This is a genomic window from Streptomyces sp. NPDC104106, assembly GCF_055584345.1.
In genome coordinates this window covers 56,011-170,701 of sequence record NZ_JBVJMF010000014.1, presented here as the reverse complement: position 1 = coordinate 170,701, position 114,691 = coordinate 56,011, and the positions used below count along the sequence as shown (strand labels likewise).

The following is a 114,691-nucleotide window of genomic DNA, read 5'->3' as shown; positions in this document are numbered from 1 at the left end:
CGATCGCCCGCGAGGTCGAGATCGAGGACCCGTACGAGAACCTCGGCGCGCAGCTGGTGAAGGAGGTGGCGACCAAGACCAACGACATCGCGGGTGACGGCACCACCACCGCCACCGTGCTCGCCCAGGCCCTGGTGCGCGAGGGTCTGAAGAACGTCGCCGCCGGCGCCTCCCCGGCCGCCCTGAAGAAGGGCATCGACGCCGCCGTCGCCGCCGTCTCCGCCGACCTGCGCGCCACGGCCCGCCCGATCGACGAGAAGTCCGACATCGCCGCCGTCGCCGCGCTGTCCGCCCAGGACCAGCAGGTCGGCGAGCTGATCGCCGAGGCGATGGACAAGGTCGGCAAGGACGGTGTCATCACCGTCGAGGAGTCCAACACCTTCGGCCTGGAGCTGGACTTCACCGAGGGCATGGCCTTCGACAAGGGCTACCTGTCGCCGTACTTCGTGACGGACCCGGAGCGCATGGAGGCCGTCCTCGAGGACCCGTACATCCTCATCCACCAGGGCAAGATCTCCGCCATCCAGGACCTGCTGCCGCTGCTGGAGAAGGTCATCCAGGCCGGCACCTCCAAGCCTCTGCTGATCATCGCCGAGGACGTCGAGAACGAGGCCCTGTCGACCCTGGTCCTCAACAAGATCCGCGGCATCTTCAACGCGGTCGCGGTCAAGGCCCCCGGCTTCGGCGACCGCCGCAAGGCGATGCTGCAGGACATGGCCATCCTCACCGGTGCCACGGTCATCGCCGAGGAGGTCGGCCTCAAGCTCGACCAGGCCGGCCTGGACGTGCTGGGCTCCGCCCGCCGCGTGACGGTCACCAAGGACGACACCACCATCGTCGACGGTGCCGGCAACTCCGAGGACGTGCACGGCCGCGTCGCCCAGATCAAGGCCGAGATCGAGAACACCGACTCCGACTGGGACCGCGAGAAGCTCCAGGAGCGCCTCGCGAAGCTGGCCGGCGGCGTGTGCGTGATCAAGGTCGGCGCCGCCACCGAGGTGGAGCTGAAGGAGAAGAAGCACCGTCTGGAGGACGCCATCTCCGCGACCCGTGCCGCGGTCGAGGAGGGCATCGTCTCCGGCGGTGGCTCGGCTCTCGTCCACGCGGTGAAGGTCCTGGAGGACAACCTCGGCAAGACCGGCGACGAGGCCACGGGTGTCGCGGTCGTCCGCCGCGCCGCCGTCGAGCCGCTGCGCTGGATCGCCGAGAACGCCGGCCTGGAGGGTTACGTCATCGTCTCCAAGGTCGCCGAGCTGGAGAAGGGCAACGGCTACAACGCCGCCACCGGCGAGTACGGCGACCTGGTCAAGGCCGGCGTCATCGACCCGGTGAAGGTCACCCGCTCCGCCCTGGAGAACGCCGCCTCCATCGCCTCCCTGCTGCTCACGACCGAGACCCTGGTCGTCGAGAAGAAGGAAGAGGAGCCGGAGACCGCGGGCCACGGCCACAGCCACGGCCACGCCCACTGAGCCACGCCGCTCAGAGCGCACTCGCGCGAAGGCCCGGCGCCCCGGAAGGGGTGCCGGGCCTTCGCCCGTTCCCCGGCGCTCAGTGCTCCAACTCGTCCAGCGCCCCCAGCTGCTGCATCAGCCCCAGCTGGTCGTGCTGCCACCACAGCTCGGCGATCTTCCCCTCGTCCGTGGACCGGAACAGCGTCATCCCGGTCATGGTGACCTGCCGGCCGGTGGCCGGGATGCCCAGGAAGTCGCCCTTGTGCGTGGCGTGCCACGTCCAGCGGGCGCAGGCCCGGTCGCCCTGGACGAGCGCGTCCTCGACACCGAACCCGAAGTCGAAGCCGCCGCGCCACATCCGGAACTCGGCGCGGGCGTTGTCCAGCCCGATGGTGTCCTGCGGGTTGATCGGATCGTGACTGTGGACGTCCTCGTCCAGCAGGTCGTTGAGCGGCGGCAGTTCGCCCGGTGACTCGAGCGCCGCGAAGAACCGCCGTACGGTCTCCTCGGCCAGCCGCTCGTCGCGCACGACGTCCAGGTCCGTGAACGCCGGCATCTCGTCGCACAGGGCGAGCAGCCCCTGGAAGATCTTGTCGGTCTCCGGGAGGTTCGAGTTCCGCATCGCCTCCTCGTACGACGGGAACTCCACCACCTCCACGATGTGCTCCGCGTCCGAGCGGTCCTTGCCGACCAGCGCGTGCGTCGCCGTCCGCTTCCCCTTCGTCCCGGCGACCCAGTCGTCGATGAGCCGGTTCATCTCGTCCAGCCGGCTCGTCCTGCACTCGATGAGCTGTACGAAGGTCATGACGCCGCCTCCCGGCCCCCCTGGCCCGGTCTTTCCGTCACGCCCATTTTCGCCCCGTTCACGCATCGGGGCGACGGCGTCACCCGCGTCCTCGGCGGGCTACTGCGGCCCGTACTTGCGCCCCGTCTTCGAGGTGATCCCGCCCAGCAGCCCCCGGGGCGTGACCTTCACCAGGCCCATCAGGGCCTTGTAGCGCGGGTCGGGGACCGAGAGCGACTTGCCGCGCGCCAGATCGGCCAGGGCCGCCGCGACCAGCTTGTCGGCGTCCAGCCACATCCAGCCCGGGATGTTGTCCGTGCCCATCCCGGCCCGCTGGTGGAACTCGGTGCGCACGAAGCCGGGGCACAGGGCCATCAGCCGCACGCCGCTGCCGGCCAGGTCCTTCGCCGCGCCCTGGGTGAACTGCACGACCCACGCCTTGGAGGCGCCGTAGGTGCCGCGCGGCACGAAGGCGGCCACGGAGGCGACGTTGACGATCCCGCCCCGGCGCCGCTCGCGCATCGCCTCGGCCGCCGCCGACGTCAGCCGGAGCACCGCCTCGCAGTGCACCTTGAGCATCCGCAGCTCGTCGGCCAGGGCCACGTCCAGATAGCGGCCCTTGTTGCCGAAACCGGCGTTGTTGACCAGCAGGTCGACCGGGTTCTTCCGGTCGGCGAGCCGGTCCGCCACCGTCTCGATGCCCTTGTCCTCGGACAGGTCGGCGCTCAGCACCTCCACCTCGATGCCGTGCCGGTCGTGCAACTCGGTGGCCTGCTCGCGCAGCCGCTTCGCGTCCCGTGCCACCAGGACGAGGTCATGCCCGTCAGCCGCCAGCCGCCGCGCGAACGCGGCGCCGATCCCCGCGGTCGATCCCGTAATCAGAGCCGTTGTCATGGCCCAAGGGTAGTGACCCGGACCGACAGCCTCCGCTGCCGCGGGCTTCCGCGTGGAGACCGGCTGACGGCCGCTCAGCTCCGCTGCCGCGCCACGTACTTGCGGGCCGCCGCCAGCGCCTCCGGGTGCAGCGCCGCGCCCGCCGCGAGCAGCCGCGGCAGCAGTTCCCGCTCGGTGGTGGACGCGCGGAACTCCATCGCCGCCGTCACCCCGTGGTCCGGCCGGTGCACGATCTCGACCGCATCGCCCGCGCGGATCTCGCCCGGTTCGATCACCCGGAGGTAGGCACCCGTTGCCGCCTTCCGTGTGAATCTCCTGACCCAGCCGCGCTCGCCCAAATGGCCCTGGAACGTGCGGCACGGGATCCGGCCCGAGGTCACTTCCAGGACCAGCTCGGCACCGATCCGCCAGCGCTCGCCGATCAGTGCCCCGGAGACGTCCAGGCCCCCGGTCGTCAGGTTCTCCCCGAAGCAACCGTTGGCCAACGGTCTGCCGAGTTCGCGCTCCCAGTCGTCGAGGTCCTCGCGCGCGAAGGCGTACACCGCCTGGTCGTCACCGCCGTGGTGCCGCAGGTCGCACACCGCGTCGCCGGCGAGCCCGCTGCCGGCGGCCCCTTTGGGACCCGGCGCCGTCACCCGCACCGGCCCGTCGACCGGCTTCTTGTCGATGCCCGTCACACCCTCCGCCTGGTCCGTGTACGGCACCGGCTGCGGGCGGCCAAGATTGACCGAGAGAACCTTCATGGGCGCACGGTACGGGAAGCGCCTCAAAGCGTCGAGCGAGTATCGGGCATCCCCTCCAAGGGGGGCTTATGCTCGAAGGGTGATCGAGGCCCGCCATCTCCGCGTCCTGCGCGCCGTCGCCGCCACCGGCTCCTTCTCGGCGGCGGGGCGCGAACTGGGCTGCACCCAGCCCGCCGTCAGCCAGCAGATGAAGGCCCTGGAGACCTCGGTCGGCACCCCGCTGCTGGTGCGCACCGGCCGCGAGATGCGCCTGACCCAGGCCGGCGAGGCCCTCGTCCGGCACGCCTCCGGCATCCTCGCCGGGCTCACCGCCGCCGAGGAGGAGGTCGCCGCCATCGCCGGCCTGCGCGCGGGCCGCGTCCGGCTGGTCTCCTTCCCCAGCGGCAGCTCCACCCTCGTCCCGACGGCCCTGGCCGCCCTGCGCGCCGCCCACCCCGGCACCCGCGTGTCCCTGGAGGAGGCCGAGCCCCCGAAGTCCGTCGAACTGCTCCGCGAGGGCGACTGCGACCTGGCCCTGGCCTTCCGCTACGCCGGGGCGGCGGCCGCCGAGGACTGGGACGACCTGGTCGTACGACCCCTGCTGACGGACCGGTTGGTGGCCCTCGTGCCCGAGCGGCACCGCCTCGCGCGCGCGGAGAGCGTCGCCATCGGCGAGCTGGCCCGCGAACCCTGGATCGCGGGCTGCCCGCGCTGCCGGGGCCAGCTGGTCGAGGTGTGCGAGGGGGCGGGCTTCACCCCGCGCATCGACTTCGCCACCGACGACTACCCCGCGGTGGTCGGCCTGGTCGGCGCGGGCCTCGGCGTCGCGGTGCTGCCGCAGCTCGCGGTGGAGTCGGTACGGCCGAGAGGCGTGCGCACCGTCCGGCTGGAACCGGCGGTGCGGCGCGAGATCGTCGCCCTCACCCTGCCCGACCTGGCACAGGTGCCGGCCGTGGCGGCGACCCTGGAGCAGCTCGCCCGCGCCGCCACCCGCGCGCAGGGGCAGCCGCGCGGACCGGAGAGCCTCACGGTGCGCGCGTAGCGGGCAGGGGCGGACCCGGCCGCGCGGGGAGGGGCAAGACGGCGCGACGGCGGCCGCGAGAGGCACGGGCACGCGTGCGCGTGCCCGCCGGAAAGTAGGTGCAGAAACGTTCCTTCAGTGGCTTGCGGCGGTGTTCCCGGTGGTGCTCGATGCGGACACCAGCCGGTTGCGAGCCCGCCCCATCAACTCTTCGCGTTCGTCCTCGGTCAGGCCGCCCCACACGCCGTACGGCTCGCGCACCGCCAGGGCGTGCGCCGCGCACTCCGCACGGACAGGGCACCTCATGCAGACCTCTTTGGCCGAGTTCTCACGAGCGCTCCGAGCCGCCCCTCGCTCGCCCTCCGGGTGGAAGAAGAGCGAGCTGTCCACGCCGCGGCAGGCAGCCAGCAGCTGCCAGTCCCACAGGTCAGCGTTCGGTCCGGGAAGGCGGGAGAAATCTGCCATTACGTGACCCCTTGCAGCCGTTCTGGGCGGATACGGTGCCAACGACCGTACATCTCCGGTCTAAGGAGATGAAAATATGACTCATTGCGAATCTAGCCTCGGACATCCCGAAACGGGAAGAAAAGCGGCCGAATGGGGCATAGGTTGTGATGAAAAGTTGAGGGTCTGTTGGCCATGTCTGCACCGTGTCGAGACCCTCACGTAGAGTGCCGATGACGGTATGCAGCCCCGTAACTCTTTCGAGTGACCGTCGTTGAGAGTGCGGAGGCGGTTGAGAACACCGGCACTCGGGCAGGCGTCCGAGGCGGTCGACCGCACAGGTGACGATTCCGTACCAGCCTGGAGGCTCAAGGTGACGCGCATCAGCTGCGGAGGGCGGTCATGACATCCGTCCTCGTCTGCGACGACTCCCCGCTTGCCCGAGAAGCGCTCCGCCGCGCGGTCGCGACCGTGCCCGGTGTCGAGCGTGTGACGACGGCGGCCAACGGCGAGGAAGTCCTCCGCCGCTGGGGCGCCGACCGCTCCGATCTCATCCTGATGGATGTGCGCATGCCCGGCCTGGGCGGCGTGGAAACCGTGCGCCGTCTGCTCTCCGCCGACCCGGGCGCGCGCATCATCATGCTCACCGTCGCCGAGGACCTCGACGGTGTGGCTCTCGCCGTCGCCGCCGGTGCCCGCGGGTATCTGCACAAGGACGCCTCGCGCGCGGAGTTGCGCGCGACGGTGACCCAGGCGCTCGCCGACCCGACCTGGCGGCTGGCCCCGCGCCGGCTGCGCTCAGCGGAGATGGGCGCCGCGCCCACGCTCACCGCGCGCGAGATCCAGGTTCTGGAGGGTATGAGTCACGGCCGCTCCAACGCGGAGATCGGCCGCGAGCTGTTCCTCTCCGAGGACACGGTCAAGACGCACGCGCGCCGCCTGTTCAAAAAGCTCGGCGCCTCCGACCGGGCCCACGCGGTGGCACTCGGCTTCCGGTGGGGGCTGGTGCGGTAACCGGTGGGGCCGGTCGCCGGTGGCTTCGAACGCCGGTGGGGCCGGTCGCCGGTGTCCGGCCGCGGGGCCGGCGGCGCGGTTCGGTGCCGCTGGCTGACGGGGTGGGCGGGATACGTCGGTGTCGGGCAGGGCGCGCCGCCCACGAAGCGGCGGCCGGTCGTGCCCGGGGCTCCGCACCTCCCCGACCGGCGGATCCGCACCCCCGGGTGGCAGCCGTCGGCCGGTGTGCCCGCGCGGGACGGAACGCGGCGACCCCTCGACGCCGCGCTCGGTACCCGGTGCCCTCGCGGCCGTTGCACCCGGCAAATCACGCGCGGCGATCCTCGGCTCGGTCGCTCGGTCGCTCGGTCGCTCGGTCGCTCGGTCGCTCGGTCGCTCGGCCTCACCGGCCGCTGGCGCGTCCGGAGCGTCCCTCGCCCGACGGCAGGGGCGCCCGTCCGACGCTGTACCACTGGCGCGCCCGACCGGCCGCGGCGCTTCGCATCCCCGGTCCGACGCGGCGGTCCGGCCTTGGCGTCAGTTGCGCCCCGGCCACCCGGTCCCACGTCCTTCGGCGGCGGCATTCCGGCCGTCGGGAGGCACCCCTGTGGTCCGTCCGCTCGGGTGGGCGCTCGTGCCTTCGGCCGTTGGGAGGCACGGCTGTGGGTCCGTCCGGCCGTGCGGCCCGGTCGTGCCTTCGGCCGTTGGGAGGCAGGGCTGTCGACGCGTCCCTTCATGCTGACCCGGTCGGGTGCGACCGGGCCGGCCCACGCGGTGTCTTCGCCCTGCGCCGGCAGAGTGATCCGACGGCCCCTGGAGGCGGCAGTGAGGGCTCTTCGAGAGGTGGACCCGGTCACACTTCGGGGCGTTTGCCTCGGATCGTCGGCAAGACGTCCGCCGGCGCGCGGGAGCGGACCGTACGCCGGGCGCAGGGTGCCGTCGCGCGCGGGGCCGGGCCTGAACTGCCGTACGGCAAGGCGCAGGTCGGCGGGGTTCCGCCGGGCCGGGCGGGCAGCGGTGGCCGGTGTCGTACGGGGCGCATCGGGGCGCACATGCCTGGGGCGCGCACGCTCCGGGCGCACCACCTCGTCGGACATCTCGGCGGTGGTGCGCAAGGCGGCCCGCCGGACGCGCGCTGCTCGTTTCGGCGCGGATGCCGCATCCTTGAGATTGTGGAGTCTCTCGGGGACGAGTCGGTCGAGCGGAAGGGGAGGGCGCAGGAGATGAGTGCCGGCGCACCTGCTCATAACGCTTCGGTGCACAACCACGAACACGATGCGACGGACCGGACGGCCGCAAGGCACCATGGACCGATGCGCGAGGACGATGCGGGCACGGCCCAGGGGGCGATCGGTGCGCTCGTGCATCGTGCCGTCGACGGAGACGAGCAGGCCACGCACGACCTGCTCGCCCATGTCCACCCCCTCGCACTGCGCTACTGCCGCACCCGGCTGTCCCGGCTGCCGGGCGACGCGCGCCACTTCGTCGAGGACCTCGCCCAGGAGGTCTGCGTCGCGGTCCTGCTCGCCCTGCCGCGCTACCGCGACACCGGCCGCCCCTTCGAGGCGTTCGTCTTCGCCATCGCCTCGCACAAGGTGGCCGACCTCCAGCGCGCGGCCATGCGCCACCCGGGCTCCACGGCCGTCCCCTCGGACGAGATGCCGGAGCGCCCCGACGACTCGCTCGGCCCCGAGGAACGCGCCCTGCTCAGCAGCGACGCCGCCTGGGCCAAGAAGCTGCTGGCCAACCTCCCGGAGAACCAGCGTGAACTGCTCCTGCTGCGGATCGCCGTGGGCTTGACCGCGGAGGAGACGGGGCAGATGTTGGGAATGTCACCCGGCGCGGTCCGGGTCGCCCAGCACCGCGCGCTGAGCCGTCTGCGCGCCCTCGCCGAGCAGTAACCCCCTTGGTCGCGGCCCCTGTCGTCCTGCCGTGAACAGGCACGTACTCGCTTCCGTACGAACATACGAAGCCCGAAGTCACTCGGTACCGTGGAATTTGCTAGCGACGCTTCCCGTTAGCATGGACATCCGCACCGATCAAGGCCATTTGGGGAAGGTGTCATGACTGCCAACGTCGACGGAGTGCCCGGTAAATTCGCGACACTCGGGCTGACCTACGACGACGTGCTGCTGCTGCCGGGTGCATCCGAGGTGCTCCCCAACGCGGTCGACACCTCGTCCCGCATCTCGCGCAACGTCCGGGTGAACATCCCGCTGCTGTCGGCGGCGATGGACAAGGTGACCGAGTCCCGTATGGCGATCGCGATGGCCCGGCTCGGCGGTGTGGGCGTGCTGCACCGCAACCTCTCCGTCGAGGACCAGGTCAACCAGGTCGACCTGGTGAAGCGGTCGGAGTCCGGCATGGTCACCGACCCGATCACGGTGCACCCGGAGGCGACCCTCGCCGAGGCGGACGCGCTGTGCGCGAAGTTCCGGATCAGCGGTGTCCCGGTCACCGACCCGGCCGGCAAGCTGCTCGGCATCGTGACCAACCGGGACATGGCCTTCGAGAGCGACCGCAGCCGCCGCGTGCACGAGGTCATGACCCCGATGCCGCTGGTCACCGGCAAGGTCGGCATCTCCGGCCCGGAGGCCATGGAGCTGCTGCGCAAGCACAAGATCGAGAAGCTGCCGCTGGTCGACGACGCGGGCGTCCTCAAGGGCCTGATCACCGTCAAGGACTTCGTCAAGGCCGAGCAGTACCCCAACGCCGCGAAGGACGCGGAGGGCCGGCTCCTCGTCGGTGCCGCGGTCGGCGCGAGCCCGGAGGCCCTCGAGCGTGCCCAGGCGCTCGCCGAGGCCGGTGTGGACTTCCTGGTCGTCGACACCTCGCACGGCCACAACAGCAACGCGCTGAGCTGGATGTCCAAGATCAAGTCCAGCGTGTCCGTCGACGTGATCGGCGGCAACGTCGCCACCCGTGACGGCGCCCAGGCGCTGATCGACGCCGGTGTGGACGGCATCAAGGTGGGCGTGGGCCCGGGCTCCATCTGCACCACCCGCGTGGTGGCCGGCATCGGTGTCCCCCAGGTCACCGCCATCTACGAGGCGTCCCTCGCGGCCCGTCCCGCCGGTATCCCACTGATCGGCGACGGCGGCCTGCAGTACTCCGGTGACATCGGCAAGGCGCTGGCCGCCGGCGCCGACACGGTGATGCTGGGCAGCCTCCTCGCCGGTTGCGAGGAGTCTCCGGGCGAGCTGCTGTTCATCAACGGCAAGCAGTTCAAGTCGTACCGCGGCATGGGCTCGCTCGGCGCCATGCAGTCGCGCGGCCAGGGCAAGTCGTACTCCAAGGACCGCTACTTCCAGGCCGAAGTGACCTCCGACGAGAAGCTCGTGCCCGAGGGCGTCGAGGGCCAGGTGCCCTACCGCGGTCCGCTCTCCAACGTCCTGCACCAGCTCGTCGGCGGCCTGCGCCAGACCATGGGCTACGTCGGCGCCGCCACCATCGAGGAAATGGAGTCCAAGGGCCGCTTCGTGCGGATCACCTCGGCGGGTCTGAAGGAGAGCCACCCCCACGACATCCAGATGACCGTCGAGGCGCCGAACTACAGCGGCGCGAGCTGACCCGGCGTCCCACGCGTGCGTGAAGCCCCCATGACGGCGGCCCCGGAAACTCCGGGGCCGCCGTTGTCGTACCTGCGGAGGGCTTCTGTCGTACCCGTCGGCGATACTGGAAGACGCTGAAACGCATCAGGGAAAGGCCAAGACGTGACTGAGATCGAGATCGGGCGCGGCAAGCGCGGCCGCCGGGCGTACGCCTTCGACGACATCGCCGTCGTCCCCAGCCGCCGTACGCGGGACCCGAAGGAGGTCTCGATCGCCTGGCAGATCGACGCCTACCGCTTCGAGCTGCCCTTCCTGGCCGCACCCATGGACTCGGTCGTCTCGCCGGCTACCGCGATCCGCATCGGTGAGCTGGGTGGTCTGGGGGTCCTCAACCTGGAGGGCCTGTGGACGCGCTACGAGGACCCGCAGCCGCTGCTGGACGAGGTCGCCGAGCTGGACGCCGAGCGGGCGACCCGCCGGCTGCAGGAGATCTACGCGGCGCCGATCAAGGAGGAGCTGATCGGCGCGCGCATCAAGGAGGTGCGCGACTCCGGCGTGGTCACGGCGGCCGCGCTCTCCCCGCAGCGCACCGCCCAGTTCTCCAAGGCGGTCGTGGACGCGGGCGTGGACATCTTCGTCATCCGGGGGACGACGGTCTCCGCGGAGCACGTGTCGTCCTCGCACGAGCCGCTGAACCTCAAGCAGTTCATCTACGAGCTGGACGTCCCGGTGATCGTCGGCGGCTGCGCCACCTACACCGCGGCCCTGCACCTGATGCGCACCGGCGCGGCCGGTGTCCTGGTCGGCTTCGGCGGCGGCGCCGCGCACACCACGCGCAACGTGCTGGGCATCCAGGTCCCGATGGCCACGGCCGTCGCCGACGTGGCCGCGGCCCGCCGGGACTACATGGACGAGTCCGGCGGCCGGTACGTGCACGTGATCGCGGACGGCGGCGTCGGCTGGTCCGGCGACCTGCCCAAGGCGATCGCCTGCGGCGCCGACGCGGTGATGATGGGGTCCCCGCTGGCCCGCGCCACGGACGCGCCCGGCCAGGGCCACCACTGGGGCATGGAGGCGGTCAACGAGGAACTGCCCCGCGGCCAGAAGGTCGACCTCGGCACGGTCGGCACGATCGAGGAGATCCTCACCGGCCCGTCCCACACCCCCGACGGCTCGATGAACTTCTTCGGCGCCCTGCGCCGCGCCATGGCCACCACCGGCTACAGCGAGCTGAAGGAGTTCCAGCGCGTCGAGGTCACCGTCGCGGACAGCCAGCACCGCCGCTGACGCACCCGCGCGGGAAGGGCCCGGCCACCGAGCAGGTGGCCGGGCCCTTCCCGCTGCCGTCGCCGGCGTGGCTCACGCGGCCGACTTCTTGGCCCCCGAGAACGCGGCGAACGCGGCGAAGGCGAAGAAGAGGAAGGTCAGCGGGTCGGCGTCCTGCTTCCACCCCTCCTGGACCACGGAGAAGTGCTGGAAGAACAGCTCGCCGAAGCCGATGTGCAGCGCCTTGGCGCCGATCATGGCCTCGCCGACCAGCTGGCCGACGTACACCGCGCCGAGCGCGAGGACGGCGCTCGCCACGGGCAGGACCGGGTTGCGGCCGCCCGCCTTGCCGGCCGCGAGGCCGATGACGAAGCCGACGCCGACGGCCGCATAGCCGATCTCGTGCTTGGTGGCGCCGATGACGAGGCCGTAGAGCGCGGCGGTGGCCACGGAGGCGACGAGCGCGGCGACCAGGCCGAGCACGAGGTTGTTCCGGGCCGGAGCGGGCGGCGCGGGCGGTCCCGCGAAGGCGCCCGGCTGCTGCGGGTACGGCGCACCGGCGGGCGGCTGCTGGGCGTACGGGTTCGGCCCCGCCGCACCGGGCGGCTGCTGGGCGTACGGGTTCGGGCCCGCCGGGCCCGGCTGCTGCGGGGCGTACGGGTTGGCGCCGAACGGACCGGGCTGCGGTGGCTGCGGCGGTGGTGCTGACTGGCTCATGACAGAAATCCCCCCGATGTGGAACGCGGCTGAAGGACGGGAACGAAAACCCCCGGCACGCGCGTGCGTGGCGAGTCCGGGGGAGATTAACAGCCGGTGCCGACAACGCCCCTGGCAGTTTTCCGTCCGTGACCGGCCCGGCCGGTCGCGGCGGCGCCGGTCGCGGTGTCGTCAGAGCCGGTGCGCCGCTCCGGTCGGGGTCGCGCCCCGGGTGTCCAGCAGGAGCTGGGCCTTCACCGACAGGCCCTGGAGATCGTACGTCCGGTGCTGCTGGAGCAGGATCGTCAGGTCGGCGTCGGCGGCCGTCTCGTAGAGCGAGTCCGCGCGCGGCACCGGGCGGTCCAGGACGCTCCACGCCGGCACGTACGGGTCGTGGTAGCTCACCGAGGCGCCCAGCTCCATCAGCCGGATCGCGATCTCCTGGGCCGGGGTGCCCTGCAGGTCGGCGAGGTCGGCCTTGTAGGTGACGCCGAGCAGGAGCACGCGCGCGCCCCGGGCGGACTTGCCGTGCTCGTTGAGGAGGGCGGCGGCGCGCTGGACGACGTAGCGGGGCATGCGGTGGTTGACCTGCTGGGCCAGTTCGACGATGCGCAGGGTGCGGATGGCGTGGCCGGTCAGGTCCTGGGGGACGCCGTGTCCGCCGACGCCGGGGCCGGGGCGGAAGGCGTGGAAGCCGAACGGCTTGGTCTCCGCGCACCGGATGACGTCCCACAGGTCGATGCCCAGCTCGTGGCAGAGCACGGCCATCTCGTTGACCAGCGCGATGTTGACGTGCCGGAAGTTGGTCTCCAGCAGTTGCACGGCCTCCGCCTCGCGCAGCCCGCGCGCGCGGACCACCTTGTCGGTGAGCCGGCCGTAGAACGCGGCGGCCGACTCGGTGCAGGCGGGGGTGAGGCCGCCGATGACCTTGGGGGTGCCGGCGGGGGCGTGGTCGCGGTTGCCGGGGTCGACCCGGCTCGGCGCGTAGGCGAGGTGGAAGTCGCGGCCGGCGCGCAGCCCCGAGCCCCGCTCCAGCAGCGGGCGCAGGAACTCCTCGGTGGTCCCCGGCAGCACGGGGGACTCCAGGATGACGGTGGTGTGCGGGCGCAGCCGCTCGGCCAGGCTGCGGGCGGCCGCCTCCACCTGGCCGAGGTCGAGCCCGCCGTCGGCGCCGCGCGGGGTCGGCGCGCAGATCACGGCGGTGCGCACCCGGCCGAGCTGTGCGGGGTCGGTGCCGGGCCGGAAGCCCGCGGCGTGCATCCGGCGCAGCTCGGCGGGGCTGAGCGAGCCCGCCTCGGGGCCGGTGGCGTAGCCGATGGTGGAGATCCCTGCGGCGACGGCGGCCTGGGCGAGCGGCAAGCCGTAGGGACCGAGTCCGATGACGGCGAGGTCTGCGGGCATGGCGTGGGCCGTCCTTCCCAGGAGCCGAAGTGGGACAGGTGCGCAACCGCTGTGGACAGCATGAGCGAGTGCACTGCCAGACTAGGTACACATATGACCGTTATGTGTGATTGTGTTTGTGTGTCTTCCGGAGGTTGTGCGCGAGTTATCCACAGGCCGGGGAGTCCGTGGTGGCTGAAGTCGGCCGGGCCGGTCAGAATTTGGGCATGAGGAGGGGATGAACCGGGCTTCGCCCGCCGGGTGCGGCCGACGCGAGCGAGTGTGCGACAGCGGGAGGCAGCGGTGAGGACAGCGAATCTGGGGCCGGAGCAGCGCGCCGAGGCACTGGCGGCGATGGCGGAGCGGGAGCTGGACGTGCTGGTGGTCGGCGCCGGAGTCGTCGGCGCCGGTACGGCGCTGGACGCCGTCACGCGCGGTCTGTCCACCGGCCTGGTCGAGGCCCGGGACTGGGCGTCGGGCACCTCCAGCCGCTCCAGCAAGCTCGTCCACGGCGGCCTGCGCTATCTGGAGATGCTCGACTTCGCCCTCGTGCGGGAGGCGCTGAAGGAGCGCGGGCTGCTGCTGGAGCGGCTTGCCCCGCACCTGGTCAAGCCCGTGCCGTTCCTCTACCCGCTGCAGCACAAGGGCTGGGAGCGGTGGTACGCGGGTTCGGGCGTGGCCCTGTACGACGCGATGTCCATGGCGCGCGGTCACGGCCGGGGCCTGCCCCTGCACCGGCACCTGACCCACCGTCAGGCCCTGCGCGTCGCCCCCTGCCTGAAGAAGGACGCACTGGTCGGCGCCCTGCAGTACTACGACGCCCAGGTGGACGACGCCCGCTTCGTGGCCACCCTGGTGCGCACCGCCGTGTCGTACGGTGCGAAGGCGGCCAACCGGGCGCGCGTGACCGGGTTCCTGCGCGAGGGCGACCGGGTCGTCGGCGCGCGCGTGCGCGACGTCGAGGGCGGCGGGGAGTACGAGATCCGCGCCAAGCAGGTCGTCAACGCCACCGGGGTGTGGACCGACGACACCCAGGCCATGGTCGGCGAGCGCGGCCAGTTCCACGTCCGCGCCTCCAAGGGCATCCACCTCGTCGTGCCCAAGGACCGCATCCACTCCACCACCGGCCTCATCCTGCGCACCGAGAAGTCGGTCCTGTTCGTCATCCCCTGGGGCCGGCACTGGATCGTCGGCACCACCGACACCGACTGGGACCTCGACAAGGCCCACCCGGCCGCGTCCAGCGCCGACATCGACTATCTGCTGGAGCACGTCAACTCGGTGCTCGCGGTCCCGCTCGGCCGCGACGACGTCCAGGGCGTGTACGCCGGTCTGCGCCCACTGCTCGCCGGGGAGTCCGACGCCACCAGCAAGCTGTCCCGCGAGCACACGGTCGCGCACCCCGCGCCGGGGCTCGTGGTCGTCGCGGGCGGCAAGTACACCACGTACCGGGTGATGGCCCAGGACGCCGTCGACGAGGCGGTGCACGGCCTGGACATGCGCGTCGCCGACTGTGTCACCGAGGAGACCCCGCTGCTGGGCGCGGAGGGCTACCAGGCGCTGTGGAACGCGCGAGCGCGCATCGCCTCCCGTGCCGGGCTGCACGTGGCCCGCGTGGAGCACCTGCTGAACCGGTACGGCTCCCTGGCCGAGGAGGTCCTCGACCTCGTCGCCGCCGACCCGGCCCTCGGCAAGCCGCTGCCCGGCGCCGACGACTACCTGCGCGCCGAGGTGGTCTACGCCGCCTCCCACGAGGGCGCCCGGCACCTGGACGACGTCCTCACCCGCCGTACGCGCATCTCCATCGAGACCTTCGACCGGGGCACGCGCAGCGCCCGAGAGGCGGCCGAGCTGATGGCGCCGGTCCTCGGCTGGGACAAGGGCCAGATAGAGCGCGAGGTCGAGCACTACGAGAAGCGGGTGGAGGCCGAGCGCGAGTCCCAGCGCCAGCCCGACGACCTGACGGCGGACGCTGCCCGGCTGGGGGCGCCGGACATCGTGCCGCTGTAGCGCCGGCCCGCGGCGTCCGCCCGGTCCTGAAGCCGGGTCAACGGCGTGCCCGCGCGGGTGGCTTCGGACCTTTTGCAGCCCCTCATCCCGATAAGCGGAACGACGGCTTCAGGTGGGCACCCTGGGCGTCGGGCACTTGTCGGGTGAGAGACAATGGAGGCTCTGTCAGGGCGGGTTGCATGAGGGGACGCATGTCGGAGGCGGAGCGGGCGGGCACTTCTCGTCAGGAGACTCGTCAGGACAAGAGCGAGCGTCGTCTCCTCGCCGGGCGGTACCGGCTGGGAGACGTGCTGGGCCGCGGCGGCATGGGCACGGTCTGGCGGGCCGAGGACGAGACCCTGGGCCGGACGGTCGCCGTCAAGGAACTGCGGTTCCCGTCGAACATCGACGAGGAGGAGAAGCGGCGCCTGATCACGCGCACCCTGCGCGAGGCCAAGGCGATCGCCCGGATCCGCAACAACAGCGCGGTGACGGTCTTCGACGTGGTCGACGAGGACGACCGGCCGTGGATCGTCATGGAGTTGGTGGAGGGCAAGTCCCTCGCCGAGGTCATCCGCGAGGACGGCGTCCTGGAGCCGAAGCGCGCCGCCGAGGTCGGGCTCGCCGTCCTCGACGTGCTGCGCTCGGCGCACCGCGAGGGCATCCTGCACCGGGACGTGAAGCCGTCCAACGTGCTCATCGCCGAGGACGGCCGGGTCGTGCTCACCGACTTCGGCATCGCCCAGGTGGAGGGCGACCCGTCCATCACCTCCACCGGCATGCTCGTCGGCGCCCCGTCCTACATCTCCCCGGAGCGCGCCCGCGGCCACAAGCCGGGCCCGGCCGCCGACCTGTGGTCGCTCGGCGGCCTGCTGTACGCGGCGGTCGAGGGCTCCCCGCCGTACGACAAGGGATCGGCGATCGCGACGCTCACCGCGGTGATGACCGAGCCGCTGGAGGAGCCCAAGAACGCGGGCCCGCTGCGGGACGTCATCTACGGCCTGCTCACCAAGGACCCGGCCAAGCGGCTCGACGACGCCGGCGCCCGGGCCCTGTTCAACGAGGTCATCCACGCGCCCGCACCGGAGCCGATGGACGCCACGCGCGTGGTGCCGCTGCCGCCGCAGCCCGGACCGGCCGAGGGCAGGCGGGGTGAGGAGGCCGCGGAGAAGCTGCGCGGCGCGCTGCGGTCGGTCCGCAAGGCGGCCGGAGCCGCCTCCGCCGCGGCCGCGACCCGGACGAAGAGCGGCGGCGGCGCGAGCACGCCGGCCACGGCCGGTGACGCCGCGGGCGCCCGCGGTGCCGCGGGAGCGGCGAGTGCGAGCCGTCCCGCCGGTACCAGCGGTTCGACGGGCGGGCGCGGTACGACGGGTACTGCCGGGAGCACCGGCGCGGTCGGCTCCGCCGCCCCGGGCGGTGCGCGGCCCGGCTCCGCCGGCGGCCCGGCCGGCGTGCCCGGCGCGCGGTCGGCCGGCCCGGCGCAGGGTGCCGCGGGCGGGCCGAACTCCGGCGCGGGCAAGCCGAGTTCGGGCTGGCCGGTGATGCCGCCGCCGGACCTGGACCTGCCGCCGCGGCCGGTGCCGAGGGCCCCGCTGACCGACGTGGTGCCCAGGCGTACCCTGGTCGTCATCGCCGTGGTGGTCGTCCTGGCCGTGCTCGGCACCGTCCTGGCCTTCGCGCTGAACGGCGACGACGGCAAGGACACCAACGGCGGCGGAACCAAGGCCGCGGTGAGCGCGAGCGCGTCCGCCAAGGAGGACCGCGCGACGGACGGGACGAGCCCGTCGGCGACCGGTACGGCGTCGGGCGCGGACGCGAAGGCCGACGGCGGCGCGAGCGCGTCCGCCACCGGATCGGGCGCCCCCGGCGCGAAGGACGAGGGCAGCGCGCCGGCGGTGTCGACCCGCAAGGGCGGCCAGGGGTACGCGATCGGACTGCCCAAGGGCTGGTCGTACCGGACCAGCGACGGCGCCGGCGACCGCTACACCGGGCCGGACGGGCAGAAGCTGCTGGTCGCCTGGACGACCACGCCCAAGGACGACCCGGTGGCGGACTGGCAGAACCAGGAGCGCTCCATGGTGCGCTCCCAATACCACAAGGTCCGCATAGAGAAGGTGGACTACCGCAGCTGGAACACCGCCGACTGGGAGTTCACCTACGTCGACGGCGGTACGCAGTACCGCACCATCGACCGGGGGTTCGTGGTCAACGGCCACCTCGGCTACGGCCTGATGTACACCGCGAAGGCCGCGGACTGGGACAGCGCGCTGCGCAAGGACACCTGGAAGACGCTGACGGACTCCTTCGAGCCGAAGTCGTGATCCGCGCCCGGTGGTTTACGGCGTCACAATCCGGCATCCGCTCAATGCGGGTTGCCTCCGGCACGTATCGTGAATGGTCGCGGACCGTACGCAGCCGCATGCGGGTGCGAAACGGGCCGCGAGGCGAACGGATGTGACCAACCGGGCGGCCGGGGGAGGCAACGTGGACGACTACGCGGGTCGGGTGCTCGCCGACCGCTACCGCCTGCCGCTGCCGCCGTCCGACGCGTACGAACTCACCGAGACGCGCGCCTTCGACACCTACAGCGGACAGGAAGTCCTCGTCCGGCAGGTGCCGTTGCCCGAGGTCGTCGAGGCCGAGGTGCTCGACGCGGAGGGGCTGCCCGAGGGGTTCACGGCGCGCGAGCGCGGGGCCCGGCGGACGGCGCCGGACACCCGTACGGCGACGCGCCGGCCGGCCGACCCCGCCGTACGGCGCGCCGTGGAGGCCGCGCAGGCGGCCGCCCGCATCCCCGACCATCCCCGGCTGGACCAGGTCTTCGACGTCTTCGCAGAGGGCGGCTCCCTGTGGATCGTCAGCGAGTGGGTCGCGGCGCGCCCGCTGTCCGCGTTCCTCGCCGAGCAGCCGCTGTCGCCGTACCGCGCGGCCGAGGTCGCCTCCGACGTGCTCATGGCACTGCGGGTGCTGCACGCCCACGGCTGGGTCCACCGCAACATCACCGCGCGCACCGTGCTGGTCTGCGACGACGGACGCGTGATGCTGACCGGCCTCGCGGTCGGCGCGGCGGAGGAGGCGCTGTGCGGGTACGACCCGGTGCCGGGGGAGGACGGGGAACCGGGCGGGATCGTGCCGGCGGCCCCGGCGGTGGAACGGCCGGCGCCGGCCACCGGCCCCGGTCCCTTCGGTGGCCCGGCCGGTGGCTTCCCGTCCGCCGACGCCGATCCCGAGGCCGCGCGCCGGGCCGCGATCCAGGCCCGGGCGGCCCGGGCGGCCGGCGGCCTGCCGGGGCCGAACGGCGCGTCGGGCGGTGCCGGCGACGCCGGGCGGGCCGACGGTCCGACCGGGCGGCAGGCGCCTGCGGCAGGGGGCGACGGGTCGAGCGGGGCGGTCGGGTCCGGCGATGGCGGCGGGGCGAGCGGGGCGGACATCCGTGCCGCCCGTGCCGGGGCCATCGCGGCGTACCGCGCGGGCGCGCGTGCCGCCGCCCGCGTCCAGGAGTCCCGGGAGGCCGTACGTCCCGCCCTGCCCGGCGCCCGCCCACCCGCCGAGGACGGTGCCGGCGCCGGGCAGGCCGGCGACGCGGGGCGGTCGGCGTACCCCGGCGGACCCGGCACTGCCCCGGCCGGCCGCATCACCGCGCCCTACGGCGTCCAGAGCACCCCCTGGTACGCCGGCGCCGACGACACCCCTCCCGCCCTGGGCGGCACGCCCCCGGCGCCGGACGGCACGGTTCCTGCGCCGGGCGGTGCGGTCCCGATCCCCGGCGGTCCTGGCCAGGCCCCCGGCGGCAGGAACCCGGCCGTCGGCGGCACCGTTGCGCGTGCCGGTCTGGCACCCGTGGAGCCGCGCTCCGGACGCCCGGTGGTTCCGGGCCAGGCGGCGGGACCGGTGCCGGGGGGCGGTGCCGGCCGTGGTTCCGGTGAGGCGGTGCCGGCCCTGCCCAGGGCGGCCGGTGGGCCCGGTGACGGCCCCGTCCAGGGCCACGGCGCCTCGGAGCCGGCCCACGTCCCCGCCGCCCCCCGCTGGGACGCCCCCGGCGCGCAGGCCGGGGCCCGGCGCGGTCCGGTGACCGCGCTGGCCGCCGAGCGGGCACGGCAGGTCCGCATGACCGTCGTCGGCCCGGTGACCGAGCGATGGGCGCCGGAGCAGGCCGGGCCCGTGCACGAGAACTGGCAGCTGGCGGCGCCGATCGGACCCGCGACCGACCTGTGGGCACTCGGGGCGCTGCTCTTCCGCGCCGTGCAGGGCCACGCTCCGTACCCCGAGGAGTCGACGGCCGAACTGGTGCAGCTGGTGTGCGCCGAGCCGCCCGCCTTCGCCGAGGAGTGCGGCCCGCTGCGCCCGGTCGTCGAGTCGCTGCTGCGCCAGGACCCCACCGAGCGGCTGGACTTCGAGGAACTGAGCGGCTGGCTGCGGTCCTTGGTGCGGTCCGCGCCCGAGCCCGACGCCGGTACGCATGTGGTGCCCGTCCCGCCCGCCGACCCGCGCCGGCTGCCGGTCGTCCGGCGCCGCGGCGAGCTGGTGCGGCTGCGGCGCCGGCGCGTGCGGCCCCCGCAGGGCCAGCCGCACGGCCGGCACAAGCGGGCCCCGGAGCGGTCCCGGGAGCGGCTGCGCGAGGACGCCCGCGAGGCGAGCCGTTCGCCGCGCGGCCTCGGCCGGACCCTGCTCCTGCTGATCCTGCTCCTGCTGGCCGGCGCGATCGCCTACGCGATGCTGTTCATGCCCAAGCAGGGGCACGGCGGCGCGGCGGGCGCCGGCCGGACCGGCAGCGCGGGCGAGGCGAGTCCCGCCCCGTCCCGTACCCAGCAGCTCTCCGCCGGGCAGTCCGCGGACGGTGGGCCCTCCGCCTCCGCACCCGCCACCGGGACCCAGACCCAGACCGGCGGCGCCCCGACCGTCGCCGACGGCTTCACCCTGCGCACCGACCCCGACAGGTTCAGGATCGCCGTGGCCCAGGGGTGGGAGCGCACCCCGAAGAACGGCAGCGGGCAGATCGTGTACGCGCACGGCGACTTCGAGCTGATCGTCGTACCGGGCAGGGACAGCGCGGCGGCGTACGGCGGTGACCCGATGGCGTACCAGCGGGACAAGGAGAGCGAACTCCAGCCGTACCGCGACTCCAGCTGGGCCACGGCCACCGGGCTGCGCACCATCGAGGTGGGCGGACGGACCATGGCCGAGGGGCAGTTCACCTGGACCGACGGGCAGGGCAGGGACCTGTTCGTGCGCAACATGGCGATCCTGCTGAACGGCCGCTACCACATCATCCAGGTCCGCGGTCCGGAGTCCGACCGGGACACGGTGAGCCGCCTGTACGAGCAGGCCACCGCGACGTATACGTACACCGGTTGAGTACGCGGGGTGACCGACGGGAGGCGGCCGGGCGGGCGACAAGCGTCACAGTGCTGTCACCTTGGCACCCCGCTGGTTCCCTGGGGGCAGGCCGGTCCTTAGTCTGACCCTGTCAAGAGCATTGCGGGGCAACGTGAATCAGATGCAGGGCCTGCTCATAGCGGGCCGCTACCGGCTCGCCGATTCCATCGGCAGCGGCGGCATGGGCCGGGTGTGGCGCGCCCACGACGAGGTGCTGCACCGGACGGTCGCCGTCAAGGAGTTGACCGCGGCCCTCTACGTCTCGGACAGCGACCAGGCCGTGCTGCTCGCCCGTACCCGGGCCGAGGCCCGCGCCGCCGCGCGCATCAACCACTCCGCCGTCGTCACCGTGCACGACGTCCTCGAACACGACGGCCGCCCCTGGATCGTCATGGAGCTGGTCGAGGGCAACTCGCTGGCCGACGAGGTCAAGGAGCGCGGACGCGTCGAACCGCGCGAGGCCGCGCGGATCGGCCTGTGGGTGCTGCGGGCCCTGCGCGCCGCGCACAAGGCCGGTGTGCTGCACCGGGACGTCAAGCCCGGCAACGTGCTCCTCGGCAAGGACGGCCGGGTCCTGCTCACCGACTTCGGCATCGCCCAGATAGAGGGCGACACCACCATCACCCGCACCGGAGAGGTCGTCGGCTCGGTCGACTACCTCGCCCCCGAGCGGGTGCGCGGCCACGACCCGGGCGCGTCCTCGGACCTGTGGGCGCTCGGCGCCACGCTGTACACGGCGGTCGAGGGCCGCTCGCCCTTCCGCCGCACCTCACCGCTGAGCACCATGCAGGCGGTCGTCGAGGAGGAGGCCGACGAGCCGCGCCACGCCGGTGTGCTCGGCCCGGTCATCTCGGCCCTGCTGCGCAAGGAACCCGAGCGGCGGCCGAGCGCCGAGGAGGCGGAGCAGTTGCTCGCGGAGGCGGCGGAGGGCGGCAGGCCCGACGCGGCACAGGCCTACGTCCCGACCCAGAACTCGGCCCTGCGCACCGCTGCCACCACCACCGTGTCCGGCCTCGGCGACGGTACCGGCACCGGGGCCTCGGGCTACGGCCCGGGGGGCTCCGCCAACGGGTACGACGCCTCCGCGAACGGGTACGGCACCGGCGCGGTCGCTTCCGCCCACGGCGCCCCAAAGGCGGCGGGCGCCGGCCGTTCGATGACCGGCCCGACGGCCGTGGCACCCCATCCGCCGACCGGGACGACGGGCTCCAGGGGCCGGGGCGGCGCGGGCCGGCCCCGGCGCCGGCTGCGCACCCTCGCCCTCGTGGTCGCCGTCGCGGCCGTGCTCGGCGGCGGTGCGGCGGTCGCCTACCAGGAGTGGGGCGGCTCGGAGCAGAACACCGGGGCGAGCGGCGGCGCGGGCCCGGCCGCGACCCCCTCCGGGGGCGACACGAGCACGGCGGTCCCCGACGGCACGATCCCCGCCAGCTGGGTGCAGTACCACGACCCGCTCGGCTTCAGCCTCTCCCTGCCCAAGGGCTGGACGCGGAAGGTCTACGAGGTCAAGGGCCCCCTCAAGCAGATCGACTACACCCCGGACGGCGGCAAGCACTTCGTCCGCATCGCCATCGACAGCTCCCCGGACTTCGCCACCCCCCTGCAGCACCAGCAGGACCTGCAGCAGCAGCTCCAGCGGCTGGTCGACTACAAGAACGTGCAGATGAAGGAGAACATCTACCGCGACCGCAGGGGCGCGCTGTGGGAGTACACCTGGACCGCGCTGAAGAAGGATCCGCCGTTCGTCGCCGGGCCGCGGCACGCGATCGAGGAGACGTACTTCTCGCGCGCGGGCGTCGAGTACGCCCTCTACATGTCGACGCCGGCCGCGGACTGGGAGCGCACCAGCAGACAGTTCAAGTGGGTGCTGCAGAGCTGGCAGCAGCCGGCCAACGGCTGAGGGCCGCACCGCGGTTCCGCCGGTGGCCGACACGGCCGAAAAACGCTGGTCCATCGGCTGTGCTTGGCTGATCGGCACCCCGGAGCGGATGGGCCCGGTGCGGCATGATGGGGCGCATGGGGACCGAGGGCGCCGACTTCCGGGTGATCGCGGGCCGTTACCGGCTGGAGGCACGCATCGGGCGCGGCGGCATGGGCGTCGTGTGGCGGGCGAGCGACCAGTTGCTGGGCCGGCAGGTCGCGGTCAAGGAACTCCTGCCGGACGACTCGCTCCCGGACGACGACGCGCGGCGCCGCCGGGACCGTACCTTCCGCGAGGCGCGGGCGGTCGCCCAGCTGCGCCATCCGCACATCATCGTCGTCCACGACGTCGTCCAGCACGACGAACGGCCCTATCTGGTAATGGAGTTGATCGAGGGCGGCTCCCTCGCCGACCGGATCGCCCGGGACGGTCCGGTCGACGCCGCCGAGGGCGCCCGCATCGGTATCGCCCTGCTCAGCGCGGTGCGCACCGCGCACGAGGCGGGGGTGCTGCACCGGGACATCAAGCCCGCGAACGTGCTGATCGAGTCCGGCACCGGCCGGGTCGTGCTCACCGACTTCGGCATCGCCCAGGTGGAGGGCGCCACCACGCTCACCGAGACGGGCTCCTTCGTCGGCTCGCCCGAGTACACCGCGCCCGAGCGGATGTCGGGGGTGCGCACCGGGCCGGAGTCCGACCTGTGGTCGCTGGGCGCGCTGCTGTGCACGGTGCTCAGTGGCGAGTCGCCGTTCCGGCGCGACTCGATCGGCGGCATCCTGCACGCCGTCGTCGCCGCCGAGATCCGGCCACCCGCCGAGGCCGAGCCCCTGCTGCCCGTCGTACGGGGGCTGCTCGAACGCGACCCCGACCGCCGGCTCGGCGCGGCCGACGCCGAGCAGATGCTGCGGGCCTACCTGCGGACGGGCCGGACCCCGCAGGCCCCGGGCCCGGCCGATACGGCGGGCGGTGCGGCGGGCGGCGCGGCCGGTGTGCTCGGCCACTGGATCGGCGGCGGCCGTACGGGGCGGCCGGAAACGACCGGCGGCCGCACGACGAGGTCCGGAGCGCCGGGCGGGCGTACGGGGTGGCTCGGGCTGCCGGGCGGGCGTGCGGGCAACCCGCCCGGCGAGCCGGACGTGCGCGACGCGCCGGACGTCCCGGATGTGTCAGGCGTGCCCGGTGCGCCTGCCGTGCCCGGGGGCGCTCCCGGCGTGACCGACGTGCCGGGATCCCCCGGCGGGCCGGACCTGGCAGCCCTCTACGACCTCCCCGAACCCCCTGGCACTCCTGGCACTCTCGGCCCCCCCGGTCATCCTGATCTGCCCGGCCCGCCGCCCAGGACCGCCACGCGCGGGACGCTGATCGCGGCGGTACTCGTCGCCGCGCTGACCGGAGCCGGTGTGTCGGCCGCCCTGTTGCTGCACGGGGACGGCGGCGGGGGCGGCGGCAGCCCCGGTGGTACGGCGACGTCCCCGGCGACCGGCACCGGTGCGAGTCCGGGCTCCTCAGCGCCGGCCACGACGACCGGCCCGGTGCCCTCCACCACCCGCCCGACGGCCACCGGCCCGTCCGGTGCGCACCCGGCGCCCTCCGGCTACCGCACGGCCCGGGACCCGGCCGGCTTCTCCCTCGCCGTGCCCGCGGACTTCACCCGCAGCCCGCAGGGCGAGCGCGTCTTCTACCTCTCGCCCGGGGAGACCTTCCGCCTGGGCATCAAGGTCGCCGGCCCCCAACCGGGCGGCCCCCAGGGCGTGATGGAGCGGTCGGCGGCCGACGGGCCGGACACCAACCCCGGTTACCACGACGGCCGGGTCACCCGCACCACGCACGCCGGACACCCGGCCGCGCTCTGGGAGTTCAGCTGGGACGGCTACAGCGCGCAGGAGGGCCCACGGCACACCTACGACCTGTGCTGGGAGGAGTCCGGGCGGCTGTACGACGTGTGGGTGTCGGCACCGGTCGGCAAGGTGCACGAGGCGCGGGAGTACTTCGACGTGGCCCTCGACACCTTCTCGCCCACGCCTTCCTGACCGGTCCTCTCCTTGTCCGGGACCGGCTCCTCGCTCGCTGCCGGACCCGCTCCTCCTCAGGTGTGGAGCCGGCGGTAACGGCCCGGCGTGATGCCGAACTCCCTGCGGAAGGCGTGCGAGAGCGCGTACGGGCTGCCGTACCCGGTCTCGCGGGCCACCGTCGCGAGCGGTGCGTCCGTCGCGCGCAGCCGGCTCGCCGCCAGAGTCAGCCGCCACGAGGTCAGGTACGCCATCGGCGGGCGGCCGACCAGGGCGGTGAAGCGGCGGGACAGGGTGGCGCGGGAGACGCCCGCGCGGGCGGCCAGCAGGGCGTTCGTCCAGGGTGCGGCCGGCGCGGTGTGCAGGGCGCGCAGGGCGGCGGCCGTCACCGGGTCGGCCAGGGCACCGGGCCAGCCCGTGGTGCGGGCGCGGGCCGCCCAGGCGCGGATCATGTAGACCAGCAGCAGGTCCAGCAGCATAGGGGGCCGCTACCGGCTCGCCGGGCGCCTCGGGTCCGGGCCCGCCGGAACCGTCTGGCGCGCTCTGGACGAGGAAGCGGACGAGGTAAGGCGCCAGGTCGCCCTCAAGGAACCGCTGCTGACGGGTGATCCGGCCGGCGACGAGGGCAGCCGCCGGATCGCCCACCGGCTCTCCACGGAGGCCCGCGCCGCCGCCCGCGTCCGCCACCCCTGTGCCGTCACGGTGCTGGACGTCGTCACCGAGGGCCATGTCCCCTGGATCGTCATGGAGTTGGTGGAGGGCGAGTCGCTGCGCGAAGTGCTGCGGCGCGGACCGCTGCCGCCCGCCGAGGCCGCCCGGATCGGGCTCGCCGTCCTCGGTGCCCTGCGCGCCGCGCACGCCGTCGGGATCGTGCACCGGGACGTCAAACCGGCGAACGTCCTGCTGGAGTCCGGCACCGGCCGGGTGGTCGTCACCGACTTCGGGACGGGTGACGGGCACCCGGGCGAGGCACCCGCCGGGTTCGTCGCCCCCGAGCGTGCCGCGGGCCCCGGCGCCGGTCCGGCCTCCGACCTGTGGTCCCTGGGCGCGCTGCTGCGGGCAGCGGTGGGCGAGGACACGGACCCGGCGCGGCTCGGCGCGCTCGGCCCGCTGCTGGAGCGGCTGCACGCCGCCGAGCCGGAAGCGCGCCCCGGCGCCGCCGAGGTCGCCACGGCACTCCGCGACTACCTGGGGCTCGCCCCCGTACCGGAGCCGGAGCACGCCCCCGAGGCCGTACCCGCCACCGCCACCGCGGCCACCTCCGGCCCGGCCCCGCGCCGCCGCGCTCCCCGCACCGCGCTCGGGCTGCTCCTGGCGAAAAAGGCCGGACTCGAATGATCGTTCTGTTCGGCGGAATGTCAACGGCCTGATCAGCGCATTCACTGCCAGTGATCACTGGCGGTGTGTGTGCAGGTCGTGAATCCCCGTTACCGACGGGTACACAAAGCCTGCGCTCCGGCATACCCTGCGCCTCATGACGGACACGCAGGCCTCGGACATCGCCGGTACCAACCCCCTCGCGCCCGCCCCCGAGGGCGCCCGCACCGCCGCCGACGTGGTCACCCCGGAACTGGTGGCCCGGCTCACCAAGGGCGTGGCCGGCTCCGGCCGGACCGCCAACCACACCCCGTTCACCGGCGAGAAGCTGGCCGACCTGCCCGAGTCCACCCCCGAGGACGTCGAGAAGGCCTTCGCGGCCGCCCGCACCGCGCAGTCCGTGTGGGAGAAGACCCCGGTGCGGCAGCGCGCCGCTGTGCTGCTGCGCTTCCACGACCTGGTGCTCCAGCGGCAGGCCGAGGTCCTCGACCTCATCCAGCTGGAGACCGGCAAGGCCCGGCTGCACGCGCACGAGGAGGTGCAGGCCGTCGCCGTCGCGGCCCGCCACTACGGCCGCACGGCGCCCTCGTACCTGAGGCCGAAGCGGCACACCGGCGCCATCCCCACCCTGACCAAGGTCACCGAACTGCGCCACCCGCGCGGGGTCGTGGGCCAGATCGCCCCCTGGAACTACCCCCTGGAGCTGTCCGTCGGGGACGCCCTGCCCGCCTTCGTGGCCGGCAACGCGGTCGTGATGAAGCCGGACACGGAGACCTGCCTGACCGCGCTGTGGGCGCGAGACCTGCTGATCGAGGCGGGCCTGCCCGAGGGCGTCTTCCAGGTCGTCCTCGGCGAGGGCCCGGTCGTCGGCCCCGAGGTGGTCAGGCACGCCGACTACGTCTCCTTCACCGGCTCCACCCGCACCGGCCGCGAGGTCGCCCAGGGCGCCGCGGCCCGGCTGGTGGGCGTCTCCCTCGAACTCGGCGGCAAGAACGCCATGCTGGTCCTCGACGACGCGGACATCGAGAAGGCCGCCGCCGGTGCCGTACGCGCCTGCTTCTCCTCGGCGGGCCAACTGTGCATCTCCATCGAGCGGTTGTACGTCCACGAGTCGGTCGCCGACGCCTTCCTGGAGCGCTTCGCCGCCCGCACCCGGGCCATGCGGCTCGGCAACTCCCTCGCCTACGGCGCCGACATGGGCTCGCTGGTCGGCGAGCGCCAGCTGAAGACCGTCGAGCGGCACGTGGCGGAGGCCGTGGCCAAGGGCGCGAAGGTGATCGCGGGCGGCACGGCGCGCCCGGACATCGGCCCGTACTTCTTCGAGCCCACGATCCTCGACGGCGTCGAGGACTCCATGGCCGTCTGCGAGGAGGAGACCTTCGGCCCGGTCGTCTCGGTCTACCGCTTCGCCTCCGACGACGAGGCGGTCGAGCGCGCCAACGCCACGCCGTACGGCCTGAACTCCTCGGTCTGGACGACGAACGCCCGGCGCGGCCGCGAGGTCGCCGCCCGCCTGCGCACCGGCACGGTCAACGTCAACGAGGGCTACGCACCCGCCTACGGCAGCGTCCAGTCCCCGATGGGCGGCATGAAGGACTCCGGTCTCGGCCGCCGCCACGGCTCCGAGGGCATCCTCAAGTACACCGAGGCCCAGACGGTGGCCCAGCAGCGGCTGCTGCCGATGGCGCCCTCGCTCGGGATGGACGACGCGAGCTACGCGGCGTTCATGAGCCGGAGTCTGAGGCTGATGAAGGCCTTCCGCTTCCGCTGACCGATCCCTGTCCCCGAAAAGCCCGTTCTCGACGAGGAGAGCACGTGTCGCAGGAGAAGTCTGTCCAGACCCGGGACGAGGACGGGTACGACTACGACGTCATCGTGGTCGGATCGGGATTCGGCGGCGCGGTGAGTGCCCTGCGCCTGACCGAGAAGGGATACCGGGTCGGCGTGCTGGAGGCGGGCCGCCGCTTCACCCGCGAGAGCCTGCCCCGCAACTCCTGGGACCTGAGGAACTACCTCTGGGCCCCCCGGCTCGGCCTCTTCGGCATCCAGCGCATCCATCTGCTGGGCAATGTGATGGTGCTGGCCGGCGCGGGCGTCGGCGGCGGCTCGCTGAACTACGCCAACACCCTCTACGTACCGCCGCAGGCCTTCTTCGACGACCCGCAGTGGCGGGACATCACCGACTGGCAGCAGGAGCTGCAGCCGTACTACGACCAGGCCCGGCGCATGCTCGGCGTCCGGCTGAACCCGACGATGACGCCGTCCGACGTGCACCTGAAGGCGGCGGCCCAGCGGATGGGTGTGGGCGACACCTTCCACCTCGCCCCGGTCGGCGTGTTCTTCGGCGACGGCGAGGACGCCGACAAGACGGTGCGGGCGCGGCCGGGGGAGCGGGTGGCCGACCCGTACTTCGGCGGGGCCGGGCCGTCCCGCACCGCCTGCACAGAGTGCGGCGAGTGCATGACCGGCTGCCGGCACGGCGCGAAGAACACCCTCAACGAGAACTACCTCCATCTCGCCCAGAAGGCCGGCGCGGTCGTCCACCCCATGACGACGGTCGTGTCGGTCACGGACGACTCGCGCGGCGGGTACGCGGTGGCGACCCTGCCCACGCACCGCAGGAGGAAGGGCGAGGGCCGCCTGTTCACCGCCCGCAGGGTCGTCCTCGCGGCCGGCACCTACGGCACCCAGACCCTGCTGCACCGGATGAGGGCCGGCGGCCAGCTGCCGTACCTCTCCGCCCGGCTCGGCGACCTGACCCGGACCAACTCCGAGGCGCTGGTCGGCGCGCAGACCGACAACCGCCGCTACCGCAGGGCCCACGGCACGCCCAGGGCCGACTTCACCCAGGGCGTCGCGATCACGTCCTCGATCCACCCGGACGAGAACACGCACATCGAGCCGGTCCGGTACGGCAAGGGTTCCAACGCGATGGGCGGCCTGTCGATCCTCCAGGTGCCGTACGCGGAGGGCTCGTCCCGCGTGCTGGCGTGGCTGGCGAACGCGGCCCGCCACCCGATGCTGGTGGCCCGCTCGCTGTCCAACCGGCGCTGGTCGGAGCGGACCATCATCGGCCTCGTCATGCAGTCGCTGGACAACTCCCTGACGACGTACCTGAAACCGGACGGAGTCGGCAAGGGCCTGCTCACCGCCCGCCAGGGTCACGGCGCCCCCAACCCCAAGCAGATCAAGGCGGCGACCGAGGCCGCGAGCGCACTCGCCGCCGAGATCAACGGCTTCGCGGGCAGCAACGTCGGCGAGCTGATGGGCACCCCGCTCACCGCGCACTTCCTCGGCGGCTGTCCCATCGGCGACTCGCCGGAGACGGGGGTCATCGACCCGTACCACCGCCTCTACGGTCACCCCGGCATATCGGTCGTGGACGGCGCCGCGGTCTCGGCGAACCTGGGAGTGAACCCCTCGCTGACGATCACCGCGCAGGCCGAGCGCGCGATGTCCTTCTGGCCGAACAAGGGCGAGGAGGACCCGCGTCCGGCGCCGGGAGCGGCGTACGAGCGCCTGAAGCCGGTCGAGCCGCTGTCCCCGGCGGTCCCCGCGAACGCCTTCGGCGCGCTGCGCCTGCCGTTCTTGGGGATACCGGCGGTACCGCCGAAGAAGTAACCGGCGCGAGGGCCCGCGAGGACGGACCTCGCGGGCGTGCGAAGAGGGACCTGCGTCCCCCTCCGAAAGCAGGTCCCCCTTACGACTCGGCAGGTTTGATCAGCGAGGAGTGTGAAGGGTTGCCCGCAGGACGCGCGCTTTTCGTGTGACCTGAGTCACTCGCGGTGGACGGGTCCTTGTGGCAGGCCGAAGGGCCCCGCGGGACGGAGTGGCCGCGGGGCCCTTCGCTCGGTCAGCACCGACGTCAGGGCTGCGTCGGTGCCGGGGAGCGGCGCTGGGGGGCGCGCCGCTGGTCCGGTGACGGGGGAGGTGCCGTGGTGCCGTGCTCCGCCGGCTGCGCGGGGACTCGGGGCGTGCGCGCGCACCGTGCGATCCGGCACCGGCGTAGATGTGCAGTTTTTCCGCCGGTCGGCCCCGGGCGTCCCCGGAGCCGACCGTTCTCTTGGGTGACCGGGCTGCTGTCCCCTGCCGTCCGGTCACTTCTCCGGAGCGAGGTCCCACGGCGTACGGCACGACCCGTACGCCTCATCGCTCCAGCGAGCCACGCGTGGTTCTGTCGGGCCCGCCCCTGGCTGGCACGGACACCCCCTCAACGAAGCGGTGCGCGGGCCGGTCACGCGCCGTACGGGTGAGACGTCGCTCGAATTCAGATGCGACCCCGGCACAGTTCGAGCAGGGTCATGGCGAGGGAGGTGCCGGGCTTGCCGAGGGCCTCGCGGTAGCGGCCGAGGATCTCCATCTCGCGGGAGAGGTGCACCCGCCGCCCGCCCGAGGCGATTCGGGTCTGCTGGACGACGGCGGAGACGGCCATCCGCTCCTGGATGAGGCCGATGATCCGGTCGTCGAGCACGTCGATGCGTTCCCGGGCGTCGGCGATGGTCTCTTCCGGTGTGGTGGTGGTCATGCTGGGCTCCTCGGTGATCTCGGTGATCTCGGTGATCTCGGTGAGATGGGTGGGGTGCCCCGGAACGCCGCGACCCGGAAAACGACAGGCGCCCCGGGCCTTGTCGGCCCGGGGCGCCTGGGAAGTCGCTTGGCGGTTCGCTCAAGCAGCACGACCATGGCAGCCGGCGGGCCGGATGCCATAGGTAAAGACGAAGGTCGCGTGCTGAAGCATGGCGTCAGTATGCCACGGCGCCTCGGGGCCGAGGGTCCGGGTGCCCGGACGGGCGCCCGAGGACGTCCGGGTCACCCGCGGCCACCCCGGTAGAATCGGTGAACACAGACCCCCGCCCGACCACCAGAAGGCACCCCGTGTCATCAGCGAACCCCGCTGCCGCCGCCCCCGACACCGTCCTGGTCGTCGATTTCGGTGCGCAGTACGCCCAGCTCATCGCCCGTCGCGTCCGCGAGGCGCGGGTCTACAGCGAGATCGTGCCGAGCACCATGCCGGTCCAGGAGATGCTCGCCAAGAACCCCGCGGCGATCATCCTCTCCGGCGGCCCCTCATCGGTCTACGAGGAGGGTGCCCCCCGCCTCGACCGCGCGCTCTTCGAGGCCGGCGTCCCCGTCTTCGGCATGTGCTACGGCTTCCAGCTCATGGCGCAGGCCCTCGGCGGCACGGTGGACAACACCGGCGCCCGCGAGTACGGCCGTACCGACCTGCACGTCTCCAAGTCGGCCTCCACCCTCTTCGAGGGCACCCCGGCCGAGCAGCACGTGTGGATGTCGCACGGCGACGCCTGCTCCGCCGCCCCCGAGGGCTTCACCGTGACCGCGTCCACGGACGTCGTCCCGGTCGCCGCCTTCGAGAACGACGACAAGAAGCTCTACGGCGTCCAGTACCACCCCGAGGTCATGCACTCCACGCACGGCCAGCAGGTGCTGGAGCACTTCCTGTACCGCGGCGCGGGCCTGAAGCCGGAGTGGACGACCGGCAATGTGATCGAGGAGCAGGTCGCCGCGATCCGCGAGCAGGTCGGCGACAAGCGCGCCATCTGCGGCCTGTCCGGCGGCGTGGACTCCGCCGTGGCCGCAGCCCTCGTGCAGAAGGCCATCGGCGACCAGCTGACCTGCGTGTACGTCGACCACGGTCTGATGCGCAAGGGCGAGACCGAGCAGGTCGAGAAGGACTTCGTGGCCTCGACCGGCGTCAAGCTGGTCGTCGTCGACGCCGAGGAGCGCTTCCTCGCCGCGCTGAAGGGTGTCTCGGACCCCGAGGAGAAGCGCAAGATCATCGGCCGTGAGTTCATCCGCGTCTTCGAGCAGGCGCAGGCCGAGATCATCGCCGACGAGGGCCCGGCCGTGGAGTTCCTCGTCCAGGGCACCCTGTACCCGGACGTGGTGGAGTCCGGCGGCGGCACCGGCACCGCCAACATCAAGTCGCACCACAACGTCGGCGGCCTGCCCGAGGACCTCGAGTTCCAGCTGATCGAGCCGCTGCGCAAGCTGTTCAAGGACGAGGTCCGCATGGTCGGCCAGGAGCTGGGCCTGCCGGAGGAGATCGTCCAGCGCCAGCCGTTCCCGGGTCCCGGCCTCGGTATCCGCATCGTCGGCGAGGTCACCAAGGAGCGCCTGGACCTGCTCCGTGACGCCGACGCGATCGCCCGCGAGGAGCTGACCGCGGCCGGCCTGGACCGCGACATCTGGCAGTGCCCGGTGGTCCTGCTCGCCGACGTCCGCAGCGTCGGCGTCCAGGGCGACGGCCGCACCTACGGCCACCCGATCGTCCTGCGCCCGGTCTCCTCCGAGGACGCCATGACCGCCGACTGGTCCCGGCTGCCGTACGACGTCCTCGCCCGCATCTCGACCCGCATCACCAACGAGGTCCGGGACGTAAACCGCGTCGTCCTCGACGTGACCAGCAAGCCCCCGGGCACCATCGAGTGGGAGTGACCCCCCCGGCCCCTACGCGCGCTTGAGCGTGCGCAGGGGCTCACCGGGCCGCCAGACCTGGACGACCAGATACCGCTCGTCCTCGACGTAGGTCCGCACGACCTCCGTCAGCTCGGTACGGAAGAGGTGGAACGGCTGCGGCGGTTCCACCTCTTTCGCGTACCCGGACTTGCGCTCGCCCTCGACCTCGTACGCCCGCCCGGCGATCCGCACGTCCCCGCCCTGCATGCCGGTGCCCCCGCCGGGATTCGCCTGGAGCGCGAAGCGCGGATCGCGCAGCAGGTCGAAGGCCTTGCGTGAGCCCGCCATCATGCCGAGCCACAGCTCGCCGTGGCGGAAGTCGGCCTCCAGCCCCGAGGTGCGCGGCGAACCGTCCGCGCGCAGCGTCGCGAGCACATGGTGCCGGTGGACGCCGAAGCGCTCCTCGGTGATCCGCGCCAGCTCCGGTTCGGCGGAGACGAAGGCTCCCCAGCTCATCGGTGTCACAGGTGTCATACGCGCAGTCTCACCGGCAAACCGGACATCCTCTGTCGTGAATTCGCTGCGTACGTCATCTTTGCAAAACAGCTCTGCCCTTTTGCGCTGACCGGCGGTAACTTCCGGCCCGTACCGCAATTCCAGCGCTGGAGGACCTATGCACGGGCCGACCCCGCCCCTGCCGCTGCCCACCGACCAGCTCCGGTTCGCCATGCCGCCGATGCACGACTCGGTCGAGGACGAACGCCGGCACCGCAAGGAGCGCCTGGCCGGAGCCCTGCGGATCTTCGGGCGCAGCGGCTTCGAGGACGGGGTCTCGGGCCACATCACCGCGCGCGACCCGGAGTTCACCGACTGCTTCTGGGTCAACCCGTTCGGGATGCCCTTCAGGCACGTCACCGTCAGCGATCTCGTCCTCGCCAACCAGGACGGCCAGGTCGTCGAGGGCCGCTACCACGTCAACCAGGCCGCGTTCACCGTCCACGCCCAGGTCCACGCCTCCCGCCCCGACGTCGTCGCCGTCGCCCACTGCCACTCCGTGTACGGCCGCGCCCTCGCCGCCCTCGGTGAACTGATCGACCCGATCACCCAGGAGAGCTGCGCCTTCTACGAGGACGCGGCGCTCTACGACGCCTACACCGGCGTCACCGTCGACGCCGAGGAGGGCCGCCGCATCGCCGCCGCCCTCGGCTCCCGCAAAGCGCTGGTACTGCGCAACCACGGACTGCTCACCGTCGGCGACTCGGTCGACGCGGCGGCCTGGTGGTTCCTGTCCATGGAGCGCTCCTGCCAGGTGCAGCTCACGGCGCGGGCCGCCGGGCGTCCGGTCCTGATCGACCACAAGCTGGCCGTCGCCACCCGCGAACAGCTCGGCGGCGACCTCGTGGCCTGGATCAACTACCAGCCGCTGTGGCAGGACATCAGCCGCAGCGAACCCGACCTGCTCAGCTGACCCCGGGCGCTGCTCGGCCGAACCCCGCGGCCCGGCCGCCTCGGTCATCGCGAACTCCTCGTCCCTGCGCACCCGTCTCGGTGCGGCTCGCCCGACTCCCGCGGTCTGCCCGGCAACACGTCATGGAGGCCGGCCGGCGCCGGTACGCCCGCGGGGGCCTGCCGCGGCCGTCGCCGGCACCGCCCGTGCGAGCAGCAGTACGTGACGGATCTCCTCCGCGACGATCTCCGCGCCCCCCCCCGAGCGGCCGGCGCCCACCGCCGGCCGACAGGGCCGGCCGGGCCCGGCAGTCGGCCGCCGGTCGCCTGGAGCAGCGGGTCGGCGCCCTCGCCTATCCGCATCCTCAGCCGGCCGCGCCTGCGCTCGGACTCGTGGACGACGCCCGCCACCGCCTGCAGTGGCTCGGCGATCTCCCCGTACGTCTGCCGGACCAGCGGCACCCAGCGGTGCGGTCCCGGGGCGATCCGGATCGTGCAGGCGTCGAAGGCCCCGGCCCCGTCCCGCCCGATGATCTCGGCCATGAGGGGATTCTCCCCGCCGGGTCAACACGCCGGTCCCCGCTTCACCCGCCCTGACCCGGCCCGGCGAGCCCGGACGGCCCGCCGTAGGGCACAATTCGCAGACGACACAAAGGAGTTGCACGGTAGCGGGACGGCCTGCCGAGGGGCCGCCGGCCGTGTCGACACGTCGTGGGGAAGGCGGGCGTCCGGCGTGGCGGTGCAGGAGGCGAGACAGGACACGGGTGCCGACGGGGCCCATGAGGGCGGCTGCACCTGTGGTGACTGCCCGCGCGGCGCGCGGGAGGGGCATCGCCGGGCCGTCGCCGCGTTCCTGCGCCGACGTGACGAGTTCGCGGCCGGGCAGGGCCTGCCGGCGGCCGTGGCCCACTCGGCTTCGGCGTCCCGCCAGTGGGTGTCGGAGGAACTGACCCAGCGCGCGGAGGCCGTCGCGGAACGCGGCCGCGCCGAGGGCGAGGCGTGGCTGGCCGCGCTGTGGCTGCGCACGGTGGTCGCGGTGTGGGGCGCGGTCGTCGCCCTGCTGCTCGGCGAGGCGCTCACCGCGATCGGCGCGGGCTGGACCACCGCGCGCACCGCGGCCCTGCTCGCCGCACTGGTCGTCGCCGTCGCCCTGACCACGGCCTGCCGGCTCCACCGCGCCCGCGGCGGCGCCCTCGCCCCGCTGATCGGCGAGGACAACCGGCTGTCCACCTCCCGTACCGTGGCCGCCGCTTGGGTGCTGCTCGTCGGCTACGCCGTCCTGCTGCTCGCCGCCCGGCTCGCCGCCGCCTCCGATCACGCCGGACGGGACGCGTTGATCTCCGGCCTCGACCTCGCGCGCGGCATCGGCGTGGTGACCGTCCTCGCCGTGGTGTGCGGCATCGCCGTCCTGGTCCGCCGGGTGGTGAGCCTGCGCATCCTCGCCCAGCGGCTCCAGAAGGTCCCGGCCCACCGTCCGCGCGCCGCCGACCTGCTCACCGACGACTCCGGCCGGGGCGCCTTCAGCGACATCCAGTACGTCGTCATCAGCGGCGTCGCCCTGCTGTTCGCCGCCGTACGGCTCGCCCGCCGCCCCGACCAGCTCCCCGACCTGCCCTGGGGGCTGGGCGTCATCGTGCTGATCTCGGCCGCGACGTACCTGGCCGGCAAGTACGCCGAGGGCGGCCGCCCGGTCGTCCTCTCGGTGGTCCGCGCCCGGGAACCCGGCGACCTGGACGGGCCGATCCGCACCGGCGACGACATCGAGATCCGCGGCGCGGGCTTCGTCCCGCCCGGCGCCCGCACCGCCGACCGGCTCTCCCGCATGGTGGTCCGCATCGGCACCGTCGACGTGCACGTCCCCCTCGTCCCCGTCACCGGCGGCTTCCGCAATCCCACCGACACCGTCCTGACCGTCCCCGTACCGGCCGAGGTGGAGCCCGGCGCCGTGGAGGTCCAGGTGGTCACCGCGGCCGGGGTGGCGACCAACCGCCACCCGGTCCAGGTGACCGAGTAGCCCGGCTCCCTGCCGCCGCGCCGCCGTCTTCTTCGTCACCGTCCTCCTCCTTTCCTCGCCACACGCGCACCCGAAATCCGGAAAAGCTCCGGCCGGGGATTGAACCGGCCCCAGTTGTCATACGTATCGTCGAGTGAGGGGCGGGCACGGTGGGCGAGAGGCGGCTGGCGACGATGACCCATGGCATTCGGACGGACACGCACATGAACCGGCTGAACGGCCCCCGCGGCTGGCGCGACAACGCCACCCACTACGCCCTGCTGCCGCTGCGCGTCTTCCTCGGCGTCACCTTCATCTACGCCGGCCTGGACAAGCTCACCGACAGCGCCTTCATGAAGTCCGGCGGCGCCGGCTCCATCGGCGACACCATGCGCGCGGCCCGCGACTCCTCTGCCATCCCCGCCCTCGTCGACCTGGCCCTGAAGAGCCCGGTCAGCTTCGGCTACGGCATCGCCCTCGGTGAACTGGCCGTCGGCATCGGCACCCTGCTCGGCCTGCTCGCCCGGCTGGCCGCGCTCGGCGGCGCGCTGATCTCGCTCAGCCTGTGGCTGACCGTGAGCTGGGCGTCGACCCCCTACTACTACGGCAACGACCTCGCCTACCTGATGGCCTGGCTCCCCCTGGTCCTCGCCGGCGCCCCCTACCTCTCCCTCGACGCGGCCTGGCGATCCCGTCGGCGGCAGGGCGGCTACCGGTAGCCCGGGGCGGCGGCCCGCCGCCGTCAGCCGCTCTCCGCGCCGCCGCGTCTGCGTATCGCCCGCGCCACGCCCCCGGTCACACCGGCCAGGACCAGGCCGCCCACGACCAGCGGGACGATCGCGGACCAGCGCGTCTCCCACAGCCCGCCCGCGTCTCCCGCGTAGACCACGCCGGCGGCGGTGAGGAAGAGTCCGGCGACCAGCCTCCCGGGCTGGAACTCATGACGCAGCACGGCTGACCTCCACCTGTCCCACACCGACCCCGAGCCTGAGGTCGAGCGTCCCGGTGTCCCCGGCGCCCCTGGCGGGCGTCAGTGTCACGTTCCGGAGCCTGCGCGGCTGCACGTCCACGTCCCTTCTGCTGTCCCCCGGCAGCCGGATGTCACCGACTCCCACCTCGATGTCCATGCGCACGGTCCCGCCCGCCGGGAGGATCACCCTCAGCTGTCCCGCGCCCACATGGGCGTCCGTCGTGACCGTCCGCCCCTTGGCCGGGCGCACCCGCGTCAGATCCAGGGTGCCGCGGCCGGTGCCGAGGTCGTAGCGCTGCTGCACCTGCGCCGTGGCCGAGGGGGTCCAGGAGGTGTCCCTCCAGTGGGTGGTGATGTCCTTGGGCATGGCCGTCGCCCCGGCGAGCAGCGCCGCCGTGACGAGTGCCAGGAACACCGTCCCCGCACCCGTGCGCCCCAGGAAGGCGCTGGTCGCGAGGCCCAGGCCGAACACCGCCAGCGCACCGGCGAGGCCGGTCTGGAGGCTGGTGCCCAGCGGGTGCGTGTCCCAGGTGAGCCCGGTGCCCAGGCCGCCCGCCACCAGGGCGAGCAGGAACACCCAGCCGCCGATCCAGCGCGGCCCGCGCGGTCTCGGGGGCGCGGCGGGCCGCGGCTGTACGGAACCGGAGTGCGGCCACGGTGTGGCGAGTCGGACGTCGACGACCGAGGTCAGGTCCCGCTCGCGGGCATCACCGGGCCCCCACAGATAACCCGTGCCGCCGACATGGGTGCCGTCCTTGACGATCGGATCGCGCCACCAGGAGAGGTAGGCGGTGACGACCGGGGGGGCCTGGGCCTCCGGCGGGGCATCGGCGACGGCCTGCGCGGCGAGGGGGTCGGGGTCTGTGGCGCCTCGGCGCCGCGACCAGTACCCGGCGCCCGCGAGCAGCAGGGAGAGCACCGCGGCGAAGGTCAGCACCCCGCCGTTTCTCAGCATGGTCAGGAAGATGCCACAGCCGACCAGGGCGAACAGCACGGCGGCGAGCGCCTGTCCGTCGACCCGGCCCGTCAGGAGCTTGCGCAGCTCGTTCTCTTCCTCGTCCTCGTACGGCACGAGGAGCCAGACGAAACCGTAGAAGATCAGGCCGATGCCGCCGGTCGCGGACAGCACGGCCAGGGTGATCCGGAAGATCACCGGGTCCATGTCCGTCTGCCGGCCCAGGCCCGCGCACACGCCCGCGATCATCTTGTGCCGGCGGTCGCGCCGGAACCGCTCGAAGACCGTGGCGGCCTGCTGGTCCTGCTCCTCTTCCCGGGTGTGGGCGTCGGTGCCGGGGCCGGCCGCTCCCGTCTTCCGCGTCGCGGCGGGCCCGGCATCCGTCGGTCCGGTGCCCGGGGCCGGGCGCGGGCCGGGGCCGGGTCCCGGACCCGTCGCGGCGTGCTCGTGATCCGTCATGCGTCCATGGTGACGGCCCGCCCGCCGCGGCGGCAGTCGGGACGACCCTGGGCGAACCCTGAAATCGGCCCTGAGACGGGGCGGGGAAGCGTTCGAGCAGCACGGGAGCGCCACCGCCCGGTGCCCCCGGACCCCGTCCCGCCGAAGATCAGGGGCGTCTCGGGGGCAGACCCTGATGCCCGGCCCCGCCGGCCATGTGACCATCATTGGCATGCCGGAAGCCGCAAGCCTGCCAGTCGACGACCCGCGGCCGCCGCGCAAGCTCTACCGCAGCAGCGACGGACGCTGGCTCGGCGGAGTGGCGCGGGGCCTCGCCGGGCATCTCGGGCTGCCCGTCATCTGGGTGCGGCTCGTCTTCGTCGGCCTGTTCATGGCCGACGGGCTCGGGGCGTTGCTGTACGCGGCGTTCTGGTTCTTCGTACCCCTCGGCCTCGGCGGCGTCGGCGAGAAGCCACCGTCCCTGGTCGGTACGGAGACGGCGCCCGACGGCCGCCGCAGACTCGTGGCCCGCAAGCCGGACCGCGGCCAGATCGTCGCGCTGCTCCTCATGGTCGTCGTGTCCATGGTGTTCGTGGGCAGCGTCAACCTCGGCAGCGCCGCCAAGGCGTACCTGGTGCCGGCCGTGCTCGTCGCCGCCGGTGTCGCCCTGGTGTGGCGACAGGCGGACAACGCGCGCCGGGCCCGCTGGGTCGAGGTCGGCCGCCGGCGCCGTACGCTCACGCTGCTGCGCGCGGCCGGCGGTGTCCTGCTCGTCACCGCGGGTGTCTCGGCCATCTTCGTGCTGCAGGGATCGGCCGCCCACCTCGGCGCCGTCCTCCAGGCGGCGCTCGCCGTCCTCGTGGGCATCACCCTGCTCGCCGGCCCCTACCTGGTGCGCATGACCCAGGACCTGTCCGAGGAGCGCCTGATGCGCATCCGCGCCCAGGAGCGCGCCGAGGTCGCGGCGCATGTCCACGACTCCGTGCTGCACACCCTGACCCTGATCCAGCGCAACGCCGACAACGTGAACGAGGTGCGCCGCCTGGCCCGCGCCCAGGAGCGCGACCTGCGCACCTGGCTGTACAAACCGGAGGGCACCGGCAAGGACGAGGCCGACGAGCCGGACACGGTGGCGGAGGCGGTGCGGCGCAACGCGGCCGAGGTGGAGGACAAGCACGGCGTGCCCATCGAGGTCGTCATCGTCGGCGACTGCCCGCTGGACGAGAGGACCGGTGCGCAGATGCAGGCCGCGCGCGAGGCGATGGTGAACGCCGCCAAGTACGGTGGCGAGGGCGGTGCCGTGCAGGTCTACGCCGAAGTCGAGGGGAGGACGGTCTTCGTGTCCGTGCGCGACCGCGGCCCGGGCTTCGACCCCGACGCGATACCCGCCGACCGGATGGGCGTCAGAGAATCGATCATCGGCCGCATGGAGCGCCACGGCGGCACGGCCCGGCTGCGGGTGGTGCCGGGCGGCGGCACGGAGGTCGAGCTGGAGATGGAGAGGGCGGAGAAGACGTCATGAGCGACGCGACCGAGGCGAAGGGCACGACGGGGACCGGCGCGGCCGGACGGCACGTACGGGTCGTGCTCGTGGACGACCACCGGATGTTCCGCACCGGCGTCCAGGCCGAGATCGGCCAGACCGCCGAGACGGGGGTCGAGGTGGTCGGCGAGGCCGCGGACGTCGACCAGGCGGTCACGGTGATCACCGCGACCCGGCCCGAGGTGGTGCTCCTGGACGTCCATCTCCCGGGCGGCGGCGGCGTCGAAGTGCTGCGCCGGTGCGCGGCGTTGATGGCGGACGCCGAGCAGCCCGTCCGCTTTCTCGCGCTGTCCGTGTCGGACGCGGCGGAGGACGTGATCGGCGTCATCCGCGGCGGCGCCCGCGGCTATGTCACCAAGACCATCACCGGCACCGACCTGGTCGACTCGATCTTCCGGGTGCAAGAGGGCGACGCGGTCTTCTCGCCGCGGCTCGCCGGGTTCGTCCTGGACGCCTTCGCCTCCACCGACGCCCCGCCCGTGGACGAGGACCTGGACCGCCTCACCCAGCGCGAGCGCGAGGTGCTGCGGCTGATCGCGCGTGGCTACGCCTACAAGGAGATCGCCAAGCAGCTGTTCATCTCGGTGAAGACGGTCGAGTCCCATGTCTCGGCGGTCCTGCGCAAGCTCCAGTTGTCCAACCGCCACGAGCTGACCCGCTGGGCGACGGCCCGCCGCCTGGTCTGATCCTTACGGGGCCGCCCTCAGGCCACCCGGGTCGCCCCGGCGAACGGCATGAGGTCGACGGGGGCCAGCCGGACCGGTGCCGAGGGGTTCGGGGCGTGGATCATCTGCCCGTCCCCGACGTAGATGCCGACGTGGCTGATCCCGGAGTAGAAGAAGACCAGGTCCCCGGGCCGCAGTTCGGAGCGGGAGACGCGTCGGCCCGCGTTGATCTGGGCGTAGGTGGTGCGGGGCAGGGCGATCCCGGCGGAGCGGTAGGCGGCCTGGGCCAGGCCTGAGCAGTCGAAGGCGTTCGGGCCGGTCGCGCCCCACACGTAAGGGCTGCCGAGCTTGGCGTAGGCGTAGGCGACGGCCGCCGCTGCACGCGGGTCGGGGGCCGCCACGGACCCGGCCTGCGCCAGGGCGTCCCGGACGTCCGAGGCCGACCGGGAGGCGTGGCCCTGGGTGCCGTTGGCCCCGGTGACCTCGGACCGCTGCCGCGGGGTGAGCCGCGCCAGCAGCCGCCGAGCCTCGGCCAGCTTGCCGGTGACGGTCTCCTTCTGCCGCCGCAGCTCCGCCTGCCGGGAGCGCAGCGAGGCCAGCTGGACGCGTGCGGCGCCGCGCAACCGCTCGATCTCCCGCAGCTGTTCGCGCACCCGGGACACGGCGGCCGCCTGCCGGTCGCCGGCCCGCTCGGCGAGCGCGGCGTCGGCCAGGTACCGGTCGGGGTCGCGGGAGAGGGCCAGCTGCCAAGTGGGGGAGAAGCCGCCGACGCGGTACTGCGCGGTGGCGAACGAACCCAGCGCGTCCCGGGCCGAGTCGAGCTTGTCCTGCTTGCGCGCGGTCTCGTCGCGCAGCGCGTTGAGCCTGCTCCGGGCCGTGCCCACCTGCTCCTTGACGCCGTCGTACTTCTGCGTCGCGGCCTCGGCCTGCTGGTACAACGCGTCCACCTCCGCCTTCATCTGAGCCGGTGTCAGCTGCGGCTCGGCGTCCGCCGTACCCTCCAGCCCCGCCGCGGTGGCCGCGCCCGCCAGCGCGAGCGTGGCGGCCGTCCAGGCCGTAGGGCCACCGATCCTGCGTTGCCGGGGCTTGCGGTGCGCTGCCACCTGGAGCGTCACGTCCTTCCGTACGACTGGACACGGGTCCGGGTGTCCGGCGGCCGTCCGCACAGGGGAGCGGGTGGCCGCCGGACCTTTCTCGGCGCTGGTGCCCGGCCGCCGCCCCTGGCCCGGGCGGCGACGGGGAGCCGGTCGCCTGGGCAGGACGCTAGGCCGCTGTGTGACGAGCAGGTAACGCACTGTACGGAAGTGGCGTCGATCGACCGTGGTGTGTCCGCATGTGATCGAGCGTCCTGTCCTGAGGCGCCCTCTTCACGCAGCGTGGTGACCGATGCGCGGAAAGGGGGGACAGGCGGGCGGAGGCAGGTGCTATAGGCCGCATTTATGCACGATCCATCGCGTGTACCGAAGCGGTCCGCCGAACCGTCGTCCAAGCCGTCCATCAAGGCGTCCGCGGAGCCGCCCGCGACGGATGTGGCCGGGCCCGGTGACAGGGGCCCCGAATGCCCTGGTTAGGCTCCGGCCCATGGACGTACTCATCCATCTCTTCGTCGGCCTGCACATCATCGGCATCGCCGCGCTGCTCGGCGGTTTCCTCACCCAGATGAAGGCGATGGGCCAGGGCACGGCCCGCTTCGTCCCCGGGATGCTGCACGGCGCGCTCACCATGCTCGTCACCGGAGTCGCACTCGTCGGCCTCAACCAGGCCGGCGACCACCACGTCAACACCATCAAGATCGGGCTGAAGCTCGCCCTGCTGATCGTGATCCTCGGCCTGGTCTACGTGAAGCGTGACGAGGAGAAGGTCGAGAAGGGCGCCTTCGGGGTGGTCGGCCTGCTGACCATGTCGAACATCTTCATCGCCGTTCTGTGGACCTGACGGTCACCCCGGCCGTCCCCGTCGCCGTACGGGCCGCGCGCACCGCGCCGGCTGCGACGGCGAGCCACACCGCCACCGCCACCCACAGCAGCACCCTCCCGGCCAACGGAGCGACGGAACGCCGACGGCGGCCGCGACCGACAGCGTCGCCACCGCGGTCATCCCCAAGGGGAACACCGTCGACCACCGCCGCACGTCGTAGCCGGTGCGGGGCCGCGCCGCCTCGGCCGCCAGCAGCACGACGTACCAGGCCAGGTCCAGGACGAGCAGCACGACCGTCGCCGTGCGCAGTACGCCTCGGTCGTCCCCGTTCCACAGGTACACGCCCCCGTCGCCGGCCACGAGCAGCCTCGCCCCGGCCAGCGCCGGGATCGCCAGCGCACCGCCCGGGATCCAGTGGTCGCCGGCCCCCACCAGCACCTGGCGCATGTCGAAGCGCGTGAGCGCCAGGGCGTAGAGCAGCAGCCCCAGCCAGCACAGCACCAGCGCGGTGTGCGCGAGCCACGCCGCCCGCTCCGCCGCCGCCGGCGTGGCCGCCAGCACGGCCGGTCCCTCGGTCGCCACGCAGCACAGGAAGACCGCCCCCGGCATGCGCGGCGTCCAGCGGCTCACGACGAGCGGGAGCAGCACCAGCCAGAGCAGCGCGGCGAGTGCCAGCAGCGCCCCGGCCAGGGTGTGCCGGCCCAGTGGCACGAGCCGGCTGCGCAGCACGGTCGTCCCCGCGACGGCGCTGAGCGCCACCGGCTTCCTGGCCTCGGCCAGCCACCGCCCCCGGTCGCGGACCAGCCGCAGGACGAAGTCGGCGGCCGGCGCCGCCCAGGCGACACCGGCGAGGACCAGCGTCACCCGGGACACCGTCTCGGCGCCGGCCAGTGACAGCCCCGTCGACACGATGCCCGTCGCCATCACGGCGGACCCGGCCGCGGGCGGCCGTTCCGCCCACCATGCGCGCAGAGCCGAGATGCCGGACACGCGCCGATGCTAGGCAGCCGCGCGCGTCCCCCGGCGAAGGCCACGCGCGCGTGGGCGGGAAAACACCGGTACGCGCGCGTGGCACGGCTGTGAAGGCAAAGGCAACGGTGGGTGTGTGCGCGTGCGCCGGCGCTGCCGGTGCATGGCGTAAGGGCTCAGCCCGGGCGGACCACGCTGTGGATGATCGATTCGCCGCCGTAGTACACCGACTCCTCGCGGACGTACGCGCCCGGTTCGGGGGCGTGGATCATCATGCCGTCGCCGATGTGGACGCCGACGTGGCTGATGTCGTCGTAGAAGAAGATCAGATCGCCGGGGCGCGCGTTCGCCAGGGAGACCGTGGTGCCGGCGTCGACCTGGTCGTACGTGGTGCGCGGCAGCGTGACGCCGGCCGCCTTCCAGGCGGCCTGGGTCAGGCCCGAGCAGTCGTAGGAGCCCGGCCCGGTGGCGCCCCACACGTACGGCTTGCCGATCTGGGCGCGGGCGAAGGCGATGGCCTTCTCGGCCTTCGCGTCGTAGGCGCCGGAGGAGCCGGCGGACCCGGAGGACCCCGACGAGGCGGAGCCGGTCGAGCCCGTGCCGGAGGATCCGCCCGCGTCGGCCGGGCCGTTCCGCTGCCGGGCCGCGGCCTGCTGCTGCGCCGGCTCCGCCACCCTGCGTGCCGCCTCCTGCTGCCTGGCCTGCTCGATCTTCGCCAGCCGTGCTTCCTCCTCGGCCGTGAGCTGGGACAGCAGCTCGCGCGCGGAGGCGAGTTTTCTCTGGACCGTGGCCTTGGCGGTCTGCAGGTCGTGCTGCGACTCGGTCAGCGTCCGCAGGCTCTCGGCCGCCTCCCGCCGCTTCTTCATGGTGGCGGCATGCTCGCCGGTGTAGGCGTCGACCGCGCTCTTCTCGCGCGAGGTCAGCCGGTTCATCAGCTGGGTCCGGTCGAAGTAGCCCTGCGGGCCGTCCGCCAGCAGGAAGGTGGCGGTGCCGGGCGCGGCGGCGCCGGTACGGTACTGGGCGGTGGCGAAGGAACCCAGCTCCTCGCGGGCCCTGTCGAGGCGGTCGGTGCGGCGGGCGACCTCCTGCCGGAGGGCGTCGACGCGCCCGCGCTGCCTGCCGGTGCGCTCCTTGGCCGCGTCGTACTTCTCGGTCGCCGACTCCGCCTGCCGGTACAGGTCGTCGACCTTCTTCTCCACCTCCTCCGGACTCGGCCGGGCGTGGTCGGTGCCCGGGACGGCCTCGGCGGTCTGGGACAGCACGGCCATGGAGGTGAGGGCGGCGGTGGCGATGGCGGGGGTGCGCAGACCCGCCGGGCCGGCCCCGCCGGGGCGGGGCTTGCGGTGCGACGCCAAGACAGGCGACTCCTTCCCATGCGCCGCCTACCGGGTTGGCTGTCGGGTTCGGGCGGCGGTTCGGAAGGGTTGCCCTACGGCGTCGTCCCGGACGGGAGTCGGCCGATTCACCCCGAGATCGGTGGGTCCCCGGCTCCGGGCGCCCTGCGGGGCGGGCCGGACTCGGCGGGGGCCGCGCACGCGGCCCGACGGCAAACTAGCCAACTCGTGTGACTGGTGTGAAGGTTGGCGCGTGATATGTCCGATACATTTTCGTGACCCGAGGTCCGGATCACGCGGCTGTCATCGGGCGATTCCGCAGTGTGAGGGGAGTTCGTCCCAGGTTCTGCCCTCCGCCCGCGGGGCCGTCTTCCCGGGACGGCGACCGGTTGTCAGTGCGGCGCCCTAGACTCGGAGAGCGATGAGCAGCCTCTTTGACGACAGCTTCCTGGCGGACCTCCAGCCCCCTCGCGGGCACGAGGAGGAGCCTCCGCCACCGCCCGAGGACGATCACGCTCCGGAGCCGGTTCCGGACGATCTGTTCGGCGGGAAGTTCGACGTGCCGCCGGACCGGGACACCCACTACCGCGACGGCGCCCCGCGTCCCCCGATCGACACGGCGGCGCTGCTGCAGGGGCTGAACGACAACCAGCGCGCCGCGGTCGTGCACGCCGGCTCCCCGCTGCTCATCGTCGCCGGCGCCGGCTCCGGCAAGACCCGGGTGCTCACCCACCGCATCGCCCACCTGCTCGCCGAGCGCGGCGTCCACCCGGGCCAGATCCTCGCGATCACCTTCACCAACAAGGCCGCGGGCGAGATGAAGGAGCGCGTCGAGCAGCTCGTCGGCCCGCGCGCGAACGCGATGTGGGTGATGACCTTCCACAGCGCGTGCGTGCGCATCCTGCGCCGGGAGTCGAAGAAGCTCGGATTCACCTCGTCGTTCTCGATCTACGACGCGGCCGACAGCAAGCGCCTGATGGCCCTGGTCTGCCGCGACCTGGACCTCGACCCCAAGCGCTTCCCGCCCAAGTCCTTCAGCGCCAAGATCAGCAACCTGAAGAACGAGCTGATCGACGAGGAGGACTTCGCCGCCCAGGCCGCCGACGGCTTCGAGAAGACCCTCGCGCAGGCGTACGCGCTCTACCAGTCGCGGCTGCGCGAGGCCAACGCGCTCGACTTCGACGACCTGATCATGACGACGGTCAACCTGCTGCGCGCCTTCCCGGACGTCGCCGAGCACTACCGCCGCCGCTTCCGGCACGTCCTGGTCGACGAGTACCAGGACACCAACCACGCCCAGTACGCGCTCGTGCGCGAACTCGTCGGGACCGCCGAGCGCTCCGCGCAGGACGCCGACACCCCGCCGAGCGCGTACGACATCCCGCCCGCCGAACTGTGCGTCGTCGGTGACGCGGACCAGTCGATCTACGCCTTCCGGGGCGCGACGATCCGCAACATCCTCCAGTTCGAGGAGGACTACCCGAACGCGACCACGATCCTGCTGGAGCAGAACTACCGCTCCACGCAGACGATCCTGAGCGCGGCCAACGCGGTCATCGAGCGCAACGAGTCCCGCCGCCCGAAGAACCTGTGGACCAACGCCGGCCAGGGCGCCCGGATCACCGGTTACGTCGCCGACACCGAGCACGACGAGGCGCAGTTCGTCGCCGACGAGATAGACCGCCTGGTCGACGCGGGCGACGCCAAGGCGGGCGACGTCGCCGTCTTCTACCGCACCAACGCGCAGTCCCGTGTCTTCGAAGAGGTCTTCATCCGCGTCGGCCTGCCCTACAAGGTCGTCGGCGGAGTCCGCTTCTACGAGCGCAAGGAGGTCCGGGACGTCCTCGCCTACCTGCGCGTCCTCGCCAACCCCGAGGACTCGGTGCCGCTGCGCCGCATCCTCAACGTGCCCAAGCGGGGCATCGGCGAGCGCGCCGAGGCGATGATCGACGCCCTCTCCCAGCGCGAGAAGATCAGCTTCCCGCAGGCGCTCAAGCGCGTGGACGAGGCGTACGGCATGGCCGCGCGCTCCACGAACGCGGTCAAGCGGTTCAACACGCTGATGGAGGACCTGCGCACGATCGTCGAGTCCGGCGCCGGCCCGGCCACGGTGCTGGAGGCGGTGCTGGAACGCACCGGCTACCTGGCCGAGTTGCAGGCCTCCACCGACCCGCAGGACGAGACCCGTATCGAGAACCTTCAGGAACTCGCGGCCGTGGCCCTGGAGTTCGAGCAGGAGCGCGCCGAGGGCGAGCAGGGCACGCTCGCGGACTTCCTGGAGCAGGTGGCCCTCGTCGCCGACTCCGACCAGATCCCCGACGAGGACGACGAGGGCTCCGGCGTCATCACGCTGATGACCCTGCACACCGCCAAGGGTCTGGAGTTCCCGGTCGTCTTCCTGACCGGCATGGAGGACGGCGTCTTCCCCCACATGCGCGCCCTCGGCCAGACCAAGGAGCTGGAGGAGGAGCGGCGCCTTGCCTACGTCGGCATCACGCGCGCGCGTGAGCGGCTGTATCTCACGCGCTCGGCGCTGCGCAGCGCCTGGGGCCAGCCGTCGTACAACCCGCCCTCCCGCTTCCTGGAGGAGATCCCGGCCGCCCACGTGGAGTGGAAGCGGACGGGCGCGGCCGCGCCGCTCTCCTCCGGCCCGGCCTCCGGGATCGCCGCCTCGCTGTCCTCCTCCCGCTCGCGCTCCTCGGCGGCGGGCGCGTCCGGGTTCGCCACGCGGCGCGCCCAGGACAAGCCGGTCGTGTCGCTGGCGGTCGGCGACCGCGTCACCCACGACCAGTTCGGGCTCGGCACGGTCGTCGCGGTCGCGGGCGCGGACGACAAGGCGCAGGCGACGATCGACTTCGGCGACGGCAAGCCGAAGCGCCTGCTGCTGCGGTACGCGCCGGTCGAGAAGCTGTAGCCGGGGACGAGGTGGGCCCCGCCGATCAGGTTGGGCCCACCCCGTCACGTCCCGCGGGACTCAGGTCGGATCCAGCCCGTGGCTGCGCAGCCACGGCAGCGGGTCCACGGCCGCCCCGCCCGCCGGATGCACCTCGAAGTGCAGGTGCGGGCCGGTGGAGTTGCCGGAGTTGCCGGAGTAGGCGATCGGCTGGCCCGCCTTGACGGTCGTACCGGAGGGGACGCGGTAGCTGGACAGATGGCAGTACCAGGTCTGCGTGCCGTCCTTCGCCGTCAGTATCAGCATGTTGCCGTAGGCGCTGTTCCACTTGGTGGTGACGGTGCCGTCGGTCGCGGCCATCACCGTGGTGCCGTAGGAGACCGGGAAGTCGATGCCCGTGTGCACCGACATCCAGTTCACGCCCGCCTGGCCGAAGTAGGCGCTGAGCCCCAACTGCGTGACCGGCAGGACGAACTTGGGGCGCAGCCGCTCCTTGAGCGCGGCCTCCGCCAGAGCCTTCTTGCGCTCCTGCTCCTGCTGGTTCTTGAGGTCGATCCGCTCCTGCGTACGGCTCGCCCGGTCGGCGAAGTCGTGGGCGCCGGCGGAGAGCGTGTTGAGCTGGGTGTCCAGCTTGCTGTTGGCGACCGCCGGCTTGACCGCGTGCGCGTCCGGCGCGGAGGCGGTGGTCTCCTTGCCGCCGTCACTCAGCGCGCCCACCGAGGCGACGGCGATCCCGGCGACCCCCATCACACAGGCCGAGGGCACGGCGACGGTCAGCAGCGCGGAGCGCTTGGCGGGCGTACGGCGCCGGGACCGCGCGGCGCCGCGCCCGCCCGAGCGTGTCGCCGGTGCCGGGACGACCTCTTCCTGGTCCTCCAACAGGGCGCCCGCCGCAGCCGGTTCCCCGGCAGCGGCGCCGGCGTGCTCCGCCGCACCGAAGGAGGCGGCGTCCTCGTACGGGCCGGGGTCCCCGTAGGGCGGGGCCTCCTCGTACCCGACGTGCGAAAAGGCCGCCGCCGCGTCGGTGACCTGCTCGAACGTGGCGGTGGCCTGCTGGTCGAACGGCACGGTCCCGTCGAACCGTTCGCCGGACTGCTCGTGCTCGGACTGCCCGGCGACGTTCCACTGAGTGGCGTCGTAGGCTCCCGTCCCGAAGCTCTGGGTGCCCCACTCCCACTGCTGGGTCATGCCGTCGGGCTGCTCGGGTTGCAGCCAGGCGCTCGCGTCCCACTGGCCGCTGACGTCGTTGCCCGTGGCCTGCGCCGGAATCGTCCAGGCGGTGGCGTCGTGGACACCGGAGTCGTAGGCGGCGTGGTGCTGGGCCGCGTATCCGTCGTAGTGCGGTGTGGGGCCGGTCTGCCACTGCGCCGTGTCGTAGGCACCGGTGCCGTGTCCGGCGGCCGGGCTGCCGTAGAGCGGGTCGGCGGGGAAGGCGCCGGTGTGGCCGTGACCGGGCGTGAAACCGGTGGCGTCGTAGCCGCCGTACGTGGTGAAGTCACCGTGGGGGGCTTCATGGGTGCCGTACGGCGCGTGGTCGTAGCGCGCGGAGGAGGCGTCGGAAGCCGGGGCCGGGGTGGTCATGGTCCCCGACGGGTGACGGTCGTTCACCAACTTCTCTTTCGCCTCGACAACAGGGGCTGCCAGAGCAGTGCGGCGACTGTACCCGCCGGTACCTGGGCGCGACAATCTTCGGCCGGTTTCGCGCTCGCCGGAACCGGGCATTCGGCGGTCTTTCGGGGGACGCCCGACACGAGTTTGGCCGAGAGTTCGACGAGCGTTCGAGGTGAGGCGACCTTCGGTCACCCGAACATCACCTCAAGGTCACGCCACCGTCAGACCGCCGGAGAGCGCCTCTTCGGGGTGCGCCGTGTCGAGGGCCTCGCGTATCCCGGCCGCGACCGCCGGGTGCACGGGCAGGGCGAGATGCCCGATACCGGTCACCCGCACGTTCCGCACGGCGAGGTCGGGGTGGGCCAGGCAGGCCGACTCCACCGGATCCATCACGGTGTCCAGGTCGCTCCAGAAGCTGACGAACCGCGTACGGCAGCCGGGTGCGGGCCGGGCCAGTTCCTCGAGCACCCCTGAGCCGGGCCGCATCTGGCGCACGATCGGATGGGCGTCGGCGAACCGCACCACCCGGGTGCCCGCGTGCGGCGTGCCCAGCGTGACGAGCGTGCGCACCCGCAGGTCGCCGCCGAGACACTGGACGTAGTAGCGGGCGATCAGCCCGCCGAGGCTGTGGCCCACGATGTCGACCCGCCGGCTGCCGGTGCGCTCGCATATCTCCTCGACGTGCCGGCCGAGCAGCTCCGCCGCGGTGCGGATGTCACAGGTCAGCGGGGAGTAGTTCAGCGATTCGACGCGCCGGCGGCCGTGCTGGGCGAGATTGCGGCGCAGCAGCACGAACACCGAGCGGTTGTCGATGAAGCCGTGCAGGAGCACGACCGGCGGGCCGGGGTGCACGGGCAGCGCGGCGGTCCCGTCCGGAGCGGGCAGGGCCGGGATGCGGCGCTCCTCGGCCAGGCCGGTCGGATACAGCAGGAGGTGGCCGGCCAGGATCGCGGCCTCCAGGGCGGTCGCCTTCAGCAGCGCCATGGACAGTCCGGCGAGTCTTCCCGGCCACAGGCGGCGGCAGATCGGGAGGAAGAGTGGCAGTACTCCGGTGACCTTCATGGGCCGACCTCCTGTCGGCACGCCGGAGGACGGCTCCCTCCCCCGTGTGCCCTCATGTCCCACCGTGTGATTTCCCCCTCGCTGCGCACCGTAAAACTGCCGGTTGCGGGATGCTGGAGATAACGTTCGTTCACTTCGCGACGGGTGGCGGGACGCGCCAAAAGTGCGGTACTTGTCGTAAGGGGCCGGAAGCGAACGCTTCCGGGGTCGTTTGATGGAGGCAGTGATGGGTGTGGCAGCCGGTCCGATCCGCGTGGTGGTCGCCAAGCCGGGGCTCGACGGCCACGATCGCGGGGCCAAGGTCATCGCGCGTGCCCTGCGCGACGCCGGTATGGAGGTCATCTACACCGGCCTTCACCAGACGCCCGAGCAGATCGTCGACACCGCCGTCCAGGAGGACGCCGACGCGATCGGCCTGTCCATCCTCTCGGGCGCCCACAACACGCTGTTCGCCGCGGTGATCGACCTGCTCAAGGAGCGCGAGGCCGAGGACATCCTGGTCTTCGGCGGCGGGATCATCCCGGAGGAGGACATCCCGCCGCTGAAGGAGAAGGGCGTCGCGGAGATCTTCACGCCCGGCGCGACGACCGCGTCGATCGTGCAGTGGGTGCGCGAGAACGTCCGTCAGTCGGCCGCGTCCGGCGGCTGAGCCGGCGGGCCGGCCGGGCGGGGCCCACGGGCGGTGCCGGGCGGCGTCAACTCGTCCGCCATCGCCGCCCGCAGCCGCAGCGTCGTGACCAGCCGCTGAAAGGCCTCCGCCCAGTAGCCCCCGGCCCCCGGCGCCGCGTCCTCCCGTTCGTCGGGCATCGCCAGCAGCCCCTCCAGCCGGGCCGCCTCCGCGGGATCCAGGCAGCGCTCGGCCAACCCCATGACGCCGCTGAAGCTCCAGGGGTAACTGCCCGCGTCGCGCGCGATGTTCAGCGCGTCCACCACCGCCCGGCCGAGCGGCGGCGCCCAGGGCACCGCGCACCCGCCGAGCAGCTGGAACGCCTCCGACAGGCCGTGCGTCGCGATGAACCCGGCCACCCACGCGGCCCGTTCCGCCGGCTCCAGGGCCGCCAGCAGCTTCGCCCGCTCGGCCAGGGACACCGCCCCCGGCCCGCCCGCTTCCGGTGCCGACGGCGCGCCCAGCAGGGCTCTGGACCAGTCGGCGTCCCGCTGCCGCACCGCGGCCCGGCACCAGGCCGCGTGCAGTTCGCCCTGCCAGCCGTCCGCCACCGGCAGCGCCACGATCTCCCGCGCCGTGCGGCCGCCGAGCCGCTCCGGCCAGATGCCGAGCGGGGCGGCCTCGACCAACTGCCCCAGACACCATGAGCGTTCCCCTCTGCCAGTGGGAGGTACGGCCACCACACCGTCGCGCTCCATGCTCGAATCACACTCGAGCGGCGGCTCGACCACGATCGCCGGCGCGGTCCCCGTACGGTCGAGGGCGACACAGGCCGCGGCCCGTACGGCCATGCGCGCGGCGAGCGCCGAGTCGGGCAGCGCCGACAGCAGTTCCGCCGCCGTCGCCCGCACGTTGCGGCTGCGGTCGCCGAGCGCCTGCTCCAGGAACGGCTCGTCCCCGGCGGCGAGACCCGCGCGCAACGCGTCGAGGAACATCAGCCGGTCCTCCGCCCGCTCCTTCGGCCAGGTCGACGCCAGCAGCTCGCGTGCGGCCACGGGCGCACGCGCGCGCAGCTCGCCCAGCAGTGCCACGCGCTCCGCGAACAGGCCCTCCCGCCACAGCCGCCGCACCGCCTCGGCGTCGTCGGGGCCGGGCAGCGCGGCGCCGCCGCCGGGGGCCGCGCGCAGGGCGAAGCGCCAGTCCGGGTTCAGCCGGGCCAGCCACAGTGCGCGCGGGCCGGCGAACGCCAGCGCCGCCGGCCGCAGGTCGGTGCGGCCGCGGGCCGCGTCGAGCAGGGCGGGCAGCGCCTGCGGCGGCGCCGCGTACCCGTGCTCGACGGCCGCCGAGAGCCACTGCGGGAGCAGCTCCATGAGGTCGGGCGCGCTGCCCCGGCGGCCGCCGCCCGCCGTGCCGGAGCGGTCGGCCAGCAGAGTCGCGAGGCGACGGGCCGCGGCGGCGGGCAGCGCCGGACGCGGGTCCCTGGGCGCCGGCTCCGGCCGCCGGGCCGCCCGAGCGGGCCGCAGCCCGGCCCGCCGCCGTACGGTCGCCACGGCGGCCGCGTCCAGCAGCGCCAGCGGAGTCTCCCGGCCGGGCACGGCGGGCCAGGGGCGCCGGTCGGTGCCGAGCAGGGCGGTGGTGACCAGGTCGTCCCAGGAGCCCGCGGCGTCCAGGGAGTTCAGGGCGTCGGTGGGGGCCGTGCCGACCGGGGCGGTGGAGGTGGCCGAGATCCCGTTCATGCCGTTCCCTTCCTGATGATCCGGGGCGTTCCCGGTCGTCTCGGCGCCGGTCAGCACAGCGGCACCGCCTCGTCCGTCCCCGCCCAGGCCGTGAGCGGGGTGAAGCCGCGGTGGCCGCACTCGCCGAACACCGTCACCGGGGCGCCGCCGGACAGGGCGACCAGCCGCCACAGACCGGGGCGGGAGCGGGCGGCCCGGGTCAGCGGCAGGGCGGTGTCCGGGCCGGCGTCGGCCAGCTGCCACGTCTCGCCGTCCGGGACCGGTATCACCTCCTCCAGGGTCACCGGCACCGACTCCAGCCAGGGGTCCTCGCGCAGCGCCTGGCCGTACCGGGCCACCGCCTCGGCCGTCGACACACCCGGCGGGCGGAACCCGGCCGGTGCCGGCGGGGCGTACCGCTCGCCCAGACCGGCCCGGACCCGCCCGGCGCCCGGATGGCCGGACAGTTCCGCGTCCACGGCCAGGCCGACCGGCAGGGACAGCTCCGGGGCCCGGCCCGCCGCGCCGTAGGACAGCAGCAGCCGGGTGTCGCCCGAGACGGCGCCGTGCAACCAGATCCGGCGCGTCGTCAGTTTCGCGTCCGCCGTGTCGTACTGGGCGAGGACCAGCCAGTGGTCGCGCACCGGCGGGCCGTCCGCCGGGGCGGGCAGGCCGAGCCGGGAGCGGACGGTCGCCGCGAGGGCGCCGGGCAGCGTGTCACGGCGCAGCCAGCCCTGGTCGAGCAGGTGCAGCAGCGCGCACTCCTCCAGCAGCCGGGCCGGCCAGCCCGCCCCGGACGCCGGTACGGCCCCCAACTCCCGCACTCGCGCGGCGAGTCCGGGGGCCTGCGCGTCGATCATGCGGGCCGCGGTCTCGTCCCACGCCCCGTACCCCGCCTGCTCAGCCGAGGCCAGGCCGGCGCGCAGCAGGTCGGCGAGGCGCTGCTCCAGCTCCGTCGCGCCCGCGGTGACCCGCTCGGCGCGGCGCTCGGCCCGCCGCCGCGCCGCCTCCGGATCGGCGGGACCGGCCGCTGAACCCCCCTCCACCCGCGCCGCGCCGCCCTCGGCGCGTTCGCGCCGGCCCGCGAGCCACCTCCCGGCCCACTCCGGCGGTTCGGCGGACACCGGCACAGCGCCGTCGCCGTCCGCCCACAGCAGAAGCAGCCCGAGCGCGTGCTTGCACGGGAACTTACGGCTCGGACAACTGCACGTGCACGCCGGTCCGGTCAGGTCGACCGCCGTCTGGTACGGCCTGCTGCCACTGCCCTTGCACAGCCCCCACACCGTCCCCTCTCCGCTCCCCGTCCCGGACCACGGACCTGCCGTGCCGAGCTTGCTCCCCGCTTTGCGTGACGCGGCGTCAGGCGCCAGTGCCAGCACCTGCTCCGCGGTCCAGCGCACCCCCTGCTCAGTCATGCCTCCGACGGTAGGTCCCGCCACTGACAATCGGCCCGGCGCGGGCTTCTGCCCAGGTCAGAGCGATTGTCAGTGGCGTGGTGCACGGTTGGTGGCAGATCCGAACCGGCCGAGCTGGAGGGGGCCTCAGCCATGACTGTGTCCGTGGAAGCGACGTCCGTGGAAACGCCGTCCGTCGACGCGGCGTCCGTCGAAGCGAACGGGAGCCACCGGGAGCCGCAGGCGCTGCGGCCGCACGCCGAGCACGCCTTCGCCGCCGAACTCGCCGCGCTCGCCCGGCAGGACGACCGCCCGCGCCCGGCCCACTGGAAGCTGTCGCCGTGGGCGGTGGCGACGTACCTGCTCGGCGGCACCCTGCCGGACGGCACGGTGGTCACGCCCAAGTACGTGGGCCCGCGCCGCATCGTCGAGGTCGCCGTCACCACGCTCGCCACCGACCGCGCCCTGCTCCTGCTCGGCGTCCCGGGCACCGCCAAGACCTGGGTGTCCGAGCACCTCGCGGCCGCGGTCAGCGGCGATTCCACGCTGCTGGTCCAGGGCACGGCCGGCACGCCGGAGGAGGCGATCCGGTACGGCTGGAACTACGCGCGCCTGCTCGCGCACGGCCCGAGCCGCGACGCCCTCGTGCCCAGCCCCGTCATGCGGGCCATGGCCGAGGGCATGACGGCACGGGTGGAGGAGCTGACCCGCATCCCGGCCGACGTGCAGGACACGCTGATCACGATCCTGTCCGAGAAGACGCTGCCGATCCCGGAGCTGGGCGAGGAGGTCCAGGCGGTGCGCGGCTTCAACCTCATCGCCACCGCCAACGACCGCGACAGAGGCGTCAACGACCTCTCCAGCGCGCTGCGCCGCCGCTTCAACACCGTGGTGCTGCCGCTGCCGGAGAGCGCCGACGCCGAGGTCGACATCGTCACACGGCGCGTCGAGCAGATCGGCCGCTCCCTCGACCTGCCGGCCGCGCCCGACGGCATCGAGGAGATCCGCCGGGTCGTGACGGTCTTCCGCGAGCTGCGCGACGGTGTCACCGCCGACGGCCGCACGAAGCTGAAGTCGCCCAGCGGCACGCTGTCCACGGCCGAGGCGATCTCCGTCGTGACAGGCGGCCTCGCCCTGTCCGCGCACTTCGGCGACGGCGTGCTGCGCCCGGCCGACGTGGCCGCCGGCATCCTCGGCGCGGTCGTCCGCGATCCCGCGGCCGACCGGGTCGTCTGGCAGGAGTACCTGGAGACGGTCGTCCGCGAGCGCGAGGGCTGGACGGACTTCTACCGCGCGTGCCGGGAGGTGAGCGCATGACCGACGACACCCGCCGGCCCCGGGCCCAGGATCCCGGGCCGCTCCTGCTCGGCGTGCGGCACCACGGGCCCGGATCCGCGCGCGCGGTGCGGACCGCGCTGAACGCCGCCCGCCCCCGTACCGTTCTCATCGAGGGCCCGCCCGAGGCCGACGTGCTGATCCCGCTGGCCGCCGACCCCGCACTGCGGCCCCCCGTCGCCCTCCTCGCCCACGCCGTGGACGAGCCCGGCCGCTCGGCGTTCTGGCCGTTCGCCGAGTTCAGCCCCGAGTGGGTGGCGATCCGATGGGCGCTGGAGCGGGGCGTCCCGGCCCGCTTCATCGACCTGCCGGCCACGCACACGCTCGCCTGGGAGGAGGGCGACAGCCGCGGCGAGCGGCAGGAAGAGGGGGAGGCCCCTGCCGGGGGCAGCTCGCGGGAGCAGGTCCGGGTCGATCCGCTCGCCGTGCTCGCCGAGACCGCCGGGTACGACGATCCGGAGCGCTGGTGGGAGGACGTCGTCGAGCACCGGGGCCCGGGTGAGCGGGATCCCTTCGCGCCGTTCGCCGCGCTGGAGGAGGCCATGAGCGCGCTGCGCGAGCGGTACGGCGCGGGCGGGCACGCGCGCGACCCCGTGCGCGAGGCGTACATGCGGATCCAACTGCGCGCGGCAGGCAAGGAGTTCGGGGACGAGGTCGCGGTGGTCTGCGGGGCCTGGCACGTGCCGGCGCTGCGCGCGAGGACCACGGTCACCGCCGACCGCGCCCTGCTGAAGGGGCTGCCCAGGATCAAGGCCGACGTGACCTGGGTGCCGTGGACGCACCGCAGGCTCGCCCGGTCCGGCGGATACGGCGCGGGCATCGACTCGCCGGGGTGGTACGGCCATCTCTTCCACGCCCCCGACCGGCCGGTCGAGCGCTGGCTGACCAAGGTGGCGGGGCTGCTGCGCGAGGAGGACCGGATCGTCTCCTCCGCCCATGTCATCGAGGCCGTCCGGCTCGCCGAGACCCTGGCCGCGCTGCGCGGCCGTCCGCTGCCCGGGCTGAGCGAGACCACCGACGCCGTGCGCGCGGTGATGGGCGACGGCTCCGACGTCCCGCTGGCGCTGGTGCACGACCGGCTGGTGGTCGGGGACGCGCTGGGGGAGGTGCCGGAATCGGCCCCGGCGGTGCCGCTCCAGCGCGACCTGGCCCGGCAGCAGCGCTCCCTGCGGCTCAAACCGGAGGCGCTGGAGCGGGAGTTGGAGCTGGACCTGCGCGGGGAGACCGACGCGGGCCGCAGCAGGCTGCTGCACCGGCTGCGGCTGCTCGGCGTCGGCTGGGGCGAGCCGGCCCGATCGCGGGGGAGCACGGGTACGTTCCGGGAGACCTGGCGGCTGCGCTGGGAGCCGGAGCTGTCGGTCAGGGTCGCCGAGGCGGGCGTGTGGGGGACGACCGTACAGGGCGCGGCGCGGGCCAGGGCGGAGGCGGACGCGGCGGCCGCGAGCGGCCTCGCCGACGTCACCGGGCTCGCCGAGCGGTGTCTGCTCGCCGGGCTGCCCGAGGCCCTGCCGGTGGTGATGCGCGTGCTCGCCGACCGGGCCGCGCTCGCCACGGACGTCGGCCACCTCGCCCATGCCCTGCCCGCCCTGGTCCGCTCCCTGCGCTACGGCGATGTGCGCGGCACCGACACCGGCGCGCTGGCCGGGGTGGCGGCGGGCCTCGCCGAGCGGATCTTCGTCGGCCTGCCCCCGGCCTGCGCCGCCCTCGACACGGACGCGGCGGAGGAGATGCGCGGCCATGTGGACGCCGTGCACGCGGCGGTGGGACTGCTGGCGGAGACACCGGCCGGCGCGCGGTCCGGCACCGGGGGCGCGGACAGCGGGCGCGGCGGTGCCGGGAGGGGCGATCTGCGGGACCGCTGGCGGGCCGTGCTGCGGACGCTGGCGCTGCGCGACACCGTGGCCGGTGCGCTGCGGGGGCGGGCGGTGCGGCTGCTGCTGGACGACGGCGCGCTGGGGCCCGAGGAGGCGGCGCGGCTGATGGGGCTCGCCCTGTCGCCGGGGGCGCCGCCCGCCGACGCGGCTGCCTGGATCGAGGGCTTCGTCGGCGGCGGGGGCGGGCTGCTGCTGGTGCACGACGAGCGGCTGCTCGGCCTGGTCGACAACTGGCTGACGGGGGTGCCCGCGGAGGCGTTCACGGACGTACTGCCGCTGCTGCGGCGCACGTTCGCGGCGTACGAGCCGGGAGTGCGCAGAACCCTCGGCGAACTGCTCCGGCGCGGCCCCGGGGACCGGAGCACCGGCCGGGCGGCACAGTCGGCGACGGTACCGGGCTTCGCCGCCGAGCCGGACACCGAGCGCGCCGACGCCGTACTGCCGGTGCTGCGGCTGCTGCTCGGCCTGGACGGGGGGCCACCGGCGCGTGAAGAAGGGAAGCCGCCGGCGAACGAACACGACAGCCTCGCGGGGGTGGGTACATGACAACATGGACGACGCCGACGACCGCCGACACCGACAACGGCACCGGCACCGGCGATCCGGCGGGTGAGCGCTTGCGGCGGTGGCGGCTGGTGCTCGGCGGGGACCAGGCCGACGGCACCGGGTGCGCGCTGTCCGGGCGGGACGCGGCGATGGACGGCACGCTCGCCGCGCTGTACGGCAAGGGGGACAGACCGCAGCCGGGGCGGGACCGTTCGGCGGGGCTCGGGGCCTCGGCGCCGTCCGTGGCCCGCTGGCTCGGCGACATCCGCCGGTACTTCCCGTCCTCCGTCGTCCAGGTCATGCAGCGCGACGCCATCGACAGGCTCGGGCTGTCCGCCCTGCTCCTGGAGCCGGAGATGCTGGAGGCGGTGGAGGCCGACGTGCACCTGGTCGGCACGCTGCTCTCGCTCAACAAGGCGATGCCGGAGACAACGAAGGAGACGGCGCGCGCGGTCGTCCGCAAGGTGGTCGAGGACCTGGAGAAGCGGCTCGCGGCCCGCACGCGGGCCACGCTCACCGGCGCCCTCGACCGCAGCGCCCGGGTCAGCCGCCCGCGCCACCACGACATCGACTGGAACCGCACCGTCGCGGCCAATCTCAAGCACTACCTGCCCGAGTACCGCACGGTCGTGCCGGAACGGCTGGTCGGATACGGCAGGGCCGCGCGGTCGGTGAAGAAGGAGGTCGTGCTCTGCATCGACCAGTCCGGTTCGATGGCGGCGTCCGTGGTCTACGCGTCCGTCTTCGGGGCGGTGCTCGCCTCCATGCGGTCGATCAGCACCCGGCTGGTCGTCTTCGACACGGCGGTCGTCGACCTCACCGACCAGCTGGACGATCCGGTCGACGTCCTCTTCGGCACCCAGCTCGGCGGTGGTACGGACATCAACCGGGCGCTCGCCTACTGCCAGGCGCAGATCACCCGGCCGGCCGAGACGGTGGTCGTGCTGATCAGCGACCTGTACGAGGGCGGCATCCGCGACGAGATGCTCAAGCGGGTGGCGGCGATGAAGGCGTCCGGGGTGCAGTTCGTGGCGCTGCTCGCGCTGTCGGACGAGGGAGCGCCCGCGTACGACCGGGAGCACGCGGCGGCGCTCGCCGCGCTCGGCGCACCGGCCTTCGCCTGCACCCCCGGCCTCTTCCCCGAGGTGATGGCGGCCGCCCTGGAGAAGCGGCCACTGCCGATACCGGACACGACGTGACAGCAGGAGGGAAAGGGGATATGACTACCCATCGGTAACACGGGGCTTGCGCGGACTTGGGGGAGCCGTGAAGGATCGGTGGAGCCCCTGTCGTGCCGAGCCGAGGACGTTACCCTCCTTGACCTTCCCCGCCGCCCCCCTGGAAGCCACCGCGCGCGTGCTGCGTACGGGGGCCGGGCGGCGCGCGCTCCAACTGGCCCTGCTGGTCGCCGGGTTGTTCGCGCTGGGGCTCCTCTTCGGTGAGCAGGCGCACGCGGCCGACGGGACCCCGGTGCGGGGCGCGGCGACCGGCGTCGCGCGCGAGACGCTCACGTCCGTGACCTCCTTGGCGTCGCCGGACTCCCGGACGGCCGGGCGGCAGGATGCCGTGCGGGACGGCGTGCGGAGCTTGCGGGACGTCGTGACCAGGGGCTCCGGAACGGCCTTCGGGACGGTTTCCCGGACGGTCTCCCAGGCCCAGACGGTGACCCGGACGGTGAGCCGGACCGTCGAGGGCACGACCGAGGCCGTGGTGTCGTCCCCCCTTCCGCTGCCGTCCCCGCTCACGCTGCCGTCGACCCTCCCGTCGCCGGACCTCGGCCAGAGCGTGCCCGTCGTCCCGGCGCCCGGATGGACGCACCCGGCGCCGGGGGCGCAGGAGCACGCCGGTGACACGACGGCCCGCGGCACGGCCGGGCCGGCTCACCCGGCCGCACCGCACCGGCGTCACGCCCGTCCCGGGTCGCGCGCCTCCACCCCGGCGGCGTCCGCCTCGTACGGGCCGGTGGCCGCTCGCGTGCCGCAGCCCCCGGCGGCCCGCCCCCGCGCACACCACGGCACCGCCGCCACCGGCACCCTCGCCGCCCCCGGCCGGCCCGCGCCCGCCGGGGTGCCGGACGGCGTGCTGGGCAAGCCGGCGGCCGACGGGACCGCGTCCCGTCACGCCGACCCGTGTGCCCTCACCCTCGGCCACCGGGCGCCCGAACGGCTCGTGCCCGGCGCCGCCGTGCGCTCCGACGCGCCCCGCACCCGCGACGGGCAGCGGGACATCCCCGTCTTCCCCGGCTAGGTCCACACCTCATCGGACCCCTTGGGCACCTTCGACGTGCGCAGGGGCCCGACTCGCTTCCGTGAGGTGCCTGGACCCGGACGGCCGAACGCCGTCGGACCGTTCTCGGCCGGGGCCCCACGGGTGAGGTGGCCGGCCCTCATAGGGGTGAGGACCGGCCACCCCGGCCCCGGAACCACCGTGGCCGGTCCAGAGGTCTCACCGGGTGGGCCCCAGCCCGGTGAGACCTCGCACATCCTCCGCAGACTCCGCAGATCACCCGTAGGTCGGCACGCCGTGCCACGGAACCCGGCATCATGTGACAGGTATCACCGCTCAGGTGTGACCCTCGATTTAGGGAGCCCCCGCAACCGGCGATAACCTGCGAGACGGACATGCCGCGCGCTCGGACACCGTGTGCGCCCCCCTTGTGACAAGCGGACGTCACGTTGCCCTTCGCGGCACGCCCACGCATCCAACGAACCGCGAGATCACTGATAGGGACGGAAGCGCGTGGACCTGTTCGAGTACCAGGCGAGGGACCTCTTCGCCAAGCACGATGTACCGGTGCTGGCCGGTGAAGTCATCGACACGCCTGAGGCGGCGCGCGAGATCACCGAGCGGCTCGGCGGCAAGTCCGTCGTCAAGGCGCAGGTGAAGGTCGGTGGTCGCGGCAAGGCCGGCGGCGTCAAGCTGGCCGCCTCCGCGGACGAGGCCGTCGCCCGCGCGACGGACATCCTCGGCATGGACATCAAGGGCCACACGGTCCACAAGGTCATGATCGCCGAGACCGCGCCGGAGATCCTCGAGGAGTACTACGTCTCCTTCCTCCTCGACCGTGCCAACCGCACCTTCCTCTCCATCGCCTCCGTCGAGGGCGGCATGGAGATCGAGGAGGTGGCGGCCACCCGTCCGGAGGCCGTCGCCAAGACGCCGATCGACGCGATCGACGGCGTGACCCCGGAGAAGGCCCGCGAGATCGTCGCGGCCGCCAAGTTCCCGGCCGAGGTCGCGGACAAGGTCGCCGACGTGCTCGTGAAGCTGTGGGACACCTTCATCAAGGAGGACGCCCTCCTGGTCGAGGTCAACCCGCTGGCGAAGGTCGCCTCCGGTGACGTCATCGCCCTCGACGGCAAGGTGTCGCTCGACGACAACGCCGAGTTCCGTCACCCCGACTTCGAGGAGCTCCACGACAAGGCCGCGGCCAACCCGCTCGAGGCCGCCGCCAAGGAGAAGAACCTCAACTACGTCAAGCTCGACGGTGAGGTCGGCATCATCGGCAACGGCGCCGGTCTCGTCATGAGCACCCTGGACGTCGTCGCGTACGCCGGTGAGAAGCACGGTGGCGTCAAGCCCGCCAACTTCCTGGACATCGGCGGTGGCGCCTCCGCCCAGGTCATGGCGAACGGCCTGGAGATCATCCTCGGCGACCCCGACGTCAAGTCCGTGTTCGTGAACGTCTTCGGTGGCATCACCGCCTGTGACGAGGTCGCCAACGGCATCGTCCAGGCCCTGAAGCTCCTGGAGGACCGCGGCGAGAACGTCAGCAAGCCGCTCGTCGTCCGCCTCGACGGCAACAACGCCGAGCTGGGCCGGAAGATCCTCACCGACGCCAACCACCCGCTGGTGCAGCGCGTCGACACCATGGACGGCGCGGCCGACAAGGCCGCCGAGCTGGCCGCCGCCAAGTAAGCACTCAGGACGAGGACACCAACACACCATGGCTATCTGGCTCAACAAGGACAGCAAGGTCATCGTCCAGGGCATGACCGGCGCCACCGGTATGAAGCACACCAAGCTCATGCTCGGTGACGGCACCAACGTCGTGGGCGGCGTGAACCCGCGCAAGGCGGGTCAGACCGTGGACTTCGACGGCACCGAGGTACCCGTCTTCGGCACGGTCGCCGAGGCCATCGAGAAGACCGGCGCCAACGTCTCCGTCATCTTCGTGCCGGAGAAGTTCACCAAGGACGCGGTCGTCGAGGCCATCGACGCCGAGATCCCGCTGGCCGTCGTGATCACCGAGGGCATCGCCGTGCACGACACGGCGTCCTTCTGGGCGTACGCCGGCAAGAAGGGCAACAAGACCCGCATCATCGGCCCGAACTGCCCCGGCATCATCACCCCGGGCCAGTCGAACGTCGGCATCATCCCGGGCGACATCACCAAGCCGGGCCGCATCGGCCTGGTGTCGAAGTCCGGCACGCTGACGTACCAGATGATGTACGAGCTGCGTGACATCGGCTTCTCCACGGCCGTGGGCATCGGCGGTGACCCGATCATCGGCACCACCCACATCGACGCCCTGGCCGCGTTCCAGGACGACCCGGAGACCGAGCTGATCGTGATGATCGGCGAGATCGGCGGCGACGCCGAGGAGCGCGCGGCCGCGTTCATCAAGGAGAACGTGACCAAGCCGGTCGTCGGCTACGTCGCGGGCTTCACGGCGCCCGAGGGCAAGACCATGGGTCACGCCGGCGCCATCGTCTCCGGCTCCTCCGGCACCGCACAGGCCAAGAAGGAGGCCCTGGAGGCCGCGGGCGTCAAGGTCGGCAAGACCCCGACCGAGACGGCCAAGCTCGCCCGCGAGATCCTGGGCGGCTGAGCCCGGTTTCCCGGCTGATCACCGGTAGGCCCGTCCCCTCCGCCGGGACGGGCCTACCGGCGTTCGCACCGGGCCTCTTCACCAGACCCCTGACCGGCCCTGCCGCACCGGGCTCTTTCACCGGCCCTGCCCCAGCCCATTTCGCCGGGCCTTCCGGTCTGGCCGTGGCCCACCAGATCCTCTCGCCGAGCCTTCCGGCCCGGCCTCGCCGCACCGGCTCCTTTCGATCAGGCGGCCTTGCCGCACGACGCCTTGCCCGCCAGGCCCCGCCACGCCGGGCCCACGCCGGGGTCTGGTCACGCCGGGCTTCCCCGCGCCGGGCTTCCCCACGCGGGGCCTCCTCGTCCGTGGCCTTACCCGGCCGGGCTTCTCCGCCGCGGGCCTCGTCAGACCGAGCCTCCCCGCCCCGAGCTTCCTCGCCTCTGGCCTCCCCGCCCCGGCCTCCTCACTTCGGGCCTCCTCGCCCCTGGCCTCACCCGGCCGGGCCTCCTCACGCCGGGCCTCCTCACGGCTGGCCTCCCCGCCCCGGCCTCCTCACTTCGGGCCTCCTCGTCCGTGGCCTCACCCGGCCGGGCTTCCCCGCCGCGGGCCTCGTCACACTGAGCGTCCCCACCCCCGGCTTCCCCGCCCCGAGCTTCCCCGCCCCGAGCCTCCTCGCCCCTGGCCTCACCCGGCCGGGCCTCCTCACGCCGGGCCTCCCCACCCCAGCCTCCCCGTCGGGCTTCCCCCCCGGCCTCCCCACCCCCGGCCTCCCCGCCCGCGCCTCCCCGTCCTGGCCTCCCCGTCCCGGGGTATCTGGCCGGGCGGTTTCAGCGGGGCGTGGGGTGTAGTCGGTCCGGGGTGCCCGTCGCCGAGGCGCGCAGCTTTGCGCGCAGCGCCTGTTCCTTCTGGGACAGCGGTCCAGGGGCCACCCGGGCCGGGACACCCCGCACCGCCTGGGCGGGGGCGATCGGGGCCTCGTAGTGCGTCGGAGCGGTCCGCAGCGTGAGCGTCGTGGCGCCGATGATCGTTCCCGTGAAGGCGATAGCGGCGCGGGTCCAGAAGACGGTCCGGCGCTCGCCGACCGTCCGTACCGTGGTCGGCTTCGACGCCCGCAGGCGCTCCGCCGAGGCCAGTTCCAGCAGCCGGCGGTGCAGTTCGGCGGGGTCGGCGAGTTCGGGGACGTGGGCGGCCACGGCCCGGCGGGCGTGGGTCAGCCGGCTCGCGGCGGCCGGGGTGCTGGCCTCCGTCTCCGCCGCCGTCTCCGGCAGATCGAGGCCGACCCCGTCGTAGAGCACGAGCGTGCGCCGGTAGGACGGCGGCAGCCGCAGCAGCGCGTGCAGCAGCGCGCGGTCGGCCGGGTCGGCGGGCGGCGGTTCCGGCTGCCGGTGGCGGGGGCGGAAGCGGTGCCAGGGGGAGAGCGCGCAGTCGTACGCCAGCGCGCGCACCCAGCCGGCCGGATCGCGGTCCCGGGCCACCTCGGGCCAGCGCTGCCAGGCCAGCTGGAACGCGCGCTCCACGGCCTCGCGGGCCAGCTCCCGGCGCCCGGTGAGCAGGTAGGCCTGGCGTACGAGGGCGGGGGCGCAGAAGGCGTACAGCGCGTCGAAGGCCTGAGAGGGTGTCAGGGGCTCGGGCAGGTCGGCGACGGCTTTGTCCGGGCGTGCACCGGCATCCGCCCGGGGCGCCGGCTGACGCGCCGTCGGCTCGGCGAGGGCCGTCAGCAGTCTGGCGTACGCCTCGCCCTCGGCGCCGTCCGGGACGCGATGGCCGGACTCCCACGCGCGCAGCGTCGCGTTGCTGACACCGACGCGCTGCGCGACCTGAGTCAGCGTCAGTGTCCGTGACTCGCGCAGGCGTCGGCGTTCCTTCGGCGGTGGCAGCGGGGTGGCAATGCTCTGCGTCGTCACCGTGCACCCTTCCGTACGAAAAAGAACATAAACATATATTGGGCGACACTTCGGGAGTTCTCCTGTTACGACGGGAAAGCGCGTGTCGTTGGGAGCATGGCGGGCGTGACCCTGATGACCGCTCGCCGACCCTCGCTGTCGACCCTGCTGACCCGGCTGCGCGACCGCTCTCCCGGACTGGCCGCGAGCCTCCTGGGCGGAGCCGTCGCCGCGGGACTGGGGCTGGGTTCGTTCGCCGTGCTCGTGATGGCGCTGTGGGTCAGTTCGCCGTACCCGGACAGCGGTCCGGGCGGCGCGCTGCACATCGCCGCCGCGCTGTGGCTGCTGGCGCACGGCGTCGAACTGGTCCGCACGGACACGCTCTCCGGCGCGCCCATGCCCGTCGGGGTGACCCCGCTGCTGCTGCTCGCCCTGCCGGTGTGGCTGGTGTACCGCGCGGCCCGCGAGGGCGTGGACGCGCCCCCGGCCTGCGATGCCGCTCCGGGCGCGGCTCCCGGTGCCGGTTCCGGTGCGGACGGGCCGCCGCCGGTGCCCGCCCGCACCGTGTGGACCGGGGTCCTCCTCGGCTATCTCGGTGTCGGCTGCCCGGTCGCGCTGTACTGCGCGGGCGCGGAACTGCGGCCGTCCTGGATGTGGGTGACGGCGTGTCTGCCGCTCGTCGCGGCGGGCTCGGCGGCGGCCGGGGTGTGGTCGGCGTACGGGCGGCCCCGCGAACCGGTGCGGGCGCTGCTGCGGGTGCTGCCGGACCCGGTGCGGCGGACGGTGGCGGGGACGGACGCGTGGCGCCGGCTGGCTACGGCCGTACGGGCCGCCGGTGCGGCGACGGCCGTGCTGCTCGGCGGCGGCGCGGTGCTGGTCGGGGTGTCACTGGTGTGGCACGGCGGTGCGGCGCGGGCGTCGTTCCTCCAGTTGACGGAGGGCTGGACCGGGCGCTGTGCCGTGCTGATGCTCGGCATCGCGCTGATCCCCAACGCGGCGGTGTGGGCCGCGTCGTACGCCCTCGGTCCCGGATTCCTGCTCGGCGCCGGGCACATGGTGCATCCGCTCGCCTCCCACCCGGCCCCGCTGCTGCCGCCGTTCCCGCTGCTGGCGGCGGTGCCGGACGCGGGGACCGGGACGCCGGTGAACTGGGCGGCGGGGGTCGTGCCGGCGGTGGCCGGGGTGACGGCGGGGTGGTTCGTGGCGCGGGCGGCCGTACCGCGGCCGGAATCCGGCAAGCCGGCGGCGGCCCGCTGGTCGGCCGGCCGTACCGCCGGGGTGGTGCTGTTGACGGTAGCCGTCTGCGCGGCGGGCTGTGCGCTGCTGGCCGAGCTGGCGGGCGGCCCGCTGGGCGTGGCCGCGCTGGCCCGCTTCGGCCCGGTGGGGTGGCGGACCGGGGGAGCGGCGGGCGCCTGGACGGCGGTGCTCGCACTGCCGGTGGCGCTGGTGGTACGGCTGTGGCGGCTGTGGTGGGTGCGGCCGCGGGGCACGGAGATCGCGGCGCAGGGCACGGTGAAGGAACGGACGACGGCCGAGAGGGCGGCGGGGACAGCCCGGGAGAAGGAGAGGGCGAAGGAGACCGGGACGGCGAAGGAGGAGGAGAAGGGGAAGGGGGCGGCAACAGGGAAGGCGAAGGCGGACAAGCCGGGCAGGGGCAAGGGCAAGGACAGCGGCAAGGGCAACGCGGACACCTCGCCCGGTACCTCCGGCTCCACCGGCGAGGAGCTGTACGACGTCCTCCCCGCCGACGACCCGTACCCTCCGGGCTGGCAGGACGACCTCGCCCGCGCCGCCCGCTGGGCGGCCCTGCGCGAGACGGCCGCCGGGCCCGACACCGCCGAGCCCGGCACCACCGAACCGCCGGCCGCGCCCGCGACCCCTGCGGAGACCGAGAAGCCCTGACCCCTTCCCGTGCGCCCGCCACGGCTTCGCCCGCCGGGCGCCGCGCGTCAGGCGTCGCGCACCGCGCTCAGCGTGCCGCCGCCGTGGTGCCGCCGGCCCACAGCGCGCCGCCCTTGTCCCGGCCGCACTGCGACCTCGGCGTCTTCGCGGGCGCCGGCGGCCTCCTGCACCAGCCTGGCGCCCCGACCTCGTCCCCGCCGGGGCCCCTCTCGCCGGGCGCGTCGGTGGCCGAGGCCGTCGCCGCGGTCAGCGGCAGGGGCCCCGAAGCGGGGCCGCACGCCGCGGCGACCGCCTGTCTGTCCTCCGCACCGCTCGCCGGCCGGTATGGCCACGCACGGGCAGGGCCTGACGTGGCCTGCGTCAAGGCGTTCGTCGCAAGGCCGGGAAACGGCACCCCGCGTCGTGGGCCGGCCGGGCCGCCCTCAGCTGTTCCCGCTCCCGAGGACCCCCCGCAGCTGCTGGGGCAGCAACTGGTCGCAGGACTGCTTCGCCTCGTGGGTCAGGGCGTCGGTCACGCAGGTGTAGTAGTCGCGGTAGACGAACTGGATCGTGAAGGTCGAGGCGACGAGCATCAGGGCGAGCGAGGCGGTGACCAGGCCGCCGACGGCCGCCGTCACCTGCGGCCGGCCGGTGCCGGGGGCCGGCGGGGTGCGGGGATCGGGCGTGCGGGGCTTGCCGCGCAGGGCGCTGACGCCCCAGTACAGGGCCAGGGCGCCGAGGAGCAGGGCGACGTACGGCCAGCTGAACAGGGCGAAGAAGACCGCCCACATGCCGGACAGCAGGGCGTAGCGGGCGCGGCGCTGGGACGGGTCCGCCGGGTCCCAGCGCATGCCGCCGGCCGGGCCGCCGCCGGAGCCCTGGGGGCCGCCGGGGCGTGGGCGTTCACCGAAGCCGCCGCCGGGCGAGCGGCCGGGCTGCCGGTCGCTCCACTGACTGCCCCAGGGGGACCCGCCGCCGCGGCCGTCCCCTCCGGGACCGCCCCAGGGGCCTCCGTCACCGCTCCCGCCCTCGGAGCCCTGGCCGTGACCGGAGCCCTGGTGGCCGTTGCCCGAGGGGTGCCGGCGGGGGCGCCAGGGGCTGTCCGGGGCGTCCTGCGGGGGCGGTGCGAAGGGGTTGTCGTCCTGGGGGCGCCCGGCGCCGTCCCGTCCTTCGCCGTCCCGCGGGGTGCTCGACGGCGAGGACGGCCGCTCTCGCAGCAGCACGCCGCCGCGCTCGCCTCCCTGCGCCGGGCTCGGAGGGAACGTGCGAAGTCGCAGGCTGCGAGCGGGCATCAAGAGAGCGTCTTCCCCTAGGTGGTGTGGCCTTCCACCCCGGCAACGCACAGCGCGGCGCGCGCGTTCCCGAGCCGGTTCCTCCCGAACGCTACCTTCCGGCCATGCCCCCGTCCCGTGGGGGCCGCCCAGTGTGCCGGTATCGTTGCTGGCGGTCGGCTGCTTCGTAGAGTTCCCCGTATCCGGGAGCGCGAAGCATTCGTACGAAGGTACGAGACCGCCGGATGAAGAACCGTGATCCCGAGAAAGGGCCCCATCGTGGCCGCCACCCCCGCCGCCCCCGCGGTCAAGCGCCTCGTCGTGCTGGTCTCCGGATCCGGCACCAACCTGCAGGCGCTGCTCGACGAGATCGCGCGCACCGGAGCCGAGCGGTACGGCGCCGAGATCGTCGCAGTAGGGGCCGACCGCGACGGCATCGAGGGGCTCGCCCGGGCCGAGCGGGCCGGGCTGCCGACCTTCGTGTGCAGGGTCAAGGACTTCGGCAGCCGGGAGGAGTGGGACGCCGCTCTCGCCGAAGCGGTCTCGGCGCACCGGCCCGATCTCGTCGTCTCCGCCGGGTTCATGAAGATCGTGGGGAAGGAGTTCCTGGCTCGCTTCGGCGGGCGGTTCGTGAACACCCACCCCGCCCTCCTGCCCAGTTTCCCCGGGGCGCACGGCGTCCGCGACGCACTCGCGTACGGCGCCAAGGTCACCGGCTGCACCGTCCACTTCGTCGACGACGGCGTCGACACCGGCCCGATCATCGCCCAGGGCGTGGTCGAGATCCGGGACGAGGACGACGAGAGCGCGCTGCACGAGCGCATCAAGGAAGTCGAGCGAAGGCTGCTCGTCGAGGTCGTGGGGCGCCTCGCCCGCAACGGCTATCGCATCGAGGGACGAAAGGTAGTTATCCAGTGACCGCCGAGAGCATCGAGAGCGGCAAGCGGGCCATCCGTCGCGCGCTCGTCAGCGTCTACGACAAGACCGGGCTGGAAGAGCTGGCTCGGGGGCTGCACGAGGCCGGTGTCCAGCTGGTGTCGACCGGCTCGACGGCCTCCCGGATCGCCGCCGCCGGCGTCCCCGTCACCAAGGTCGAGGAGCTGACCGGCTTCCCCGAGTGCCTGGACGGCCGGGTCAAGACCCTGCACCCCAGGGTCCACGCGGGCATCCTCGCCGACCTGCGGCTGGACAGCCACCGCGAGCAGCTCGCCGAGCTGGGCGTGGAGCCGTTCGACCTCGTCGTCGTCAACCTCTACCCCTTCCGCGAGACCGTCGCCTCCGGCGCCTCGGACGACGAGTGCGTGGAGCAGATCGACATCGGTGGCCCGTCCATGGTCCGCGCCGCCGCCAAGAACCACCCCTCCGTCGCCGTCGTCACCAGCCCCGAGCGGTACGCCGACGTCCTCGCGGCCGTCAAGGACGGCGGCTTCGAGCTCGCCGCCCGCAAGCGGCTGGCCGCCGAGGCCTTCCAGCACACCGCGTCCTACGACGTCGCCGTCGCCTCCTGGTTCGCGTCCGCCTACGCCCCCGCCGACGAGTCGCGGTTCCCCGACTTCCTGGGCGCCACCTTCGAGCGCGAGAGCACCCTGCGCTACGGCGAGAACCCGCACCAGCCCGCCGCCCTCTACGTCGACACCGCATCCCGGGGCGGCTCCGCCGCGGGCGGCGGCCTCGCGGCCGCCGAGCAGCTGCACGGCAAGGAGATGTCGTACAACAACTACACGGACACGGACGCCGCGCGCCGTGCCGCGTACGACCACGACGAGCCCTGCGTCGCGATCATCAAGCACGCCAACCCCTGCGGGATCGCGGTCGGCGCGGACGTCGCCGAGGCGCACCGCAAGGCGCACGCCTGCGACCCCGTCTCCGCCTACGGCGGCGTGATCGCCGTGAACCGCCCGGTCAGCAAGGAGATGGCCGAGCAGGTCGCGGAGATCTTCACCGAGGTCATCATCGCGCCGGACTACGAGGAGGGGGCTCTCGAAGCCCTCACCAGGAAGAAGAACATCCGCGTGCTGAAGGCCCCCGACGCGCCCTGCAACCGCGTCGAGGCCAAGCAGATCGACGGCGGCCTGCTGCTCCAGGTCACCGACCGCCTCCAGGCCGACGGCGACGACCCGGCCACCTGGACGCTGGCCAGCGGTGAGGCACTGCCGGCCGAGGAGCTGGCGGAACTGGCCTTCGCGTGGAAGGCCTGCCGCGCCGTCAAGTCCAACGCCATCCTGCTCGCCAAGGACGGTGCCTCGGTCGGCGTCGGCATGGGCCAGGTCAACCGCGTCGACTCCTGCAAGCTCGCCGTCGAGCGGGCCGGCGAGGAGCGCGCGCGGGGCTCCTACGCCGCCTCCGACGCGTTCTTCCCCTTCCCCGACGGCCCCGAGATCCTGATCGGCGCCGGTGTCCGGGCGATCGTCCAGCCGGGCGGTTCGATCCGGGACGAGCTGGTCGTCGAGGCCGCGAAGAAGGCGGGCGTGACGATGTACTTCACGGGCACGCGCCACTTCTTCCACTGAGCGTCCGCAACGCATGACGGCCTCCGGCCCTCCCCCGAGGGAGCCGGAGGCCGTCGGCCCGTGGGGGCCCGGTCAGCAGGGGCGCAGGGACCAGATCGGGTCCCAGGTGGCCGTGCCGGCCTCGTAGGCCGTGGACGTCCAGCGGACGCTGCCGTCCTGGTTGAAGAACTTCGCGACCGTGCCCGGCGTCTGGTTGTTGGTGAACGGGCCGTCACCGGTCCAGTTCGTCACGTTCCAGGTCTGGCACTTGTAGAAGTCGAACTTGGTGCCGTTGACGAGCATGCACAGGTGGCCGTACGCGCAGTCCAGGTCCTTGGCGGCGGCCCTGCCCCGCGGGGCCTTGGTGAGGGTCAGGCCGTCGTAGCGGACCTGGTCGGCGGAGGACGACAGCGGCTTCGGGTGCCCGGCGAGGACGTGGTCGGCGACCTGCTGGACGCTGGTGACCCGGGTGCCGTCCGGGGCGTTGTCGGCGACGGCCGCGACCGTGGAGCCGGCGACGAGGGCGGTGGCCGCGATCAGGAGCGCGGCGGGCTTGGCGATGTTCACGTGTTCCCCCATGTGAACGGTGGTGCATGAACGGTGTGGTCCCTCCGCCGTGGAGCCGTGGCGGAGTGGTTCCACCGTCGCAGCGGCCGCCGCCCGCCGGTACCTGTGAAGTCTCAGGGTCACTTCCTGCCCGGGGGCGCGTATTCCTTGAGGTAGTGGGCGACACGGGCGCAGTACTCGCGGTACTTCGGGGGAACTCCGCCCGTGTCGTTCACCTTCGTGTACGAGGTCCGGTAGGAGGCGGCGAGCAGGACGCGCCGGTCGCCCGGAAGACCGGGCTTCAGGCGGGGTGCCATGTAGCAGAGGTAGCGGCCCATGGCCGGGATCGAGACGGCGGGCGTGAGCGGTGGGGTGGGGGTCGCGGACGCCGGGACGCCGTTGTCCTGCATCCACCAGCGCAGCACTTCCGGGGTCCAGCGGGCGATGCCGTACTCCATGTTGCCGGGGTCGGAGAGGTTCGGGTCGAAGTCGCTCTCGGACTTGAGCATGGCCGCGATGAGGACGGGCGTGACGTCGGGCTGGGAGCACGCGTGGGCGGAGTCCACGATCAGCCGCCGGTACCGCACCGGGACGCCCCGGTCGGTACGCAGTTCCGAGGCGCCGTAGCCCGCGAGGGCCGCCTTGTCGTCGCCGCCGTGCTCCGCGGTCCACGTGCTGACGCCGTAGCCGAGGGCCGCGACGGCCGCGGCACCCGCGACCAGCGCCGGCAGGCGCCCGCGGCGCCACGGCAGCCGGGGCGGGAGGGACGGGCGCCCGGTGCCGGCCGCCGCCGCCACGCGCCGAAGCAGCGGCTGTGTCGCGACGCGGTCCGCGTGCGTGCGGGCCAGGCAGTCGCGGACGATCTCCCGCCAGGCGCCCGGGAGTTCGGGCGACAGGCGCAGGTCGTCGGCGCCCCGCGCGTAGGCGGCCGCAGCGTCGCGCCGGGCCGACGGGGTGCCGCCGGGCAGCGGGAAGGAGCCGGTGAGGACGAGGTGCGCGAGGACGCCGAAGGCCCAGACGTCGGCCGACGGGCGGATTCTGCGGCCGCGCTCGCCGATCTCGCCCCACAGCAGCTCGGGCGGGGTGTAGTCGGGGGTCGAGAAGGCGGGTGTGTAGGCGTGGGTGCCCTCCAGCTCGGCGGCCATGTTGAAGTCGGCGAGCCGTGCCGAACCGTCCGCCATCAGCAGCACGTTGGCCGGTTTCAGGTCCCCGTGCACCCAGCCCGCCCGGTGCAGCTGGGCCAGGCCCTCGCAGATCTGCGCGAGCAGCGCGGGCCCGGCAGGCGGGCGGGGCGCGGCGGCGAGCAGGGCGGACAGGGAGCCCTCGGCGCGCTCCAGGACGAGCACGGTGGCGCCGTCGAGGGCGGGGCGCTCCGGGTCGTCCACGACGAGGCTCTCGTACATCCGGATCAGCCGGGGCCGGCTCAGCCGGCGCAGCAACGCGACCTCCCGGTCCACCAGTTCCCCCAGGTGCGCCAGCTGGCGCGGGGTGTTCGTGCCGGTCGGCAGGAACTTCAGGGCGGCCCTGCGCGGCAGGCCGCGGGCGCCGTCACCGGTGCGGCGGCCCGCGTACACGCTGCCGAACGCACCCGTCGCGATCGGCTCGCGCACCTCCCAGGCGCCGACCCGGTACCCCTTCGGCACCGCGACGGCGTACGGCTCGGTCACCGGGCCGCCGTCCGGCTCGCGGAGCCGGAGCCGGACAGGACCACGAGGTCGTCCTCGCGCACCACGTCGAAGCGCAGCGCCAGGGAGACCAGGGACTCCTTCTTGCCGTTGAGGCGGGGGCCGGGGTCGGCGCTCTCCGGGCCGGGCTTGAGGCGCAGCTTCACGGCCAGGTAGTCGATGTTCCACTGCACCGAGGTGCGCGAGGCGGCCGGCCAGGCGGGGCGCAGCCGGTCCACGACCTGGTCGACCGTGGGCAGCGGGGCGTGCGGGTCACCGCGCAGGCGCGGTTCGCACAGGGCGGCCAGGACGGCGAAGTAGCGCTTCGTGCGGTCCACGGCGAAGGGCGCCGCGGTGGTCTCGCCGTCCGGCCCCGCGCCGTCGCTCAGGTAGTCGTGCCGCGGGGCCCACACCTCCAGGGCCAGCAGGTCACCGGCGGCGGGCAGCACGATCCGGGAGAACTCGAAGGGCACGGGCGCGTCGAGGCGGCCCGGTCCGACCTTGATGTGCTCGCCGGCGCCCTCGGGGTTCTCCACGACGTACGTCTGCCGCGCGGACAGGTTGCTCAGTATCCAGAACGTGCCCTGCGCGGCGACCTCGCCGGCCCGGCGGGAGACCCCGTCGTGCGGGATCGTCAGGCCGTTGCCGGGCGCCCGCCCGAAGCTCAGGCGCTCGCCGGGGGCGAGCCGGAGTTGGCGACGGTCGTCCTCCGTGGTCGGCGGAGGTACGACGATGATGCTGTACACGGTCCTGCGTCTCCCCGTGCCTGACGGTTAGCCGGGTCAGTACGGCTACCCCGGCCAGACTAGGGGGACACACCGGGGCCGTGTCTGCCCCCTTGACGGGTGAGACACGGCCCGTGACGGTGATTGGCGTGATCTGTTCCGTGCCGGACGCGGGCTCAGTAGCGCGGGCGGTTGAACCAGGCCTTGCCGTTGGCGCCGCCCACGAAGCAGGCGACGAGGATCGCCATCACGGTGTACACGAGGCCCACGAGGACGAACGGGTACAGGCCGAGGATCGCCGTGATGATGCTGAACACCATGGTGGTGACGCGTACGCCGTTGCCGCCCGTGTTGAACTTCGCGGCGAGGACGGCCGCGAACACGCCCCAGGCGATCGCGAACAGCGTGAAGGCCACCAGCACGCCGGTGCCGTACTCCGCGAACTTCTGGAAGGAGGCGTTGTCCTGGAGGGTGGCGTCGTTCTTCGCGCGGTTCACGATCGCCGCGTAGAACGCGAACAGGGCGGCGCCGGGCACCTGCAGGCCGACGATCACCCACATCATCACGCGGGCCGCGCTGACGTTGCCCGGCATCGCGGTCATCGGGGCGCCGACGCCGTACGGCTGCTGGACCGGCGGAGCCGCCGGGTAGCCGTAGCCGGGCTGCTGGCCCTGCGGGTAGCCGTAGCCCTGCTGCTGGGGCGGGCCGTACGGGTTGTTGGGGTCGCCGAAGCTCATGGCGGTGTTTCCTCCGTTGGTCGAGTGCGGGGACGAGGCGCGGCACGGCACGGAGGAAGCGTTTCTACAGATGCGGTCCGTCCCCCCGATGAGCTGCCCGCTGCACTGTGTGCTCATCGTTCTTGACCGGATATGGGCTTGTCCAGCCGGAGGGTGGAGGTGTTGTGCAAGTGCAACACACTTGATCAACGTATGGGCCGGGTGGTATCGGGAGGGCAGCCGGGGCCACCCGGATTGGAACCGGGGGCGGGTCATCCGCGAGGATGGGGGTATGACCGCCCAGATTCTCGATGGCAAGGCCACCGCAGCCGCGATCAAGTCCGATCTGACCGCCCGCGTGGCGGCGCTGAAGGAGAAGGGCGTCACGCCCGGCCTCGGCACGATCCTGGTCGGGGACGACCCCGGCAGCCAGAAGTACGTCGCGGGCAAGCACCGCGACTGCGCGCAGGTCGGCATCGCCTCCATCCAGCGCGAACTGCCCGCCACCGCCACCCAGGAGGAGATCGAGGCGGTCGTCCGCGAGCTGAACGAGGACCCGGCCTGCACCGGCTACATCGTCCAGCTGCCGCTGCCCGAGGGCATCGACGAGAACCGCGTCCTGGAGCTGATGGACCCGGCCAAGGACGCCGACGGCCTCCACCCGATGAACCTCGGCCGCCTCGTCCTGAACGAGCCGGCCCCGCTGCCCTGCACCCCCAACGGCATCCTCACCCTGCTGCGCCGCCACGGCGTCGAGATCAAGGGCGCCGAGGTCGTCGTGGTCGGGCGGGGCGTGACCATCGGCCGGCCGATGCCGCTGCTGCTCACCCGGCGCAGCGAGAACGCCACCGTGACCCAGTGCCACACCGGCACCCGCGACCTGTCCGCCCACCTCAAGCGCGCCGACATCATCATCGCGGCGGCCGGCTTCCCGCACCTGATCCGCGCCGAGGACGTCAAGCCGGGCGCCGCCGTCCTGGACGTCGGCGTCTCCCGCAACGCCGAGGGAAAGATCGTCGGCGACGTCCACCCGGACGTGACCGAGGTGGCCGGCTGGATCTCCCCGAACCCCGGCGGTGTGGGCCCGATGACCCGGGCGCAGCTGCTGGTCAACGTGGTCGAGGCGGCGGAGCGCAGTGCCGGCTGAGGGCGCCCGCGGCGCGCGGAACGCCGTCGCGGACGCCGGCACCCACGGGCCCGCCGGGAAGCCCCCTCAGCGGACCACGCGCCGCTTCCCGCGCATCACCCGCGACACCGCCCGGCCCGAGGGCGGCGGCCGGGCCGCGTCCGGTGACGCGCCGGCCCCCGCCCGGCAGTGGCCGTTGCTGGTCGTGGTGGGCACCGCCGCGCTCGGCCTGCTGCTGACCTCGCTCGGCATGTTCCGCTCCGGCAGCCTGCTGGTCGGCGTCGGCCTGCTGGCCGGCGCGGTGCTGCGCTGGATCCTGCCGGGCGTCGGCATGCTCGCCGTCCGCTCCCGGTTCACGGACATCGCCACCTACGGCGTCCTCGGCCTCGCGATCGTCCTGCTGGCGATGATGGCCCAGCCCAAGCCATGGCTGGAGATCCCGTTCCTCAAGGACTTCCTGCACGTCACACTCAGCGACAAGTAGCCCCCCGCGCAACGCCGGTGGCCCGCGCCTCCCCCCGGGACGCGGGCCACCGGCGTATCCCCCGCACCCGACGACGGTACGGCCGGCCGGCCGCCACCGCGTCCGTCCACGGGCTGAACCGCCGTACGCCCCGGGGAGGTGGACAGCCGCCGCCTGCGACTTCCGCGGTACCGCGCACGGTTGACTCCCGCGGCCGACCTCGGGCGTTACCCTGCGGCGGTGCGACCGCCGACCCCCCGCCCGCTCGTCGTGGACACGCTGATCGCGGTCGCCATGGCCGTGGTCGCCGTCCTGCTCGGCCGGGAGTCGCACACGCAGGGCTGGCCCGATCCCGACGCCCGCGCCTACGGCCTGATCGCCCTCGCGCACCTGCCGGTCGCCCTGCGCGGCCGCCGGCCCCTCGCCGTCTTCGCCGTCGTCGAGGCGGCCGCGCTCGTGTACGTCACCCTCGGCTACTGGCCGGTGGTGTGCACCTTCGGCCTGATGCTCGCGCTGTACACCGTGGCCTCCCTGCGCCCGCTGCGCACCGCCCTGGCCTGCGCGCTGTGCATGGCCGGGCTCTGGGTGTACGCCGGCGTGGTCAGCCACACGCCGTCCATGGCCTCCGTGGTGGGCCAGGCGCTGCTGTACTGCTCGGTGCTGGTCTGGTTCGGCCACCTGGCCCGCCGCTCGGCCGAGCTGACCCGGCGGCTGCGCGCCGAACAGGCCGAGCGGGCCCGGCGGGCGGTCGCCGAGGAGCGCGGCCGGATCGCCCGCGAACTGCACGACGTGGTCGCCCACCACATGTCGGTGATCTCCGTGCAGGCGGGCCTCGCCCGCTTCGTCTTCGACTCCGACCCCGGCACGGCCCGCGGCGCGCTCGGCACCATCGCGGACACCAGCGGCGAGGCCCTGGAGGAACTGCGGCGCATGCTCCAGGTGCTGCGCGAGGAGGACCCCGAGGCCCCCGAGCGGGCCCCCATGCCCACCCTGGACCGGATCGGCGACCTCCTCGACCGGGTGCGGGCCGGCGGGCTGCCCGTGGACCTCGCCGTCGAGGGCACCGCCCGACCGCTGCCGCCCGGCGTCGAACTGTGCGCCTACCGCGTCGTCCAGGAGGCCCTCACCAACGCCCTCAAACACGCCGGACCCGCCCACGCGCGCGTGGAACTGCGGTACGGCCCCCACGAACTGGCCGTGCGCGTCACCGACGACGGGGAGGGGGTGAAACCGGACAGAGTCTCCCGGGGGACCGGACACGGCTTGATCGGCATGCGCGAACGGGCCAAGCTCTACGGCGGGACGATCAGAGTCGGCCCACGCGCCGCGGGCGGCTACGAGGTCCAGCTGACCCTGCCCACCTCGGCCACCGACTCACGGCGGGGGGACGACCGTACGGCATGATCAGAGTGCTCGTCGTGGACGACCAGTTCCTCATCCGCGCCGGACTTGTCGGCCTGCTGCGGGCCGCGCCCGGCTTCGAGGTGGCGGGGGAGGCGGGCGACGGCGCGGAGGCGGTGCGGCTCGCCGCCGAGACCCGGCCCGACGTCGTCCTCATGGACATCCGGATGCCCGGCATGGGCGGTATCGAGGCCACCGAGCGCATCCTCGCCGAGGCCGACGGCCGCCCGCCCCGGGTGCTGGTGCTGACCACCTTCGACCTCGACGAGTACGTCTACGGCGCGCTGCGCGCCGGCGCCTCCGGCTTCCTGCTGAAGGACTCGGGGCCGGAGCGGCTGCTGGCGGCGGTCACGGCCGTCGACGGCGGCGACGCCCTGTTCGCGCCCAGCGTCACCCGGCGCCTGGTGGAGGCCTTCGCCCGGCAGCAGACGCCTTCCGCGTCCGACCCGGCCCCGCCCGACCTCGGCGTGCTCACCTCCCGCGAGGTGGAGGTGCTGAGGCTGACGGCCCGCGGGCTGTCCAACGGCGAGATCGCCGACCGCCTCTACATCTCCGAGGCCACCGTCAAGACCCACCTCAACCGCACCATGTCCAAGCTCGACCTGGGCAGCCGGGCCCAGGCGGTCGTGCTCGCCTACGAGACGGGACTGGTGACGCCCGGCGGGTGAACGGCGGCCCCCGGGGCGGTGGTTCGCCCCCACCCCCGAAGAGGGACGAACCGCCGCCGCGTGTGCAGCCTTCCGCCTGTGAACTGCCTGTTCAACGCCTGTCTTCGCGCTGTGGCACGGAAGTGACCGTTCCGCTACGGTGTCCGCGCGCCGTCCATGCCCCCGTGCGCTCCCGCTGCGGGAACTGCGATCCCCGGGCAGGGCATCCTTGTGGGTAGCCAGGACGGGACACACCGGGGAGAGCAAGGGGGAAACGATGCCTCGCTGGAAAGAGCTGCCCGAGGATCTGGACCCGCAGATCAAGGAGTTCACCGGCCAGATGCGACGGCTCGTGGACCGCGGCGGGCTGAGCGTCGCCGCGCTGGCCGACCGCACGGGCTACAGCAAGACGTCCTGGGAGCGGTACCTGAGCGGCCGGCTCCTCGCGCCCAAGGGCGCCGTCGTCGCGCTCGCCGAGGTCACCGGCACGAACCCCGTCCACCTCACCACCATGTGGGAGCTGGCCGAGCGCGCCTGGAGCCGCGCGGAGATGCGGCACGACCGCACGATGGAGGCCATACGCATCTCCCAGGCGCGCGCGGCACTGGGGGAGTTCGGGGCGGCGGAGGCGACGGGGGGACCGTCGGGGCGGGGACTCACAGGCCTGTCCGGGCGGAAGAACGGCAGTGCCACGGCGCGGCCCGGGATCGCCGGTCCGGCCGGTGTGTCACCGACGATTCCCGCCCAGCCCTCCGGGCCGGACGCGGACGTCCGGGACGGAGCGGGCCGTGACCGGGGCGACGGCGCGGGCGCGGGCAGTGGCTCGCGCGCGGGTGTCGGCCTCGCCGACGCCGGGGGTGGCGGCGCGGCCGGGGGCACGGACACCGGCTCGGACGCGGCTGCCGGTGCGGACGCGGGTTCCGGCCGTGGCGCGGTGAACTCGTGGGGGCTGGCCGGGTTCCAGGGACCGTCGTCGGCGACCGCCCGGCCGGGCTCCGGCTCGGGTTCACCGGTGGGCGCCGGTGACGGTGCCGGTCCCGACGGCGGCGTGCGGGGCGCCGGCGCGGCCGGCGGGACCGCCCCGGCGCCGGGAGGCGCGAAACCGCCGTACGACGTACCGGCGCCCGGGGCCGTCGCGGGAACGCCGGCGGGCAGCGGCAGGCGGCAGCAGGTGACGATGTTCCTCGCGGGGCTCGTCAGCGTGCTCCTCGTCATCGGCGCCGTCTTCTTCTTCACCCACCGCGACGGCGGCACGCGCAAGGGCGCGGCCAAGCCGCCGTCGCCGGCCGCGACCCGCCACCCGAGCCTGCCGCGCGGGGTCAAGTGCGCCGGGTCCGCCTGCGCCGGCAAGGATGCCGAGACCATGGGGTGCAGCGGCGACCTGGTGAGCACCGCCAAGTCCGTCACCGTCGGCGGCACGACCCTGGAGGTCCGCTACAGCAAGGCCTGCGGCACCGCCTGGGGCCGGATCACCGGCGCCGCGCGGGGCGACACGGTGGAGGTGTCCGCGGGCACGGACCGCCAGAAGGGTGAGCTGACCGCCGTGGGTGACGCCATCGCCTACACCCCGATGGTCGCCGTGAAGAGCGCGGCGGAGGCCAGGGCCTGCGCGACCCTCGCCTCGGGACACACCGGGTGCACGAAGTAGCCACGACACGAACGACCGGCGAAGCGCGCCGGCCGCGACCGGGGAAGGCCCGCCGAACGGCGCTCGCGTGACACGGTGCGGGTGAATGTCCGAAACGGCGTGCATGGTCCGGCGGATCCGGGGCACGCGAACGACATCCCCCCATGGGAGTCCGGCACGCCGGACACCTCCCCCCACCGGCGGCCGCCTTCCGTCCCCCCTCTCCCGGACCGGCGGCCGCCATTCGCGTCCGGTGCCCCGTCCGCCGCTGCGTTCAGCCAGGTGACCGCCCGAAATCGGCCCGGTGTCCGCCTTGTGGGGTGAGCCACACGGCCCGGGACGTCTCGCATGCCGGATGCGCGATAGCCTGACCGCTGGATCGATCTCTTGACGCCAAGAGATCGATCATCCGCCCGGGGCCGGGAAGCCCCATCGCCAGCTGTCATACGGAGAACGCCATGACCCGCACTCCCGTGAACGTCACCGTCACCGGCGCGGCCGGCCAGATCGGTTACGCCCTGCTCTTCCGCATCGCCTCCGGCCAGCTGCTCGGCGCGGACGTGCCGGTCAAGCTGCGCCTGCTGGAGATCACCCCCGCGCTGAAGGCCGCCGAGGGCACCGCCATGGAGCTGGACGACTGCGCCTTCCCGCTGCTGCAGGGCATCGACATCACCGACGACCCGAACGTCGCCTTCGACGGCGCCAACGTGGCCCTCCTGGTCGGCGCCCGCCCCCGCACCAAGGGCATGGAGCGCGGCGACCTGCTGGAGGCCAACGGCGGCATCTTCAAGCCGCAGGGCAAGGCCATCAACGACCACGCCGCCGACGACATCAAGGTCCTCGTCGTCGGCAACCCGGCCAACACCAACGCGCTCATCGCGCAGGCCGCCGCGCCGGACGTCCCGGCCGAGCGCTTCACCGCGATGACCCGCCTCGACCACAACCGCGCGCTGACCCAGCTCGCGAAGAAGACGGGCACCGCGGTCGCCGACATCAAGCGCCTGACCATCTGGGGCAACCACTCGGCCACCCAGTACCCGGACATCTTCCACGCCACGGTCGCGGGCAAGAACGCCGCCGAGGTGGTCAACGACGAGAAGTGGCTGGCCGACGAGTTCATCCCGACCGTCGCCAAGCGCGGCGCCGCCATCATCGAGGCCCGTGGCGCCTCCTCGGCCGCGTCCGCCGCCAACGCCGCCATCGACCACGTCCACACCTGGGTCAACGGCACCGCCGAGGGCGACTGGACCTCCATGGGCATCCCGTCGGACGGCTCCTACGGCGTACCGGAGGGCCTGATCTCCTCCTTCCCGGTCACCACCAAGGACGGCGCCTACGAGATCGTCCAGGGCCTGGAGATCAGCGAGTTCTCCCGCGCCCGCATCGACGCCTCCGTCAAGGAGCTGGCGGAGGAGCGCGAGGCGGTCCGCGCCCTCGGCCTCATCTGAGCGTCGTCCCCGGCGACTTCGCCGGAGAGAACCCCATGTGCCCGAAGGCCCCGGAGTGTTCCGGGGCCTTCGGCCGTGTGTGGGCGCGTTCAGCGCACGTCGACGTAGTCGTACGCGTCCGCGGTGGACGAGGTGCTGTTGCCCGCGTAGTGGAAGCGCCAGGTGCCGTCCGCCGAGGCGGTGACCGTGGTCTTCAGGTAGCCGCTGGAGGAGGACGTGATCGTCTTGACGGTGGTGCAGGAGCCGGCGCCCGCCTTCTTGAGCTGCAGCTGGACGGACTGGCTGCCGTAGCCGTAGTACTCCAGGCAGGTCCAGCTCGCGCGCTTCAGCGTGCCGGTGACGGTGATGGTCCTGCCCTTGGCGACCGGCTCCGGGCCCGCGTCGAAGCCGCCGAAGCTTGCGGCGCGCTTGGCCCAGTGGTTCTTGTAGACGTCCGTCTGGAGGTGGTCGGCGTCGTTGCCGACGGCCCACGCGGAGACGTTCCACTTGCCGTTCAGGGCGCTGTCGTACAGGTCGTCGGCGGGGTCGACCGTGATGGTGATCTTGCAGGTGGCCGCGGTGGCGCTCCACTTGTCGCAGGTGGCGTCGTTGTCCGTGGCGAGGACGCCGTCCACGTCGGGGTTGGCCTCGTCGAGGCTGGTGCCGTGCCACAGGAACGCCCCGGCCGTGTAGATGCCGGAGGGGTCGTTGGCGGTCACGTAGATGGTGAAGGCCTTCTTGCCGACACCGGCGACGAGGTCCTTGCCCGCGTTGACGGTGACCTTGGCGACCTGGGTGTCGCCCTTGACGTCGTCGGCCGGGGCGCCGCCCACGGAGGGCGAGGCCGCCAGCTCGGCGGCGGTGTCCGCCGGGTTGCCGGCCGCGTGGGCGGCCGGTGCGACGAGGGCGGTGAGCGCCACGGCACCGGACACGGTCGCGGTGGCCAGGCTGGCTCGAATGCGCATCTGCGTTCCCCAAGTTGACAGCGTGCCGCACGCTCGGTGGGGGCGCGTGCGGCACGAGTGGTGTGTGGGGACCCTGGTGACTCCGATGCGAGGACCCACGAAGGTAAGGAACGGTTGTACACGGGTGAAAGAATCTCAAGTGCGGCGTGTCGCCCCGCTCTTCAGCCGCTTCTCGAACCAGTGGTCGGCGTGGACGTTGTCGCCGTAGCGCGGGATCTCCGTGTAGCCGCACGCCCGGTACATCGTCCGCGCCTCGGTGAGCGCCGCGTGCGTGTCCAGGCGTACGACGTCCAGGCCGCGCGTGCGCGCCTGGTCCTCCAGGCCGGCCAGCAGCCGCCGCGCGAGCCCCAGTCGCCGGGCCTCGGGGGCGACCCACACGTGCCGGATCTCCCCCATGCCCGGCGCCGGCCGCCGCAGGGCGCCGCAGCCCACCGGCCGCCCCTCCTCGTACGCCACCAGGAAGGCGCCCGCCTCTCCGGTCACGTCCTCGGGGCCGACCAGGTCCGCCGCGTCGAAGCCCTCGGGGAAGCGCGCGTCCAGCTCCGCCGCGTACGCGTCCAGGCAGGCCCGCGCGTCCGGTGCGTCACCGGCCACGACCTCCACCGAGATCCCCGCCAGCCGCAGCAGCCGCTGCGCGGTGGCCAGCGCGCCGGTCAGCTCGGTCCGCTGGGCGGGGGTCAGGCCCCGCAGCAGGCCGGCGACGAGCGCGTCGGAGCGCCGGTGCTGCTCGGCGACCTCCGCGCGACCCGTCGGGGTCAGCTCGACGGTGCGCAGCCGGCTGTCGTGCGCGGGCACGCCGACCCGCACCAGGCCCTCGGTCTGCAGCGCCTTGGTCATCCGGGTCAGGTATCCGGCGTCCAGTCCGAGCCGCGCGCGCAGCTCCCGCAGAGAGACCCCGCCCTCACCGGCGGAACCGATCTCGAACAGCAGCCGCGCCTCGCCGAGCGGCCGGTCCTGTCCGAGGTAGTGCTCGTCCAGGGCGCCGATGCGGCGGGTGAAGTAGCGGTTGAAGCTCCGGAAGACGGCGACGTCCTCGCCGGCGACCGGCCGGCCCGTTCCTTGACCTGAGTCAATGATCTGCATTCTTTGACCATAGTCAGAGAATCCGGTCCCGTCCATGGTGGTGCGGGCTTTCGGCGGCGGTGCGGGTGGTTCGTGGTGGTGCGCGTCGTCGGCGGCGGCACCGGCCGTCGATCGCGGTGCCGCCTGCCCGTGGTGGTGCGGGCTTTCGGCGCCGGTGCGGGGGTGTCGGCGGTCGGTGCCTCGTGTCCCTGGCGGTGCGGGTTGTCGGTGGGGCGGTGTGTGCCGTCCGGGCGGTGCGGGCCGTCGGTGATGGTGGCGGCCGTCGAGCGCGGTGGCGTTCCGTGCGGGCCGGCGCGAGGCCGGAGCGGTGGTCCGGCCCGCTCACCCGTTCGCGGCGCGTGCGAGGCGCCGCGGTGGCGGTGCTCCTACCGTGGCCGCATGACGACCGTCCCCGTTTCCCCCGCCCCTTCTGCCGTCCAGCCCGTCGGCTACTGGACCTGGGTCGCCCACCGGGCCGTCGTACGCCGTCTGCGCGCCGCCCTGGCCCGGATCGACCTCACCCAGCCGCAGTGGTGGGTCCTGAAGGACATCGCCGCCGAGTCCGCGCCCCGCACCCCGGCCGAGCTGCGCGAACGCCTGGCCCCGCACCTCGACGCCGGGCCGGAGGTGATCGGGTGCGCCCTCGACACCCTGGTCGCCCGTGACTGGCTGACCGTCGGCGAGGACGGCAGGGTGCGCGCCACCGACGCCGGCCGGGAGGCCACCCGGCGCGCCGTGGACGTCCTCGGGCGGGTCCGCGCCGAGATCCACGACGGCATCCCGGAGGAGGAGTACGCCGTCGCGCTGGACGTCCTGCGCCGGATGATCCGCAACCTCGGCGAGGAGCCCGACCTGACGCCCTGACTCTCCGCGCAGCCAGCCTTCTTTGTCCCTTTTCGCCCGCATTTTCAGTGACGCGGCGCACTTTCGTCCCCCGATTGCGCATGCCTTCCACCGGCTCGGGCAGGCGCTCGCGGTCCCCGAGCGTGGCAGTGGTGTGACGCAGGGGCGCGGATCAGGAACGGAAGGCAACACCGATCATGGCGAACGGAACGGAACGACAGGCCCAGGCGACCATCCACGCGGGGGGCGAGTGGCTGGCCGCCGCCTCCGGGGCCACACGCGAGATCCTGGACCCCGCGGACGCCCGGCCGTTCGCCGTGGTCGCCGAGGGCGACGAGAAGGACGCGGAACGGGCGGTCGCGGCCGCCCGGCAGGCCTTCGACCACGGGCCCTGGCCCACCACCCCGGTCGCCGAGCGCGCCGCGCTGCTGCGCCGCGTCGCCGACCTCCTCGTGCGCGACCGCGAGGCGCTCGGCCTGCTGGAGAGCCGCGACGCGGGCAAGACCGCCGAAGAGGGGCGCGTCGACATCGACTGCGTCGCCGACGCCTTCCGGTACTTCGCCGACCTCGTCGCCGCCGAGGCGCCCGGCCGGGTCGTGGACGCCGGTTCCCCCGACGTCCACAGCGTCGTCGTGCACGAGCCGGTGGGTGTGTGCGCGCTGATCACCCCCTGGAACTACCCGCTGCTCCAGGCGAGTTGGAAGATCGCCCCGGCCCTCGCCGCCGGCAACACCTTCGTGGTCAAGCCCAGCGAGATCACGCCGATGACCACCGTCGCGCTGATCGGGCTGCTGGCGGAGGCAGGCCTGCCCGCCGGGGTCGCGAACCTCGTCACCGGCCCCGGCCACACCGTCGGCGCCCGGCTCGCCGAGCACCCCGACGTCGACCTGGTCTCCTTCACCGGGGGACTGGTCAGCGGTACCAAGGTCGCCCAGGCCGCCGCGCCCACGGTGAAGAAGGTCGCCCTCGAACTCGGCGGCAAGAACCCCAACGTCGTCTTCGCCGACGCCTGCGCCACGGACGAGGGCTTCGACACCGCCGTGGACCAGGCCCTCAACGCGGCCTTCATCCACAGCGGCCAGGTCTGCTCGGCCGGCGCCCGGCTCATCGTCGAGGAGTCGGTCCGCGAGCGCTTCGTCGCCGAACTCGCCCGGCGGGCCCAGCGGATCAGGCTCGGGCGCGGCACCGCCGACGGCGTCGAGTGCGGCCCGCTCGTCTCGGCGGCGCAGCGCGAGAAGGTCGAGGGGTACGTGGCCTCCGCGCTCGCCGAGGGCGCGGTGCTGCGCTGCGGCGGCAAGCGGCCGGAGCCGAGCGAGGACCGCCCGGAGTCCGGGTACTTCTACGAGCCGACCGTGCTCGACGCCTGCCACCGCGAGATGCGGGTCGTGCGCGAGGAGGTCTTCGGACCCGTCCTCACCGTCGAGACGTTCCGTACCGAGGACGAGGCCGTCTTCCTCGCCAACGACACCGAGTACGGCCTCGCGGGCGGCGTGTGGAGCGCCGATCCGGGCAGGGCCCGCCGGGTCGCCGGCCGGCTGCGCCACGGCACCGTCTGGATCAACGACTTCCACCCCTACCTCCCGCAGGCGGAGTGGGGCGGCTTCGGCCGGAGCGGCACCGGCCGCGAGCTGGGGCCCGCCGGGCTCGCCGAGTACCGCGAGACCAAGCACGTCTACCAGAACCTCGCGCCCCGGCCCGTGCGCTGGTTCGCCGGCTGACCCCCGCCTCCCTCCCCGGAAACACCCCCTGGAGTAGCACGCCCATGTCCCACCCCCCCCACCTCTACGACTACGTCGTCATCGGCGGTGGCACCGCCGGGTCCGTCATCGCCTCCCGCCTCACCGAGGACCCGGACGTCACCGTCGCCGTCATCGAGGGCGGCCCGAGCGACGTCGGCCGCGACGACGTCCTCACCCTGCGGCGCTGGATGGGCCTGCTCGGCGGCGACCTCGACTACGACTACCCGACGGTGGAGCAGCCACGCGGCAACTCCCACATCCGGCACAGCCGCGCCCGCGTCCTCGGCGGCTGCTCCTCGCACAACACCCTCATCTCCTTCAAGCCGCTGCCGTCCGACTGGGACGAGTGGGAGGAGGCCGGCGCCAAGGGCTGGGGCGCCGTGCCGATGGAGGCGTACTTCGCCCGGCTGAAGAACAACATCGTCTCCGTCGACGAGAAGGACCGCAACGCCATCGCCCGCGACTTCGTCGACGCCGCCCGGTCCGCACTCGGCGTGCCGCGCGTCGAGGGCTTCAACAAGAAGCCCTTCACCGAGGGCGTCGGCTTCTTCGACCTCGCCTACCACCCCGAGAACAACAAGCGGTCCTCGGCGTCGGTGGCGTACCTGCACCCGGTGATGGACGAGCGTCCGGGTCTGCACATCTTCCTGGAGACCTGGGCGTACCGGCTCCAGCTGGCCGGCACCCGCGCCGAGGGCGTGCACGTGCGCACCAAGGACGGCGAGGAACTGCTGATACGCGCCCGCAACGAGGTCGTGCTGTGCGCCGGCGCCGTCGACTCCCCCCGCCTGCTGCTGCACTCGGGCATCGGACCGCGCGCGGACCTGGAGGCCCTCGGCATCCCCGTCGTCCTCGATCTGCCGGGCGTCGGCGAGAACCTGCTCGACCACCCCGAGTCGGTGATCGTCTGGGAGACCCACGGGCCGATCCCGGAGAACTCCGCGATGGACTCCGACGCGGGCCTGTTCGTGCGCCGCGACCCCGGACACGCGGGTCCGGACCTGATGTTCCACTTCTACCAGATCCCGTTCACCGACAACCCGGAGCGGCTGGGCTACGAACGCCCGCCGTACGGCGTCTCGATGACCCCCAACATCCCCAAGCCGAGGTCGCGCGGCCGGCTGTACCTGACCAGCGCCGACCCGGGCGTGAAGCCCGCCCTGGACTTCCGGTACTTCACCGACGAGGACGACTACGACGGCCGCACCCTGGTCGACGGCATCCGCATCGCCCGCGAGGTCGCCAGGACCGAACCGCTGGCCGGCTGGCTCAAGCGCGAGGTGTGCCCCGGTCCGCAGGTCACCGGCGACGAGGAGCTGAGCGAGTACGCCCGCAAGGTCGCGCACACCGTCTACCACCCGGCAGGCACCTGCAAGATGGGCGCCGTCGACGACGAACTCGCCGTGGTGGACCCGGAGTTGAGGGTGCGCGGGCTGGAGGGCATCCGGATCGCCGACGCCTCCGTCTTCCCGACCATGCCCGCCGTGAACCCGATGATCGGGGTGCTGATGGTCGGTGAGAAGGCCGTGGACCTGATCGGGGAGAGGGCCGTCGAGCCGGTCGGGGGGACGGCCGTCGGGTCGATCGGGGGGACGGCCGTCGGGTCGATCGGCGGTGGTGCCCGATGAGCGCCGTGACCCCCGCCGTCCCCACCCGCAAGCCGCCCACCGGCACCGGCCCGGACACCCCCGTCTTCTCCGTCTCCGGCCTGTGGAAGGTCTTCGGCCCGAAGGCCGAGCGCGTTCCGGCCGACCCGGAGCTCACCGCGCTGGACCCCGCCGACCTGCGTGCCCGCACCGGCTGCACCGCCGCCGTCCGGGACGTCTCCTTCGACGTCCGCAAGGGCGAGGTCTTCGTCGTCATGGGCCTGTCCGGCTCCGGCAAGTCCACCCTGGTGCGCTGCCTGACCCGGCTCATCGAGCCGACCGCCGGCACCATCGCCATCGACGGCGAGGACGTCCGCGCCATGGACAAGGCCCGGCTGCGCGTGCTGCGCCGGCACCGCGCCGCCATGGTCTTCCAGCACTTCGGGCTGCTCCCGCACCGCTCCGTCCTCGACAACGTCGCCTACGGCCTGGAGATCCAGGGCGTCGGCCGGGCCGAACGCCGCGAGCGCGCCGCCGAGGTCGTCAGGAAGGTCGGCCTGGAGGGCATGGAGAAGCGCCGCCCCAGCCAGCTCTCCGGCGGCCAGCGCCAGCGCGTCGGCCTGGCTCGGGCGCTGGCGGTCGACCCCGAGGTGCTGCTCTTCGACGAGCCCTTCAGCGCCCTCGACCCCCTCATCCGCCGTGACATGCAGGACGAGGTGGCCCGGCTGCACCGGGAGGAGGGCCGCACGATGGTCTTCATCACCCACGACCTCGCCGAGGCCCTCAAGCTCGGCGACCGCATCGCCCTGATGCGGGACGGCCGGGTCGTCCAGCTGGGCACCCCCGAGGAGATCGTCGGCTCCCCGGCCGACGCCTACGTCCGCGAGTTCGTGCGGGACGTGCCGCGCGAACAGGTCATGACCGTCCGTACGGCGATGCGCCCGGCCGGCCCCGGCGAGGCGGCCGTGGGCGCGGCGATCGCCCCCGAGGCCACGGTCTCCGAAGCGATCGAGGCGGTGGCCCGCACCGGCGCCCCGGCCCGGGTGATGGCCGAGGGCCGCTGCCTGGGCGTCGTGGACCACGAGCAGCTGCTGGACGTGGTCGCCGGCGTGACGGACGCGCCCACCCCGGAGGCTGTCTGATGGCCACGCTCACCGTCTCGGCCGCCCACGGCGCCACACCGAGGATCCTCAGAAGCCGGGCCGTCGGCAAGCTCCTGCTGCTCGCCCTGGTCACCGCCGTCCTGCTGCCCGTCCTCAGCCGCTGGGGCAACGGCGGCTGGCCGCACGAGCTGACCGTCAGCCTCGCGGGGCCCCTGACGTCGGCCAGCAACTGGGTGATCGACAACCGGGACAGCCACCCGCTGTTCCTGTACTTCTTCGGCTACATCAGCAACGGCGTCGTCCTCTGCGTCCGCGCCGTCTACCTCGCCCTGCTCGCCCTGGGCTGGCCCGGCGTCACGGTCCTCGGCGCCCTCGTCGCCTGGCGCGTCGCCGGGGTCCGGCTCGCCGCCGGCACGGCCGCCGCCTCCGTGGCGTGCGGCGCGCTCGGCATGTGGGTGCCGACCATGCAGACCCTCGCGCTCATGGTCGTGGCCGTCCTCGCCTCCGTGGCCGTCGGCGCGCTGCTCGGCCTCGCCGCCGGCCTGTCCGACCGGCTGGACCGCGCCCTGCGCCCGGTGCTGGACACCATGCAGGTACTCCCGGCCTTCGCCTACCTCCTCCCCGTCGTCCTGGTCTTCGGCATCGGCGTCCCCGCGGCCGTCCTCGCCACCGTCGTCTACGCCGCCCCGCCGATGGCCCGCCTCACCGCGCTCGGCCTGCGCGGCGCCGACCCCGAAGTCCTGGAGGCCGTGGAGTCGCTCGGCGCCACCCGGCGCCAGCGGCTGCTGACCGCCCGTATCCCGCTGGCCCGCGGGGAACTCCTGCTCGGCCTCAACCAGACGATCATGATGGCGCTGTCCATGGCCGTGATCGCCTCCGTCATCGGCGCCGGCGGCCTCGGTGACCGCGTCTACCAGGCGCTCGCCTCGGTCGACGTCGGCCAGGCCCTCGCGGCCGGCATCCCGATCGTGCTGCTCGCGATCGTCCTGGACCGGGTGACGGCAGCGGCCGGCGCCACCGGGAAGAACGGTTCGCAAACGATCGGCTGGGCGTACGCCCTCGCCGTCACCGCGGCCGCCGCCCTGGCCGCCCGCCTGCTGCACGGCCTGGACTGGCCCACCGGCTGGACCCTGCAGATCGCCGCACCCGTCAACCGCGCCGTCGACTGGATGACCAACCACCTCTACTCCGGCGTCCCCGTCATCGGCGGTACGGCCGACTGGGCGGGCCACTTCACCACCTGGGTCCTGGACCCGGTCCGCGGCGGCCTGCAGTGGCTGCCGTGGTGGGCGGTGCTGCTCGTGGTCGCCGCGCTCGCCTGGCTGATCGGCACCTGGGCCACCGCCCTGACCGCCGTCCTCGCGATGGCCGCGATCGGCGTGCTCGGCGTCTGGGCCCCCGCGCTCGACACCCTCTCCCAGGTGCTGGCGGCCGTCGCCGTCACCCTGGTCCTGGGCTTCGCGACCGGCATCGCCGCCGCCCGCAGCGACCGCGTCGAGCGGGTCCTGCGCCCGGTGCTGGACGTCTTCCAGACGATGCCGCAGTTCGTGTACCTGATCCCCGTCGTCGCCCTCTTCGGCGTCGGGCGCGCGCCCGCCGTCGCCGCGGCCGTCGTCTACGCCCTCCCGGCGGTGGTCCGGATCACCGCGCAGGGCCTGCGCCAGGTCGACCCGGCCGCGCTGGAGTCGGCCCGCTCGCTCGGCGCGACCGGCCGGCAGCAGCTGTGGCAGGTCCAACTCCCGCTCGCCCGGCGGTCGTTGCTGCTCGCCGTCAACCAGGGGGTGGTACTGGTCCTCGCCGTCGTCATCATCGGCGGTCTGGTCGGCGGCGGCGCCCTCGGCTACAACGTCGCCTTCGGCCTCGCCCAGGGCGACCTCGCGACCGGTCTGGTGGCCGGTGCCGCCATCGTCTGCCTGGGCCTGATGCTGGACCGGGTGACCCAGCCGACCGAACGCCGCGCGGGAAAGGGAGCCTGACATGCGACGTCGTACGACCACCGCCGCGCTGGGCGCGCTGGTGCTGCTGACCGCGACCGGCTGCGGCGCCGCCGACATGACCAGACAGGCCTCGCCGTTCGCGAACGCCGGCGGCGCGAAATCCGTGACCCTGTCCGTGCAGTCCTGGGTGGGCGCGCAGGCAGACGTGGCCGTCGCCCAGTACATCCTGGAGCACAAGCTCGGCTACCGCGTCGACACCGTGCAGGTCGACGAGGTGCCCGCCTGGGACGCGCTCAGCCAGGGCCGCGTCGACGCGATCCTGGAGGACTGGGGCCACCCCGACCAGGAGAAGCGGTACGTCCAGGACAAGAAGACCATCGCCCGCGCCGGCGACCTCGGCGTGACCGGCCACATCGGCTGGTTCGTGCCGACCTACCTGGCCGAGCAGCACCCGGACATCACCGACTGGAGGAACCTGAACAAGTACGCCCCCCTCTTCCGCACCGCGGAGAGCGGCGGCAAGGGCCAGCTGATGGACGGCTCCCCGTCCTACGTCACCAACGACAAGGCCCTGGTGGACAACCTGAAGCTCGGCTACCAGATCGTCTTCGCCGGTTCCGAGGCGGCGCAGATCACCCAGATCAAGCAGTTCGCCAAGGAGAAGAAGCCCTTCCTGACCTACTGGTACTCGCCGCAGTGGCTGTTCAAGAAGGTCCCCATGACGGAGGTGAAGCTGCCGCCGTACAAGGACGGCTGCGACGCCGTCCCGGCGAAGATCGCCTGCGCGTACCCGCACACCCCGCTGCAGAAGTACCTCAACGCGGACTTCGCCAGGTCGGGCGGCATCGCGGCGGCCTTCCTGAAGAAGTTCCGGTGGACGACCGAGGACCAGGACGAGGTCTCCCTGATGATCGCCGAGCAGAAGCTGTCGCCCCAGGAGGCGGCGAAGAGGTGGGTGGACGGCCATCCCGACGTGTGGAAGAGGTGGCTGCAGCGGGGAGCGTGAGCTTCCCCGTCGTGAGCTTCCCCATAGAGAAAAAACAGGGACGGAGGGCAACTGCCCCTTTCGTCACTCCCGTGACCATCGGCCGGGTCATGAACATGTAATGGCCGGGTAATGGCCGGGTAATGGCCGGAATCCGCCTGTCGGCAGGTGCCGTAACACGCCCTCCGCCCGGGCTTACGATCGGCACCTGCCGCACCGCGTGCCCCCACCACTGCGACGGCCTCTCGTCTTCTTTTCTTTTCCCAGAAGAGGTCACATGAAGCTTCGCCGTGCCCTGGTGGCGGTCGCGACGACCGCTGCCGTAGCGCCCGCCGCACTGATGACGGCAACCCTGGCCCACGCCGATGACGGCTCGACCTCGGCGGCCCCCACGAGCAGTGCCTCCGCCGCCGTCTCGCAGGCGCCCTCGGCCGGCTCCTCGGCGAGCACCGCCCCCGCCGCGAGCGACTCGGCCCCCGCGGCCGGGAGCACGCCCGCCTCCGCCGCGTCCTCGGCCGCCTCGGCGCCCGCCTCCGCCGCGCCGAGCGCCATGCCGAGCGTGGAGCCCACCGACGTGGCGTTCTGCAACGACCAGAACCCGCACTACAAGGCCACCCTGCGCATCGCGCTGAGCGGCCTGCCGGGCAAGATCGCCAAGGGCAGTGGCTGGCACCCGTTCACGATGTCGGTGACCAACCCGTCGAAGGACGCCATCAAGGACATCACGCTCGCCGCCGGTGTCGGCCAGCTGAACAGCCAGAACCCGTTCACGCTCAAGCAGGTCACGCTGCAGGCGTTCGACCCGGACGCCAAGCAGTGGTTCGACGTCACGGACGACGGCACGTACGCCCTCGGCTCCCTGGGCCCCGGTGACCTGCCCGGTCACACCACGGTCGACCTCGCCTTCCGGCTGAACGTCACGCCCAAGGCCCCGGTCGGCAAGGCCCTCACCATCGGTCTGGGCGTCTACCCCGACACGAAGAACAACTGCGTCGCGACGGGCACCGCCTCCTACAAGATCGACATCGTGGCGCCGGGCACCAGCACCACCGGCTCCAAGCCGGTCCCGCAGACCGGTGGCGAGGCCCCGCTGCCGTCCAAGGCCCCGGCCAAGACCGGCAGCTCGCACGTCGTCCCGGTCTCGGACACGACCGCGGCGGCCAAGGGCTCGCTGGCCCACACCGGTACCTCCTCGGCGCTGCCGCTGATCGCCGGCATCGGCGGCGCGGCCGTGGTCGTCGGCGCCGGCGCGGTCTTCGCCGTACGCCGCCGCAGGACGGGCAGCGCCGCCTGACCTCCTGAACAGGTCGCGAACCGGCCGGGGCCCGCGTCCGCGCGTCGGATGCGGGCCCCGGCGCACGGCGGCCGCGCACGACCGCCGCGAGGGCCGCACCGGCACCGTCGGCCTCGCGGCCCCCGGGGCGAACCCCCGCACCACGGCCGGCCCGGACCGCACGGGCCGCGGATGAGCGTCGCGGACCCGGCCCCGCCGCGAGAGCGAGCCGGCCGGACCCGCGGCCGCTACCGGGCGATCCCGTCCGCGATCTCCCGCAGCGCGGCCGTCGCCGCCCGCTGCAGGCCCGGCCCGAACGTGACCCGGCCGGCCCCGAGTTCGCCGAGCGCGGCGGGCGAGGGGCCCGTGCCGTCCAGGCGGGCGTTGATGTTGAGCGGGCCCTGGACGCCCGAGCGCAGCAGCGGCAGCACCTCCGCCGGGGCGAGGATCGGATAGACGCAGTCCGCGCCCGCCGCCACGTACAGCGCCGCCCGCTCGATGGCCCGCTCAGGGTCCTTGTCGCCGTGCACGAAGGTGTCGACGCGGGCGTTGAGGAACAGCCGGCCGGCCGCGGCCGCCGCGAACTCGGCCAGGAACTCGGCCTGTTCACGCGGATCCTTGAGCACACCCCCGACGGAGTCCTCAAGGTTGCAGCCGACCGCGCCGGCCTCGAGCAGCCGCTCCACGATCTCTCTCGGCGGGAGCCCGTACCCGCTCTCGATGTCCGCCGACACCGGAACGTCCACCGCCCGGGTGATCCGGGCGACCGCGGCGAACATCTCGCCGGCCGGGGTCGACCCGTCCTCGTACCCGAGCGACGCGGCCACCCCCGCGCTCGGCGTGGCCAGCGCCGGGAAGCCCGCCGCCGCGAACACCCGGGCGCTTGCCGCGTCCCACGGCCCCGGCAGGACCAGCGGATCGCCCGGCGCGCGCCCCCGGTGCAGCGCGCGGAACACCTCGGCCTTGTCGCTCACGGCTGGTGACCCCCTGGCGGTACGCGGCGGCTGACCATCAGGCGGTTCCAGCCGTTGATGACGGTGATCAGGCCGATCAGGTGGGCGAGTTGGGCCTCGGTGAAGTGGCGCGCGGCCCGTTCGTACACCTCGTCCGGCACGCCGCCGGTGAGCAGGGTCACGGCCTCGGTCAGCGCGAGCGCGGCGCGCTCCCGCTCGCTGTAGAGGTCCCCGGCCTCCTCCCAGGCGTCCAGGAGCTGGAGGCGGTCCTCCGACTCCCCGTTCCTCCGGGCGACGCGCAGGTGCATGTCCAGGCAGAACGCGCAGTGGTTGATCTGCGAGGCCCGGATCATGACCAGTTCGGCCAGCGCGGGATCGCCGAGCCCCTTCTTGGCGGTCGCGCTGAGGGCGGACATCGCCTGCCCGACCTCGCGGTCCAGCAGCTGGGTACGGCTCACGTGTGCTGCCCCGGCTGGTAGTGGCCCGGCACCGCGCGCGTGGTCACACCGAACCGGTTCCACGCGTTGATCACCGTGATCCCGGCGATCAGCTGGGCCAGCTCGGCCTCCTCGAAGTGCTCGGCCGCGTTCTCGTACACCTCGTCCGGCACGAAACCGTCGGTCAGCACGGTGATCGCCTCGGTCAGCTCGATCGCCGCCAGCTCCTTGGCGGTGTAGAAGTGCTTCGACTCCTCCCACGCGCTCAGCTGCACGATCCGCTGGACGCTCTCGCCGGCCGCCAGCGCGTCCTTGGTGTGCATGTCCAGGCACAGGGCGCAGTGGTTGATCTGCGAGGCGCGGATCTTCACCAGCTCGTACAGCGCCGGGTCCAGGCCCTGCCCGGCCGCCGCGTCGAGCCGGACCATCGCCTTGTAGACCTCGGGTGCCGCCTGCGCCCAGCGCATCCGGGGGGTGTGCTCGGGGACGTACGGGTCCTTGTCGTCCGCAGTGGTCTCAGTGCTCATGGCTTCGACCCTACGGGCGAGGCAGCCCAGGAGTATGGTCCATTTCCATGGCGGAACAGTGGGCCACTCCGGGGGTCGACCTGCATCTCGAACCGGCCGGTACCGGCGGCCTGCGCCGGGGCCTGACGGACGCCCTGCGCGACGCCGTGCGCACCGGTCGGCTGGCCCCCGGCACCCGGCTGCCCTCCTCCCGCACCCTCGCCGCCGACCTCGGCATCGCCCGCAACACCGTCGCCGAGGCCTACGCCGACCTGGTCGCCGAGGGCTGGCTCACCGCCCGCCAGGGCTCGGGCACGCGCGTGGCCGAGCGGGCCGCCGCGGCCCCGCCCGCCGCCGCGGCCGGGAGGGCCGCGGCGGCGGCCCGGCCCGCGGCACCGGCCCGCCCGGCGTACAGCCTCCAGCCCGGCAGCCCCGACCTGACCGCCTTCCCGCGCGCCGCGTGGCTCAAGGCCGTCCGCCGCGCCCTGGCCACCGCCCCGTACGACGCCCTCGGCTACGGCGACCCGCGCGGCCGCCCGGAACTGCGCACCGCCCTCGCCGGCTACCTCGCGCGCGTGCGCGGCGTGCGCACCGACCCCGACAGCGTCCTGATCACCTCCGGCTTCGCCCACGCCCTGCGCGTCATCGGACCCGTCCTCGCCGCGCGCGGGGTGCGGACGGTGGCGGTGGAGTCGTACGGCCTGGACGTCCACCGGCGCCTGCTCCAGCGGGCCGGCCTCGCCACCCCCGCCCTCCCGTACGACGAACTCGGCACCGACCCGCGGGAGTCGGGCGGCGCCGGCGCGCTCCTGCTCACTCCCGCCCACCAGTTCCCGATGGGCACCGCGCTGCACCCCGACCGGCGGGCCGCCGTCGTGGACTGGGCCCGGCGCACCGGCGGGCTGGTCCTGGAGGACGACTACGACGGCGAGTTCCGCTACGACCGCCAGCCCGTCGGCGCCCTCCAGGGACTCGACCCCGACCGCGTGGTCTACTTCGGCACCGCCAGCAAGTCACTGGCCCCCGGCCTGCGCCTGGGCTGGATGGCGCTGCCGCCCGCCCTCGCGCGGGAGGCCGCCGCGGCCAAGGGCGACAGCGACACCGTGGGCGCGCTGGAGCAGCTCACCCTCGCGGAGTTCCTCACCTCGGGCGCGTACGACCGCCACGTCCGCTCCGCCCGCCTGCGCTACCGGCGCCGCCGCGACGCCCTGGCCCGGGCGGTCGCCGCCCGCGCCCCCGAGGTCACCGTCACCGGCATCGCCGCCGGCCTGCACGCGCTGCTCCGCCTGCCGCCGGGCCTGGAACAGTCCGTGGTCCAGGCCGCCGCATGGCAGGGCCTGGCCCTGCACGGCCTGTCCTTCCACCGGCACCCCGAGGCCCTGGCCGAGGAGCTGGACGCCCTGGTGGTGGGGTACGCCACCCCGCCCGACAGCGCGTGGGCCGGGGCGCTGGAGGCGTTGTGCCGGGTGCTGCCGTAGCGCACCGGACCCCCGCCTCCTCAGCCGGCCGGCTCCGCCACCTCCGGCGCCTCCCCGAACCGGGCCAGCGCCAGCGCCCCCGCCAGTGCCACCAGGAAGCCCAGGACCGCCAGCCAGGTCAGCCCCTCGCGGGTCCGGTCGCCCAGCCAGACCACGCCCACCGCGGCCGGTCCGATCGTCTCGCCGATCACCATGCCGGCCGTGGCCGTCGTCACCGCGCCGCGCTGCACGGCGGACGTCAGCAGCATGAAGGCGGCGCCGCTGCCGATCACCAGCGCGTAGGTCGCCGGATTGGTGAACAGGTCCGCCGGCGCCAGGGTGTCGATCAGCCGGACCGCGACCTCCACCACCCCGAACCCGAAGCCGGCGCCCAGCCCCAGGACCAGCGAGCGCCCCCTGCCGGTCAGCCGCCCGCCCGCGAGCGCGAGCAGCAGCATGCCGACCGCCACCGCGAGCACCACGTACCGCAGGATGTCCGACCCGTCCTGCTTCCCCTCCGGCCCGGACGCCAGCGCCAGCATCGCGAGCCCGGCGCACACCACCGCCACCGCGCCCCACTCGGTGCCGCTCAGCCGCATCCGCAGCAGCCGCGCCGCCACCACGGCGGTCACCGCGAGGCTCGACGCCAGGGCGGCGCTGACGGCGTAGATCGGCAGGGACCGCAGGGCCACGATCTGGAACAGGAAGCCGAGCCCGTCCAGCGACAGGCCGGCGAGGTACCGCCACTGCCGCAGCGCCCGCAGCAGCAGTGCCGCCTCACCCCCCTTGCCCGTGGCGGCCGTCCGCGCGGCCACCGCCTGCAACACCGTCGCGGTACCGAAGCAGACCGCCGCGCCGAGGGCGCACACCATTCCAAAGAGCACGAAGGGACTCTAGGAGAAGGCCCATCCGGCCACCCACCGCGGTCTGCGCTCTTACCGTTCTTTAGGCTGACCGCCGACATCCGGCCACGCCGAACACGGGGGAGACACCACGACGGACCGGCCCGGCCTGGCGGACCCGAGCGGGGGCTGGTGCGTGCGGTTGCGAGGCGGGGGAGGGAGCCGACGCGATGGGGGTCCCCCGCGCATGGGGGTGCCTCCCCGCTCGCGCGAGGCCGAGAGCGGGGGAGAAGCCGAGCGCGGGGAGCCGGCACGTGACGGCAACGCCGCAGATGCGCGTACCAGGCCCCGCGACGCCGGCCGGTCCGAACGGCACCCCCTCAGGCCCCCAGCGCGGCCGCCACCTGGCCCACGCCCCACTCCAGGTCGGCCTCGCAGACGGTCAGCGGCGGCGACAGCCGGATCGTCGCGCCATGGCTCTCCTTCACCAGCACCCCGCGCTCCCGCAGCCGCTCCGCGACCTGCCGCCCCGTGCCGACGCGCGGCGCGACGTCGATACCCGCCCACAGTCCCCGCCCCCGCACCGCGGTCACCGCGCCGGTGGCCGGCAGCCGGGCCAGCGCCCGGTGCATCCGCGCGCCCAGCTCGGCCGCCCGCGCCTGGAACTCACCGGTGCGCAGCATCGCGATCACCTCCAGCGCCACCGCACAGGCCAGCGGGTTCCCGCCGAACGTCGAGCCGTGCTCGCCCGGCCGGAACACCCCGAGCACCTCCGCGCTCGACACCACCGCCGACACCGGCAGGATCCCGCCGCCGAGCGCCTTGCCCAGCACGTACGCGTCCGGTACGACACCCTCGTGCTCGCACGCGAAGGTCCGCCCGGTGCGCCCGAGCCCCGACTGGATCTCGTCGGCGACGAAGAGCACCCCACGCTCCCGGGTCAGCTCCCGCACCCCGGGCAGATAGCCGGCCGGCGGCACGATCACCCCGGACTCGCCCTGGACCGGCTCCAGCAGCACCGCGACGGTGTTCTCGGTCAGCGCGGCCCGCATCGCGGTGAGATCGCCGTACGGCACGATCTGGAAGCCCGGCGTGTACGGCCCGAAGTCCGCCCGCGCCTCCGGGTCGGTCGAGAAGCTGATCACGGTCGTCGTACGGCCGTGGAAGTTGCCGCCCGCGACCACGACCTTCGCCATCTCGGCGGGCACGCCCTTGACCCGGTACCCCCACTTCCGGGCCGTCTTGACCGCGCTCTCCACCGCCTCCACGCCGGTGTTCACGGGCAGCACCATCTCCATCCCGCACAGCTCCGCCAGCTCGGCGCAGAACGCGGCGAACCGGTCGTGCAGCACGGCGCGGGAGGTCAGCGTCACCCGGTCCAGCTGGGCCTTCGCCGCCTCGACCAGCCGCCGGTTGCCGTGGCCGAAGTTCAGCGCCGAGTACCCGGCCAGCATGTCCAGGTACCGGCGGCCCTCCACGTCCGTGACCCACGACCCCTCGGCCGTGGCCACGACGAGAGGCAGCGGATCGTAGGTGGGCGCGCAGTGCGCGCCGGCGGTGGCGATGAGGTCGGCTGAAGCGGTCACGGCGACTCCCGGGGGACGAAGGTGCCGAAGGCGACGGAGGCGTTCCCCTTCCGTCCCACCATCCTCGCTCGCATGGTGGACGCGCGGCCTGCCGAGCCCGGCGCGCCCGGTAGTCTGACCAGCGGGCCGTGACTGGCGCGCTGGGATGGGACGGACCATCGGGGAGCGGCCCGACGGGAAAAACAGTGCCGTGCGCCTGGGCCGAACGTGAACGCTGTACACACGCCGTCCGGAGGTCCCCATGCCAGAGCAGCAGCCCCTGTCCACCGAGTCCACGGCCTTCCGCGCCGCCCTCGACGTCATCCGCGCCGTCGAGCCGCGCGTCGCCGACGCCATCGGCCAGGAGGTCGCCGACCAGCGCGAGATGCTCAAGCTGATCGCCTCCGAGAACTACGCCTCCCCGGCCACGCTGCTCGCGATGGGCAACTGGTTCAGCGACAAGTACGCCGAGGGCACGGTCGGCCGCCGCTTCTACGCCGGCTGCCGCAACGTCGACACGGTCGAGTCCCTGGCCGCCGAGCACGCGCGCGAGCTGTTCGGCGCCCGGCACGCCTACGTCCAGCCGCACTCCGGCATCGACGCCAACCTCGTCGCCTTCTGGGCCGTCCTCGCCGACCGCGTCGAGGTCCCCTTCCTGGAGAAGGCCGGTGCCCGGCAGGTCAACGACCTCACCGAGGCCGACTGGGCCGAGCTGCGCCAGGCCTTCGGCAACCAGCGCATGCTCGGCATGTCCCTGGACGCCGGCGGCCACCTCACCCACGGCTTCCGCCCGAACATCTCCGGCAAGATGTTCGACCAGCGCTCCTACGGCACCGACCCGGCGACCGGCCTCATCGACTACGAGGCGCTGCGCGCCCAGGCCCGCGAGTTCAAGCCGCTGATCATCGTCGCGGGCTACTCGGCGTACCCCCGTCTGGTGAACTTCCGGATCATGCGCGAGATCGCCGACGAGGTCGGCGCGACCCTCATGGTCGACATGGCCCACTTCGCGGGCCTCGTCGCGGGCAAGGTCCTCACCGGCGACTTCGACCCGGTCCCGCACGCCCAGATCGTCACGACCACCACCCACAAGTCGCTGCGCGGCCCGCGCGGCGGCATGGTCCTGTGCGACGACTCCCTCAAGGACCAGGTCGACCGCGGCTGCCCGATGGTCCTCGGCGGCCCGCTCCCGCACGTCATGGCCGCCAAGGCCGTCGCCCTGGCCGAGGCCCGGCAGCCCTCCTTCCAGGACTACGCCCAGCGCATCGTCGACAACTCCCGCGCGCTGGCCGAGGGCCTGCTGCGCCGCGGCGCCACCCTGGTCACGGGAGGCACGGACAACCACCTCAACCTGATCGACGTGGCGACGTCGTACGGCCTCACCGGCCGCCAGGCCGAGGCCGCCCTCCTCGACTCCGGCATCGTCACCAACCGCAACGCCATCCCGGCCGACCCGAACGGCGCCTGGTACACCTCCGGCATCCGTGTCGGCACCCCCGCGCTGACCACCCGCGGCCTCGGCACGGCGGAGATGGACGAGGTGGCCGGCCTGATCGACCGCGTCCTCACCACCACGGAGCCGGGCACGACCAAGTCGGGCGCCCCCTCCAAGGCCGCCCACGTCCTGGACGACAAGACCGCCGAGGAGATCGCCCAGCGGGCGACCGACCTGGTGGCCGGCTTCCCGCTGTACCCCGAGGTCGACCTGGGCTGACCGGCGTGGAGGTCAGCCGCCGGCCGGCCCCCCTAGGCGCGGCTCGTCGCGCGGTGGCCCGGAAGCACGCCGGGCCACCGCGCGACCGTACAGCAGGCCGCCGCCCGCGCCGGCGAGCAGCCCGACCGCCGCCCACCACATCCCGCTCGGCCCCTGGTCCCGGCCACCCGGCTCACCCGCCACCGCCGGCCCGAGCAGCCCGGCACGCTCCGCCTTGCGGAACTCCGCCATCGGCGCCCGGTGCCACCGGATGGCGTCGTCCACCACGGCCGGCGACGGATCGGAGCGCACCCAGGGAATCCCGTCGGCCGCCACGAACAGCTGGTCCTGGCGCTCCATGGCCACGTCACCGCCGGGCGTCCGGCGCGTCTTCGGCCGCTGCCCCCGGGCGCCCGTCAGGCCCCACACCACGGTGACCCGCACCGTCGGATAGCGCCCCTGCGTCCACGCCTTCGGCACCCGCTCCGTGTCCGTGCGGTCCGGGCGCAGCAGTTGACGCAGCCGGGTGAAGTCCTTCTCACCGGAGTGCAGCACCCGGGTCCGCCCCGCATGCCCCGTGACGACGAGTGCCATGTCCGGCACGTCACCGCCGGGCCGGGGCGGCTCGGGCACCGCCGTGGCGGTCGCCGCTCCCGCCACCACCAGCACCGGCACCAGACACGCCATCGCCGCCCGCGCCGTGCGTCTGCTCCTGAGGGCCATCCGTCCCGCCATCCGTCTCGCCGACCGTTCCGCCTCCTTCGTACACGGGGTGAGGCCATCGGTTCCCATCGTTTTTCCATCGGTTCGAAAGCGGTCCCCGACACCTGAGAGAATGGTGGGCATGGCGACTGACCGACCCCGTGTGCTCTCCGGCATCCAGCCCACCGCCGGCTCGTTCCACCTCGGCAACTACCTCGGCGCCGTCCGCCAGTGGGTGGCGCTCCAGGAGTCCCACGACGCCTTCTACATGGTCGTCGACCTGCACGCGATCACGGTCCCGCAGGACCCGGCCGAGCTGCGCGCCAACACCCGCCTGGCCGCCGCCCAGTTGCTGGCCGCCGGTCTGGACCCGGACCGCTGCACCCTCTTCGTGCAGAGCCACGTCCCCGAGCACGCCCAGCTCGCCTGGATCATGAACTGCCTCACCGGCTTCGGCGAGGCCGGCCGCATGACCCAGTTCAAGGACAAGTCCGCCAAGCAGGGCGCGGAGCGGGCCAGCGTCGGCCTGTTCACGTACCCGATCCTCCAGGTCGCCGACATCCTCCTCTACCAGGCCCACGAGGTGCCGGTCGGCGAGGACCAGCGCCAGCACATCGAGCTGACCCGGGACCTCGCCGAGCGCTTCAACGGCCGCTTCGGCGAGACCTTCGTGATCCCGGCGCCGTACATCCTCAAGGAGACGGCGAAGATCTACGACCTCCAGGACCCGTCGATCAAGATGAGCAAGTCGGCGTCCACGCCGAAGGGCCTCATCAACCTCCTGGACGACCCGAAGACCACCGCCAAGAAGGTCAAGAGCGCCGTCACCGACACCGACACCGTGATCCGCTACGACGTGGAGAACAAGCCGGGCGTGTCGAACCTGCTCACCATCTACTCCACGCTCACCGGCAAGACGGTCGCCGAGCTGGAGCGGGAGTACGAGGGCCGGATGTACGGCGCCCTGAAGACCGACCTCGCCGAGGTGATGGTCGAGTTCGTGACGCCGTTCAGGGAGCGCACCCAGCAGTACCTGGACGACTCCGAGACGCTCGACTCGATCCTCGCCAAGGGCGCGGAGAAGGCGCGCGCCGTCGCCGCCGAGACCCTCGCGCAGGCGTACGACCGCGTGGGTTTCCTCCCGGCGAAGCACTGAGCCGGCCGCCGCACGGGCAGAGCGCTGCACATCACTTCCCTCGCGCCTGCCCACAGGACACCCGTGGCCGTACAGTCGGTAGCCAACGGTGGGAAGAGCACAGGAAGAACACAGGGCGCGGACGACAGGAGACGACGTGGGGACCGTAACGATCGGCGTGTCGATCGCGGTCCCGGAGCCTCACGGCAGCCTGCTCCAGGAGCGGCGCGCGGGCTTCGGCGACGTCGCGGCTTGCAACATCCCGACGCATGTCACGCTGCTGCCGCCGACCGAGGTGGACGCGGCCGACCTGCCGGCCGTCGACGCGCACCTCGTCGCGGTCGCCGCCGCCGGCCGGCCGTTCCCGATGAGACTGTCGGGCACGGACACCTTCCGCCCGCTGTCGCCCGTCGTCTACGTCAGGGTCGTCCAGGGCGCCGAGGAGTGCGCGTGGCTCCAGCAGCGGGTCCGGGACGCCTCCGGCCCGGTGGCGCGCGAGCTGCAGTTCCCGTACCACCCGCACGTCACCGTCGCGCACGGCATCGACGAGGCCGCCATGGACCGCGCCCTCGAGGAGCTGTCCGGCTTCGAGGCCGCGTGGCCGTGCACCGGCTTCGCGCTCTACGAACAGGGCCCGGACGGCGTCTGGCGCAAGCTGCGGGAGTACACCTTCGGAGGGTCCGTCGTACCTCCGCAGGCGGGACACGCCGACGTGGGACACGGGACGATCGCGAGCCGGTGACACACCCTAGAGCGGCAGCCGTCTGAACAGCGCCCTCGGCGTGTGCCGTAGCGCCGCCATCACCAGCCTGAGCACGCCCGGCACCCACACCGTCTCGCTGCGGCGGCGCAGCCCCAGTTCGACGGCCGTCGCGATGGCCTCCGGGGTGGTGGCGAACGGGGTGTCCGGCCGGTGGACGGAACCGGGTCGGACGACCATGACGTGGACGCCGGTGCCGTGCAGGGCGTCGCCGAGCCCCTGCGCGAAGGCGTCGAGGCCGGCCTTGCTGGAGCCGTAGATGAAGTCGGCGCGGCGGGCCCGCTCCCCGGCGACGGAGGAGAGCACCACGAGCGAGCCGTGGCCCTGCGTCTGCAGCGCCCGGGCGGCGACCAGGCCGGCCGAGACCGCCCCGGTGTAGTTGGTCTGCGCGACCCGCACGGCCCGCGCCGGTTCGCGCTCGTCGTGGGCCTGGTCGCCGAGGATGCCGAAGGCGAGCAGCACCAGGTCGATGTCGCCCTCGGCGAACACCTTGCCGAGGGCGGTCTCGTGGGAGTCGGGGTCGAGGGCGTCGAAGTCGACGGTGCGGGTGTCCGCGCCGAGAGCGCGCAGACTCTCGGCGGCCCGCTCCAGGGCGGGGCAGGGGCGTCCGGCGAGCCACACCGTGCGGGTGCGGCGGGCGATCAGGCGGCGCGCGGTGGCCAGCGCGATCTCGGACGTGCCGCCGAGGACGAGCAGGGACTGGGGGAGGCCGAAGGCGTCCTTCACATCAGCTCCGGGAGGACTAGGGGGTGTTCGGATCAGGCCGGCCGGGACGCACGGCGCGCTCGGGCGGTCCGAGCGGGGTCCGGTGCGTCGGCTGCCGAGTCGGCGAGTGGTTCACAGGCCGAGCCGGCGGGCGAGGTCGGAGGTGAACACCCCGCGTGGGTCCAACCGGGCGCGCAGGGCGCGGAAGTCGGCCGCGCGGGGGTACATGGCGGTGAGGAGTTCGGGGCGGAGCCGGGAGTCCCGGGCGAGTCCGACCCGGCCGCCGGCCGCGGCCACGTCCTCGTCCAGCTCGTCGAGGAAGGCGGCGAGTCCGGGTGCGGCGACCGGCAGGTCCAGGGTCAGCGACCAGCCGGGCGCGGCGGGGGAGAGCCAGCCGGGACCGTCCGCCCCGAGAGGCTGGAGGACGGCATGGGACGACAGACAGCGGCGGCGGGCGAGGCGCCGCACGACGCGGTGCAGGGTCTCCTCCTGCCCGTGCCCGACGACGCACTCGTAGCGCACCCGGCCGATGAGGCCGTACGCGCGGGCCCCCAGGGAGACGGTGTCCAGCGGGTCGCGGAAGGCGTTCGGATGCCGCGGCCGGCCGGTGCGCGCGCGGGGCGCCGCGCGGTACCGGATCCCGGCCGGGACCAGCGCGCCGACGGAGCCGAGGGATGCGAGGGGCGCGAGGGACCCGAGAGACGGGAGCCGGGAGCCCGGCGGGGCGGGGTCGGCTCGGGTGAGGACCCCGCGACCGGTGGCCGCGCCGCGGGCCGTCAGGTCGATCCGGGCGGACAGGTGACGGGGGCCGCCGGCACCGTGGCGGCGCAGGCGGTCGAGCAGGTCGTCGAGGTCGCCGGCGCGCTCGGTGCCGACGGTCAGGTACGACGTCTGCACCGGCAGCAGCCGGATCGTGGCCGTGAGGATCACCCCGGTCAGGCCCAGCCCGCCGGCGGTCGCCGCGAACAGCTCGGTGTCCGGGCGGACCGCCTTGACCTGTCCGTCGGCGGTGAGCAGTTCCAGGGCGACCACATGCCGGGCGAAGGAGCCGGTGCCGGGAGCGCCGCCGTGCAGGTCGGCGCCGATCGCCCCGCCGACGGTCACCTGCCGGGCGGCGGGGAAGGCGGGCACCGACCAGCCGAGCGGGAGCAGCAGCCGGGCCAGCCGGTGCAGGCCGAGGCCGGCGTCGCACAGGACGACGCCCTCGGCCGCGTCGACGACGTGCACGCGGTCGAGGCCGGTCATGTCGAGGACGGTGCCGCCCGCGTTCCGCGCCGCGTCCCCGAGGGCCCGGTCCGGGCCGCCGCGGGCGACGGCGCCGCGCGCCCCGCACGCGCGGACGGCGACGGCGGCCTCCTCGTAGGTCCGCGGACGGATGACGGAAACCGTGTTCCCACGCATGCCGGTGACCGTATCGTCCCCCTATGGGAGGTTAGTCACGGAACATTCGCGCACTGCATACAACGGGTGATTAGTGGGATGTCATACGAGCGCGGCGGCAGGGGCAGGAAGGGATCATGGACTGGCTGAAGAGACTCCCCGGCATCGGGCCGATCGTCACCCGCCTGATGACGACGCACGCGTGGCACTGCTACGAGCGCCTGGACCGGGTGAAGTGGTCGCGACTGGCCGCCGCCATGACGTTCGTCAGCTTCGTGGCACTCTTCCCGCTGCTGACCGTCGCAGCCGCGGTCACCGCCGCCACGCTCAGCCCGTCCCGGCAGAAGACCGTCGAGCACAAGATCGCCGAGCAGTTCCCGGGCGTCGTGTCGAACCAGCTGAACATCACCTCGCTCGTGCACAACGCCAGCACCGTCGGGCTCATCGCGGGCGCCCTGCTGCTGCTCACCGGCGTCAACTGGGTCGGCCAGATGCGCGACTGCCTGCGCGCGGTGTGGGAGCTGCCGGACCGGGGCGAGAACCCGTTCCTCGCCAAGGCCAAGGACGCCGGCATCCTCGTCGGCCTCGGCGGCGCCCTGCTGCTCACGCTCGCCGCGTCCACCCTCGCCTCGGCCGCCGTCGGCCTGGTCTCGCGCCGGCTCGGCCTCGCCGAGCACGGCTGGGGCAGCGCGCTGCTGCAGGCCGCCGCGTTCGCCGTCGCCGTCTTCGGCGACTTCCTCGTCCTGCTCTACGTGCTGACCCTGCTGCCCGGGGTCGAGCCGCCGCGCCGCCGCCTGCTGGTGGCCGCCCTGCTCGGCGCGGTCGGCTTCGAACTGCTGAAACTGCTGCTCAGCGGCTATATCCAGGGCGTCGCCGCGAAGAGCATGTACGGCGCGTTCGGCGTCCCCGTGGCACTGCTGCTGTGGATCAACTTCACCGCGAGACTCGTCCTGTTCTGCGCCGCCTGGACGGCGACGCGCAGCGGGGAGCAGCAGGAGGGCGAGGCGGTCACCGGCTCCGGCGGCGCATCAGGTCCGGCAGCGGCCAGCGGCGGTTGACCAGGTAGGCCGCGCCCGCGAGCAGCAGCAGTGCCCCGCCCGTGACGGCCGCCGCGGTGCCGATCCCGGAGCCGGAGTCGGTGGTGGCCCCCGCGACGGGCTTCACCCCGGACCCGGCCGCCGAGGACTGCCCGGCACCGGAAGCGCTCGGGGCGGGGCTCGGCAGCGCGTTCTTCGGCGGCACCAGCTCACCGACCGGCCTGACCTTGCCGGCCGCCTGGAACCCCCAGTCGAGCAGCTTCGCCGCCTCCTTGTAGACCTCGTTGTGCTCGGGCTTCTCCGGGTGCATCACGGTGACGAGCAGCACCCGGCCACCGTGCTCGGCGACCCCGGTGAAGGTGGCGCCGGCGTGCGTGGTGTTGCCGTTCTTCACGCCCGCGATGCCCTGGTAGACGGGCACGTCGACGTCGCCGCTGAGCAGCCGGTTGGTGTTCTGGATCTCGCCGGAGCCGAACTTCGCCCGCACGGTGGAGCAGTAGTCCCTGAAGTCCTTCTTCTGCAGCCCGGACCGGGCGAACAGCGTCAGGTCGTACGCGGACGAGACCTGCCCCGCCTCGTCGTAGCCGTCGGGGGTCACCACGTGCGTGTCCAGGGCCTGCAGTTCGTCGGCGTGGTCCTGCATGTCCTTGACGGTCTGCGCGACCCCGCCGTTCATCGCGGACAGCACGTGCACCGCGTCGTTGCCCGAACGCAGGAACACCCCGAGCCACAGGTCGTGGACGCTGTAGGTGCCGCCTTCCTTTATCCCGACCACACTGGAGCCGTCGCCCATGCCCGCGAGGTCGGAGTGCGCCACCTTGTGCGTGGTGCCCTTGGGGAAGCGGGGCAGGACGGTGTCCGCGAACAGCATCTTCAGCGTGCTCGCCGGGGGCAGCCGCCAGTGCGCGTTGTGCGCGGCCAGCACCTCGCCCGACTCGGCGTCGGTGACGATCCAGGAGCGGGCGGTGATGTCCTTCGGCAGCACCGGTACGCCCGGAGCGAGGTTGACCTGCGTGCCGGGCTGCCCGAGCCGGGCGCCGCCGACGGTCGACATCCCCGCCGGAGGCGTGGCCGTCGGGCTCGCCGAGGGCGCGGGGGCGGCGGCGAGCGCGGCGGGAGAGGCGACGGAGAGGGACAGCAGCGTGGCGGAGGTGACCAGCAGCGAGCGCCGGCCGGTCTTCTTCGGTGCGGACACGGTCGGAAACGTACCGGGCGCGGACGGTGAAGTCCCGCGTCCGCCCCCACCCCCGACACGGAACCGGACACCGGACGGCGATACTGGCTCCATGACGCTCAGCCGCCGCCTCTCCTGGTTCCTGCTCGCCTTCGGGGTGTGGAGCTGGGTCATCTGGATCACTTTCGTCAAGAACCTGGTCAAGGACACCAGTGGGCTCGCCTTCGACCACGGCCGTCCGACCGCGTACTTCTGGGTGCACCTGCTGCTGGCCGTCGTCTCCTTCGTATTGGGGACGGTCATCGGGGGCGTCGGGTTGCGCGGCCTGCGCGCCCTGCGCCGCACGGCATAGCCGGACGGCGACTCGGTAAGTTCTTCCTCATCTGGGCAGAAAGCCCTTCCGTCCGGTCAAACACGTGTGATTAGGTGAGCCGCGTCACTTGGGGGAGTGGCGAAAACGTGATGGCCAGGGGTAGGGCCTGTACGGGGCCTGGGGAGGGCACCATCCATGCGATCTGTTCGCATGCGCATTCTCGTGACGCTGCTCGTGCTCGCGGTCGTGGGAATCGGCGGCTGGCAACTGCTGCCGTCGCAGCAGAACAAGAACAAGACGATCACGGTCGGCACGACCGACGCCGTCACGAACCTCGACCCGGCCGGTGCCTACGACGCCGGTTCCTGGGCCTTGTTCAGCAACGTCTTCCAGTCGCTGCTGACGTTCGAGCCGGGCGGGGTCACCCCGGTCCCGGACGCGGCGAAGGCCTGCGCCTTCCAGGGCGCGGGCCTGACGACGTACCAGTGCACGCTGCGCGACGGGATCACCTTCCCGAGCGGCCGGACGATGACCGCCGAGGACGTGAAGTACTCCTTCGACCGGGTCAAGAAGATCAACTCCGACACCGGCCCGGCGTCGCTGTTCGCCACGCTCGCCTCGGTGACCGCCGACAACGCCACCACCGTCACCTTCCACCTGTCCTCGGCGGACGCCACCTGGCCGCTGAAGGTCGCCACCGGCGCCGGGTCGATCGTCGACAAGGACACCTACCCGGCGGACTCCCTGCGCCCGGGCACCTCGGTCGACGGCACCGGCCCGTACACGCTGACGTCGTACACCAAGGACGACAGGGCCGAGCTGAAGCCCAACACGCGCTACAAGGGCGACATCGGCGGCACCGGCCGCCCGGTCGACCTGCGCTACTACACCGACTCGGCGAAGCTCGACAGCGCCTGGAAGGGCGGCCGGATCGACGTCGCCACCCGGACCCTGTCGCCGAACGTGCTCGCCCAGCTGAACCCGAGCGACCCCAACAAGCGCGTCACCGAGTCCGACAGCTCCGAGACCCGCAACCTGTACCTCAACACCCGCGCCGGCTCCCCGCTGCACGACGTACGGGTGCGCCGCGCGATGGCCTGGCTGGTCAACCGCGAGCAGCTGGCCGCGGCGGTGTACCAGGGCACGGTCGACCCGCTGTACTCGCTGATCCCGGCCGGCATCACCGGCCACACCACGTCCTTCTTCGACGACTACCCGACGCAGAACGCGGCCAAGGCCCGCGCACTGCTCACCGAGGCCGGGGTGAGCCTGCCGGTGCGCTTCACCTTCGGCTACGGCATCGGGCACGGCGCGGGCGCGGAGGAGGCCGCCCAGCTCAAGCGGCAGCTGGAGACGAGCGGCCTGTTCCAGGTGGACGTCAAGGGCTATGAGTGGACCGACTTCCAAAAGCGCTGGGCCGCCGGGAAGATGGACGCGTGGTCGGTCGGCTGGGTGGCCGACTACCCCGACCCGGACACCTTCGGCGCCGCCCTCGTCGGCTCCGGCTCCACGATGAGCACCGGCTACAGCAACAAGGCGGTCGACCATCTCATCCAGGACAGCCGGCAGTACGCCGACCGCAGCCAGGCGGTGAACGACTTCAGGGACATCCAGGGGGACGTCGCCCAGGACGTTCCGCTGATCCCGCTGTGGCAGCGCAAGGAGTACGTGGTGAGCACCGAGGACATCGGCGGCGGCCAGTACCTGGACGACGGCACGGGCGTGTTCCGCCTGTGGCGCCTGAACTGGATCTGATCAGCCGTCCTCGCCCTTCGCCGAACGCCGCTCGGCCCTCGCCCGCGGGTCCGGCAGCGCCCGGGTCATCCCGGGCAGGAAGTCCGTGAACAGCTCATGGATCTCCAGGACCAGGGGCCGCAGCATCCGGAACCGTGCGAGCGCCACGCCCCGCGCGGTCAGCCGGGCCCCGCGCCGGGCCAGCCGGTAACTGCGCTCGCGCCCCTCGGTCCGGTCGAAGATCCAGTACAGCACGAGCCCCATCTGCGCGAGCCACATCAACTCCGGCAGCACGTCCCGCAGTTCGGCCGGAACCCGGGACCTCGACCCGGCCAGCACCTCCCGGTGGATGGCGATGGCCTGCTCGCGGGCGGGCGCGCTCTCCGGCGAGAAGGGGCTCAGCGGGCTGTCGGGGTCGGCGGCGTTCTTGAAGAACTGCACGGCGAACTCGTGGTACGGCCGGGCGATGTCGAGCCACACGGTCAGCACACCGGCGAGCCGCGCCTCCAGCGTGGTCTCCCGGTCCAGGACCTCCCGGACCGCCGCCTGCTGCTCGGTGGCGATCCGGTCGTAGAAGCCCTGGATCAGGTGTTCCTTGCCCTCGAAGTAGTAGTAGGCGTTGCCGACGGAGACCCCGGCCTCCTTGGCGATGGCCCGCATGGTGGTCTTGTCGTACCCGCGCTCCTGGAACAACCGCATCGCGGTCTGAAGGATCAGCGCACGGGTCTGCTCGGACTTGCTGCTGGGGGAGCCGGCCGCATCGGGGCCGTCGTTCATCGCGGGCACGGTAAAGAGCCTAGCCAGTGCTCCGCGGGGCTCTTCTCAGCCCCTGCGGCCCAGCTCCGGACGCTTGCGGTAGTCCGTGAAGCCCAGCACGTTTCCCCAGGGGTCGGCGATCTCCACGGTCCATCCGGTGGCCGTCCGCAACGCCTCGTCCAAGGGCGGGATCCCGGCGGCGGCCAGCTTCCGCGCCGCCGCCCGCGCGTCCGGCACCTCCAGCCAGACCCGCGGGGACGGCCACGGCGGCGTCCGGGGGGCCAGCGCCTCCTCGACGCGCAGCAGGATGCCCGGTGTCTCCCCGCCGACCCTCAGCAGCGCGATCCCGGCCTCGTCGAACCGGAATCCCACGACGAACCCGGCCCGCTCGTAGAACCCGACGGCCTCCGCGAGGTCACCGACGGGCAGCAGCACGTTGTCGAAGCCGAGCAGCTCGTACGACTCATCGTCTGACATGACGTCAGATTAGAACCCGCAAACGGGGAAACCCGACCAAAACGCCCGAGGGCCCCGCTTCCGGGTGGGAAACGGGGCCCTCGCCGGCACCAAGCCGGGCAGTGATCAGTAGCGGCGCGTGATCAGCGCGCGCTTCACTTCCTGGATCGCCTTCGTGACCTCGATACCGCGCGGGCAGGCGTCCGTGCAGTTGAAGGTCGTGCGGCAACGCCACACGCCGTCGCGGTCGTTGAGGATCTCCAGGCGCTGCTCGCCCGCCTCGTCACGGCTGTCGAAGATGAAGCGGTGGGCGTTCACGATCGCGGCCGGACCGAAGTACTGGCCGTCGTTCCAGAACACCGGGCAGGAGGAGGTGCAGGCCGCGCAGAGGATGCACTTCGTCGTGTCGTCGAAGCGCTCGCGGTCCTCGGCCGACTGCAGCCGCTCGCGGGTCGGCTCGTTCGTGTCCTTGGTGACCAGGAACGGCATGACGTCCCGGTACGCCTGGAAGAACGGCTCCATGTCCACGACCAGGTCCTTCAGGACCGTCAGGCCCTTGATGGGCTCGATCGTGATCGGCTTCTCGGGGTTGATGTCCTTGATCAGCGTCTTGCAGGCAAGGCGGTTCTTGCCGTTGATCCGCATCGCGTCCGAGCCGCAGATGCCGTGCGCGCACGAGCGGCGGAAGGTGAGGGTGCCGTCGACGTCCCACTTGATCTTGTGGAGGCCGTCGAGGACGCGCTCCTTCGGGTCGATCTCCAGCTGGAAGTCTTCCCAGGTCGCCTCGCCCGAGACCTCCGGGTTGAACCGGCGGACCCGGAAGGTGACGGTGATGTAGGGGGAGTCGGCGAATCCCGGCTCGGGCTGCCCGGCCGCGTCCGCCTTGTCCAGAACAGGGGTTGCCATCAGTACTTACGCTCCATCGGCTGGTAGCGGGTCTGGACGACCGGCTTGTAGTCGAGACGGATGGACTCGGCGCCGTCGTCGCCCACCTCGCGGTACGCCATGGTGTGGCGCATGAAGTTGACGTCGTCGCGGTTCGGGTAGTCCTCGCGGTAGTGACCGCCGCGGGACTCCTTGCGGGCCAGGGCGGAGACGGCCATGACCTCGGCCAGGTCGAGCAGGTTGCCCAGCTCGATGGCCTCCAGCAGGTCCGTGTTGAACCGCTTGCCCTTGTCCTGGATCGCCACGTTCTTGTAGCGCTCGCGCAGCTCGGCGATCTTCTCGACGGCCGTCTTGATCGTCTGCTCGGTGCGGAACACCATGACGTTGGCGTCCATGGTCTCCTGCAGCTCCCTGCGGAGCGTGGCCACCCGCTCGGTGCCGGTGGAGTCGCGCAGCCGCTCGATCTGCTCGACGACGAACGCCTCCGGGTTCTCCGGCAGCTCCACGAAGTCCGCCTTGTGGGCGTACTCGGCGGCGGCGATGCCCGCGCGGCGGCCGAAGACGTTGATGTCCAGCAGCGAGTTGGTGCCGAGGCGGTTGGCGCCGTGCACGGAGACACAGGCGACCTCGCCGGCGGCGTACAGACCCGGGACGACGGTGGTGTTGTCCGCGAGGACCTCACCCTCGACGTTCGTCGGGATGCCGCCCATCGCGTAGTGCGCGGTCGGCTGGATCGGGATCGGGTCCGTGTACGGCTCGATGCCGAGGTAGGTCCGCGCGAACTCGGTGATGTCCGGCAGCTTGGCGTCCAGCTGCTCCGGCGGCAGGTGCGTCAGGTCGAGGTAGACGTGGTCGCCCTCGGGACCGCAGCCGCGGCCCTCGCGGATCTCCGTGTAGATCGAACGGGACACGACGTCGCGCGACGCCAGGTCCTTCATCACCGGCGCGTACTTCTCCATGAAGCGCTCGCCGTCCTTGTTGCGGAGGATGCCGCCCTCACCGCGGGCGCCCTCCGTCAGCAGGATGCCCATGCGCCAGATGCCGGTCGGGTGGAACTGGAAGAACTCCATGTCCTCCAGCGGGATGCCCCGCCGGTAGCACGCGGCCTGGCCGTCACCGGTCAGGGTGTGCGCGTTGGAGGTCACCTTGAAGAACTTGCCGGTGCCGCCGGAGGCGTAGATGACCGACTTCGCCTGGAAGACGTGGATCTCACCGGTGGCCAGCTCGTAGGCCACGACACCGGCGGACTTCTTGACGCCGTCGACCTCGGTGATCAGCTGGTCCAGGACGTAGAACTCGTTGAAGAACTCCACGCCCTCCTTGACGCAGTTCTGGTACAGCGTCTGGAGGATCATGTGGCCGGTGCGGTCCGCGGCGTAGCAGGACCGGCGGACCGGTGCCTCGCCGTGGTTGCGGCTGTGACCGCCGAAGCGGCGCTGGTCGATGGTGCCGTTCTTGGTGCGGTTGAACGGCAGGCCCATCTTCTCCAGGTCGAGGACGGCGTCGATGGCCTCCTTCGCCAGGATCTCGGCGGCGTCCTGGTCGACCAGGTAGTCACCGCCCTTGACCGTGTCGAAGGTGTGCCACTCCCAGTTGTCCTCCTCCACGTTGGCGAGCGCGGCGGCCATACCGCCCTGCGCGGCGCCCGTGTGGGAGCGGGTCGGGTAGAGCTTGGTCAGCACGGCGGTGCGGCTGCGCTTCGTCGCCTCGATGGCGGCGCGCATGCCCGCGCCACCGGCGCCGACGATGACGGTGTCGTACTTGTGGATCTTCATGTTTCTCGCAGCCCCGTGCCTAGCGGATGTTCGGGTCGAAGGTGAAGATCACCAGCGTGCCCAGCAGGATGGTGAACACCGTGGCGGTGTAGAGCAGAGCCTTCAGCCACATACGGGAGGCGGCACGCTCCGCGTAGTCGTTGATGACCGTGCGCAGGCCGTTGGCGCCGTGCAGCATGGCGAGCCAGAGCATGAGGAGGTCCCAGACCTGCCAGAAGGGGCTCGCCCAGCGGCCCGCCACGAAGGCGAAGCCGACCTTGGAGACGCCGCCGTCCAGCACGAGCTGGATCAGCAGGTGGCCGAGGACCAGGACGACCAGCACGATGCCGGACAGCCGCATGAACAGCCAGGCGGCCAGCTCGAAGTTGCCCCGGGTCGACTTCGGGGTCTTCTTCGTGCGCTTGCGCGGGGCCTCGATCAGCGGGGCCGGGTTGTCGACGGTGTAGACCGGGGCGCCCTCGACGGGGCCGACGCCGGCCGCGGTGGTTTCAGTCGTGGACATCAGGCGTCAGCTCCCGAAGACGACACGAGCGGCGTGGCCGAGCACGGGGTAGATCGCGCCGACCATCAGGACGATCCAGACACCCATCACGGTCCAGAACATCTGCTTCTGGTAGCGCGGGCCCTTCGACCAGAAGTCGACGGCGATGACCCGCAGGCCGTTGAGCGCGTGGAAGAGGATGGCGGCGACGAGGCCGTATTCGAGAAACGCGACGATCGGCGTCTTGTACGTGGCTACGACCTTGTCGTAGTCCTCGGGGGAGACACGCACGAGAGCGGTGTCGAGCACGTGGACGAACAGGAAGAAGAAGATGAGGACGCCGGTGACTCGGTGAGCCACCCAGGACCACATTCCTTCCCGGCCGCGGTACAGCGTTCCAGCCGGCACGGAAGAACCCTCCGGGAGCGGGGACTAGGGCCGCGCCGGCTTCACTGTCGGTCGGGCCCGGCCGGGTACGGTCCACCGGCCCTCTGCATGGTATCCATGCGGCGCGGTGCTGCTTACGGGGGGCCTACCGGTGTGATCAAAGTGGCACCGGATGGGGGAGGAGACGTGCTGTCATTTGCCGATCGCGGGCGCGTTCGGGCTGGTCGCGCGGTGCCCGGCGTCCCCGAGGAGTGTTCCGAGCCGTTCTCGTGCGAGGCGCCGGAGTTCCTCCGCCGCCACCACGCGCTCCTCCTCCGGATCGTTCGCCAATCGTGACCGGATCGCTTCGAGGGCGTGGTCGACGGCCTCGGCCGGCGGGGTGCCGCCCAGACAGATGACGAACGCGTGTCCGAATCGGGCCTCGTAGGCGGCGTGGGCGGCGCCGAGGGCCATGGAGGCGGCGGAGTAGGTGTTCTCGGGCAGCTCCAGCAGCGACTCTCCCGCCAGCGCCTCCGCCAGATCCGCCGGCGGCAGGTCGTACGCCGCCTCGTCCGCCGCGGCCAGGAGGGCGCCGAGGTCGGGGTAGGGGCGGTGGTCGGCGACCCTCCGGGCCCAGCGCGGGCTGTGCAGGCAGCGCAGCAGCAGCGCGTGGGCCTCGTCGGCCTGGGTCGCGTTGAAGGCGTCGAGGGGTCTGGGGAGGGAGGGGGGAGAGTGGGCGGGCAGCGTGGGTCCTCGCGTCACGGGGAGGTGTGGCTGGCGATGCTGTGAAAGGTGTGTCGTCAGGTTATCGAGAGTGGTCACTCTGTGTCCCTGTGGTGCTTGAAATTCACTCGGACGGAAGAGTTTCGGAACGTCTGGATGACGAGTGGGCGCGCGAACGGTCGTACGTTGGCAGGGTGACCCAGCACAAGCGCCGGGAATCGGCGCAGCAGGTGATACGCAAGCGGGCGGTCGTGGCCGCCGCGTTCGTCGGGACCGTCGCGCTCGGCGCGGGTGTCGGGGTGTGGACCTCGTCGTCCGGCAGGGTGACCGGTGCCGACACGGGCGGGTCGGCCGCCGCCTCCGCGGCGAGTCCCTCGCCGAGCCGGTCCTATCCGCTGTCGCAGGCGCCGCGGACGATACCCGCGGTGCGCGCCTTCACCGCGGCGCGCGGGCCGGGCTGGCAGCCGCGCAGGGGCGACCGGGTGGTGATCGCCGACGCGCGGCTGGCCGACACCGGCCGGCTGATAGCCGGGGAACTCGGGCTCTCCTACGCCGGGCAGCGAAGCGACGCACGGGCGGGGGACGTCCGGCTGGCGCTGGGCGGCGGGGGAGGGAACCAGGAGTCGTACACCCTGGCCGTCCACGGCGGACGGGTGGACATCAGCGGGCCGGGCGCGGCCGGGGTGTTCTACGGCACCCGGACGCTGAAGCAGGAGGTCCACGGCGGGGGGACGGCCCCGGAGGGGGTCGTGCGGGACGGGCCGGCCAAGCCGGTGCGCTCCTTCATGCTGGACATCGCGCGCAAGCCGTTCTCCGAGACCTGGATCGAGGACCGGATACGCGAGCTGGGGGACCTGAAGTTCAACGAGCTGGGGCTGCACTTCTCCGACGACCAGGCCTTCCGGATCGAGTCCAGCAGCCACCCCGAGATCGTCTCCAAGGTCCACCTGACCAAGGCGCAGGTCAAGAACATCGTGGACCTGGCCGGCAGCCGGCACATCACCGTCGTCCCCGAGATCGACTCGCCGGGGCACCTGGGCGCCGTCCTCGCCGCCCACCCCGACCTGCAGCTGCGCAACGCGAGCGGAGTGGCGACGAAGGGCGCGATCGACATCTCCAAGCCCGCCTCCGCCAAGATCGTCGACGACCTGCTGAACGAGTACGCGGGCCTGTTCACCGGCGGCCAGTG

The 114,691-nt window shown here is 73.2% G+C and carries 93 protein-coding genes, 4 pseudogenes and 2 riboswitches (2 of these 99 running past the window's edge); of the genes and pseudogenes, 53 read left to right on the top strand and 44 right to left on the bottom strand.

From position 1 onward, the window contains the following. Positions 1 to 1,469: the 3' portion of a chaperonin GroEL gene (groL, locus tag ACZ60X_RS29405; RefSeq protein ID WP_469604735.1), read on the top strand. It extends 160 nt beyond the left edge of the window; only the last 1,469 of its 1,629 coding nucleotides appear in the window; the start codon falls outside the window, past its left edge; it ends in the stop codon at positions 1,467 to 1,469. A 79-nt stretch (positions 1,470 to 1,548) separates the two neighbouring features. Here the strand turns inward: groL and ACZ60X_RS29400 are convergent, their stop codons facing one another. The 3 genes from ACZ60X_RS29400 to ACZ60X_RS29390 form a co-directional block, all read right to left on the bottom strand. Beyond that, positions 1,549 to 2,256, bottom strand: a complete 708-nt coding sequence (locus tag ACZ60X_RS29400) for an ester cyclase (protein ID WP_469604732.1) — start codon at positions 2,254 to 2,256, stop codon at positions 1,549 to 1,551. A gap of 99 nt (positions 2,257 to 2,355) precedes the next feature. After that, entirely contained in the window at positions 2,356 to 3,129 is a 774-nt protein-coding gene (locus ACZ60X_RS29395) for an SDR family NAD(P)-dependent oxidoreductase (RefSeq protein WP_469604730.1), read from the bottom strand. Positions 3,130 to 3,203: 74 nt separating this feature from the next. Continuing rightward, positions 3,204 to 3,872 (bottom strand): MOSC domain-containing protein, encoded by a 669-nt coding sequence (locus ACZ60X_RS29390; protein WP_469604727.1) that lies wholly within the window; start codon positions 3,870 to 3,872, stop codon positions 3,204 to 3,206. Between the two features lie 79 nt (positions 3,873 to 3,951). Here ACZ60X_RS29390 and ACZ60X_RS29385 point away from each other — a divergent pair, with 79 nt between their 5' ends. Continuing rightward, positions 3,952 to 4,893 carry a LysR family transcriptional regulator gene (locus tag ACZ60X_RS29385; RefSeq protein WP_469604725.1) on the top strand — a complete coding sequence of 314 codons (942 nt, stop codon included), beginning with the start codon at positions 3,952 to 3,954 and terminating at the stop codon, positions 4,891 to 4,893. A gap of 114 nt (positions 4,894 to 5,007) precedes the next feature. On the opposite strand, the gene ACZ60X_RS29380 is transcribed toward ACZ60X_RS29385, so the two are convergent. Further along, complete coding sequence (locus tag ACZ60X_RS29380; protein ID WP_469604723.1) at positions 5,008 to 5,337, bottom strand: WhiB family transcriptional regulator; 330 nt, start codon at positions 5,335 to 5,337, stop codon at positions 5,008 to 5,010. 381 nt (positions 5,338 to 5,718) lie between these two features. Between ACZ60X_RS29380 and ACZ60X_RS29375 the strand changes: the two genes are divergently transcribed. The 4 genes from ACZ60X_RS29375 (at position 5,719) to ACZ60X_RS29360 (ending at position 11,147) form a co-directional block, all read left to right on the top strand. Then, on the top strand, positions 5,719 to 6,330 hold the full coding sequence (locus ACZ60X_RS29375; protein WP_003948568.1) for a response regulator transcription factor: 612 nt from the start codon (positions 5,719 to 5,721) through the stop codon (positions 6,328 to 6,330). Positions 6,331 to 7,622: 1,292 nt separating this feature from the next. Continuing rightward, positions 7,623 to 8,210, top strand: coding sequence for a sigma-70 family RNA polymerase sigma factor (locus ACZ60X_RS29370; RefSeq protein ID WP_469604720.1), 588 nt, complete (start codon positions 7,623 to 7,625; stop codon positions 8,208 to 8,210). A 162-nt stretch (positions 8,211 to 8,372) separates the two neighbouring features. Then, positions 8,373 to 9,878 carry an IMP dehydrogenase gene (gene guaB / locus ACZ60X_RS29365; RefSeq protein ID WP_469604716.1) on the top strand — a complete coding sequence of 502 codons (1,506 nt, stop codon included), beginning with the start codon at positions 8,373 to 8,375 and terminating at the stop codon, positions 9,876 to 9,878. 144 nt (positions 9,879 to 10,022) lie between these two features. Further along, entirely contained in the window at positions 10,023 to 11,147 is a 1,125-nt protein-coding gene (locus ACZ60X_RS29360) for a GuaB3 family IMP dehydrogenase-related protein (RefSeq protein ID WP_469604713.1), read from the top strand. 72 nt (positions 11,148 to 11,219) lie between these two features. Here the strand turns inward: ACZ60X_RS29360 and ACZ60X_RS29355 are convergent, their stop codons facing one another. Together ACZ60X_RS29355 and ACZ60X_RS29350 are read right to left on the bottom strand one after the other, a co-directional pair. Beyond that, a complete protein-coding gene (locus ACZ60X_RS29355; RefSeq protein ID WP_469604711.1) occupies positions 11,220 to 11,843 on the bottom strand; it encodes a hypothetical protein in 624 nt (207 codons plus the stop codon). Positions 11,844 to 12,014: 171 nt separating this feature from the next. Further along, on the bottom strand, positions 12,015 to 13,223 hold the full coding sequence (locus ACZ60X_RS29350) for a nucleotide sugar dehydrogenase (protein WP_469604708.1): 1,209 nt from the start codon (positions 13,221 to 13,223) through the stop codon (positions 12,015 to 12,017). A 282-nt stretch (positions 13,224 to 13,505) separates the two neighbouring features. Here ACZ60X_RS29350 and ACZ60X_RS29345 point away from each other — a divergent pair, with 282 nt between their 5' ends. The 5 genes from ACZ60X_RS29345 to ACZ60X_RS29325 all read left to right on the top strand — a co-directional run bounded on the left by ACZ60X_RS29345 (position 13,506) and on the right by ACZ60X_RS29325 (position 24,515). Next, positions 13,506 to 15,212, top strand: a complete 1,707-nt coding sequence (locus ACZ60X_RS29345) for a glycerol-3-phosphate dehydrogenase/oxidase (protein ID WP_469604705.1) — start codon at positions 13,506 to 13,508, stop codon at positions 15,210 to 15,212. Between the two features lie 191 nt (positions 15,213 to 15,403). Continuing rightward, positions 15,404 to 17,512, top strand: coding sequence for a serine/threonine-protein kinase (locus ACZ60X_RS29340; RefSeq protein ID WP_469604702.1), 2,109 nt, complete (start codon positions 15,404 to 15,406; stop codon positions 17,510 to 17,512). Between the two features lie 163 nt (positions 17,513 to 17,675). After that, positions 17,676 to 20,546, top strand: coding sequence for a protein kinase (locus tag ACZ60X_RS29335; protein WP_469604700.1), 2,871 nt, complete (start codon positions 17,676 to 17,678; stop codon positions 20,544 to 20,546). A 142-nt stretch (positions 20,547 to 20,688) separates the two neighbouring features. Further along, the gene (locus ACZ60X_RS29330) at positions 20,689 to 22,464 is read left to right on the top strand and encodes a serine/threonine-protein kinase (RefSeq protein WP_469604697.1); all 1,776 of its coding nucleotides are present in this window, start codon (positions 20,689 to 20,691) and stop codon (positions 22,462 to 22,464) included. Between the two features lie 116 nt (positions 22,465 to 22,580). Continuing rightward, complete coding sequence (locus ACZ60X_RS29325) at positions 22,581 to 24,515, top strand: serine/threonine-protein kinase (protein WP_469604694.1); 1,935 nt, start codon at positions 22,581 to 22,583, stop codon at positions 24,513 to 24,515. A gap of 56 nt (positions 24,516 to 24,571) precedes the next feature. Here ACZ60X_RS29325 and ACZ60X_RS29320 read toward each other — a convergent pair. After that, positions 24,572 to 24,976: pseudogene (locus tag ACZ60X_RS29320) on the bottom strand (helix-turn-helix transcriptional regulator); the annotation flags it as partial. On the opposite strand from ACZ60X_RS29320, the gene ACZ60X_RS29315 reads away from it, so the two are divergent. From ACZ60X_RS29315 to ACZ60X_RS29305, 3 genes are all read left to right on the top strand, one after another. Beyond that, a complete protein-coding gene (locus ACZ60X_RS29315; protein WP_469604921.1) occupies positions 24,972 to 25,832 on the top strand; it encodes a serine/threonine-protein kinase in 861 nt (286 codons plus the stop codon). The pseudogene ACZ60X_RS29320 and the gene ACZ60X_RS29315 overlap by 5 nt on opposite strands. Before the next feature lie 136 nt (positions 25,833 to 25,968). Beyond that, positions 25,969 to 27,582 (top strand): succinic semialdehyde dehydrogenase, encoded by a 1,614-nt coding sequence (locus ACZ60X_RS29310; RefSeq protein WP_469604693.1) that lies wholly within the window; start codon positions 25,969 to 25,971, stop codon positions 27,580 to 27,582. A 44-nt stretch (positions 27,583 to 27,626) separates the two neighbouring features. After that, on the top strand, positions 27,627 to 29,432 hold the full coding sequence (locus tag ACZ60X_RS29305) for a GMC oxidoreductase (RefSeq protein WP_469604691.1): 1,806 nt from the start codon (positions 27,627 to 27,629) through the stop codon (positions 29,430 to 29,432). Between the two features lie 646 nt (positions 29,433 to 30,078). Here ACZ60X_RS29305 and ACZ60X_RS29300 read toward each other — a convergent pair. Further along, positions 30,079 to 30,363 (bottom strand): chorismate mutase, encoded by a 285-nt coding sequence (locus tag ACZ60X_RS29300; protein WP_469604918.1) that lies wholly within the window; start codon positions 30,361 to 30,363, stop codon positions 30,079 to 30,081. Positions 30,364 to 30,686: 323 nt separating this feature from the next. On the opposite strand from ACZ60X_RS29300, the gene guaA reads away from it, so the two are divergent. Continuing rightward, a complete protein-coding gene (gene guaA / locus ACZ60X_RS29295; RefSeq protein ID WP_469604687.1) occupies positions 30,687 to 32,267 on the top strand; it encodes a glutamine-hydrolyzing GMP synthase in 1,581 nt (526 codons plus the stop codon). Positions 32,268 to 32,279: 12 nt separating this feature from the next. Here guaA and ACZ60X_RS29290 read toward each other — a convergent pair whose 3' ends face one another. Next, positions 32,280 to 32,762, bottom strand: coding sequence for a pyridoxamine 5'-phosphate oxidase family protein (locus ACZ60X_RS29290; RefSeq protein WP_469604685.1), 483 nt, complete (start codon positions 32,760 to 32,762; stop codon positions 32,280 to 32,282). Positions 32,763 to 32,901: 139 nt separating this feature from the next. On the opposite strand from ACZ60X_RS29290, the gene ACZ60X_RS29285 reads away from it, so the two are divergent. Continuing rightward, positions 32,902 to 33,696 (top strand): class II aldolase/adducin family protein, encoded by a 795-nt coding sequence (locus ACZ60X_RS29285; RefSeq protein WP_469604682.1) that lies wholly within the window; start codon positions 32,902 to 32,904, stop codon positions 33,694 to 33,696. A 189-nt stretch (positions 33,697 to 33,885) separates the two neighbouring features. On the opposite strand, the pseudogene ACZ60X_RS29280 reads toward ACZ60X_RS29285, so the two are convergent. Further along, a pseudogene (locus ACZ60X_RS29280) lies at positions 33,886 to 34,217 on the bottom strand (DUF4429 domain-containing protein); the annotation flags it as partial. A gap of 190 nt (positions 34,218 to 34,407) precedes the next feature. On the opposite strand from ACZ60X_RS29280, the gene ACZ60X_RS29275 reads away from it, so the two are divergent. Continuing rightward, on the top strand, positions 34,408 to 35,688 hold the full coding sequence (locus ACZ60X_RS29275; RefSeq protein WP_469604680.1) for a hypothetical protein: 1,281 nt from the start codon (positions 34,408 to 34,410) through the stop codon (positions 35,686 to 35,688). A gap of 173 nt (positions 35,689 to 35,861) precedes the next feature. Continuing rightward, positions 35,862 to 36,386 carry a DoxX family membrane protein gene (locus tag ACZ60X_RS29270; protein WP_469604677.1) on the top strand — a complete coding sequence of 175 codons (525 nt, stop codon included), beginning with the start codon at positions 35,862 to 35,864 and terminating at the stop codon, positions 36,384 to 36,386. Positions 36,387 to 36,409: 23 nt separating this feature from the next. Here ACZ60X_RS29270 and ACZ60X_RS29265 read toward each other — a convergent pair whose 3' ends face one another. Further along, positions 36,410 to 36,619, bottom strand: a complete 210-nt coding sequence (locus ACZ60X_RS29265) for a hypothetical protein (RefSeq protein WP_469604674.1) — start codon at positions 36,617 to 36,619, stop codon at positions 36,410 to 36,412. Beyond that, on the bottom strand, positions 36,606 to 38,051 hold the full coding sequence (locus tag ACZ60X_RS29260; RefSeq protein ID WP_469604672.1) for a PspC domain-containing protein: 1,446 nt from the start codon (positions 38,049 to 38,051) through the stop codon (positions 36,606 to 36,608). The genes ACZ60X_RS29265 and ACZ60X_RS29260 overlap by 14 nt, the downstream gene beginning before the upstream one ends. Before the next feature lie 211 nt (positions 38,052 to 38,262). On the opposite strand from ACZ60X_RS29260, the gene ACZ60X_RS29255 reads away from it, so the two are divergent. Beyond that, entirely contained in the window at positions 38,263 to 39,552 is a 1,290-nt protein-coding gene (locus ACZ60X_RS29255) for an ATP-binding protein (RefSeq protein WP_469604669.1), read from the top strand. Then, positions 39,549 to 40,259 carry a LuxR C-terminal-related transcriptional regulator gene (locus tag ACZ60X_RS29250; protein ID WP_469604666.1) on the top strand — a complete coding sequence of 237 codons (711 nt, stop codon included), beginning with the start codon at positions 39,549 to 39,551 and terminating at the stop codon, positions 40,257 to 40,259. The genes ACZ60X_RS29255 and ACZ60X_RS29250 overlap by 4 nt, the downstream gene beginning before the upstream one ends. 17 nt (positions 40,260 to 40,276) lie before the next feature. Here ACZ60X_RS29250 and ACZ60X_RS29245 read toward each other — a convergent pair whose 3' ends face one another. Then, complete coding sequence (locus tag ACZ60X_RS29245; protein ID WP_469604663.1) at positions 40,277 to 41,353, bottom strand: C40 family peptidase; 1,077 nt, start codon at positions 41,351 to 41,353, stop codon at positions 40,277 to 40,279. A gap of 466 nt (positions 41,354 to 41,819) precedes the next feature. On the opposite strand from ACZ60X_RS29245, the gene ACZ60X_RS29240 reads away from it, so the two are divergent. Then, positions 41,820 to 42,173 carry a hypothetical protein gene (locus ACZ60X_RS29240; protein WP_469604660.1) on the top strand — a complete coding sequence of 118 codons (354 nt, stop codon included), beginning with the start codon at positions 41,820 to 41,822 and terminating at the stop codon, positions 42,171 to 42,173. Here the strand turns inward: ACZ60X_RS29240 and ACZ60X_RS29235 are convergent. Together ACZ60X_RS29235 and ACZ60X_RS29230 are read right to left on the bottom strand one after the other, a co-directional pair. Then, positions 42,151 to 43,145 (bottom strand): annotated as a pseudogene (locus ACZ60X_RS29235) (tellurite resistance/C4-dicarboxylate transporter family protein). The gene ACZ60X_RS29240 and the pseudogene ACZ60X_RS29235 sit on opposite strands and share 23 nt — an antisense overlap. A 155-nt stretch (positions 43,146 to 43,300) precedes the next feature. After that, a complete protein-coding gene (locus ACZ60X_RS29230) occupies positions 43,301 to 44,479 on the bottom strand; it encodes a C40 family peptidase (RefSeq protein ID WP_469604658.1) in 1,179 nt (392 codons plus the stop codon). Positions 44,480 to 44,508: 29 nt separating this feature from the next. Further along, a riboswitch (cyclic di-AMP (ydaO/yuaA leader) is annotated at positions 44,509 to 44,613 on the bottom strand. Between the two features lie 266 nt (positions 44,614 to 44,879). Between ACZ60X_RS29230 and pcrA the strand changes: the two genes are divergently transcribed. Then, the gene (pcrA, locus tag ACZ60X_RS29225; RefSeq protein ID WP_469604656.1) at positions 44,880 to 47,372 is read left to right on the top strand and encodes a DNA helicase PcrA; all 2,493 of its coding nucleotides are present in this window, start codon (positions 44,880 to 44,882) and stop codon (positions 47,370 to 47,372) included. A gap of 60 nt (positions 47,373 to 47,432) precedes the next feature. Here pcrA and ACZ60X_RS29220 read toward each other — a convergent pair whose 3' ends face one another. Both ACZ60X_RS29220 and ACZ60X_RS29215 read right to left on the bottom strand, forming a co-directional pair. Next, entirely contained in the window at positions 47,433 to 48,959 is a 1,527-nt protein-coding gene (locus ACZ60X_RS29220; protein WP_469604653.1) for a M23 family metallopeptidase, read from the bottom strand. 213 nt (positions 48,960 to 49,172) lie between these two features. Continuing rightward, on the bottom strand, positions 49,173 to 50,024 hold the full coding sequence (locus tag ACZ60X_RS29215; protein ID WP_469604651.1) for an esterase/lipase family protein: 852 nt from the start codon (positions 50,022 to 50,024) through the stop codon (positions 49,173 to 49,175). 226 nt (positions 50,025 to 50,250) lie between these two features. Here ACZ60X_RS29215 and ACZ60X_RS29210 point away from each other — a divergent pair, with 226 nt between their 5' ends. Next, positions 50,251 to 50,673 carry a cobalamin B12-binding domain-containing protein gene (locus ACZ60X_RS29210; RefSeq protein WP_469604649.1) on the top strand — a complete coding sequence of 141 codons (423 nt, stop codon included), beginning with the start codon at positions 50,251 to 50,253 and terminating at the stop codon, positions 50,671 to 50,673. Here the strand turns inward: ACZ60X_RS29210 and ACZ60X_RS29205 are convergent. Together ACZ60X_RS29205 and ACZ60X_RS29200 are read right to left on the bottom strand one after the other, a co-directional pair. After that, positions 50,649 to 52,367 (bottom strand): DUF5691 domain-containing protein, encoded by a 1,719-nt coding sequence (locus ACZ60X_RS29205; RefSeq protein ID WP_469604646.1) that lies wholly within the window; start codon positions 52,365 to 52,367, stop codon positions 50,649 to 50,651. The two genes, ACZ60X_RS29210 and ACZ60X_RS29205, sit on opposite strands and share 25 nt — an antisense overlap. Before the next feature lie 50 nt (positions 52,368 to 52,417). Further along, positions 52,418 to 53,761, bottom strand: a complete 1,344-nt coding sequence (locus ACZ60X_RS29200) for an SWIM zinc finger family protein (protein ID WP_469604643.1) — start codon at positions 53,759 to 53,761, stop codon at positions 52,418 to 52,420. A gap of 132 nt (positions 53,762 to 53,893) precedes the next feature. On the opposite strand from ACZ60X_RS29200, the gene ACZ60X_RS29195 reads away from it, so the two are divergent. The 6 genes from ACZ60X_RS29195 (at position 53,894) to sucD (ending at position 62,326) form a co-directional block, all read left to right on the top strand. Further along, positions 53,894 to 55,057 carry an ATP-binding protein gene (locus ACZ60X_RS29195; protein WP_469604640.1) on the top strand — a complete coding sequence of 388 codons (1,164 nt, stop codon included), beginning with the start codon at positions 53,894 to 53,896 and terminating at the stop codon, positions 55,055 to 55,057. Then, entirely contained in the window at positions 55,054 to 57,495 is a 2,442-nt protein-coding gene (locus tag ACZ60X_RS29190) for a DUF5682 family protein (protein WP_469604636.1), read from the top strand. The genes ACZ60X_RS29195 and ACZ60X_RS29190 overlap by 4 nt, the downstream gene beginning before the upstream one ends. Beyond that, positions 57,492 to 58,694, top strand: coding sequence for a VWA domain-containing protein (locus tag ACZ60X_RS29185; protein WP_469604633.1), 1,203 nt, complete (start codon positions 57,492 to 57,494; stop codon positions 58,692 to 58,694). Before ACZ60X_RS29190 ends, ACZ60X_RS29185 begins: the two co-directional genes overlap by 4 nt. Before the next feature lie 118 nt (positions 58,695 to 58,812). Then, positions 58,813 to 59,742 carry a hypothetical protein gene (locus tag ACZ60X_RS29180; protein ID WP_469604630.1) on the top strand — a complete coding sequence of 310 codons (930 nt, stop codon included), beginning with the start codon at positions 58,813 to 58,815 and terminating at the stop codon, positions 59,740 to 59,742. 492 nt (positions 59,743 to 60,234) lie between these two features. Beyond that, positions 60,235 to 61,413, top strand: coding sequence for an ADP-forming succinate--CoA ligase subunit beta (sucC, locus tag ACZ60X_RS29175; protein WP_469604626.1), 1,179 nt, complete (start codon positions 60,235 to 60,237; stop codon positions 61,411 to 61,413). A 28-nt stretch (positions 61,414 to 61,441) separates the two neighbouring features. Beyond that, on the top strand, positions 61,442 to 62,326 hold the full coding sequence (sucD, locus tag ACZ60X_RS29170; protein WP_469604623.1) for a succinate--CoA ligase subunit alpha: 885 nt from the start codon (positions 61,442 to 61,444) through the stop codon (positions 62,324 to 62,326). 809 nt (positions 62,327 to 63,135) lie between these two features. Here sucD and ACZ60X_RS29165 read toward each other — a convergent pair. Continuing rightward, positions 63,136 to 64,212, bottom strand: a complete 1,077-nt coding sequence (locus ACZ60X_RS29165; RefSeq protein WP_469604620.1) for a helix-turn-helix domain-containing protein — start codon at positions 64,210 to 64,212, stop codon at positions 63,136 to 63,138. Between the two features lie 96 nt (positions 64,213 to 64,308). On the opposite strand from ACZ60X_RS29165, the gene ACZ60X_RS29160 reads away from it, so the two are divergent. After that, complete coding sequence (locus tag ACZ60X_RS29160; RefSeq protein WP_469604616.1) at positions 64,309 to 66,093, top strand: cell division protein PerM; 1,785 nt, start codon at positions 64,309 to 64,311, stop codon at positions 66,091 to 66,093. Between the two features lie 422 nt (positions 66,094 to 66,515). Here ACZ60X_RS29160 and ACZ60X_RS29155 read toward each other — a convergent pair whose 3' ends face one another. Further along, complete coding sequence (locus ACZ60X_RS29155) at positions 66,516 to 67,364, bottom strand: hypothetical protein (RefSeq protein WP_469604613.1); 849 nt, start codon at positions 67,362 to 67,364, stop codon at positions 66,516 to 66,518. A 258-nt stretch (positions 67,365 to 67,622) separates the two neighbouring features. Between ACZ60X_RS29155 and purN the strand changes: the two genes are divergently transcribed. Both purN and purH read left to right on the top strand, forming a co-directional pair. Next, positions 67,623 to 68,261: a phosphoribosylglycinamide formyltransferase gene (gene purN / locus ACZ60X_RS29150; protein WP_469604610.1), complete on the top strand. Its 639-nt coding sequence runs from the start codon at positions 67,623 to 67,625 to the stop codon at positions 68,259 to 68,261. Next, entirely contained in the window at positions 68,258 to 69,853 is a 1,596-nt protein-coding gene (gene purH, locus ACZ60X_RS29145) for a bifunctional phosphoribosylaminoimidazolecarboxamide formyltransferase/IMP cyclohydrolase (protein WP_469604608.1), read from the top strand. Before purN ends, purH begins: the two co-directional genes overlap by 4 nt. A 72-nt stretch (positions 69,854 to 69,925) precedes the next feature. Here the strand turns inward: purH and ACZ60X_RS29140 are convergent, their stop codons facing one another. The 4 genes from ACZ60X_RS29140 to ACZ60X_RS29125 form a co-directional block, all read right to left on the bottom strand. Further along, positions 69,926 to 70,411: a hypothetical protein gene (locus ACZ60X_RS29140; protein WP_469604606.1), complete on the bottom strand. Its 486-nt coding sequence runs from the start codon at positions 70,409 to 70,411 to the stop codon at positions 69,926 to 69,928. Between the two features lie 107 nt (positions 70,412 to 70,518). Continuing rightward, on the bottom strand, positions 70,519 to 72,045 hold the full coding sequence (locus tag ACZ60X_RS29135) for a protein kinase domain-containing protein (protein WP_469604604.1): 1,527 nt from the start codon (positions 72,043 to 72,045) through the stop codon (positions 70,519 to 70,521). Further along, positions 72,042 to 72,788, bottom strand: a complete 747-nt coding sequence (locus ACZ60X_RS29130; RefSeq protein WP_469604603.1) for an FHA domain-containing protein — start codon at positions 72,786 to 72,788, stop codon at positions 72,042 to 72,044. Before ACZ60X_RS29130 ends, ACZ60X_RS29135 begins: the two co-directional genes overlap by 4 nt. Before the next feature lie 155 nt (positions 72,789 to 72,943). After that, positions 72,944 to 73,504 (bottom strand): hypothetical protein, encoded by a 561-nt coding sequence (locus ACZ60X_RS29125; protein ID WP_469604602.1) that lies wholly within the window; start codon positions 73,502 to 73,504, stop codon positions 72,944 to 72,946. Positions 73,505 to 73,775: 271 nt separating this feature from the next. On the opposite strand from ACZ60X_RS29125, the gene ACZ60X_RS29120 reads away from it, so the two are divergent. The 6 genes from ACZ60X_RS29120 (at position 73,776) to ACZ60X_RS29095 (ending at position 80,195) form a co-directional block, all read left to right on the top strand. Then, positions 73,776 to 74,630: a bifunctional methylenetetrahydrofolate dehydrogenase/methenyltetrahydrofolate cyclohydrolase gene (locus ACZ60X_RS29120; protein WP_469604600.1), complete on the top strand. Its 855-nt coding sequence runs from the start codon at positions 73,776 to 73,778 to the stop codon at positions 74,628 to 74,630. After that, complete coding sequence (locus tag ACZ60X_RS29115) at positions 74,620 to 75,093, top strand: DUF3017 domain-containing protein (protein ID WP_469604597.1); 474 nt, start codon at positions 74,620 to 74,622, stop codon at positions 75,091 to 75,093. The genes ACZ60X_RS29120 and ACZ60X_RS29115 overlap by 11 nt, the downstream gene beginning before the upstream one ends. A gap of 273 nt (positions 75,094 to 75,366) precedes the next feature. After that, entirely contained in the window at positions 75,367 to 76,476 is a 1,110-nt protein-coding gene (locus tag ACZ60X_RS29110) for a sensor histidine kinase (protein ID WP_469604915.1), read from the top strand. Next, positions 76,473 to 77,141 carry a response regulator gene (locus ACZ60X_RS29105; RefSeq protein WP_469604595.1) on the top strand — a complete coding sequence of 223 codons (669 nt, stop codon included), beginning with the start codon at positions 76,473 to 76,475 and terminating at the stop codon, positions 77,139 to 77,141. The genes ACZ60X_RS29110 and ACZ60X_RS29105 overlap by 4 nt, the downstream gene beginning before the upstream one ends. A gap of 256 nt (positions 77,142 to 77,397) precedes the next feature. Beyond that, complete coding sequence (locus ACZ60X_RS29100) at positions 77,398 to 78,768, top strand: DUF2690 domain-containing protein (protein WP_469604593.1); 1,371 nt, start codon at positions 77,398 to 77,400, stop codon at positions 78,766 to 78,768. Positions 78,769 to 79,205: 437 nt separating this feature from the next. Beyond that, complete coding sequence (locus ACZ60X_RS29095; protein ID WP_469604590.1) at positions 79,206 to 80,195, top strand: malate dehydrogenase; 990 nt, start codon at positions 79,206 to 79,208, stop codon at positions 80,193 to 80,195. An 89-nt stretch (positions 80,196 to 80,284) separates the two neighbouring features. Here ACZ60X_RS29095 and ACZ60X_RS29090 read toward each other — a convergent pair whose 3' ends face one another. After that, positions 80,285 to 81,139 carry a DUF5707 domain-containing protein gene (locus ACZ60X_RS29090; protein WP_469604588.1) on the bottom strand — a complete coding sequence of 285 codons (855 nt, stop codon included), beginning with the start codon at positions 81,137 to 81,139 and terminating at the stop codon, positions 80,285 to 80,287. A 135-nt stretch (positions 81,140 to 81,274) separates the two neighbouring features. Beyond that, complete coding sequence (locus ACZ60X_RS29085) at positions 81,275 to 82,222, bottom strand: bifunctional helix-turn-helix transcriptional regulator/GNAT family N-acetyltransferase (RefSeq protein ID WP_469604586.1); 948 nt, start codon at positions 82,220 to 82,222, stop codon at positions 81,275 to 81,277. Positions 82,223 to 82,600: 378 nt separating this feature from the next. Here ACZ60X_RS29085 and ACZ60X_RS29080 point away from each other — a divergent pair, with 378 nt between their 5' ends. From ACZ60X_RS29080 to ACZ60X_RS29055, 6 genes and pseudogenes are all read left to right on the top strand, one after another. Next, positions 82,601 to 83,065, top strand: coding sequence for a MarR family winged helix-turn-helix transcriptional regulator (locus ACZ60X_RS29080; protein ID WP_469604582.1), 465 nt, complete (start codon positions 82,601 to 82,603; stop codon positions 83,063 to 83,065). Positions 83,066 to 83,241: 176 nt separating this feature from the next. Further along, positions 83,242 to 84,762: an aldehyde dehydrogenase family protein gene (locus ACZ60X_RS29075; RefSeq protein ID WP_469604580.1), complete on the top strand. Its 1,521-nt coding sequence runs from the start codon at positions 83,242 to 83,244 to the stop codon at positions 84,760 to 84,762. A gap of 44 nt (positions 84,763 to 84,806) precedes the next feature. Continuing rightward, positions 84,807 to 86,324 (top strand): annotated as a pseudogene (locus ACZ60X_RS29070) (GMC family oxidoreductase); the annotation flags it as partial. Positions 86,325 to 86,407: 83 nt separating this feature from the next. Continuing rightward, positions 86,408 to 87,511: a quaternary amine ABC transporter ATP-binding protein gene (locus ACZ60X_RS29065; RefSeq protein WP_469604577.1), complete on the top strand. Its 1,104-nt coding sequence runs from the start codon at positions 86,408 to 86,410 to the stop codon at positions 87,509 to 87,511. Then, a complete protein-coding gene (locus tag ACZ60X_RS29060) occupies positions 87,511 to 89,448 on the top strand; it encodes an ABC transporter permease (RefSeq protein WP_469604575.1) in 1,938 nt (645 codons plus the stop codon). Before ACZ60X_RS29065 ends, ACZ60X_RS29060 begins: the two co-directional genes overlap by 1 nt. Before the next feature lies 1 nt (position 89,449). Continuing rightward, on the top strand, positions 89,450 to 90,415 hold the full coding sequence (locus ACZ60X_RS29055) for an ABC transporter substrate-binding protein (protein WP_469604572.1): 966 nt from the start codon (positions 89,450 to 89,452) through the stop codon (positions 90,413 to 90,415). Positions 90,416 to 90,667: 252 nt separating this feature from the next. On the opposite strand, the gene ACZ60X_RS29050 is transcribed toward ACZ60X_RS29055, so the two are convergent. After that, entirely contained in the window at positions 90,668 to 90,964 is a 297-nt protein-coding gene (locus tag ACZ60X_RS29050) for a hypothetical protein (RefSeq protein ID WP_469604569.1), read from the bottom strand. On the opposite strand from ACZ60X_RS29050, the gene ACZ60X_RS29045 reads away from it, so the two are divergent. Next, on the top strand, positions 90,954 to 91,688 hold the full coding sequence (locus ACZ60X_RS29045) for an LAETG motif-containing sortase-dependent surface protein (protein WP_469604566.1): 735 nt from the start codon (positions 90,954 to 90,956) through the stop codon (positions 91,686 to 91,688). The genes ACZ60X_RS29050 and ACZ60X_RS29045 overlap by 11 nt on opposite strands. A 227-nt stretch (positions 91,689 to 91,915) precedes the next feature. On the opposite strand, the gene ACZ60X_RS29040 is transcribed toward ACZ60X_RS29045, so the two are convergent. Genes ACZ60X_RS29040 through ACZ60X_RS29030 form a run of 3 tightly spaced genes read right to left on the bottom strand, consistent with a single transcriptional unit; the run spans position 91,916 to position 93,584 of the window. Continuing rightward, on the bottom strand, positions 91,916 to 92,641 hold the full coding sequence (locus ACZ60X_RS29040) for an isocitrate lyase/PEP mutase family protein (protein ID WP_469604564.1): 726 nt from the start codon (positions 92,639 to 92,641) through the stop codon (positions 91,916 to 91,918). Continuing rightward, entirely contained in the window at positions 92,638 to 93,078 is a 441-nt protein-coding gene (locus ACZ60X_RS29035; protein WP_469604562.1) for a carboxymuconolactone decarboxylase family protein, read from the bottom strand. Before ACZ60X_RS29035 ends, ACZ60X_RS29040 begins: the two co-directional genes overlap by 4 nt. Then, complete coding sequence (locus ACZ60X_RS29030) at positions 93,075 to 93,584, bottom strand: carboxymuconolactone decarboxylase family protein (protein WP_469604559.1); 510 nt, start codon at positions 93,582 to 93,584, stop codon at positions 93,075 to 93,077. Before ACZ60X_RS29030 ends, ACZ60X_RS29035 begins: the two co-directional genes overlap by 4 nt. A gap of 47 nt (positions 93,585 to 93,631) precedes the next feature. Here ACZ60X_RS29030 and pdxR point away from each other — a divergent pair, with 47 nt between their 5' ends. Further along, on the top strand, positions 93,632 to 95,041 hold the full coding sequence (pdxR, locus tag ACZ60X_RS29025; protein WP_469604556.1) for a MocR-like pyridoxine biosynthesis transcription factor PdxR: 1,410 nt from the start codon (positions 93,632 to 93,634) through the stop codon (positions 95,039 to 95,041). A 20-nt stretch (positions 95,042 to 95,061) separates the two neighbouring features. On the opposite strand, the gene ACZ60X_RS29020 is transcribed toward pdxR, so the two are convergent. Then, positions 95,062 to 95,892, bottom strand: a complete 831-nt coding sequence (locus tag ACZ60X_RS29020; RefSeq protein WP_469604913.1) for a DMT family transporter — start codon at positions 95,890 to 95,892, stop codon at positions 95,062 to 95,064. A gap of 350 nt (positions 95,893 to 96,242) precedes the next feature. Continuing rightward, positions 96,243 to 97,448, bottom strand: a complete 1,206-nt coding sequence (gene rocD, locus ACZ60X_RS29015; protein WP_469604552.1) for an ornithine--oxo-acid transaminase — start codon at positions 97,446 to 97,448, stop codon at positions 96,243 to 96,245. Between the two features lie 118 nt (positions 97,449 to 97,566). Next, positions 97,567 to 97,657: riboswitch (ZMP/ZTP riboswitch) on the top strand. Positions 97,658 to 97,689: 32 nt separating this feature from the next. Between rocD and ACZ60X_RS29010 the strand changes: the two genes are divergently transcribed. After that, complete coding sequence (locus ACZ60X_RS29010) at positions 97,690 to 99,141, top strand: glycine hydroxymethyltransferase (protein WP_469604549.1); 1,452 nt, start codon at positions 97,690 to 97,692, stop codon at positions 99,139 to 99,141. A gap of 12 nt (positions 99,142 to 99,153) precedes the next feature. On the opposite strand, the gene ACZ60X_RS29005 is transcribed toward ACZ60X_RS29010, so the two are convergent. Further along, entirely contained in the window at positions 99,154 to 99,843 is a 690-nt protein-coding gene (locus ACZ60X_RS29005; RefSeq protein WP_469604547.1) for a hypothetical protein, read from the bottom strand. A gap of 121 nt (positions 99,844 to 99,964) precedes the next feature. Between ACZ60X_RS29005 and trpS the strand changes: the two genes are divergently transcribed. Together trpS and ACZ60X_RS28995 are read left to right on the top strand one after the other, a co-directional pair. Continuing rightward, the gene (gene trpS, locus ACZ60X_RS29000) at positions 99,965 to 100,978 is read left to right on the top strand and encodes a tryptophan--tRNA ligase (protein WP_469604545.1); all 1,014 of its coding nucleotides are present in this window, start codon (positions 99,965 to 99,967) and stop codon (positions 100,976 to 100,978) included. 136 nt (positions 100,979 to 101,114) lie between these two features. Then, positions 101,115 to 101,699 (top strand): 2'-5' RNA ligase family protein, encoded by a 585-nt coding sequence (locus ACZ60X_RS28995; protein WP_469604542.1) that lies wholly within the window; start codon positions 101,115 to 101,117, stop codon positions 101,697 to 101,699. A 6-nt stretch (positions 101,700 to 101,705) separates the two neighbouring features. Here the strand turns inward: ACZ60X_RS28995 and ACZ60X_RS28990 are convergent, their stop codons facing one another. Further along, the gene (locus ACZ60X_RS28990; RefSeq protein ID WP_469604539.1) at positions 101,706 to 102,443 is read right to left on the bottom strand and encodes a decaprenylphospho-beta-D-erythro-pentofuranosid-2-ulose 2-reductase; all 738 of its coding nucleotides are present in this window, start codon (positions 102,441 to 102,443) and stop codon (positions 101,706 to 101,708) included. Positions 102,444 to 102,554: 111 nt separating this feature from the next. Beyond that, on the bottom strand, positions 102,555 to 103,823 hold the full coding sequence (locus ACZ60X_RS28985; protein ID WP_469604536.1) for an FAD-binding protein: 1,269 nt from the start codon (positions 103,821 to 103,823) through the stop codon (positions 102,555 to 102,557). 116 nt (positions 103,824 to 103,939) lie between these two features. On the opposite strand from ACZ60X_RS28985, the gene ACZ60X_RS28980 reads away from it, so the two are divergent. After that, positions 103,940 to 104,860, top strand: a complete 921-nt coding sequence (locus tag ACZ60X_RS28980) for a YihY/virulence factor BrkB family protein (protein ID WP_469604533.1) — start codon at positions 103,940 to 103,942, stop codon at positions 104,858 to 104,860. Here the strand turns inward: ACZ60X_RS28980 and ACZ60X_RS28975 are convergent. Further along, positions 104,811 to 106,034 (bottom strand): D-alanyl-D-alanine carboxypeptidase family protein, encoded by a 1,224-nt coding sequence (locus ACZ60X_RS28975; RefSeq protein WP_469604530.1) that lies wholly within the window; start codon positions 106,032 to 106,034, stop codon positions 104,811 to 104,813. The genes ACZ60X_RS28980 and ACZ60X_RS28975 overlap by 50 nt on opposite strands. 91 nt (positions 106,035 to 106,125) lie before the next feature. Between ACZ60X_RS28975 and ACZ60X_RS28970 the strand changes: the two genes are divergently transcribed. Further along, a complete protein-coding gene (locus ACZ60X_RS28970; RefSeq protein WP_469604527.1) occupies positions 106,126 to 106,365 on the top strand; it encodes an SCO4848 family membrane protein in 240 nt (79 codons plus the stop codon). 171 nt (positions 106,366 to 106,536) lie between these two features. Further along, a complete protein-coding gene (locus ACZ60X_RS28965; RefSeq protein ID WP_469604524.1) occupies positions 106,537 to 108,081 on the top strand; it encodes an ABC transporter substrate-binding protein in 1,545 nt (514 codons plus the stop codon). Here the strand turns inward: ACZ60X_RS28965 and ACZ60X_RS28960 are convergent, their stop codons facing one another. The 7 genes from ACZ60X_RS28960 to ACZ60X_RS28930 all read right to left on the bottom strand — a co-directional run bounded on the left by ACZ60X_RS28960 (position 108,082) and on the right by ACZ60X_RS28930 (position 113,541). After that, positions 108,082 to 108,846, bottom strand: a complete 765-nt coding sequence (locus ACZ60X_RS28960; protein ID WP_469604521.1) for a TetR family transcriptional regulator — start codon at positions 108,844 to 108,846, stop codon at positions 108,082 to 108,084. Between the two features lie 36 nt (positions 108,847 to 108,882). Then, positions 108,883 to 109,293: a VOC family protein gene (locus ACZ60X_RS28955; protein WP_469604518.1), complete on the bottom strand. Its 411-nt coding sequence runs from the start codon at positions 109,291 to 109,293 to the stop codon at positions 108,883 to 108,885. A gap of 105 nt (positions 109,294 to 109,398) precedes the next feature. Next, positions 109,399 to 110,178 (bottom strand): succinate dehydrogenase iron-sulfur subunit, encoded by a 780-nt coding sequence (locus ACZ60X_RS28950; RefSeq protein ID WP_469604515.1) that lies wholly within the window; start codon positions 110,176 to 110,178, stop codon positions 109,399 to 109,401. Next, positions 110,178 to 111,932, bottom strand: a complete 1,755-nt coding sequence (sdhA, locus tag ACZ60X_RS28945; protein ID WP_469604512.1) for a succinate dehydrogenase flavoprotein subunit — start codon at positions 111,930 to 111,932, stop codon at positions 110,178 to 110,180. The genes ACZ60X_RS28950 and sdhA overlap by 1 nt, the downstream gene beginning before the upstream one ends. Before the next feature lie 19 nt (positions 111,933 to 111,951). After that, complete coding sequence (locus tag ACZ60X_RS28940) at positions 111,952 to 112,434, bottom strand: succinate dehydrogenase hydrophobic membrane anchor subunit (RefSeq protein ID WP_469604508.1); 483 nt, start codon at positions 112,432 to 112,434, stop codon at positions 111,952 to 111,954. Between the two features lie 6 nt (positions 112,435 to 112,440). Beyond that, entirely contained in the window at positions 112,441 to 112,821 is a 381-nt protein-coding gene (gene sdhC / locus ACZ60X_RS28935) for a succinate dehydrogenase, cytochrome b556 subunit (protein WP_469604505.1), read from the bottom strand. 171 nt (positions 112,822 to 112,992) lie between these two features. Then, entirely contained in the window at positions 112,993 to 113,541 is a 549-nt protein-coding gene (locus tag ACZ60X_RS28930) for a 2-oxo-4-hydroxy-4-carboxy-5-ureidoimidazoline decarboxylase (protein ID WP_469604503.1), read from the bottom strand. A gap of 191 nt (positions 113,542 to 113,732) precedes the next feature. Here ACZ60X_RS28930 and ACZ60X_RS28925 point away from each other — a divergent pair, with 191 nt between their 5' ends. Continuing rightward, on the top strand, positions 113,733 to 114,691 hold the 5' portion of the coding sequence (locus ACZ60X_RS28925; RefSeq protein ID WP_469604911.1) for a beta-N-acetylhexosaminidase. 625 nt of this gene lie beyond the right edge of the window; only the first 959 of its 1,584 coding nucleotides appear in the window; the start codon lies at positions 113,733 to 113,735; its stop codon lies off the right edge, out of view.

Bases quoted from the DNA above. Each gene is read 5' to 3' on its own strand.
- ACZ60X_RS29400 (WP_469604732.1), bottom strand. From the start codon at position 2,256: ATGACCTTCGTACAGCTCATCGAGTGCAGGACGAGCCGGCTGGACGAG.
- ACZ60X_RS29395 (WP_469604730.1), bottom strand. From the start codon at position 3,129: ATGACAACGGCTCTGATTACGGGATCGACCGCGGGGATCGGCGCCGCG.
- ACZ60X_RS29390 (WP_469604727.1), bottom strand. From the start codon at position 3,872: ATGAAGGTTCTCTCGGTCAATCTTGGCCGCCCGCAGCCGGTGCCGTAC.
- ACZ60X_RS29380 (WP_469604723.1), bottom strand. From the start codon at position 5,337: ATGGCAGATTTCTCCCGCCTTCCCGGACCGAACGCTGACCTGTGGGAC.
- ACZ60X_RS29375 (WP_003948568.1), top strand. From the start codon at position 5,719: ATGACATCCGTCCTCGTCTGCGACGACTCCCCGCTTGCCCGAGAAGCG.
- ACZ60X_RS29370 (WP_469604720.1), top strand. From the start codon at position 7,623: ATGCGCGAGGACGATGCGGGCACGGCCCAGGGGGCGATCGGTGCGCTC.
- guaB (WP_469604716.1), top strand. From the start codon at position 8,373: ATGACTGCCAACGTCGACGGAGTGCCCGGTAAATTCGCGACACTCGGG.
- ACZ60X_RS29355 (WP_469604711.1), bottom strand. From the start codon at position 11,843: ATGAGCCAGTCAGCACCACCGCCGCAGCCACCGCAGCCCGGTCCGTTC.
- ACZ60X_RS29350 (WP_469604708.1), bottom strand. From the start codon at position 13,223: ATGCCCGCAGACCTCGCCGTCATCGGACTCGGTCCCTACGGCTTGCCG.
- ACZ60X_RS29340 (WP_469604702.1), top strand. From the start codon at position 15,404: ATGTCGGAGGCGGAGCGGGCGGGCACTTCTCGTCAGGAGACTCGTCAG.
- ACZ60X_RS29330 (WP_469604697.1), top strand. From the start codon at position 20,689: ATGCAGGGCCTGCTCATAGCGGGCCGCTACCGGCTCGCCGATTCCATC.
- ACZ60X_RS29325 (WP_469604694.1), top strand. From the start codon at position 22,581: ATGGGGACCGAGGGCGCCGACTTCCGGGTGATCGCGGGCCGTTACCGG.
- ACZ60X_RS29310 (WP_469604693.1), top strand. From the start codon at position 25,969: ATGACGGACACGCAGGCCTCGGACATCGCCGGTACCAACCCCCTCGCG.
- ACZ60X_RS29290 (WP_469604685.1), bottom strand. From the start codon at position 32,762: ATGACACCTGTGACACCGATGAGCTGGGGAGCCTTCGTCTCCGCCGAA.
- ACZ60X_RS29285 (WP_469604682.1), top strand. From the start codon at position 32,902: ATGCACGGGCCGACCCCGCCCCTGCCGCTGCCCACCGACCAGCTCCGG.
- ACZ60X_RS29270 (WP_469604677.1), top strand. From the start codon at position 35,862: ATGACCCATGGCATTCGGACGGACACGCACATGAACCGGCTGAACGGC.
- ACZ60X_RS29260 (WP_469604672.1), bottom strand. From the start codon at position 38,051: ATGACGGATCACGAGCACGCCGCGACGGGTCCGGGACCCGGCCCCGGC.
- ACZ60X_RS29255 (WP_469604669.1), top strand. From the start codon at position 38,263: ATGCCGGAAGCCGCAAGCCTGCCAGTCGACGACCCGCGGCCGCCGCGC.
- ACZ60X_RS29250 (WP_469604666.1), top strand. From the start codon at position 39,549: ATGAGCGACGCGACCGAGGCGAAGGGCACGACGGGGACCGGCGCGGCC.
- ACZ60X_RS29240 (WP_469604660.1), top strand. From the start codon at position 41,820: ATGGACGTACTCATCCATCTCTTCGTCGGCCTGCACATCATCGGCATC.
- pcrA (WP_469604656.1), top strand. From the start codon at position 44,880: ATGAGCAGCCTCTTTGACGACAGCTTCCTGGCGGACCTCCAGCCCCCT.
- ACZ60X_RS29215 (WP_469604651.1), bottom strand. From the start codon at position 50,024: ATGAAGGTCACCGGAGTACTGCCACTCTTCCTCCCGATCTGCCGCCGC.
- ACZ60X_RS29210 (WP_469604649.1), top strand. From the start codon at position 50,251: ATGGGTGTGGCAGCCGGTCCGATCCGCGTGGTGGTCGCCAAGCCGGGG.
- ACZ60X_RS29205 (WP_469604646.1), bottom strand. From the start codon at position 52,367: ATGAACGGGATCTCGGCCACCTCCACCGCCCCGGTCGGCACGGCCCCC.
- ACZ60X_RS29200 (WP_469604643.1), bottom strand. From the start codon at position 53,761: ATGACTGAGCAGGGGGTGCGCTGGACCGCGGAGCAGGTGCTGGCACTG.
- ACZ60X_RS29195 (WP_469604640.1), top strand. From the start codon at position 53,894: ATGACTGTGTCCGTGGAAGCGACGTCCGTGGAAACGCCGTCCGTCGAC.
- ACZ60X_RS29190 (WP_469604636.1), top strand. From the start codon at position 55,054: ATGACCGACGACACCCGCCGGCCCCGGGCCCAGGATCCCGGGCCGCTC.
- ACZ60X_RS29185 (WP_469604633.1), top strand. From the start codon at position 57,492: ATGACAACATGGACGACGCCGACGACCGCCGACACCGACAACGGCACC.
- sucD (WP_469604623.1), top strand. From the start codon at position 61,442: ATGGCTATCTGGCTCAACAAGGACAGCAAGGTCATCGTCCAGGGCATG.
- ACZ60X_RS29160 (WP_469604616.1), top strand. From the start codon at position 64,309: ATGGCGGGCGTGACCCTGATGACCGCTCGCCGACCCTCGCTGTCGACC.
- ACZ60X_RS29155 (WP_469604613.1), bottom strand. From the start codon at position 67,364: ATGCCCGCTCGCAGCCTGCGACTTCGCACGTTCCCTCCGAGCCCGGCG.
- ACZ60X_RS29140 (WP_469604606.1), bottom strand. From the start codon at position 70,411: ATGGGGGAACACGTGAACATCGCCAAGCCCGCCGCGCTCCTGATCGCG.
- ACZ60X_RS29125 (WP_469604602.1), bottom strand. From the start codon at position 73,504: ATGAGCTTCGGCGACCCCAACAACCCGTACGGCCCGCCCCAGCAGCAG.
- ACZ60X_RS29120 (WP_469604600.1), top strand. From the start codon at position 73,776: ATGACCGCCCAGATTCTCGATGGCAAGGCCACCGCAGCCGCGATCAAG.
- ACZ60X_RS29110 (WP_469604915.1), top strand. From the start codon at position 75,367: ATGGCCGTGGTCGCCGTCCTGCTCGGCCGGGAGTCGCACACGCAGGGC.
- ACZ60X_RS29105 (WP_469604595.1), top strand. From the start codon at position 76,473: ATGATCAGAGTGCTCGTCGTGGACGACCAGTTCCTCATCCGCGCCGGA.
- ACZ60X_RS29100 (WP_469604593.1), top strand. From the start codon at position 77,398: ATGCCTCGCTGGAAAGAGCTGCCCGAGGATCTGGACCCGCAGATCAAG.
- ACZ60X_RS29095 (WP_469604590.1), top strand. From the start codon at position 79,206: ATGACCCGCACTCCCGTGAACGTCACCGTCACCGGCGCGGCCGGCCAG.
- ACZ60X_RS29090 (WP_469604588.1), bottom strand. From the start codon at position 81,139: ATGCGCATTCGAGCCAGCCTGGCCACCGCGACCGTGTCCGGTGCCGTG.
- ACZ60X_RS29085 (WP_469604586.1), bottom strand. From the start codon at position 82,222: ATGCAGATCATTGACTCAGGTCAAGGAACGGGCCGGCCGGTCGCCGGC.
- ACZ60X_RS29080 (WP_469604582.1), top strand. From the start codon at position 82,601: ATGACGACCGTCCCCGTTTCCCCCGCCCCTTCTGCCGTCCAGCCCGTC.
- ACZ60X_RS29075 (WP_469604580.1), top strand. From the start codon at position 83,242: ATGGCGAACGGAACGGAACGACAGGCCCAGGCGACCATCCACGCGGGG.
- ACZ60X_RS29065 (WP_469604577.1), top strand. From the start codon at position 86,408: ATGAGCGCCGTGACCCCCGCCGTCCCCACCCGCAAGCCGCCCACCGGC.
- ACZ60X_RS29060 (WP_469604575.1), top strand. From the start codon at position 87,511: ATGGCCACGCTCACCGTCTCGGCCGCCCACGGCGCCACACCGAGGATC.
- ACZ60X_RS29055 (WP_469604572.1), top strand. From the start codon at position 89,450: ATGCGACGTCGTACGACCACCGCCGCGCTGGGCGCGCTGGTGCTGCTG.
- ACZ60X_RS29030 (WP_469604559.1), bottom strand. From the start codon at position 93,584: ATGAGCACTGAGACCACTGCGGACGACAAGGACCCGTACGTCCCCGAG.
- pdxR (WP_469604556.1), top strand. From the start codon at position 93,632: ATGGCGGAACAGTGGGCCACTCCGGGGGTCGACCTGCATCTCGAACCG.
- ACZ60X_RS29020 (WP_469604913.1), bottom strand. From the start codon at position 95,892: ATGGTGTGCGCCCTCGGCGCGGCGGTCTGCTTCGGTACCGCGACGGTG.
- ACZ60X_RS29010 (WP_469604549.1), top strand. From the start codon at position 97,690: ATGCCAGAGCAGCAGCCCCTGTCCACCGAGTCCACGGCCTTCCGCGCC.
- ACZ60X_RS29005 (WP_469604547.1), bottom strand. From the start codon at position 99,843: ATGGCCCTCAGGAGCAGACGCACGGCGCGGGCGGCGATGGCGTGTCTG.
- trpS (WP_469604545.1), top strand. From the start codon at position 99,965: ATGGCGACTGACCGACCCCGTGTGCTCTCCGGCATCCAGCCCACCGCC.
- ACZ60X_RS28985 (WP_469604536.1), bottom strand. From the start codon at position 103,823: ATGCGTGGGAACACGGTTTCCGTCATCCGTCCGCGGACCTACGAGGAG.
- ACZ60X_RS28980 (WP_469604533.1), top strand. From the start codon at position 103,940: ATGGACTGGCTGAAGAGACTCCCCGGCATCGGGCCGATCGTCACCCGC.
- ACZ60X_RS28970 (WP_469604527.1), top strand. From the start codon at position 106,126: ATGACGCTCAGCCGCCGCCTCTCCTGGTTCCTGCTCGCCTTCGGGGTG.
- ACZ60X_RS28965 (WP_469604524.1), top strand. From the start codon at position 106,537: ATGCGCATTCTCGTGACGCTGCTCGTGCTCGCGGTCGTGGGAATCGGC.
- ACZ60X_RS28955 (WP_469604518.1), bottom strand. From the start codon at position 109,293: ATGTCAGACGATGAGTCGTACGAGCTGCTCGGCTTCGACAACGTGCTG.
- ACZ60X_RS28950 (WP_469604515.1), bottom strand. From the start codon at position 110,178: ATGGCAACCCCTGTTCTGGACAAGGCGGACGCGGCCGGGCAGCCCGAG.
- sdhA (WP_469604512.1), bottom strand. From the start codon at position 111,932: ATGAAGATCCACAAGTACGACACCGTCATCGTCGGCGCCGGTGGCGCG.
- ACZ60X_RS28940 (WP_469604508.1), bottom strand. From the start codon at position 112,434: ATGTCCACGACTGAAACCACCGCGGCCGGCGTCGGCCCCGTCGAGGGC.